This is a genomic window from Brevundimonas lenta, assembly GCF_014196335.1.
Classification (GTDB): Bacteria; Pseudomonadota; Alphaproteobacteria; order Caulobacterales; family Caulobacteraceae; genus Brevundimonas; species Brevundimonas lenta.
This window is the reverse complement of the sequence record NZ_JACIDM010000001.1, coordinates 552569-664565: the sequence shown is the minus strand read 5'-3', so window position 1 is coordinate 664565 and position 111997 is coordinate 552569. Positions and strand designations below refer to the sequence as shown.

The following is a 111997-nucleotide window of genomic DNA, read 5'->3' as shown; positions in this document are numbered from 1 at the left end:
CAGGGAGTCCGTCAGCGCAGCCTCGGCCTTCGCCTCGGTCCAGCCGGCGTTGCGGTTGGGGTTCAGCAGACACTGGCGCGTCGTCAGGATCGTGCCTTTGCCGTCATGGTCCAGGGCGCCGCCTTCGAGGATGAAGTCGTTGCGGGTCAACGGGACGCCCGAGGCCTCGCCGATCTGGGTCGCGACGGTGTCGTCGTACTCCAGCTCGTACTTGCCGCCCCAGCCGTTGAAGCGGAAGGCGGCCGCGCTGGCCGAGCCCGCGCCGAAGATCGGGCCGGTGTCGCGCAGCCAGATGTCGCCGAAGCGACCATCCACGACCTCGACCCCGTCCACGCCGGCGAAGCGCGCCCGCGCGTCGTCCAGCGCCTCAGGCTTGCCGACCAGCAGTTTCACCTGCTCGCGCCCCGGACCCGCCAGGGCGCGGACCAACGCCTCGACCTCGGCCTGGGCCGGTTCGAGGTTGTCCTCCCACAGCTCGCTATGGCTGGGCCAGCCGACCCACATCGCGCGGTGCGGCGACCATTCGGCGGGGACGGGCGTGGTCATCGTTCGGATCGATCCTTCGGACTGCGCGGAAGCAGCCGCGCCAGATAGACACCCGCGGCCCCGACTTCAACGCCCTGGGGCTTTCCGGGTCCCGCCGGGACGGACGGCAAAAAGAAAGGGCGGCCCGTTTCCGGACCGCCCCTTCCCGTATCGATTTGCGAAAAACCTTAGAAGGTCATCCGCAGGGTGGCCATCGCGGTCCGCGGAGCACCGAGGTTGGCGGTGCGGTTGCCCGAGACTTCCGTCGAGATGTTGCCGAGGTAGACCTCGTCGAACAGGTTCAGGACGTTGACCTGCAGCCACATGCCTTCGTTGATCTGCTCGAGGTCCCAACGGGCGTCGAGGTCGAACACGGCATATTCCGGGGTCTTTTCGTCGTTGACCAGGTTGGTCCAACGCTCGCCGACGAACTTGCCTTGCAGGCCGAAGGTGAAGTCGCCGATCGTGTACTCGGCGCGGGCGCCGTACTGCCATTCCGGAACCTCGAACAGTTCCTTGCCGGCGATCGACGGGTTCTGGCCCGGGATGTTGTTCTTGATTTCGCTGCCCAGGTACGAGACCGAGCCCGAGATCATCAGGTCATCCATGACGTAGAAGCCGATCTGGCCGTCCGCGCCCCAACGGTCCACAGCGCCGACGTTGACGTTGGTGGCGATGGTTTCACCGGTCGGGTCGCCGTTGACGTCGAGGACGTCGGTCAGGCCGCGAGCGATGTAGTTGTCGAACTTCGAGACGTAGCCCGAGACCGAGGCGAGCACGCGGCCCGACTGGTAGCGGTAGCCCAGGTCGTAGTTCTTGCTGGTTTCCGGTTCCGGGCTGGCCGGGATCCGGTCGTACAGGTCGTCGGTACGCGGAGCCGAGAGGTTCTCCGAGTACGAACCGAACAGCTGCATGTTCTCGGCGAAGCGCCAGGTGGCGCCCACGTTCGGCAGGACGGCGTCGTAGTCACGCTCAAAGCTGACCGGAGCGCCGGCCGTCGGCGCCGAGAACGGCGTCTGGGCCGAGCAGTACGCGTTGAAGGTGTCCTGCTGGTAGCAGTAGTTGGTCAGTTCGCGGTGGAAGAACGGTGCGCGAACGCCGATGTCCAGGGTCAGGGCGTCGTCGAGGAAGTTGCCGACGTACTGGAACGAAACCTGGTTCAGCACGGCCTTCGAGCGACGGTCACGCTTCTGGAAGATGTCGCCGTCCAGCGTCAGGATGGGCTCCTGGCCGCCGTTCTTGTGGCCGGCCCACGGATCCAGCGGGTTGCCCGAGCGGCTCAGGAAACCGTACTCGCCGGTCTGGCGGTGGTTGCCCGAGTCGAAGGTGTACGACAGGCGGACGCGGTGATCGTCGTTGATGTCATAGATCAGCGACGAGTTGACCGAGTAGCGGTTCGTGTTGGTGTTCGACGGCGAGTACAGCTTGATCGTGTCGAGGATGTCGCCGTCGCCGTTCAGGTCGACGCCGCGCGAGGCGCGCGTGGCGGCCGAAGTGGCGTCGAACTGCGAGCCCTGCAGACGCTGGTCCCACTCGTCGATGTTGGTGACGCCGCCGCCGTTGGCCATGACGTACTGGTAGGTCGGGTCGACCGTCAGGGTCAGTTGGTCGGTCAGCGAGATGCGGGCCTGACCGCGGACGTTGAAGGTGTCCGACGGGTTGATGAACCAGCCGTAGTAGGTGCCGCAGCCCGGGTTGACCGTGGCCGACGACGTGGCCTGGTTCTGGCGGCCCGGACCGGCCGGATCGAACAGGCACATGGCGCCGTTGCCGGCGTCGATGGTGCCGGCGTTGAAGCGGTCGACGTTCTTGCCGCCGTAGGTGTTGTTACGGTTGCGGTTGTAGTGCGCGGCCAGCGACAGGAAGTCGCCGTTGTCGCCCAGCGGCTGATAGATGCGGCCGTTGTAGGTCTGCTTCGACAGGTCGCCCGGGTTGCCGAACTGGTCGTAGGTCGTGGCCGAGGTCGAGAACCACGCGGTGGTGCCCCACGGGCCGATCTCGCCGGTGTCGACCAGGGCGAAGATGCGCTTGTAGTTGTCGTCGCCGAACGACGGCTGGATGATGCCGCCGAACTCACGGGCCGGGCGACGGGTGATCAGGTTGATCGTGCCGCCGGTGGCCGACGCGGTCGGGCTGTCGACGTCGGTCGTGCCCTGGTTGACCGAGGCGCGCTCCAGCAGTTCCGGATCCAGCTGCTGGTTCGAATAGATCTGGTAGTTGCCGGTGTCGTTCAGCTGAATGCCGTCGAGGTTCAGCGAGATGCGCTGGGCGTCGAAGCCGCGGATCGTGATGTCGCCGCCCGAGTTGCCGTAGGCGTCCTGATTGGTGAAGTTCACGCCCGGCATCAGGTTCAGCGACTGCAGCACGGTCTGGCCGGCGGCCTGCGTCGAGATGAAGTCCTGGGTGATGGTCGAGCGCGACTTGCCGACCTGCTCGGCGACTATGGCGCCGCCGATGTTGCGCGGGCCGCGCGTGCCGGTGACCACGACTTCGCCCAGTTCGGTTGCTTCAACCGTTTGCGAGCCAGTCGATTGGGCCGAGGCGGCGCCGGCGAGAAGCAGGCCGCTGAAAAGGGCGGTCGTCGCCCAGAACGCGCGTTTGCGGTTCGTCATTGTCATCTATCCCCGATGAGTTGGGCAGGAACGCCCGCCGGCCGGCAGCGGCCGGTCGAAAATCACGCCCCCTCTAGGCGCAGCGTCGGAAAGTGGGACGACATTCGTGTGACAGTGATATGACACCCGGCCAGGGTGGCGGCGGAGACACACCCGAATTAGCTAAGCTTCTGTGGACAGGTCAGGTTCCGGCGTCGCCCCACACGGCGTCAAGGCGGGCGGCGCGTCCGCAAAACCGGCTGTACCCGGCGTATCTTACGGGATTCCGGCGGGCGAAATCCTGATGATACGCCTCCGCCGGCCAGAACCGTGCGACGGCGAGGATAGGTGTGGCGAATTGGCCCCCTCGCAGTTGCAGCATAGCCGCACGCCGTGACGCTTCCGCCGCCGGCCGCTGGGCGGCTGTCACAAAAACAGCGGTTCCGTAGGAGGCGCCGCGGTCGCAGAATTGGCCGCCGGAATCGGTGGGATCGATGGTGCGCCAGAAGCGATCGACCAGGCTCCGGTACGACACCCGCGCGGGATCGAAAGTGACCTGGACCGATTCCAGATGGCCGGTCCCGCCTCGCACCACCTGATCGTAGGTCGGGGCCCGCGTCGTGCCGCCGGAGAAACCGGAGACGGCCGAGACGACACCGGGGATGCGCTCGAAATTCGCCTCGACCGACCAGAAGCAGCCGCCGGCGAAGACCGCCGTCTCGCGTCGGCCGCTGTCCGGCCCGGCGGCCGCGGGCGGCGCGCTCTCGGCGCAGGCGGAGAACGCCAGAATGGCGATGAGGGTGACGGTACGGCGCAACATGGCGGACCTCGCAGGCGCAACGCCTGCATCTGATACGGCCCACGCGCCCGATTGGTTTCCGCAAAGCAAAACCGCCGGCCCCTTTCGGGACCGGCGGCTCTGTAGTTCAGCCGTATCGGCGCTTCCGCTTAGCGGAAGTTGATGCCGATGTGGGCGCGACGGTTGAGCGGCTCACGAACGCCGTCGGCGGTCGTCTTGGCCAGCTCGGTTTCACCACGGCCGTCCAGCGAGATAACGCCGCCGTTGACGCCCTGGGCCACCATCGCATCACCCACAGTGCGGGCGCGGCGGTTGGAGAGGCCGAGGTTGTACTCAGCCGAACCCGAGGTGTCGGTGTGGCCGACGATCAGGATGCGCGTCGGGCGACCCGACTTGGCGTAGTTGACCGCCTGGGTGACCACGGCCGAGGCTTCGGCGGTGAGGTCGTAACGATCCCAGTCGAAGTACACCACGAACTCGCGCGCTGCCGGAGGCGGCGGCGGCGGAGGAGGCGGCGGCGGCGGCGGCGGGGGCGGGGGCGGCGGCGGGGGCGGCGGGGGCGGCGGCACATAGGCCACTTCCTCGGCGCCGAACGAGTAGCGCAGACCCAGCGAGAGGGTGTGGCTGTCGTCGTAGCGGCCGGCCATCGGGCCCACGGCGGGCTCGAGAGCGATGATCGACGTGGTGGTGTTGAAGTCCATGTCGGACATCAGATAGCGATAGGTCAGGTCCAGCAGGGCCCGGTCGCTGATCGCCCACGAAGCGCCGGCGAGGAACTGCGCTGCCATTTCGGTCGAGCTGTCGCTGGAGGAGACGCCGACGGTGCGGAAGCTTTGCAGCGAGCCCGTGAAGTCGGTGCTGACGTTGTTGATGCCCGCGCCGATGCCGACGAAGGGACGGAAGCCCCACGACGAGTCGCCGAAGTCATAAATGACGTTGGCCATCAGGGTGGTGGCCGAGATGTCGCCCACCGGAGCGCCGCAGGGAGCGGTGCTCGGCGAGGTGACGCACAGGCCGCCCGGCTGGGTGCCGGCCGGGTTGGTCACCGAAGCGATGTCGCCACCGTCGCGATAGCCGCCTTCCAGCTCGATGCGCCAGTTGTCGTTGAAGCGATAGCCGAGACGGGCGAAGCCGGCCCAGGAATCGTCAACCTCGAAGTCCCACTTGGGACCCGTCGTCTGCGAGACGACGCCGATTTCACCGATCGTGTGGTAGCCGGCGTCGACGGCGCCGTACCAGCCGTTCGGCTCTGCCGCAGCGACGCCAGCCGACAGGGCGAGCGCCCCGACGGCGGTAGACGCCAGAATGAAGCTCTTAACGCGCATTGGTGGATGCCCTCCGAAGCCCAGGAATGATTTTTCGACGGCGCACGTGCCGCCGCTAAGCTGTCATAACAGTCCCGCTACCAGAGGTCGAGCCGGACCGCGACCATAACGTCACGATCGTGTCCATCGGGCTACAGGTTGCGGAAGTTCAGGGCTTTTCCGACGCCTGGAAGGGGAAAAGCGCCTCGCAGACGGCGAACTCCGCAGGGGTGTCGACGTCCCAGCTACGCTCGAACGGCATGACGTACGCCAGGGCGCCTTCCGACTGGAAAGTGCGGTCGCGCAGCAGAATTTCCGGACGACCGACATACACGGCCCCGTTGATCACGACGGTCCGGTCCAGGTCCACGCCGCCCGGCTGATACCGGCCGTCGGGCTCGATCCGTCCGTAGAAATTGGCCGGCTTGGGCAGGGGCGAAACGCCGAACACGGCGGGTGCGTCCGCCTCGTCGCACAGGCGGATGGCGTTATCGATATCGGCCGCCGTGCGCAGGGGAGAGGTGGGCTGCAGCAGCACGACATAGTCCCAGTCGCCGCCGATCTGCTCCATGGCGTGTTCGATGGCGTCGATCACCGAGGCGGTCGCGCCCGAAAGGTGATCGGGACGAACGAACGGCGGCGGCCAGCCCATCTCCGTCGCCGTCGCGGCCACGGCCGGATCGTCCGTCGAGACGACCAGATGATCGATGAACGCCGAGCCGCGCGCGGCCTCCAGCGTCCAGGCCACCATCGGACGGCCGGCCAGCGACCGCGCGTTCTTGGCGATCAGACGCTGGGACCCGCCCCGGGCCGGTACGATGGCGAGAACCTTGCGGTCGCCGATCATGGTCGCCGCTTCCGCGCGGCCGCGACTGACGTCAGGCCCACAGGTCGTCGGCCCGAAGATGGTGGAACAGGTCGCTGTCCGGGGTCGGCCGGTGCAGGTGCGAACCGCCGATCGCCAGCCCCCCGTCGTCGAACGCGCCCAGAATGTCCGCGAACCCGCCCGCCTGCGGGGCGAGATCCGGAAGCGTCAGGTGGTCGACCGTCGGCAGAACCTGCGGTCCGGCGTCGAACCCGGCGGCGAGGACGAAGACGTCCGCCGCGATGGCTTTCTCCGACAGGATCGGCATCGCGCCGCCCAGCGCCTGGGTCGAGCCGTCGCCGAAGCGCAGGGTTTCGACCTCGGTCACCAGGATCGAGCCGTCGCGTCCGGCCGTGCCGTCGACGATCCGCCAGCCGCCGGCCTCCGCCATGATGGTGTAGTCCGCCGCCACGCCCGCCAGCAGCACCAGATCGTTTCCGGCCCCGCCGCGAATCGTGTCCGAACCGCCGCCGCCGCGCAGGGTGTCGTTGCCCACGCCGCCGACGATGAGGTTGTTCAGGGCGTTGCCCGTGCCGGCGAAATTCCCCGTGCCGCCGAAGATCAGGTTCTCGATATTGGCGGCGAGGGTGAGGCTGGCCACGCGCGCCTCGATGGTGTCGACGCCCGCGCCCGCCGTCTCGACCACCGTGTCTGCAGCCTGAACGATGTAATAGTCCGAGCCGTCGCCGCCGATCAGGGTGTTGGCCTGGCCGGTTCCGCCCTGAAGGATGTCGTCGCCCGCCGCGCCGATCAGGGTGTCGCGGCCGACGCCGCCGCGGATGATGTTGTCCAGGGCGTTGCCGCTACCCGTAAAGGCTCCGGTCCCGAGGTAGGTCAGGTTCTCGACGTTGGCCGACAGGTTCAGCTGGGTCGCCCAGGTCTGGACCGTGTCGATGCCCTCATTGGCCAGTTCGACGATCGAGTCGGTGCGCTCGTCGACGATGTAGGTGTCGTCGCCCTGCCCTCCCTGCAGCTGGTTGGCCGCGCCCGGGCCGCCGCGCAGCACGTCGTTGCCGGCGAAGCCCAGCAGGATGTCCCGGCCGAGCCCGCCCGAAATCTCGTTGTTTCCGCCGTTGCCGAACAGGGTGTCGTCGAAGGCCGAGCCCGTCAGGTTCTCGATCCCCGACAGGGTGTCGGTTCCGCCGTCGCCGTCATTGGAGACGATGCCGTTGTCCAGCCGGGCGAACACGCCCGCCGCCGCGAGATTGTAGTCGGCGGTGTCGACGCCCGCCCCGCCGATCAGGGTGTCATTGCCGCCCCGCCCGCGCAGGGTGTCGGCGCCGGTCCCGCCGGTCAGCACATTGGCCAGGGCGTTGCCGCCGGCGAGGAAGGCCTGCGAGCCGGTGTTGGTCAGGTTCTCGACATTGGCGCCGAGATTATAGGCCGCCAGCACCGCGGTGCGGACGGTGTCGATCCCCTCGCCCGCGTTCTCGATCACGCTGTCCGGGGCGGAGATGATGTAGGTGTCGTTGCCGATTCCGCCGATCAGGTTGTTGGCCTCGCCCGCTCCGCCGATCAGGGTGTCGTCACCCCCGGCCCCGACCAGGGTGTCGCGCATCGCGCCGCCGGTGATGACGTTGGCGATGGCGTTGCCGGCGCCGGTGAAGGTCCCGGTTCCGAAATAGGTCAGGTTCTCGACGTTGGCCGACAGGTTGATCTGGGCCGCGTTGGTCAGGACCGTATCGGTCCCCTCGCCCGCCAGTTCGACGATCGAGTCCGTGCGCTCGGTGACCACATAGTTGTCGTCGCCGAGGCCGCCCTGCATCTGGTTGGCCAGGCCCGAGCCGCCGATCAGCACGTCATTGCCGCCGAAGCCCAGCAGGGTGTCGCGTCCCAGGCCGCCGGTCAGAACGTTGCCGCCGGCGTTGCCGATCAACAGATCGTTGAAGTCCGAGCCGGTGATGTTCTCGACGCTGGTGAAGCTGTCGGTCCCGCCGTCGCCGTCGTTGGTCGCCGCATTGGTGTCCAGACGGGCCGTCACCGCGCCGACGGCGAAGGTGTAGTCGGCCGTGTCGAAGCCGGCGCCGCCGTTCAGCGTATCCACGCCCGCGCCGCCCGACAGGATGTCGTCGCCGCCCGCGCCGTTCAGGATGTCGGCGCCGCCCAGCCCGTACAGATTGTCGATGCCGGCCGTGCCGTTCAGCGTACCGCCCGTGTTCAGGCCGATCTGGGCCTGTCCGCCGAGCGCGCCGATCGCCAGCTCGATCGAGCCGAAACGCAGGCGCTCGACCCGGATCAGGCTGTCGTTGCCGTCGGTGCTCGACACCGTCGTGAACTCACCGGCCGGAGCGACGGTGTAGACGACCGCGCCCGCGGCGAAGACCGCCGTATCGGTTCCCGCCCCGCCGTCGATGGCGTCGGATCCCGCACCGCCGGTGATAGTGTCGTCGCCGTCGCCCGCATCGATGCTGTCGGCGCCGGCCTGGCCGTTGATGACGTCGGCGCCCCCGGCGCCTTCGATCTGGTCGGCGAAGTCCGTGCCGATGATGCTCTCGGGGTGGGGACCGCCTGCGAAATACTGGCCGCCGCCGGCGCCGACGATCAGCACGCGGTCGTCGAAGCGCAGCCGCTCGACCGTGGTCAGGGTGTCGGTTCCGTCCGGCCCGGTCACCGTCGTCGTGCCGGCGACGGTGGAGATCGCATAGGCGGACGCCAGACCGGCGAACACCGCGGTGTCCGTGCCCGCTCCGCCGTCGATGGTGTCGTTCCCGGCCAGGCCGTTGATCGTGTCGTCGCCGCCGGCGCCGTTGATCGTATCGACCGCGGCGGTGCCGGCGAGGCTGTCGGCGGCGGGGGTGCCGTTGATCGTATTGATGATCGGCGCGCCGGTGATGTCGTGCAGACCGTCCGAGAACTGAAGCCGCTCGACATTGGTCAGGGCGTCGGTCCCATCTGGACCGGTCACGGTCGTGACCCCGGCCGCGGTGCTGATGGTGTAGGCGGAACGGGCGCCGGAATAGACCGCCGTATCCGAGCCGGCCGCGCCGTCGATGGCGTCGTTGCCTGCCGCGCCGACGATGGTGTCGTCTCCGCCGCCGGCGTCGATCTGGTCGTTGAAGGCCGTGCCGCTGATGGTCTCGGCGGCGGCTCCGCCCGCGAAATATTGCCCGCCGCCGGCGCCGACGATCAGGGTGCCGTCCGAGAAGCGCAGGCGCTCGACATTGGTCAGGCTGTCCTCGCCCGCGGGGCCGGTCACGGTCGTCGTTCCGGCCGCAGTGACCACGGTCGAGCTGGCCATGGTTCCGGCGAACACTGCCGTATCCAGCCCGTCGCCGCCGTTGATGGTGTCGTTGCCGTTGCCGCCCGTGATCACGTCATCCCCGGCCAGGCCGTTGATCGTGTCGTCCGAGGCGGTGCCGTTGAGCGTATCGCCCGCGGCCGTGCCGTTGATGGCGTCACCGATCGCCGCACCGGCGATCGTGAACAGGCCGTCGGAGAACTGCAGGCGTTCGACGTTCGTCAGACTGTCGGTCCCGTCCGCGCCGGTCACCGTCGTAACGCCGCTGGCGGTGCTGATCGTGTAGGAGGCGCGCGTTCCGCTGAACACGGCCGTGTCCGTGCCGGCGCCGCCGTCGATGTCGTCGTTGCCGCCGCCGCCGTTCAGGCTGTCGTCCTCGGTTCCGCCGTTCAGCAGGTCACGGGCGACGCCGCCGGTCAGGACGTCAGCCCCGGCCTCGCCGTTCATGGTCGAGCCGATATAGGTCAGGGGCACCACCGGCGCGCTCGGCACCGAGACGTTGAGCGTATAGGTGCTGGCGGCCCCCGGCGTGGTGGTCTGCAACGTGGCTTCCGCCTCGGAGCCCGACAGCCAGCGCGACACCTGGATGTAGTAGGTGCCCGACGCCGCAAAGGTGTGGCTGATGCTGGAGTCGGTCCGCGAGCCGTCGCTGTCCGCGGCGGCGTCATCGTTCCGGGCCAGTTCGAGGCCCGTGCCGTCGAAGATGCGCAGGACGCTGTCGAAGCTGGCGTTGTCGATGTCGACGAAGACCGTGTCTCCCGCCACGACGGTGATGGCGTAATACTCAAGCCCGCCGTGCGCGGTCGCCTGAACCGTCGCGTGCGGAATCGTGCCGGCGTTGGCCACGCCGTCGTGCGCCCCGAGGTCGAAGCCGCCTGCCAGCGAGAAGGCCGTGGCGATCGACGCGTTCGCCGTGCCCTGCGGCTTGAGGAAGTCAGGCGCGCCACCCGCCTCGCCCGGAGCGCCGGAGAACAGCTGGTCGGCTCCGCCGCCGCCGTTCAGCGTGTCGATGCCGCCGTTGCCGCGCAGGATGTTGCCCAGGCCGTCGCCGGTCAGCACATCGCTGTGAACGCTGCCGTTCAGGTTCTCGACCTCGGTCAGCGTATCGACGCCCGCCCCGCCGGAGGCCGTCCCCGTGGCCAGGTTGACCACCACGCCGTCGACCGCGTCCGAATAATCGGCGGTGTCCAGGCCGCTTCCGCCGTTGATCGTATCGGCGCCGACGCCGCCGGACAGGAAGTCGTCGCCGTCGCCGCCCGACAGGGTGTCGGCGCCCGATCCCCCGCTCAGGGTGTCATTCCCCGCCAGGCCGTTGACGGTGTCGATGCCGCCCAGACCACCGAGGGTGTCGGCCAGAGCCGTACCGGTGATGGTTTCGTTGGTCATGTCCCCGCCGACCAGCAGACCGCCGGTCGGCGCCGCGGCGACGGTCTGGTCGGTGAACTGCAGGAACTCGACGTTGGTGACGGTGACCGTGCCGCCCGGTCCCGTGACCGTGCCGACCTGGCCGGCCCAGGTGATCGTGTAGGACGCGCGGGCGCCGCTGAAGACGACGGTGTCCGACCCCAGGCCGCCGTCGATGCTGTCGTTGCCGCCGTTGCCGGTGATCCGGTTGGCGCCGGAGTTGCCGCGGATCGTGTCCGCGCCGGTCCCGCCGATCACGTTTTCGATGACCGCGCCGATGGCGATCGACACGTTGCCGACCATGCCGCCGACGCTGGAGAAGGCGCCTTGGCGAAGGTCGATGGTCGAGATGGCGGAATAGCCGGAGAAGTCCAGGGTGTCCGTGCCGCCGGCGTCCCAGACGCAGAACACCAGCGGGCTGGTGGACGAGGTGGCCGAGAACCACGACTGGCCGGCGTTCGAGTTGAAGCCGTAGGTGGTATTGCCGGTGCGCGTCGTCATGTTCGCGCCGTACAGGCGCTGGGCGGCGGCGATGTCGTCCATCAGCGGGGCGGAGGCGTAGTATTGCGTGCCGACGCCGTTGATCTGGAAGTCAGCGCCCGTCTCCTGCTCGCTGAAGTAGCTCATCACCGTGTACTGGCGAGAGTCCTCGAAATAGGTCGCGTGGGCGCCGTAGGTGATGCTCTGGCCCGCGCCGGCGTTGTAGTCGGCGGGGTGGCTGAGGCCGATCGCGTGGCCGATCTCGTGCAGCAGCGTCTGGCGGCCGTATCCCAGGGCGGTGAGGTTGGTGTTCGAGCCCTGGCTGCTGTTGATCCAGACATCGCCCGGCTGGGCGTTGACGTCCGTCTGCCCCGGCATGCTGCCCGGCAGGTAGGCGAAGGCTGCGGCGCCGCTCTGGCCGGTGGCGTAGTTGCCGAACAGGATGGTCGCGTTGTCGGAATACTGGCTGCCCGGATCCGTCACCCGGTTGAAGGTGATCTGCGCCACATCGGACCAGGCGGCGAGCGCCTGCAGCGTCGCCGCGATCTGGGCCGTGGTGAACTGTGTGAAGCCGGTCGTATCGGACGGCATGACCGCGGCGGAAACGCGGAAGGCGAACGAGACCGTGGCGGCCTGCCCGAGGGCTCCGGACCAGCTCATGTCGTTGCGGGAGATGCGGGCGCCGGCGTCGCCGGGCAGCAGGGAATCCTTGCCGTTCGTCCCGGATACGCCCCGGTCGTCGCTGTTCAGGATGACGCCCAGACCGCCGCCGTCCACCGACGAGGCGACGCTGTGGAACCGGGCGCAGCACCCGCACACCTGATAGCTGGCGACGCCGCCGAACGACGACCCGCCCGTACCCGAAGCATCGTCAAAGGTTTCGGCGAAACGCCCTGAAGTGCTGGTCGCGCGCGTGCCAGAGTAGCTGTCGAACATAGTACCGCCCACCACCGACGAGGTATTTCAGCCGGTCAACGTAACGCCGCGCGGCGAAACAACAAGCGTAGGCGGGCGCGCGTTTTCTTGACTGTCGGCGACCGCCGTTCAGTCATCCCGCGATGGTTGTCGAGCCCTAACCACCGCCCGTTCGGCCCGTCGCCTTTCCCGTGCCTTCGCACACCGGACAGGTCTCGCCGGAGGCGGTCGTTCCGGTCCCCTGGCATTCCGGACACAGGGTGGCGTCCGGGTGCTGCAGCGAGGCGGGATCGACCGGACTGGACGGCGTCAGGTCCCGATCATCTATCTCGTGCTCGTTCATCCATGCGGAACGGCCGGCATGGCCCTCCGGTTTCATGATGACAGGCCGCGGGCTTGGCTTTAGGGACCCGCTCATAATGGACGAGATCGAACGCCAATCCGAAGAGCGCGGCTGGGACACGGCGAAGACCCTCGCCGAGGCCCTTCCGTACATCCAGATCTATGATCGCAAGACGGTCGTGATCAAATACGGCGGCCACGCCATGGGCGAGAGCGCGGTGGCGAAACAGTTCGCCGCCGACGTGGTGTTGCTCAAGCTGATGGGCGTGAACCCCGTGGTCGTCCACGGCGGCGGCCCGCAGATCAGCGCCATGCTGGGCAAGGCCGGGGTCAAATCCGCCTTCGTCGACGGCCTGCGCGTCACCGACCCTGACACCATGCAGATCGCCGAAATGGTCCTGTCCGGCGCGGTGAACAAGGAAATCGCCCACTGGATCACCATGGCGGGCAAGGAAGCCGACGTGCGCGGCATCGGCCTGTCCGGCAAGGACGCGGGCCTCCTCACCGTCGAAAAGACCCGCCGGACCAAACGCGACCCCGACAGCATGATCGAGCACGAGGTCGACCTCGGCTTCGTCGGCGAACCGACGAAGGTCGATCCCAAGCTGATCACCCGCCTGATCGAGTCCGACGCCGACTGGGTGCCGGTCATCGCCCCGATCGGCGTCGCCGCCGACGGCCAGACCTTCAACGTCAACGCCGACACCGTGGCCGGCGCCATCGCCGGCTCGCTGGACGCCAAGCGCATGCTGCTGCTGACCGACGTGCCCGGCGTGAAGGGCGCGGACGGCCAGATCATCCGCCAGATGACGCTGGAGCAGGCGCAGGACCTGATCGACACCGGCGTCGCCACCGGCGGCATGATCCCCAAACTGGAGACCGCCATGGCGGCCGTCCGCGAGGGCGTCGAGGCCGTCGTCATCCTCGACGGACGCCGCCCGCACGCCATGCTGGTCGAGCTGTTCACCGAGCACGGCGCCGGCACCCTGGTGAAGGCCGGATGACGGCCCAGCCTGTCGAGACCACCGAGCTCGGCGCGGACCTGCGTCACGTCCGCGCCTGGGTGTTCGATCTGGACGACACCCTCTATCCGCCCGAGCGCCAGGTGCTAAAGCTGGTCGCCGCCCGCATTGGCGAGTTCATGGCGCGCGCCACCGGCCTGCCGCCCGAGGAGGCCCGGGCGCTGCAACGCCGCTACCTGATGGATCACGGCGCCGCCCTGGGCGGGTTGATGCAGGACTACACCATCGACCCGGTCGCCTTCCTCGCCGAGGTGCACGACGTGCCCCTGGACGCGCTGGAGCCCAGCGAAGGCCTGCGCGCCGGGCTGAGCCGTCTGCAGGGGCCGCGCTACGTCTTCACCAACGGTTCGCGCCGCCACGGCGAGCGCGTGCTGGAGAAGCTGGGCATCGCCGACCTGTTCGACGGCCTGTTCGGCATCGAGGACGCCGAGTTGCGGCCCAAGCCGCACCCGCTGACCTTCGATCGGATGCTAGCCCGCTTCGGCCTGAACCCCCGCTGCACCGCCTTCTTCGAGGACACCGAACGGAACCTCGAACTGGCGAAGTCGCTGGGCATGACCACCATCCTGGTCGGCCCGACCGCCCTGAACTCAACCGCGCCGTTCGTCGACTTCCGCGCCGCCAGCCTGCCGCCCTTCCTCGCCACCGCCCACCTCGCCGGAGACCCCGCATGACCACGGACCGCGCTCATCTGGAATCCGTCATCGAGGCCGCCTGGGAAGATCGCACCGCCATCTCGGCCGCCACGCACGGCGAGGTCCGCCACGCCGTCGAACAGGCGCTCGCCCTGCTCGACTCCGGCCAGGCCCGCGTCGCCTCGCGCGGCGACGACGGCGTCTGGACCACGCACCAGTGGCTGAAGAAGGCCGTGCTGCTGTCGTTCCGCCTGAACGACAACCAGATCATGCGCGCCGGCGATCGCGGCCCCGCCAGCCACGCCCCGGGCGTCGGCCCGTGGTGGGACAAGGTCTCGAACAAGTTCGGCGACTGGACCGCCAACCACTACCAGGAAGCCGGCTTCCGCTCGGTGCCCGGCTCGATCGTCCGCCAGGGCGCCTACATCGCGAAGAACGTCATCCTGATGCCGTCGTTCGTGAACATCGGCGCCTATGTCGACGAGGGCTCGATGGTCGACGCCTGGGCCACGGTCGGCTCGTGCGCCCAGATCGGCAAGAACGTGCACCTGTCGGGCGGCGCGGGCATCGGCGGCGTGCTTGAGCCGCTGCAGGCCAACCCGACCATCATCGAGGACGGCTGCTTCATCGGCGCCCGCGCCGAGGTCGCCGAGGGCGTCATCGTCCGCGAGGGCGCCGTGCTGGCCATGGGCGTCTACCTGTCCGGCTCGACGAAGATCGTCGACCGCGCCACCGGCGAAGTCTTCCGCGGCGAGGTCCCGGCCTACAGCGTCGTCGTCCCCGGCTCCCTGCCCGATCCGAACGGCGGCCCGTCGCTCTACTGCGCCGTTATCGTCAAGCGCGTCGACGCCCAGACCCGCGCCAAGACCGGCGTCAACGAGCTGCTGCGCGACTGACGCAGTTCCCATTCCGCCCGACTGCTGGCTATAGTCCGGGAATGTCGGGGGATTCAGTGACCGGTGGCGTACAGAACGACCCGGCCGCCGACATCTCGGTGGTGGGGCGGATCGACGCTGTCCCGTCGATACTTGAGGTCTGCTGCCGCATCACCGGCATGGGCTTCGCCGCCGTAGCGCGCGTCACCGAGGATCGCTGGATCGCCTGCGCCGTGCGCGACGAGATCAGCTTCGGCCTCGGCGTGGGCGGCGAACTGCCGGTCCGCACCACCCTGTGCGACGAGGTCCGCGACACCCGCGAGGTCATCGTCTTCGACCACGCCGCCGAGCATCCGCGTTTCGCGACCCACCACACGCCGCTGACCTACGGGCTGCAGAGCTACATCTCGATGCCGATAGTCCGGGCGGACGGCAGCTTCTTCGGCACCCTGTGCGCCATCGACCCCGACCCGCACCACGTCTCGAAGCCCGAGACGGTCGAGACCTTCCGCCTCTTCGCCCAGCTGATCGCCGTGCAGATGGACAACGAGGAGCGTTTCGCCCGGTCGGAGGCCGCCCTGCTGGGCGAGCGCGAGACCGCCGAGCTGCGCGACCAGTTCATCGCCGTCCTCGGCCACGACCTGCGCAATCCTCTGGCCTCGATCCAGGCCGGCTCCGCCCTGCTGCTAAAGGCCGATCTGGGCGAGCGCGCCCACGCCATCGCCCGCCAGATGCAGATCAGCGGCGAGCGCATGACCCGCCTGATCAGCGACGTCCTCGACTTCGCGCGCGGCCGTCTCGGCGGCGGACTGACCCTGGAACGCCAGCCTGCGGTCCAGCTGGACGCCTCGCTCGCCCACGTCGTCGGTGAACTGCGCGCCGCCAACAGCGGCCGCGCCATCCATTTCGAGTCCCGCCTGTCCGGTCCCGTCGCCTGCGACCCCGACCGGATCGCCCAGCTGCTGTCCAACCTGCTGGCCAACGCCCTGACGCATGGCGATCCGACGCAGCCCGTGCGCATCCACGTCTCCGCCGCCGACGGCCATTTCGAGCTGTCCGTGGCCAACGGCGGCCAGCCGATCCCGGAAAGCGCCCGCGCCCGCCTGTTCCGCCCCTTCACCCGGGCCGACGCAAGCAATCCCCGCGAGGGTCTGGGCCTGGGTCTCTACATCTCGTCGCGCATCGCCGAGGCGCACGCCGGGACGCTGGAGGTCTCGTCCGACGCGGCCGAGACCCGCTTCACCTTCGGGATGCCGACGGCCTAGCGCTTCTTGCCCAGCTCGGCGGCGATGTCCTTGACCATCCGCCCGGCCTTGCGGTGGGCCGTGGTGATCTGGTCGCGTGTCACGCCCCAGCGCTTCATCCAGTATTCGACCGCCTGACGCTCCGACAGGTCCAGCCGATCCTTGTCGATGAAGCCGCGCTTGTCCTTGAGGCCGGCCATGGTCGTTTCCCGTGCTGCAGACCTCCGGCCTACGCCGACCCGCCCGCGATGACCAGCCGCCGCTCAGTTCACCGGCAGTCCGAGCAACTGCACCACGCCCCAGACGCAGCTGATCGCCGCCACCACCACCAGGGCGACGCGCACCCGTGGAATCCGGAACACCTGCCCGATGCCGCCGAAGAACAGGGCCCCGGCCAGGATCACCGTCACCCGGACGAAGCCGTCGCTGTTCCGGTTCGCCTCCTGGCCCTCGAGGAAAAATGCGTTGGCCCGTTCCTCCAGCACCCGCGCCTGCTCTTCGTGCGTGATCTGGTAGCTGGGCATGGAGAAGGGCGTCCGCGGCGCCGACGGGTTCTTCATCGGCTGCAGCGCCAGCCACTCGGCGTGGGTCGTCCGGAAGCCGGCGCGGAAATTCTGCTCGTAGAAATCCTGCAGCGCCTCGTCCTCGGCCGCGAAGGCGCTCAGCCAGTTGGTGAACATCAGCATGTCCCCGCCCTGGATCTGGCCCGCGCGCGTCGCCAGCCTCGACGCCTCGGTCCGCACCGACTCGGCCTGGCTGTAGGCCGCCGCCTGATCGCCGTCCCACAGCTCGGCCTGGAAACTGGCCCAGGAGGTCAGCAGGGCCGCGATCGACAGGATCACCGCGCCGGCCAGCTCGGTCCACGTCTCCAGCCGATGGGGACGCGCGTTCTCGGGTGACGGGGGCTCGCTCGACTCTGCCATCAAGGCGCGATCCAATCAGATGGACCGCGCTCCCGGTATCAGGGCGATCCCTGGGACTAGTTCGCCGCCAGACGCACCAGCTTGCCGTCCTGCTCGTCGGTGATGGCCCAGATCGCGCCGTCCGGACCGACGGCCACATCGCGCACGCGTTCGCCGATGTCGCTCATCAGCCGCTCCTCGCCGACCACCCTGTTCCCGTCCAGGATCAGGCGGGCGATGTGCTTCTCCTTCAGCGCCGCGACCAGCAGGTTGCCGCGCCACTCGGGGAACATCGCCCCGTCGTAGAAGGTCATGCCGCCCGGCGCGATCACCGGATCCCAGTAGTAGACCGGCTGCTCCAGTCCCTCGCGGGCCGTGATCCCCTCGTTGATCGGCCCGCCGGCGTATTCCACGCCATAGGCGATCACCGGCCAGCCGTAGTTCTTGCCGGCCTCCGGGCGGTTCAACTCGTCGCCGCCGCGGGTGCCGTGCTCCATCGTCCAGACCGACCCGTCCGCGGCGATGGCCACGCCCTGCACGTTGCGGTGACCCGACGACCAGATCTCCGGCAGGGCGCCGCCCTGACGGTTGGCGAAGGGATTGTCCTGCGGGATCGAGCCGTCGGCGTTGATGCGGATCAGCTTGCCCATGTGCGAGGCCGGATCCTGCGCCTGCGGCCGCATCGGCCGGTCCGAGCGCTCGCCCAGGGTGACGAACAGATGGCCCTGGCGGTCGAAGGCCAGCGACGATCCGAAATGCTTGTCGCCGTCATAGGTCGGCAGGGCGTGGAAGATGACCTGCACGTTCTCGACCCGCGTCCCGTCGTCCGACAGGCGGCCGCGCGCCACGGCCGTGGCGTTGCCGCCCTCGCGCGGCTCGGCATAGCTCCAGTAGATCAGCCGGTCCTGACCGAAGGTCGGGCCCACGACCACGTCCAGCAGACCGCCCTGCCCGCGCGCCGACACCGCCGGCAGCCCCTCAATCGGCTCGCCCACCTGGCCTTGCGCCGAAACGATGCGCATCCGGCCCGGCTTCTCGGTCACCAGCCAGCGGCCGTCCGGCAGCAGCGCCAGGCCCCACGGATGCTCCAGGCCCGAGGCGACCACCGCATGGCTCATCGCCCGGTCGGTGCGCACGCCCGGCGCGCGCGTCTGGCCGGCGAAGGCCGGGCGCTGGTCCGGGGCGTTGGCGGCGCGGGTCTCCAGCGGCGCGCCGGGTTCTCCGGCGGGGGCGCCGTCCTGTCCGTTGGCGCCGCATGCGGCGGCCATGACGAGGGCGGAAACGGTGGCGGCGAGGGCGATCAGACGCATGACTGAAGCTCACTGGCAGGAATGTCGGGGAAACTGTCCTGCAACCGTTACAGTTCCCCGTTTGGTCCGTCACGGGGGGTGCGACAGAACGCGATGCGTCGCGCGCGTCCGAGGCGACTTGAAACCGCCCTGCGTCGCCTATATAGGCACGCCTCTTCCGGCGGACAGACCAGTTCCCGCCGGGACTCGAGCGACAGGTTCGTCGATTGGGGCTGGGTAGCTCAGCTGGTTAGAGCGGTGGATTCATAACCCACAGGTCGGCGGTTCGAGCCCGCCTCCAGCCACCATCACCTTCGCCAAGAACTCCGCTAGAGCACGGTACGCGGCGACTGACCGCGTGGACGAGCCCCTTCTTGCGACGCCTACCAGAGCGAGCTATGCGCAACCTGGGGGGATCGCATGAAGAATCGTTGGAAGTTTGCGCTGACTTGCGCAGTTATGGTCACGGCGTTCAGCGCTGTGGCTTGGGTCGAGGCGACACCGCTTGATCCACAAGCATCAGAATTTTCGACTGAAACATTGGCTCGATCCGTAATGGATTCCTGTGACCCAGCGAGCAAGGGTCCGTTCATCGGCGCGCCGCTTGATCGAGCAATCACTTGCCGCGACCTTACTGCCCAAGAAAGCATGGCGCTCTCTACGCGACGCCTCGTGTGGCTCAGCTGGCTCCAGATATTTGTCGCAGTCGGCGGGGCGGCCACCGTTCTCTGGACGGTCCTTGTTGCGCTTCGGTCGATGCGCCTCACCCAAGAGACGTTGCAACATCAACAGACAACCATGCGCCTTCAGTTGCGCCCGTCCATCAAACCGAATGGGGCGGCGGTACTCGAGTTATCTACGACCCGAGTCCGGGTCGATATTGATTTCGAGAACGTAGGAGCATCCACCGCGCTAAATTATCGACACGCTTGGGCTTGGAGAATTGTTCCTCGCACGACGGAGAAGAGTGAACTCGATCCAAAAAAACTGCGCATCACTGCCCCCGCAAGGAGCCTCACACGAGGCACGGACTGCGGTTTTGGCGTCTCATTGAGTGAGCAAAGTACCCTTCAACTGAAATTGGGCACCCACGTACTGCAGGTTGGCTACTGCGCGATATTTGAGGACGCACTGGGGGGACGTTACCAGTACACGTTCTCGAGAACCTTCTGGGGTCCGGATCTCGCTTTCGCCAAGGCGCTTGTACTGGAGTTTGATGATCCACAGCTCAAGGGTCGCGAGCCCTAACTGGGCCGCGCTGGCAACCGTTGGCGTAGGACTGCAACAGTTCAAGCTGTACGCAACCTCGCAACTGCGGTGGCGTTTACCGCCAAGGTTCAACGCTGAAGGGGCACGCCCATGCGCATCCAGACCATCACCCTCGCCGCCGTCGCCGCCCTGTCGCTGGGCACGGCCGCCTGCACCCAGGCCGAACAGGACAACGCCCAGGCCGACGCCAATGCCGCCGCTGAAAAGACCGGCGAGGCCGCCGAAAACGCCGGCTCGGCGCTGAAGGAAGAGGCCGCCCAGGTCGGCTCGGCCGTCGCCGCCGGCGCGGGCGAAGTGGCCCAGGAGATCGACGAGGGCACCGACAAGCTCGCCGCCGAGGCCAGCGAGCAGAAGGCCGAAACGAAGACCGACACCAGAGGCAACTAGGCCTTGTCATCCCGGACACCGCGAAGCGGTGATCCGGGACGCACAGCATCTGACTTACCGGCACGTCCGATTCTGACGCAGGCGGACGCTATCGTGCCGTCCATGCTCGCTGCAGTTCAGACGCTTCAGACTGATCAGACTGTTTTTTCGGTGCGCCCGGACGCGTAACCACTGAAAACACAGACTTTTTCGGCCATCCGGATCAGACTCCGGTCCCCCGCCGCCCGTGAGACTCGTGAGACTCGTGAGACCGGTTTTCGGCCGTCAGAGTCTCACGCCGGCTCGGCCAGCAGCGCATCGATCAGGGCGCGGGCTTCGGGGCTGGCCCAGTCGGCCTCGCCCGAGAAGTGGGCGCGGATGCGGCCCTGGCGGTCCAGCAGCACGGTCTGGGGCATCTTGCCCTTGCCCGGCAGTTCGAACGGCAGCTGGAATTTGGGGTCGCTGTACATCGGCAGCGGGTCGTGGACGTCGATGAAGCTCTTCGCGTCGGCGATGGCGTCGGGCGTGGCGTCGACGTTGATCGGCAGGACGACCAGGTCCTTGCCCTCGTACGCCTCGGCCAGGTGTTGCAGCGTCGGCATCTCGGTGCGGCAGGGCGCGCACCACATGGCCCACAGATTGACCACCACCACCTTGCCGCGGAAGTCGGACAGGCGCGCGTCGGCTCCGTCGCGGGTCTTGAACACATAGGCGGGGGCGGGCGTCAGCGCGGCGGGCGTCTCCAGCCGGGCGATCGATCCCGTGGCGAAACGGGCCAGTTCGCTTTTCGCCTCAACGGCGGGCTCTGCGCCTTTGTCGTTCAGGCCGGTGTTGGCGTATAGCAGCGCCGCGCCGCCGATCGCTCCGATCAGCAGCACGCCCGCAACCGCGCCGATTACCGCCCTGGATACCTTCATGCCCGACCAGACGCCTTCCGATCCCGCGACCAAAGCCCCTGGTATGGTGAAAGGTCAAGACATGTGGGGCGGCCGCTTCTCGGCGAAGCCCGCCGAAATCATGCAGGCGATCAACGTCTCCATCGGCGTCGACCAGCGCCTGTGGGCCCAGGACCTGGCCGGCTCGCGCGCGCATTGCCGCATGCTGGCGGCGCAGAAGATCATCGAACAGGCGGACGCCGACGCCATCCTCGGCGGGCTGGACGCCATCGAGGCCGAGATCCGCGCCGGCGCCTTCCCGTTCCGCGACCAGTTCGAGGACATCCACATGAACGTGGAGGCCCGGCTGGCCGAACTGATCGGCGAACCGTCGGGCCGCCTGCACACCGCGCGCAGCCGCAACGACCAGGTGGCGACCGACTTCCGCCTGTGGGTCCGCGACGCCTGCGACCGCCAGGTGGTGCAGCTGAAGGGCCTGCAAAAGGCCCTTCTGGCCCGCGCAGAACAGCACGCCGCCGACCTGATGCCCGGCTTCACCCATCTGCAGACCGCCCAGCCGGTGACCCTGGGCCACCACCTGATGGCCTATGTCGAGATGTTCGGCCGCGACGCCGGCCGCTTCGCCGACGCCCGCGCCCGCATGAACGAGAACCCGCTCGGCGCCGCGGCCCTGGCCGGGTCGCCCTTCCCCATCGATCGCCACATGACGGCGGCGACGCTCGGCTTCGACCGGCCGATGGCCAATTCGCTGGACGCCGTCTCGGACCGCGACTTCGCCCTCGAAAGCCTGGCCGCCGCCTCGATCTGCGCCGGCCACCTGTCGCGCCTGGCCGAAGAGATCGTGATCTGGATGACGCCGATGTTCGGGTTTGTGGCCCTGCCCGACGACCTGACCACCGGTTCGTCGATCATGCCGCAGAAACGCAACCCTGACGCCGCCGAGCTGGTGCGCGCCAAGACGGGCCGCATCATGGGCTCGCTGGTGGCCCTGTCGACGGTCATGAAGGGCCTGCCGCTCGCCTATTCGAAGGACATGCAGGAGGACAAGCCACCGGTGTTCGAGGCCTTCGACGCCCTCGATCTGGCGCTGGGCGCCATGACGGCGATGGTCGCGGCCCTGCAGCCGAACACGGAGCGTATGCGCGCCGCCGCCGGCGCCGGCTTCTCGACCGCCACCGACCTGGCCGACTGGCTGGTGCGCGAGCTGAACCTGCCGTTCCGCAAGGCGCACCATGTGACCGGCGCGGCGGTGAAGAAGGCCGAGGCCCTGGGCGTTGATCTGGCGCAACTGCCGCTGGAAGAATTGCAGGCTCTTCACCCCGGCGTGACGGAAGGGGTGTACAAGGTCCTCACCCCTGAGGCTTCCTGCGCCAGCCGCCAGAGCTTCGGGGGCACCGCGCCGGAACAGGTCCGCGCGCGCATCGCTGATTGGAAGGCGCGTCTGTGATGAAAAAGCTGCTTATCGTGGGCGCCGCCCTGCTTGCCGTCTCCACCGCCGCCTGCGGCCGCATGGCCGACCTCGACGCGCCGCCCGCCCGCGCCACCGAGCGCGGCATGCGCGACGAAGGCGCCAAGAGCCTGCCGGAGCCCGGCGCGGTCAACGCCCCGAACCGCGAGCTGCCGATCGACGGCGGTCCCAGCTCGAACCCCTACGACGGTCCGGGCAACAGCCCCGGCAAGGCCTGACGGAAAACAGTTGCATCACTTCAGTCGTATCGACGGCGCGCTTCATGCCGAGGCCGCGCCGCTCGAAGCCGTCGCCGACGCTGTCGGCACGCCCGCCTACGTCTATTCGTCCGCCACGCTGAAGCGCCACTACGGCCTGCTGCGCGAGGCGCTGGATGACCATAAGGCGGCCCTGGGCGACGCTCTGATCGCCTTCGCGGTGAAGGCCAACTCCAACCTGTCGGTGCTGGCCACCCTGGCCCGCCTGGGCTGCGGCGCGGACACGGTCTCCGAAGGCGAAATCCGTCGCGCCCTGGCGGCCGGCATCCCCGCCGACCGCATCATCTTCTCGGGCGTGGGCAAGACCGACGCCGAACTGGCCTTCGCCATCGACGCCGGCGTCCGCCAGATCAACATCGAAAGCGGCGCCGAGCTGGACCGCCTGATCGCCGTCGCCGCCTCGAAGGGCGCGGCCCCGGCCATCGCCATCCGCGTCAATCCGAACATCGGCGCCGGCGGCCACGCCAAGATCACCACGGGCGGCGCCACGGACAAGTTCGGCGTGCCTATCGAGGAGGCGATCCCCCTCTACGCCCGCGCCAGCGCCTCGCCGCACCTGACGCCCGTCGGTCTCGCCTGTCACATCGGCAGCCAGATCACGACGCTGGCGCCGATGGAGGCCGCCTTCCACACCCTGCGCGGGGTCGCCGAAACCCTGCGGGCGCAGGGCCATTCCGTCGCCCGCCTCGATCTCGGCGGCGGCCTCGGCGTGCCCTACCACGGCCAGACCGACCTGCCCTCGATCGCCGACTATGTCGCCATGTGCGCCCGCGTGCTTGACGGCCTGGAGGTGGAAGCCGCCTTCGAGCCCGGCCGCCTGCTGGCCGCCAACGCCGGCGTCCTGATCAGCCGCGTCATCCAGGTCAACCAGCGCGCCGACGGCCGCCGCTTCCTGGTCCTCGACGCCGGCATGAACGACCTGATGCGCCCGGCGCTCTACGACGCCTTCCATGACCTGGTTCCGGTCCGTCCCCGCGAGGGCGAGCTTCAGGCCTACGACCTGGTCGGCCCCATCTGCGAGTCCACCGACATCTTCGCCCGCGACCGCATGCTGCCGCCGATGCAGGCCGGCGATCTCGTCGCCTTCATGAGCGCAGGCGCCTACGGGGCGGTGCTGTCCAGCGAGTACAATTCCCGCCCCCTGGTCCCCGAGGTGCTGGTCGACGGCGACCGCTGGGCCGTCGTCCGCCCACGCCCGACCTACGAGGACATGTGGGCCCGCGAACCGAAGGCGCACTGGCTCCAGACATTGCCGTAACGTCGGTTCGTGACGATATTCCGCCTACCGGATGGAGGGCGGAGCGATGACGGATACGGGTCTGGGCGAGGTCGAGGGCGGTTTCGGCGGCGGCGGCCTCGATTTTCCTCTCGACGAGGACGAGGGAACGGGCTCGGGCGCGCGCCTGATCGCCTTCCTCAGGGCGCTCGACGAGGATCTCCGGGCCATGCTCGCGGACGACGCCTTCCTGGAGGACGATCGTCGCGCAGGCGCCCTCGCCGCCTACGAGTCCGGGCCCGCCGGCGAGATCGAGGCCATGATCACCCTGCTGGAGTCCGACTGGGACACCGTGGCCCCGGAGGTCATCCGCCACGGCCTGACGGGCCTCCAGGCGGACTTCAAACTGGGCGCCCAGGAGGAGATGCGGCGCATCTACCGGCAGGGTGAAATCGAGCCTGCGGCGGCCGCCGCGGAACAGTATCTGGCCGCCTCGGACATCATCCTCGAAAGCCTCTCGTCGGCACTGGGTGGCGCAGGCGCCGCCCTGATCGAGTTCAAGAAGATGATCGAATGGCTGAAGGGCCTCGCCGCCAAAGGCTGGCGCGGCCTGCTCGGCCTGCGCTGACGGTCAGTCCAGCGCGCACACGTCCGGCAGACCCCTCAGGGCCCCGGCGTGATCCAGGCCGTAGCCGACCAGGAAGCGGTTCGGGGCGTCCCAGCCGACGAAGTCAGGTTCAGGTGCACGGGGCAGAGGCCAGGGCTTCTTCGCGAAGACCACGGTCAGGACCTCCGACGCGCCCTTCGCCTTCGCGATCCGCACCGCCTCGGCCAGCGACAGGCCGGTGTCGAAGACGTCGTCGACGATCAGGACCCGCCGGCCCTCGATGGAGCGCTGGAAGTCGGCGTAGACGTCGATCCGTCCCCGGCTGCTCTGCTCATCGCCATAGGAGGCCAGCCACAGGGCGTCGAAGCGCACGTTGCGGCCGATGCGCGACAGGGCCCGGGTCAGGTCGGCGGCGAACCACAGACCGCCCGTCAGCAGGACGGCGGCGACGGTCTCATCGTCGATGACGGGCGCGATCCTGGCGGCGAGGTCGGCGACGATGCGCTGGACCTCGGCTTCGGGCAGCAGGACGGTGGGCGTCGGTGTGTCAGCCATGCCCCGCCGATACCGCCGCGGAGGGGGCGGAGTCGAGAGCGGGGGCGTGCTGATCCATCACCGGCACGGCGTCGATGGGCTGCATGCGAAGCGTGGTCGTGTCCGGCGACAGGGCCGGACGCAGGCCGCCCTCTTCCGAAGCGGTGATAGCGCCCCCGGCCGGCGCATGCATGGCGGGAGCCTTGTGCGCGGGTGCGGCCGGAGCGCGGGCCGGCGCCGCGGGCACGACCTCATCCAGGGCGAAGTCGACGCCGATGCCCTCGCCGCGGGCGCCGGGGTCGGGAATGATGGCGGCGAAACCCTGCACCTTGCCGGGCAGGACCGGGGCGGCGTCGATACGGACGATGGCGTGACCGATCTCGGCGCCATGGGCGTCCAGCAGAGCGACGCGAACCGGCGGGGCGATGCGTTCGTCCTCGCGCACGTTCCTGAGCGCACCGGAGACCAGCACCTTGCCGGGATCGTTGGGCAGCGGACGGGCGGTGATCGCCTCGAAATCGAGACCGGTCGGGTTCACGGTCAGGCCGACGGCGGCGTAGGCGGCGGCGGTGCGCGGGGCCATTTCGACGATGTCGACGCGGAACAGCCATGCGGCGGCCAGCAGCACAGCGAAGCTGGAGGCGACGCCGGCCCAGACCGCGCCATGGGTCGCGGCGCGGCGCAGGCGACGCTGCTGCTCGGCGCGGGCGCGGAAGGCCCTCGGCAGTTCAGGCGCAGGCGTTTCGGCCAGCGATTCCGCCGCCGGTTCGTCACGACGGCCGAAGCTCGGAGCCTCGACGGCCGGCGGGGAGACGGTCAGTTCAAGGGGCTCTTCCAGCGTCGCACGCCAGGTGTGACGGCAGGTCTTGCAGCGAACCATGCGTCCGCCGGGCCCGATTGCGTCATCGGGGGCGAAATAGCTGGTGGCGCAGGACGGGCAGGTCAGTATCATGTGCGCTGACTGCGAGGCTCTTCGCCCCCTCCTGTCGCGGCCCTCGCCGCGTCCTGACCCGAAATCGATGTCCGTTCAGCCCCGCCGCGCCGCCGAAACCGCCCCTGCGCCCGACACCGTCCGCCTTGGGGGCGTGGGTTTCGGCTATGCAGAGACGCCCGACGTGCTGAGGGACGTTAACCTCATCCTGCCAGCGGGCTCTTTCCACTTCCTTACCGGCCCGTCCGGAGCCGGAAAGTCCACTCTACTCAAACTCCTGACCCTTGCCGAGCGACCGGTCGCCGGGTCGCTGGAACTATTCGGTGAAGACGCGGGCTCCGCGCCCCGTTCGGCCCTGCCCGCCTTCCGTCGCCGGATGGGGGTGGTGTTCCAGGATTTCCGCCTGCTGGATCACCTGACCGCCTTCGACAACGCCGCCCTGCCGCTGAGACTTTCTGGCGCGAAGCTGGACAGCTATTCGGCCGACGTCGAGGAGATGCTGGACTGGGTCGGGCTGGGTTCGAAGCTGGATGCGCGCCCCCCGGCGCTGTCAGGCGGCGAGAAGCAGCGGCTGGCCATCGCCCGCGCGGTGGTCACCGGTCCCGAACTGATCGTGGCCGACGAGCCTACCGGCAGCGTTGACGCCGTCATGGGCGAACGGCTGCTGAAGCTCTTCCAGACCCTCAACAAACTGGGCACCACCATCCTGATCGCCAGCCACGACGAAAGCCTCGCCGAACGATCCGGCGCCACCCTGCTGCGGCTCGAGAACGGGCGCGTCACCGGAGGCGCTGCGTGATCCCGGGGCTGACGGGGCGCCGCGCCCCCATCCTGCCGCGCGACGCCGGGGGCGAACCCTGGCTGGCGGCCGTCATCGCCGTGCTGTGCTTCCTCGCCTGCCTGTCGGCCGTTGGCGCGCTGGCGGCCGATCGCGCCGCGCATGGCTGGGCCCGCCAGCTGCGCGCCGAGGCGACCGTTCAGGTTCGTCCGCGTGTGGGAGAGACGGGGGCCGAGGCCGCCGCGCGCGCCGCTGAAACCCTCGCCGGTGTGGACGGCGTCGAGGAAGCTCAGGCGATGGATCGCAAGACCGCCGAGGCCCTGCTGCGTCCCTGGATCGGCGACGCCGTGCTGCCGGATCTGCCCCTGCCCTTCCTCGTCACCGTGCGGCTGGATCGCGACGCGCCCGCCAGCCCCGTGTCCCTGAGCCGGGCCCTGGCCAGCGCCGGGGTCGACGCCACCGTCGACGACCACAGCCTGTGGCGGCGCGAGGTCGAGCGGTCGGCCGGGCTTATCACCGTGCTGGCCGCGGCCGCCTTCCTGCTGACAGCCGGCGCGGCCGGGGCGGCGGTCGCCTATGCGACCCGGGCCGGGATGGCGGCGCAGGGCGCGCTGATCGAGACCCTGAGCCTGAACGGCGCCTCCGACGGCCGCATCGCAGGCCTGTTCCAGATGCGCTACGGCCTGCTGGCGGCGGGGGCCGGAGCCGCCGGGGCGCTCGCGGCCATGCTGGTCACGGCCTTCGTCCGCTTCCTCGGGGGAGCCGAAGGTGTAACCCCCGCGCTACCCGTGACGTGGAGCGACGCCTTGATCCTCTCGCCATGCCCGCTGCTGGCGGCTACTGTGGCGCTTGTTGCGGCGCGCTTCGCCGCGCTGGCGCGACTGAAGGGGCGTGGTTAGGTTCAAGGCCATGAAGTTTCTGACCTTCATCGCCATCCTGGCGCTGATCTGGCTGATCGGCCTGTTCGCCTTCGCGGACCGGGTCCGCGGCTACACGCCTGCAGCCGAGCCGGCCCGCGCCGACGCCATCGTCGCCCTGACCGGCCCGTCGGCCGAGCGGGTCAACGCCGCCATCCGCCTGCTGGAGCAGGACAAGGGCGAGCGGGTGCTGATCTCGGGCGTCAATCGCGAGGTCCGCCGTCAGGAGCTGCGCGCCCTGACCCCGGGCTCCAACCGCCTGTTCAACTGCTGCGTCGACCTGGGCTTCGAGGCCGAGGACACCATCGGCAACGCCACGGAAATCGCCGCCTGGGCCAACTCCAAGGGCTATGACAGCCTGATCGTGGTGACCTCGGACTACCATATGCCGCGCGCCCTGACCGAGATCCGCGCAGCTGCGCCGGGGATCGAGCTGACCGCCTACGCCGTCGAGACGCCGTCGCTGGACAATTCGCGCTGGTGGCGGGCCGCGGTGACCGCGCGTCGTATGACGTTGGAATATATGAAGTACCTCGCCGCCCTCGGCCGTGCCGGGATCGGCAAGCTGAGCGGCGAAGGACGCCCGGACTCCGCCGATGCGCCGGCCGGAGAGACGACGCCGGAAAAGAAGGCTGCCTGACGTGAACACCCTGCGTTCGCTGCTGTTTACAGCGTGGCTGTATCTGTCGATGCCGCTGTTCACCGTCGGCCTGTCGCCGACGCTGCTGATGCCCCACCACATCGCCATGGGCGTGATCAAGCTTTGGGCGCGGTTCGTGCTGTTCGGCCTGCGCTGGATCGCGGGCGTGAAGGTCGAGTTCCGGGGCCTGGAGCACCGCCCGTCCGGGCCCGCCCTGATCGCCTCGAAACACCAGGGCATGCTCGACATCGTCGTGCCGTTCATCCTGTTCGACGACCCCGCCATGGTGATGAAGAAGGAGCTGATGCCCCTGCCCTTCATCGGCTGGTTCGCCGGCAAGACGCGAATGATCCCGGTCGATCGCGAGGCCCATTCGAAGGCGCTGAAGGAGCTGGTCCGCAACGCCCGCGCCCGGCTGGCCGACGGCCGTCAGATCGTCATCTTCCCCGAGGGCACCCGCACCGTCCCCGGCGCGGCGCCCGATTACAAACCCGGCGTCGCCGCCCTGTATCGCGACCTCGACGTCCCCTGTGCGTTGATGGCCACCAATTCCGGCGAGCACTGGCCGGCGCACGGCTTCCATCGATACCCGGGCACGGTGGTGTTCGAGTTCCTGCCGCCCATCCCCGCCGGTTTGAAGCGGGCGGAATTCATGGCCCAGCTGGAAGAGCGGATCGAGACGGCGTCGACGAAGCTGCTGGGCCACTGATGCTTCACCGGACGCGTTCCGGAGCGTAGCGTGCGGCCCTTCATCGGAGACCGCGCCATGCCCGAGTCCGTAAAGTCCCTGCTTGAATCCGCCAACGCCGCCGTGCCGCGCATCTCGGCCGACGAGGCTCGAACTCTGGTCGCCGAGCGCGACGCCCTGCTGCTCGACGTCCGCGACCCGGCCGAGATCGCCGCGTCCGGCAAGCTGGCCGGGGCGGTGAACGTGCCGCGCGGTATGCTGGAGTTCCGCGCCGACGCGGCGACGCCCTACCATCTGCCCGAACTCCGTACCGACCGGCCGGTCGTCGTGTACTGCGCCTCGGGCGGCCGATCGGCCCTGGCCGGCCAGACGCTGCAGGCCATGGGCTATGGAGAGGTGCGCAATCTCGGCGGCTTCAAGGACGCCAGCGCCGCCGGTTTCGAGGTCGAGCCGGGCGCCTAGCGCAGCGTTTCCCACGCCAGGGCATGCACCTTGTCGCGCCCCAGCGCCGCGGCCAGCGGCGGGTCCTCGAACAGGCCGGCGATGGCCGGATCGCGCACGTCCAGTCCGCCGGTGAAGGCGCCGAAGGCGGGCAGGAGGGCGCGCCGCCCGTCGGTGACGAAACAGGGACGGCGCACGCCGCGGCCATAGGCGGCGACGCGCGCGGCCGGGTGCAGGTGGCCCGCGATCTCACCGGGCCGCACGCCCTGTTGCGGTTCGTGGATCAGGCGCAGGCTGCCCAGCTCAAGCGTCTCGACGATCTGGCCAGTGAGGTCGTCCAGCGCCCCGGCGAGCGCCTGGATGTCGTGGTTTCCCTCGAGCCAGATCCACTCGCGCCCCTCGGCCATCCGGTCCAGACGGATACGATCGGTCGCCGCCATCCGGCCGACGGATTTCGAATCGTGGAAGCTGTCGCCCAGCAGCACGACGGCATCCGGCCGCAGGGCGTCGATCTCAGCCTCCAGCTTCGTCAGGGTCGCGGCGCTGTCGTAGGGCGGCAGCATCTGGCCGCGGGCGGCGAAGGCCGACCCCTTCTCCAGGTGCAGGTCGGCGACGATCAGGGTGCGGTGATTGATGGCCCACAGGGCGCCGGAGCAGCGCAGCACGCAGGGCTCGCCTTCAATCAGGACCCTCAGGCCGCCGCACGGGTGGCGGGCGGGCGACAGGGCCGCGCGGAGCTGTGCGTTCATCGGGCGCCCTCCAGGTCCGCCGGGGCGTCCGCCATGATCTCGTCGATCAGGGCGGACTGGTCGAAGTCGCTGGCCGAGGCTTCAAGGATCATTTCGGCGGCGTCCCCGCCGACCCGCTCGCGACCGATCTGGACCAGAACCGGCACGCAGAACGGCGACGGCCGGTCCAGCGGCATATGCCGGATATGGCCCTGGATGCGCGTCAGCAGCTGACCCAGGCGGGCGACGTCCAGCATCCCCGCCGCGGCGTCGGCGCGGGCGGTGCGGAGCAACAGGTGGTCGGGCTGGTGACGGCGGAGGACGTCGTAGATCAGGTCTGTCGAGAAGGTGACCTGCCGGCCGGTCTTCTCGGCCCCCGGCTGGCGTCGCTCGATCAGGCCGGAGATGAGGGCGCAGTTGCGGAAGGTCCGCTTCATGATGAAGCTCTCCTCCAGCCAGTTCTCAAGATCGTCGCCCAGCATGTCGGGTTCGAACAGGGCATCGAGGTCGAGCCCGTCCATCGGATGGATCGACCAGACGGCCAGAGAATAGTCCGTGCAGACGAAGCCGAGCGGCCCGACGCCGAGCCGATCCAGACGCCGCGTCAGCAGCATGGCCAGGGTGGTGTGGGCCAGCGATCCCTCGAATGGATAGGCGACGAGGAAGTGGCGCGAGCCGCGCGGGAAGGTCTCGACCAGCATGGTGTCCGCGCGCGGGATGGCCGAACGGACCTCCTGAAGCTCCAGCCACTCCTGCACGTCCGGCGGCAGCACCCGCCAGTGGTCACGGTCCTGGACCATGGCCCGGACGCGGCTGGCCAGCGAGGTCGACATGGGGAATTTGGAGCCGCCCCAGGAGGGAATCTTCGGATCCTTGTGGGTCGCATGGGTGACCAGGGCGTCCATGCCGGAGATGCCCTGGAAGGCCCAGACCTGGCCCGCGAAGATGAAGGTGTCGCCCGGGCTCATGGCCTCGAAATAGCTCTCCTCCGCCTCCCCGACCTTGCGGCCGCCGATGAGATGCTTGCCCGAGCCGCCGCGTCGCGAGGCGACCCGCACATTCAGCGTCGCGGCGGCGACGATGGCTCCGACATTCATGCGATGCCGCTGGGCCGTCTGCTGGTTGCGAACCTTCCAGCGGCCCTGCCGGTCGCGGACGATGCGGGCGAAACGTTCGTAGGTCCGGAGCGCATAGCCGCCGGTGGCGACCAGATCGACCACCTCCTCGAAGGTCTCGTACGCGAGGTCGCGATAGGGTCCGCAGGCGGTAACCTCCGTATACAGATCATCCATCGCGAACGGTTCGGAACAGGCGCAACCCATGACGTGCTGGGCGAGGGTGTCCAGGGTGCCGGTATGGTGCGGCTCCCAGTCGAAAGCGTTGGCGGCCACCGCCTCGCGCGCCGCCTGGCATTCCAGCATCTCGAAGCGGCTGGCCGGGACCATCAGGGCGCGGGATGGCTCGTCCAGCCGGTGATTGGCGCGGCCGATGCGCTGCACCAGACGGCTGGCGCCGCGCGGCGCGGCCAGCTGGATGACCAGGTCGACGTCGCCCCAGTCGATGCCGAGATCGAGCGTCGAGGTGCAGACCACGGCGCGCAGGTCGCCCCGCGCCATGGCCGCCTCGACCTTGCGCCTCTGCTCCGCCGCCAGCGAGCCGTGGTGCAGGCCGATGGGCAGACTTTCATCATTCATGGCCCAGAGCTGCTGGAAGACGAACTCGGCCTGCCAGCGGGTGTTGACGAAGATCAGCGTCATCCCCGCGCCCTTGAGGATGTCGTAGACCTCGGGGATGGCGTGCAGGCCGGTATGGCCGGCCCAGGGGACGTGGCCCTGGGACACCAGCACATCGACCACCGGCGGCGCGCCGGGGTCGCCGCGGACGATGCGCACGCCCGCCCCCGTCGGCGCAGGCAGGGGCCTCAGCCAGTCCGCGATCATCTCCGGGTCGTCGACCGTCGCGCTCAGCGCCACGCGGCGCATGTCCGGCGCGAACTGCTGCAGCCGGCCCAGGCCCAGGGACAGCAGATCGCCCCGCTTGCCGCTCCAGATGGCATGGACCTCGTCCAGCACCACGCATTTCAGGTCGGCGAAATACGATCGCGCGCCGTCCCAGGCGCAGAACAGGGCCAACTGCTCGGGCGTGGTCAGCAGGATGTCGGGCGGGAAGTCGCGCTGGCGCTGACGTTTGGACTGTTTGGTGTCGCCGGTTCGGCTCTCGACATGGACGTTCAGCCCGATCTCGCGGATCGGGGTCATCAGGTTGCGCTCGACGTCGGTGGTCAGCGCCTTGAGCGGCGACAGGTACAGGGTGTGAACGCCGGAGCCCGGCCCGAACGCCGGCTTCGGCCCGCGCCCGGCCAATTCGATCAGGGAGGGCAGGAAGCCCGCCAGCGTCTTGCCGCCGCCGGTCGGGGCGACCAGCAGGGCGTGCGATCCGGCCTCGGCCGCCGCGACCATCTCCAGCTGATGGCGCCGGGGCGCCCAGCCGCGCCGCTCGAACCAGTCCGCGAACAGCGGCGGCAGCCCGGTCGCCGGGGGCGGAAGCGTTGCAGGAGCGGCGGCGGGCGTCACCGGCGACCTATAGCATGTTCCCGTTCCGTTTCACTCTCTTCCGGCGACCGAACCGTGGTCGTATTCTGGCGCGGGGGAAGGAGCCGCCCGATGCCCACGCCGACCGTCCAGGCCTTCTTCGATCCCGCCACCAACACGGTGACCTACCTGGTCTCCGACCCGGCGACGGGGCACGCGGCGATCATCGACCCGGTGCTCGACCACGATGCGGAGAGCGGGCGAAGCACTACGGCCTCGGCCGACGCCGTGCTGGCCGAGGCCGAGGGTCGCGGGCTGAAGCCGGTGTGGCTGCTGGAGACCCATGCCCACGCCGACCACCTGTCGGCCGGCGACCACCTGCGCAAGCGGACCGGCGCGCCGATCGGGGTCGGCGCGCGGATCACCGAGGTGCAGGAAACCTTCGCCGATCGTTTCGGCGTCGAGCATCCGGGTTCGGAGGTGTTCGACCGCCTGTTCGCCGACGGCGACCGCTTCACCCTGGGCGAGCTGGAGGTCGAGGTCATCCACACGCCGGGGCATACCCCCGCCTGCATCAGCTACCGGATCGGCGACGCGGTGTTCGTCGGCGACACCCTGTTCATGCCCGACTTCGGCACCGCCCGGGCCGACTTCCCCGGCGGCGACGCAACGACGCTGTACGGCTCGATCCAGCGCATCCTGGCGCTGCCGGACGAGACGCGCGTCTTCGTCGGCCACGACTACCTGCCGAAAGACGGCCGCACCCACTTCGCCTGGGAGACCACGGTCGGCGCCGAGCGCGACGGCAACATCCACGTCGGCGGCGGCAAGGGCGAGGCGGACTTCGTCGCCATGCGCAGCGCGAGAGACGCGACGCTGCCGCCACCGAAGCTGCTGGAGCCGGCGTTGAGGGCGAACATAAGAGCGGGCGCGACGGGCTGAACGTTCCCGTTCCGTTTCGCATCAGGAGCGGCTATCTACGGACCGTGTCCGTCGACTCCCTGACATCCTCCGCAAGCCTGACCGGCGCCGAGCCGTGGCTGGATTTGCCCGCCGCCCTGGCCGTGCCGCCGGGCGCGGGGGCGATCTGCGACGACGAGGGGGCGCGGAAGATCGGGCGCGGCGCGGCCGAGGGCGCGTTCACGACCGGACCGGTGATGGTGGCGCACGCCAGCCTGACCGCGCGGCGGCTGGGCATCGCGCCGCCGCCGCGGTCGGCGGAGATGCTGGACGTGCTGGAGCTGTTCGCCTTCGTGCGGCCGGCGCGGTTCTGCGCGCCCTCGCCCAGCGGTCTGGCGCTGGCCATGGGTCAGGCCGAGCCAAAGGGGGCGGAGGCCCAGGCGACGGCGCTGCGGGTTGCGGCGACGGCCCTGCTGAAGGAACTGGCCGATCCGGCTTATCCGAACCGCGAGGACGCTTTCACGCTCAACGAGACCCTGGCCCGGGCGGGCTGGAGCTGGGCGTGGCGCGTCAGCGGGGCGCTGCAGCACCAGCCGCTGCGCGAACGCCAGCATCGCGGCTCTGGCCTCGACGTCTGGTCGCGCCTGGCCGAGTGGGAGGACGAAGCGCCGCGGGGCGAGGCGGGCTCCGCGCCGGTCGACAGCGAGAGCGCCCGCATCCGGCTGGAGAAGCTGCTGCAGGCGTCGGGGCTGGACGAGACCCGGCCCACGCAATCCGATTATGCGGCCGAGGCCGCCTACGCCTTCTCGCCGCGCAACGAGGAGGGCCGGCCGCGCGTGCTCCTGGCCGAGGCGGGGACGGGCACCGGCAAGACGCTCGGCTATCTGGCCCCCGCCAGCCTGTGGGCCGAGCGGAACCAGGGGGCCGCCTGGGTGTCGACCTACACCCGCGCCCTGCAACGCCAGATCGACCGCGAGAGCGCGGCGCTGTGGCCCGACCCGGCCGAGCGCAAGAAGAAGGCCGTCGTCCGCAAGGGGCGCGAGAACTACCTGTGCCTGCTGAACCTGCAGGACATGGTGCAGGCGGCGCAGCTGGGGAACGGCGATCTGATCGGCATGGCGCTGGCCAGCCGCTGGGCGCTGCATTCGCGCGACGGCGACATGACCGGCGGCGACTATCCGGGCTGGCTGCCGGGGCTGTTCGCGGTGGGCGCGGCGCATCAGGCGAGCGCGGCGAACCTGGTCGACCGGCGCGGCGAGTGCGTGCACGCGGCCTGTCCGCACTACCGCACCTGTTTCGTCGAGAAGACCATCCGCGCCAGCCGCCGCGCCGATCTGGTCGTCGCCAACCACGCGCTGGTCATGACCCAGGCCGCCTTCGACGGGGCGCGGTCGGCGCGGGGCCTGAAGCAGGACGGCGAGACGGCGGCGCTGAAGCGGGTCGTCTTCGACGAGGGCCACCACCTGTTCGACGCAGCCGACAGCGCCTTCTCCGCCTGTCTGTCGGGCCAGGAGGCGGCCGAGCTGCGACGCTGGCTGCGGGGGCCGGAGGGGCGCGGCCGTCGCGGGCGCGGTCTGGAACAGCGCCTGGGCGACCTGTGCGCCGACAACGAGGCCGCGACCAGCGCTCTGCAGGACGCCATCCGCGCCGCGGCCCAACTGCCTGGCGAAGGCGTGTCCGGCCGGGTCGCCCCGGCGTCGGGCGAGGTCAATCCGGTCGGGCCGATCGAGCGCTTCCTGGTCGCCGCGCTGGAACAACTCCGTGCACGGACGAGTGAGAACGCGACGGCCGGCGGCGGCGAGTTCGGCATGGAATGCAGCCTGCGCCCGGTCACCGAGCCTGTGCTGGAGGCGGCGCGGGAGGCGGCAAAGGCGCTGGCCGCTGTGGAGGCGCCCCTGCTGGCCCTGTCGCGGCATCTGGAAGACATTCTCGACGACGAGGCGGCCGAGCTGGATGGTTCGTCGCGCGCCCGGATCGAGGGGGCGCTGCGTGGCCTGGATCGCCGCGCCCGGATGACCCTGCCCGGCTGGCGCTCGATGCTGGCGGCGCTGGAGGTCGGGGGCGACGAGCCGGATCCGGACTTCGTCGACTGGCTGAGCGCCGAAGCCGCCTTCGGCCGCATCCATGACGTGGCCCTGCGCCGGCACTGGATCGACCCGACCGTGCCGCTGGAGGCCGCCGTGGTCATGCCGTCGCACGGGGTGCTGATCACCTCCGCCACCCTGTCCGATCCGATGTCGGACGATCCGTTCGATCTTGCCCGGCTGCGCAGCGGCGCGGCGCGGCTGATCGAACCGGCGCGGACGCTGAAAGTCGAAAGTCCGTTCGACTATGCGGCCAACAGCCGGGTCATCGTCGTCAACGACCTGATGAAAGACGACACGCGCCAGACGGCGGCGGCGATGCGCGAACTGTTCCTCGCCGCCGGCGGCGGGGGCCTGGGCCTGTTCACCGCCATCCGCCGGCTGAAGGCGGTCTATGAGCGGCTGGGCCCCGACCTGGCGAAACAGGGGTTCCCGCTCTACGCCCAGCACGTCGATCCGCTGGAGGTCGGCGCCCTGGTCGATGTGTTCCGGGCCGAGCAGGACAGCTGCCTGCTGGGCACGGACGCGGTGCGCGACGGGGTGGATGTGCCGGGCCGGTCCTTGCGCATCCTCGCCTTCGACCGCGTGCCGTGGCCGCGCCCCGACCTGCTGCACAAGGCGCGGCGCGAGCGTTTCGGCGGCGGCCCGCAGGCACGCGCCTACGACGACGCCCTGGCCCGCGCCCGCATGTCCCAGGCCTTCGGAAGGCTGATCCGGCGGGCCGACGACAAGGGCGTCTTCGTCATGCTGGACGCCGCCTGTCCGACCCGATTGTTCGCCAGCCTGCCGCCGGGGACCGAGGTGCAGCGCATGGGACTCGCCGAAGCGGTGGAACTGGTCGGAGATTTCCTGCGCTGACACTGCGCAGGTCGCCATGATCTGGTAAGGGATGACCATGTCCGAACCAGCGTATCGTCATCGTCGTCGCGGCCTGTTCACCCCCTTCGTGATCGTCGGTCTGGTGCTGGCCGTCTGGACCGGGTGGTGGTTCTTCCTCGCCGGTCAGATCGAGAAACAGCTGGACCTGCAGGTCGCCGCGATGCGCCGCGACGGCTGGCAGATCACCCACGCCGACGTCGTCACCACCGGCTGGCCCTTCCGGGCGCGGGTGTCGGTGCCGCACGCCGACGTCGTCGCCCCGTCCGGTCACGGCATCGCCGCGCCCGAGTTCGTGGCCGAGGCCAACGCCTGGAACCCAGGCCGCTGGGTCGTCCTCGCGCCCCAGGGCGTGACCTTCACCCGCCCGGACAAGGGCAAGGTCGGCATCCGCGGCGACGCCATGCGGCTGAGCATCAGCCATCTGCGCGATCGCTTCCCCGATTTCCGGGTGCAGATGGTGCGGCCCGTCTTCACCTCGCACCGCGACGCCGAGCCGTTCCCGATCTCGTCGGCCGAACGGATCGAGCTCTACACCCGCCCGCACCTGACCAACGGACAGCAGTCGACCGACCAGATGGACGTCCTGTTCCGCCTGGTGGACGCGCGCGGCCGTCCGGGCGGCCCCGTCGAGGGCGCGACCCGGCAGGGCCGGTTGAGCGTCGACGTAGAGGGCGTGGTCGACCGGGCCAGCCAGCTGTCCGAGGGCGGCGAGGACGGCATTCTGGCGAACTGGTCGCGTCAGGGCGGCCGGGTCACCAACATCCAGGGCACCCTGACCGCCGGCGAAAGCCGCGCCCGGATGACCAGCAGCGCCCTGTCCGCCGGTCCAGACGGCCGCCTGGTGGGCGCGGTCGCCCTGACCGCGGAACAGCCGCTGGCCGCCATTCAGGGGCTGGCCGGCTCGCGCACCGGGGCGGTCAATCGCGTCGGGGCCGCCAGCGCGGCGGCCGCAACGGCCGTCCGCGGCGACCGGGAAATGGATCTGGTCATCCGCTTCCGCGACGGCCGCACCTGGCTTGGTCCGTTCGCCCTGGCTCCCGCGCCGAAGCTGTTCTGATGCTGAAAGAGCCGCCTGAGGACGCAGCGCGTCTCGCGCTGGACCGCGCCATCGCCCATGCCGTCCGCGCCCGTCTGGCCGCCGGGCCGCGCGCCACGCCCGACGCCGACGCGGTCGCACTGCGCGAGGCCCTGGCGGGTCTGTCGCCGCCCGAGATCGCCGCCGCCCGATCGGTGCTGGGGCGTATCGACGCCGCCCAGGGCGGGCCGTTGATCGTTTGGGGCCCCGCCAGCCAGGTTCTGGCCGCCGACCGCTTCGGTCTCAGCGCGCGGATGGCGTCGAAGCCCGAGAACGCCCTGGCGTCGGTGCGGGAAGGCGCCCGAGCCCTGATGGACCTGACGACATCGTCGCCGTGGTGGGGTCGGCTGCTGGCCGAACCGGCGCTGCGCGTCGTCGGCGCCCTGCCCGATCACGGCGCCGGCCTGCCGCGCGCGCTGATGGTCCGCAAGGCGCCGCCCGGCCCGACCGGCGACGACCGCACCTTCTGGGCCACCGACAGCGCCCTGCCCGACGCGCGCATAGTCGAAGCCCTGGGCGCGGCCGGCCTGGCGGCGTCGCCGCTGATCGCCGCAGGCGGGTTGAAGCTGTTCGTTCTGGCGGGCTATGTGCAGGCCGAGGACGGGCGGCTCGCATCCGCGCCCGGCAGCCTTTCCGGCGTCATCGGCGCCGCCCCCGTATTCTGAGAGCCTCCATGACCGATCTGCCCACGCCCAAGCCCGGCATCCTCGACATCGCCCCCTATGTCGGCGGCAAGTCGAAGATCGACGGCGTGGCCGAGCCGATGAAGCTGTCGTCGAACGAGAACGCGCTGGGCGCCGGCCAGAAGGCGCGCGAGGCCTTCCAGGCGGCCGTGAGCAACATCCATATCTATCCGGACGGCCGGGCGACGAAGCTGCGTGACGCGGTCGCCGACCATCACGGGCTGGAGCCCGAGCGCCTGATCTTCGGCAACGGCTCGGACGAGGTCTTCGCCCTGCTGAACCAGACCTATCTGACCCCGGGCGACAACATCGTCACCGGCCAGTACGGCTTCCTCGCCTACCGCATCTCGGCCCTGGCCAACCAGGCCGAGGTCCGCCTCGCTCCCGAGCCCAACTTCCGCACCGAGGTCGACGCCCTGCTCGCGCTGGTCGATGAGCGGACGAAGCTGGTCTACATCTCCAGCCCGTCGAACCCGACCGGCAGCTACAACACCGCCGAAGAGACCCGCCGCCTGCACGAGGCCCTGCCCGCCCATGTGCTGCTGGTCATTGACGAGGCCTATGCCGAGTTCGTCGCCGAGCCGGACTGGGAGACCAGCCTGCCGCTGGCGCGCGACGCGGAGAACATCGTCGTCACCCGCACCTTCTCCAAGATCCACGGCCTCGGCGGTCTGCGCATCGGCTTCGGCTATGCGCCGCTGAAGGTGGCGGAAGCCGTCGACCGCATCCGCCTGCCGTTCAACGTCTCGGTGCCGGGCCTCGAGGCCGCCGTCGCCGCCCTGGGCGACGAGGCGCACCAGAAGGCGTCGCGCGACCTGGTCCAGACCTGGCGTCCGCGCCTGACCCAGGCCATCAAGGGCTTCGGTTTCGAGGTCTTCCCCTCGGCCGGGAACTTCGTCCTGGTCCGCTTCCCGGACGAGAAGCGCAACGCCGCCGCCGCCAACGAATACCTGCACACCAGGGGCATCATCGTGCGCCCGGTCGGCGGCTACGGCCTGCACGACTGCCTGCGCATCACGGTCGGCACCGAGGACCAGAACCGGGCGGTGCTGGATGCGCTGAGCGAGTTCGCGGCAAGCTAGATGGGGCGACAGGTCGAACTCGCGTTCCTGCATCCCCTTTGGCTGACGGCGGCATGGATCGTTTCAGCTGTGGCTCTCCTGTGCTCCGTCGAAGCGGGAGGCGCCTTCGATACGGCTGGGTCAATCTTCCCTGCTCCGTGGCCAATCGCGTTCGCTGTAGCCTTGTCCTTCGCGTCGGCCTTTCTGCTGCCCCTCGCGTGGGTTCACGGCGTTTTCCGCGCCGCTCACCTCGCGATGCGTGAGGAAGGGACATCCCGGCTGTCCGACTGGACATTCTGGCTCGCCGGCGCCGGATGCGCTTTGGCCGTCTTGGCGAGTCCCGCCATCATGATGTCGGACGAGGCGACGCTGGAGGCGATCGGATACTGGCCCAACCTGGTGGGGATGGGCGTAGCGGCTGCGTATGTGGCGTCTTTCTGGACTGCCGCCACCACACTTGTTCGCTTCGAGGGACGCACCGGTCAGTCTGACGGCAAGGTAGCGGGGACCTTTGTCCTGCTCCTCTACTGGATAATCGGAGCCTGGCTGCTGCGTCCGCGCCTGATGAAGCTGAAAGCGGCGCTAACCGCGGCTCCCGGTACTAGTGCCGCCTGAACACGCGGCTCGCCGCCCAGCCGGTGAACATGGCCAGCAGGACGCACAGCAGGCCGTAGGTCCACGGACGGCGGTGGGCGAATTCGAAGATGTCGCGCTCGATGCCGACCTTCTCGACCGTCAGGGTCAGGTTGCTGACCGACACCGGCTCGCCCTGCTGGAACAGCCAGACCTCGGCGAAATACTCGCCGGTCGGGGCGACGGCCGGTAGCTCGACCTCGGCGCGGAACAGGCCGCGGTCGACGAACTCGACGCCTTCCGGATCGCTGTTGTAGAGCGCCGCGCCCTCGCGCAGGCGGATCACCGCGCGGCGCCAGTCGAGGTAGTCGTCCTCCAGCCGACTTACGACCACGTCGCGCACGCCGTAGCGGGTGACGGTGCGGCTCTCTTGCGGGGCGTTGATGCGCAGGTGGTCGAGGCCGACGCCCAGCCGCCGCAACTGGCCGAAGTCGGCGATATCGCTGAGCGGCCGGGTCGAGGCGGTCATGTAGAAGCCCGGAGCGCCTTCGAAGAGGACGGGCCGGCTGTTGAGCCAGACGCCGGTGTTGCGGGTCTTCTTGACCAGACGCACCGGAGCGTCCGGCCCGCGCACCACGACCACGACATCGGCCGGATCGTCCGTCGGATTGAAGACGGCGCCGAACAGCACGATCGAGGCGCCGCGGAAGCTGGAATCGACCATAACCCGGGCGTCGGTCAGGGCGGCGGCGACGCGGACCTCCTCCGTCGTGGCGACGGAGCGCTCGGGCGCGAGGGCCTCAACAGCGGGCGGCGGGGGCGGAAGCGCCTGCATCATCACTGCACCCCCGGCGCGAAGGCGAACAGGTCGCTGGGCCGGACGAACAGCTCAAGCCCCATCTGGATGCCGACCAGAAGGACGATCAGCCCCAGCACGGCGCGGAGCTCCTCGGCGCGGAAGCGGCCGGACCAGCGGGCGCCGTACTGGGCCCCGACGACGCCGCCCAGCAGCAGGATGGTCGAAAGGACGATGTCGACCGTCTGGTTCCGACCGGCCTGCAGGATGGTGGTGACGGCGGTGGTGATGATGATCTGGAACAGGCTGGTGCCGACCACTACGCCGGCCCGCATGCGCAGGACGTAGAGCATGGCGGGCACGAGGATGAAGCCGCCGCCGACGCCCATGATCGCCGACAGCACCCCGGCGAAGACGCCGAGGCCGAAGGGCGGAATGGCGCTGATGTACAGGCCCGACCGCGGGAAGCGCATCTTCAGCGGCAGGCCGTACAGCCACAGCGGCCGGCGACGCTCCTTGTGCGGAACGACGTCCCCGCGCACCCGCCTCAGGATTTCGCCGAGACTCTCGTAAAGCATCAGGGTGCCGATAGCGCCGAGGAACAGCAGATAGGCCAGGGCCACCGCCAGGTCGGCCTGACCGAGCAGGCGCAGGTAGCGGAACAGCTCCACGCCCGCGAAGGCGCCGATGACGCCGCCGGCGGCCATGACCCCGCCCATGCGCCAGTCGACCGCCTTCTGGTTGGTGTAGGCGATGACGCCCGAGGTCGAGGAGGCGACGACGTGGCTGGCCTGGCTGGCGACGGCCACGGACGGCGGGATGCCGAGGAAGATCAGGATCGGCGCCATCAGGAAGCCGCCGCCGATCCCGAACAATCCGGACACGAATCCGACCGTCGCTCCCAGCAGAACCAGGAGCGGCCAGTTCACCGAAACCTCGGCGATCGGCAGATAGATATCCAAAGGACGCGCCTTCGGCTGGAACTGAGGTCAGGCGCCGGAAAGGCGACGGTGAATCGTATCCTGCACGCAACCGGCGGGGCCCGCCACCGGATGCGCCGGTCAGGCGCGCGGCGCGCCTATCAGGCGAGCGGCGCGACCGTGAAGCGTTCGGCCTGGGCGCGGCCCTTGACCCGGTCGGCGGCGGACATCCCGTCCCGCAGGCGAGCGACCGCGGCCTGGGCGTCGGCGTCTCCGCCGCGCGCGGCGATCAGATACCATTTGTAGGCCTGGACCAGGTCGGCGGTGACGCCATCCTCGCCCTTCTCATACAGGAAGGCCAGGTTGTACTGGCTGTCGCCGTAGCCGCGCTCGGCCGCGCGCGTCAGCCACATCAGGGCGTCAGCCGGGCTCTTCTCGCCGCCGATGCCGTCGAACAGGGTCATGCCGTAGGCGTGCATGCCTTTCGGATCGCCCAGCTCGGCGGCCCGGCGCGTCCAGGCGCGGGTCTCGGTGAGATCGACCGGAACGCCGTACAGGCCCTGCTGATAGGCGCCGGCCAGTTGCAGCTGGGCCGCGGGATAGCCGAGGTCAGCCGCCTGCTTCAGGGTGGAGACCCCCGCCGCATCGTTGGTGTCCAGCTGGATCACCGCCTGCTGGTACAGTTCGGCGGCGCGCGCGGTGTCGACGGGCGTCGCATCGATCGCCGTGGTGGCCAGGGCCGCGATCGGCTCGGCCTTCGCCTCGCCCGTGGCCAGGGCGGTGAAGTCCACGCCCGATCCGGTCAGTTCGCTGAAGGCCAAAGCGCCGCCGGCGGTCAGGACCACGGCGACAGCCGAAGCGCCGAGCGCCTTGCGCACCGTGCCGCCGTCGCGGGCCTTGTCGAGCCGCTCCTGCAGGCGGGACTTGCCGCCGCGCTTGAGGCCGAAGCCCGTGCGCGGAGCCTCCGCCTCGGGTTCGTTCATGGCGGCGCGGGCGGCGTCGATGGCGTGGCGGGTCGACTGCGAGGCCCGGCCCTGGGCGGCGGCGGCGCGGAGCGCGCGCGGATCGACGAAGTCGGTCTCGCCGGCGAAATCGTCCGGGCCGGCGTCGAAGGCCTCCGGCGCCGTGGCGGCCAGGGCGTCGGACACGTCGGCGCCGCCGAAGCCTTGTCCGAACGACGGCGGGGCCGGCGCGGGTTGCAACGGAGCCAGGTCCTCGGCCGGCGAGGGCATGACCGCCTCGCGGCTGCCGAACGGCACGGACGGAACCGGCTCGGCCAGGGTGCGCGGGCCGCGCATGACGGCGTCGAACACGGCGTCCGCGGTGAGAACTTCAGGCTGGGCGGCCTTCGGCGCGGGCGCCGGAGCGGGTTCCGGATCGGGCGGGGCCAGTTCGGCCGACCATGCCTGCTGCTCGGCGTACTCCGGATCCTCGAAAGTCGCGCCGCTGAAGGGAGCGTCGGGGAAGGCCGCGTCCGGGAAGGCGGCGGCGCGCCAGTCGGGCTGGATGTCCGCGACCGGCGACGGCGCCGGCTTCGCCGCTTCGGCGCGGCGCTCGATATTCTCGCGCGCCTCGGCGATCAGGGAGGCGGTGCGCTCTTCCGACAGGCGCATGCGCTCGGCCAGCTCGCCGGAGGCGCGGTCGTAGCGCTGCTCGATGCGGCTGGAGCTGTCGGTCAGGCGGCGGCCGATGTCTTCCAGCGCCTGGGCGGAGCGCCGCTCGGACTGGGCGATGCGCTCGCTGAGACGGTCGGAGATGCGGGTGATCTCGCCGCCCAGCTTCTCGAGCGCCAGTGCGTGGCGGTCGTCGGCGGCGGTGAGGCGCTGTTCCAGCCCCTGGGCGAAACGGCCCATGTCGGACTCGACCCGACGCGACAGCGCCTCGCCCAGCTTCTCCAGCTGCGCGGGGGTGTCCGTCTCGATCCGGCCGACGCGGCCGTTCAGGTTCTCGGCGATGCGCAGGACCTCGCGGCCCATGGCCTCGACGGCCTTGGCCGAGCGGGTCTCGGAGGTCTTGACCTGTTCGCCCAGGGCCAGCACCGCGCGCTCGATCCGGTCCATCCGGTTCTCGGACTCGGCGGTGTCGAGCCGGCGCATCATCTCGGTGCGGTTGGCGTCGACCTGACGGCTCAGGGTTTCGGCCAACTTTTCGAAGCGGGCGGCCTCGCGCGCGCCTTCAGGCTCGACACGGGTTTCCGCGGCGCGGAGGCGTTGATCCAGACCGGCGAACGAGCGCTCCAGACCGCGCAGGGCGTCGGTAGTGCGGGCCTGGGCCTGGTCCAGCCGCGAGCCGACCTGGGCCAGCAGATCGGCGCCTGCGCCGGGGCCGGCCAGCTTCTCGACCGTGTCCATGCGCTGGCGGAGTTCGTTGACGCCCGAGCGCTGGCGCTCCTCGATGTCGTAGAGACGGCCGGCGAGCGCGCCGAGGCCGGCCTCGACCTTGCCGAAGGTCTCGGTCGTCTTCGGCCCGACTTCCTGCTCGAATTTGCGCAGGCGGCGATGGCCCTCGCGCAGTTCCTCGGCCATGTCGTCAATGCGGCGGCCGGACGAGCGGCCGTCCTGATCCTGGGTCTCGAGCCGGCGAACCAGACCGGTGACGGCCTGATCGACGCCCTGGATGGCGATGGTCGAGCGGCGCTCCGCGGCTTCCAGCCGGGCGGCGATGGCGTCGACCGAGGCGCTCAGGCGTTGCCAGACATCCTCGCCGGCGGAGCCGTAGGCGTCATCAAGGCGGCGCGTGCGCCCGCGGCGTTCAAACGATTCGGCGGCGTGGGCGCGGCGGGGCATGGGCGTGTAGCCCTCGTCCTGCTCGGCGTCCTCGATGATCATGGAATTCAGCCACTCGCCGAGCGTCATGCCCGAACGGCGCGCAAGGTCCTTGGCGATCTCGCGAGCCTTGGGGTCTATCCCCTTCACGCTCCACGGCGCGGCTGCGCTCACTGATTCGCCTCCCGACCTACAAGCCAGACGCTAAGCGTCCAGATCAGGGGTGTAAACTCGCGGTTAACCCCAAGATGTAGGGGTCTCGCCATCTTCCTGTGGAAAGCCCGAACACTCCCCGTATATGTCGCCCCAACGTAGTTAACGGACGGTGAAGATTAACCTCCCGGCAAGGACTCGGACCTTGCGCGGAGCTGCTTCGCGGGCCACGTGGCGCCGATGACCCTGACCGTGACCCTCATTCTGATCGCCATCGCCCTGACGGTCGCCGTATTCGCGGGCTGGAGGGGCGCGCGGCCGTGGGATCCGTCGAAGGGCGTCCGCATGGCGCCGTGGCGGTTCATCATGGTGATGGCGGGCGCGGTTCTGTTCATCCTGCTGGTCCACCTGGGGACCCTGCTGGGCGTGCCGCAGCGGACCTACTAGGCCCTCCGGAGAACAAGACCCGGAACCCTCTCGCGTCGCAGACGATTTCCCGTGTTCACCGAAACAAGCCGGAGACACGAGATGGGCGACAAGATCCTGACCGCCGCGGAGGCCGAGGAAGAGTTCTGGGACCACCTCAAGAAGTCCAACACCGGCATGCTGGGCCTCGACCAGCCCGGCTATCACAGCCAGCCCATGACAGCCTTCCGCGAGGAGGAAACGGGCGTCATCTGGTTCTTCACCCGCGACGAAACCGACCTTGCCCGCGACGCCCGCATCCCGGGCCAGACGGCGATGTTCACCTATGGATCGAAGGACCAGGAGGTCTGGGCCTGCATCCACGGCAGCCTGTCGGCCGTCCATGATCAGGAGCGCATCGACCGCTACTGGAACCCGATCCTCGCCGCCTGGTACCCGAACGGCAAGGACGACCCGCATCTGACGTTGCTGCGCTTCGTGGCGGACGACGGTCGCATCTGGGTGTCGAAGCAGGGACCGATCCGCTTCTTCTACGAGGTGGCCAAGGCCAACCTCACGAAGACGCTTCCGGACGTCGGCGGCGTCGTGGACGTAAAGCTGAACTAGGCCCTAGCCCGCGAAGCACCAGGCCAGCACGGCCTTCTGGGCGTGGATGCGGTTCTCCGCCTCGTCCCAGACCAGCGAGCGTGGGCCGTCGATGACGGCGTCCGTGACCTCCTCGCCGCGGTGGGCGGGGAGGCAGTGCAGGAAGACCGCGTTCGGGTTGGCGGCGTCCATCAGGGCGTCGTCGACGCCATAGCCGTCGAAGGCTTCCAGACGGGCCTCGTAGTCCTGATCGCCCATCGAGACCCAGGTGTCGGTGACGACGACGTCAGCGCCGCGGACAGCTTCCTGCGGGTCGCTGGTCAGGCTGACGAAGTCGCCGCCGCGGGCGAGGTCGTGCAGGTCCGGATGGTACTCGGCCGGGCAGGCGACCTGCAGGCGGAAGCCGAACTTGGGCGCCGCGTGCATGAAGCTGTGGCAGACGTTGTTGCCGTCGCCGACCCAGGCGACCGTCTTGCCGGCGATCGGCCCGAGATGCTCCTCGATGGTCAGCAGGTCGGCCAGGATCTGGCACGGGTGCGAGCGGTCGGTCAGGCCGTTGACGACCGGGACAGTCGAGACGCGGGCGAAGCGCTCGACGTCCTCATGGCTGTTGGCGCGGATCATCACGGCGTCGACCATGCGCGACAGGACGCGGGCGGTGTCCTCGACCGGCTCGCCGCGACCCAGTTGCATGTCGCCGGCGTTGGCGATGATCGACGCCCCGCCGAGCTGGCGGATGGCGGCGTCGAACGAGAAGCGGGTGCGGGTGGAGTTCTTCTCGAACACCATGGCCAGCACGCGGTCTTTCGCCGGTGCGTCGGCGTCCGCGCGGCCCTGCGGCCAGCCCTTGCGCGCCTGTTTGCGGGCGTGGGCGTCGTCCAGGATGGCGCGAAGTTCTTCGGCTTCGAGCCGGTAGATGTCGAGGAAGTGGCGGACCATTTTTGATCTCCGCTCATCCCCGCGAAAGCGGGGACCCAGGGCTTTGGGCGACGGCTGTCACCGGTTGGAATTCAACTGCTCATCCCAACCTCCGGCGCTAGAGCGACAGAACTGGGTCCCCGCTTTCGCGGGGATGAGCGGACAAGATGTTACGAGGCCGCCGCCATCTTCTCGCGCGCCACCTCGCAGGTGCGCTCGAAGCGTTCGACGGCCTCACGGGCCTCGTCCAGCGTCAGGATCAGCGGCGGCAGGATGCGCACGCAGTTGTCGCCGCCGCCGGCGACCAGCAGCTGCTGCGTATCGCGAGCCCAGCCCATGAATTCGCGGTTGTTGGGGACCAGTTTGACGCCGATCAGCAGGCCCTTGCCGCGGACATCGACGATGACGTCCGGGAAGCGCTGCTGCAGGCCGTGCAGCTGCTGCTTCAGATAGCCGGCGACCTCGTTCACGTGGGCCAGGGTGTCCGGGCTGGACAGTTCCGAGAAGGCGGCCTTGCCGACGGCCATGGCCAGCGGATTGCCGCCGAAGGTCGAGCCGTGCACGCCGACGGTCATGCCCTTGGCCGCATCGGTCGTGGCCAGGCAGGCGCCTATCGGGAAGCCGCCGCCGAGCGCCTTGGCGATGGCCATGATGTCCGGGGTCATGCCGGCCCATTCGTGGGCCCACAGCTTGCCGGTCCGGCCCATGCCGCACTGGACCTCGTCGAAGATGATCAGCACGCCGGTCTCGTCGGCCATCTGGCGCATCCAGCGCAGCTCTTCGTCCGGCGTGGCGCGGCAACCGCCCTCGCCCTGCACGGGCTCGAGGATGATGGCGGCCGTGGTCGGGTTGCGGAAGGCGGCTTCCAGCGCGGCCTTGTCGCCCCAGATGAGCTGGTGGAAGCCCTCCATCTTGGGCCCGAAGCCTTCGGTGTAGGACGGGTTGGCCGCGGCGTTGATGGCGCCATAGGTGCGGCCGTGGAACGAGCCGTCGAAGCCGTAGATGTCGATGCGCTCGGGCTGGCCGTTGGCGACGTGATGCTTGCGCGCCGTCTTCAGGGCGCACTCGACCGCCTCGGTGCCCGAGTTGGTGAAGAAGACCACGTCGGCGAACGACTTCTCGCACAGCAGGTCGGCGAGGGCTTCCTGGCCGGGGATGCGGAAGATGTTGGAGACGTGCCAGAGCTTCTCCGCCTGGTCCTTGACCGCCTGGACCAGCTTCGGATGGGCATGACCCAGGCCGTTGGTCGAGATGCCGGCGACGCAGTCGAGGTATTCCGTGCCGTCCGTCGCCCACAGACGCGCGCCCAGACCACGTTCAACCTCGAGCGGCGCGCGGTTGTAGACACCCATCAGATGTTCTTGGGACACGGGACTGGCCTCCAGAAGAGAGACGGCCCCGCCGCGGGCGCGACGGAGCCGGAAAAAGGGTCAGGCCTTGTCGGACGACGACTGGGGTTAGTCAACACCGCGGCCGAGACGGCCTTCCGCGGTCACCTTGGCGACCAGGGCCCGAATGTCGCCGATCTGGTTGCGGCCAGCATCCAGGAACTGAATCGGCAGGGCGTTGGCCGATACGGGAGTACCGTGAAACAGGAAGCGGTCCCGTTCCTCGCGAACTGCGATGATCGCCTCCCACTTCATGGTCAGCTTGAATGCGCCGTCGGTGATCGTGACTCCGCCGTCGTCCAGATGCCAATCATTGGCCAGCGGCCAGGTGGGCGACTTGCGCCACTGCCCAGCGGCCACACGCCGGACGATGGAATTCGCGACTATCCAGACCACGATGCCAATCAGCACGGTCATGAAGAGCAGGAAGCCGACGCCGTCAGCTACGCGGACAGCAACGGCGACCATCACCAGTGGAAGGCCGAGCACGACCAGGTCAGGGAGCTTGATCAGCCAGCGTAGCGGACCGAGCGCCCGAACCGGCCTGAACCCTGCCGGCACAGGCACGACGCCCTTGACCTCGATCATTGCGACAGCTGCCGATCCAACCGCTCCACTACTGCCGCATAGGTCTCGCCCGACAGCTTCAGGGTCGCCGGATCGACGTGTTCCATGGTGTCGCCATGGGAGTGGATCAGCTGGAACACCTGCGGCACGAAGCCTTCGGCCAGGCCGGTGTTCTGGCCGCCGTTGAAGGCCAGCCACATCTGGTGGGCGCCGACATGATCCTGGAAGCCCAGCGAGATGGTCGGGACCACGGGGCCCGGCGCCGACTGGCGGCCGAGGCCGGCGCCGGAGAAGACGCGATCGTCCGACGGCGGATAGACCGGGAAGCCGACACAGTTCATCGCGCGCTCGGCGCAGACTTCACGCACGGCGCGGACCACGCCCGTCGACTGCGCGCCGTTGTTGAGGCCGTACATCATGGTGTCGCCATAGGCTGCGACGTCCGAGTTCACCACGACGGCGACGTTGGTCAGGCCGTGCGCCTCGACCCATTTGCGCGCGCCGATCAGGCCCAGCTCCTCCTGGTCGAACAGGATGATCCGCACCCGGTGGTTCAGGTTCCTGGTGCGCAGGATCTTCGCCGCCTCGATGACGCCGACGACCGAGGCCGCGTTGTCGACCACGCCCTGCGACATCGATCCGTCGCGCAGGACGACGGCGTCATAGTGGGCGGTCAGCAGGATTTCGCGCGGGCCGTCGCCGATGGTGATGACGACGTTACGGCCCTCCATCGGGGCGTCCGTCTCGCCGCCGACGAAGGTCTCGACGACCGGATCGAACCCGGCGGCGCGCAGCTGCGACACGACGACGTCGGTGCGGGCGGCGTTGGTCGGCTGGATGAAGGCCGCGACCTGCGCGCGCAGGTCCACGTCCTGCGCGGCGACCGGCGACGATACGGCGAGCACGGCCGCGGCGGCGGCGAGCGAACGAAACAGCATGACATCCCCCTGAAATACAGACGCCATGGCTAGCGCGGCCGTAGCGGCCGCGCACCTTAAAACGCTGTCAGGACTTCAGGCGCCAGCCCGACTTGAACACCCGCCAGCAGGCCCAGGCCATGATCAGGGTGAGCAGGCCGCTCATCGCCACGCCGACGGCGATGTTGGACTCCGCATGGCCGATGAAGCCGTACCGGAAGCCGTCGATCATGTAGAAGATCGGGTTGAAGTGGCTGATGGTCGCGAACGGCTCGGGCAGGTTGTCGACCAGATAGAAGGTGCCGCTGAGGAAGGTCATCGGCATGATCAGGAAGTTCTGCACCGCCGCCAGCTGATCGAATTTCTCGGCCCACAGGCCGGCGAAGACGCCGATCATGCCCATCATCAGCGAGGCGGTCAGGCTGAACCACAGGATGGCCGCCACATTGGCGACGCCCAGCTTGGCGAACGGCAGGACACAGATCGCCGTCACCAGCCCGACCACGATGCCGCGCGTGGCGGCCCCCAGCGAGAAGCCGATGGTCAGCTCCAGCGGGCTCAGCGGCGGCGTCAGGAAGTCCGTCGAGGTGCCCATGATCTTGGCCTGGATCAGGCTGGACGAGGCGTTGGCGAAGGCGTTGTTGAGGATCGCCATCATGATCAGGCCCGGCGCCACGAACTCGGCGAAGGGCGTGTTGTGGATCGGCGGCCGGGCGCCCTTCAGGGCCACCACGAAGACCAGCATGTACAGCAGGGTGGTGACCACCGGCGCCGCCACCGTCTGCGCGCCGACCTTCCAGAAGCGCCGGACCTCCTTGAGGTACAGGGTCTTCACGCCTTCCCAGTTGACGCCGTGGTAGCGGCGCGGCTGCGGCAGGCCCGAGGGGCGGGTCGAGGCGAGATCGGTCATGCCGGCCAGATGCGGTCCAGGCCACGTTTGCGCAAGGGGCCTACGCAGGCCGGCCGCTCCGTCACCGCCTTAACCATACTAGATGTAGTTCCTGTGGACGGAGTGATTCGCACATATTGCGCGTTTTAAGGGCTGGTTTACGATTAGTGGTAGGTCAGAGGCCCCGGGAGGGAGCTGAGACCCTGGATGTTGAATCGCCACCCGGAGGGCCCACCATGACCGCAGGCTGGACAGAAGATCGCGTCGGCGCGCTGAAGAAGCTCTGGCTGGAAGGCCAGTCGGCGAGCCAGATCGCCAAACAGCTGGGCGGCGGCGTCACCCGCAACGCCGTGATCGGCAAGGTGCACCGCTTGGGCCTGTCGGGCCGCGCCGCGCCGTCGCAGCCGGCCCGGGCAACCTTCCGCCCGTCGCGCCCGCGCCCCGCCGCGCAACCGACCCAGGCGCCGTCGGCTCCGCGCCGCATCGAGGCCGCCCAACCGCGCCCCGTCACGCCCGTCGCCCCGACGCCGGCGCAGATCCCGGACCTGCCGGGCACCGCCACGGTCATGACCCTGGGCGCCCACATGTGCAAATGGCCGATCGGCGACCCGTCGTCGAACGAGTTCAGCTTCTGCGGCCGCCGCTCCTCGGAAGGCGTCTACTGCGTCGAGCACGCCCGCGTCGCCTACCAGCCGCAGGTCCGCAAGGGCGGCAAGGACGGCGCCTCTGAACTGGCCCGCTCGCTGCGCCGCTACATCTAACCGTTCGAAAATCAGACGGGCGCGCGATCACTTCGCGCGCCCGTCGCCTTTTGGTCGCATGACCGACACAGACGCCCCCTAGAGGGGCGGCCGTCCGCCTCCGGATCCGCCCGCCGCGGTTTCGGAGTCCGGGGCGGGGCTGCGGTTATCCGGGTTGACGCAGCCCCCTCACCGGCCCGCCGCAAGGCGGGCTTTTTTGTTGGCTGAAGCTCTAGTTCAGCACCCGTCGCCCGCCCGGCACGTCGAGGCTGAAGGCGGGAATGTTCGCCTCGAAGGTCCGGCCGAAGTCGTCGACCATCGAATAGACCCCGACCATCGAGCCCGAGCCCGTGCCCAGCGAGGTGCCCGAGGCGTAGGAATAGCTGTCGCCCGGCTGGATCGTCGGCTGCTCGCCGACCACGCCCGGGCCGCGCACTTCCTCGACGTGTCCGCGGGCGTCGGTGATCGTCCAGCGGCGCGCCACCAGTTGCACCGGCGACGGCGTCAGGTTCAGGATCTCGACCTGGTAGGCCCACACCCAGCGACCCGCGTCCGGATCTGACTGACCGGCCAGATAGCTGGGCCTGACGCGCACCACGATCCCGTCGGTTTCGGCTTCGTACGCGCGGCTTTCATACATGCGCGCATGGTCGCTGAACGCCCGCACACGTCAAGCGCACTCGCCTGATCGGGACAGGCGAGACAGGCCGAAAAATCGTGTAAGCGGGACCTATGACGTCTTTCGAACACACCACCCCCGGCATCCTGCCCTGCCAGTCCATCGAGGTCCTGATCGCCGCCGGCGCCATCACCTCCGACACCCCCTTCGATTTCGATCAGGTCCAGCCCGCCAGCCTTGACCTGCGCCTGTCCGACCAGGCCTGGCGCGTGCGCGCCTCCTTCCTGCCCGGCAAGCGCAAGGTCGAGGACCGCATCGCCGACGTGGCCATGCATACGGTCGACCTGTCGCCGGGCTTCGTGCTCGAGAAGGGCTGCGTCTACATCGCCCGCCTGCAGGAGCGCCTGTCCCTGCCCAAGGGGCTGATCGCCCGCGCCAATCCCAAGAGCTCGACCGGCCGCGTGGACGTCTTCGTGCGCCTGCTGACCGATCGCGGCGGCAGCTTCGACGATGTCGATGAAGGCTATGACGGCCCGCTGTATCTCGAGATCGCGCCGCAGACCTTCTCCATCCTCGTGCGTCCGGGCACGCGCCTGAACCAGCTGCGCCTCAAGGCCGGCGAGCCGCCGAAGCTGGAGACCCGCTCGGTCGGCGTCGATCTGACCGGCTCGGACGGCGGCATCGTCGGCTTCCGCGGGCGTCGCCACGCCGGGGTGGTCGACCTGGACAACATCGACGGCCACGATCCGCGTGATTTCTGGGAGCCGCAGATCCTGCGGCGCGGGGAGCTGCTGCTGGATCCGGGCGAGTTCTACATCCTGGCGTCGTCGGACGACGTCGAGATCCCGGTGGACCAGGCGGCGGAAATGACGCCGATCGATCCGTCGGTGGGTGAGTTCCGGGTGCACTACGCGGGCTTCTTCGATCCTGGCTTCGGCACGGACGAGGCGCACGGCGCGGGCTCGAAAGGCGTGCTGGAGGTGCGCACGCACGACACGCCGTTCCTGCTGGAGCACGGCCAGATCGTCGCGCGGCTGGTCTATGAGCCGCTGACCGAGCGGCCGTCGCGCCTCTACGGCGAGGGCGGCAGCCACTACCAGAAGCAGGGGCTGAAGCTGTCGAAACACTTCCGCCCCTGGGGCTGATCGTCAGCTGAGCTTGTCCGCCTTGCGGAGGCCGGGGAACATGGCCGCCCATATCCCGGTCGCCGCCAGCGCGCCCATGCCGCCGAAGACGGCGGCGCCGACCGCGCCCAGCAGGCGGACCATCAGACCGGAATAGGCCTCGCCGAGCTCGTTCGATGCGCCGATGAACAGCATCGACACCGAGCTGACCCGGCCGCGCATGTGGTCGGGGGTGGCCAGCTGGATGAGGGTCTGACGGATGTTGACGCTGATCATGTCGGCGGCCCCGCCGACGAAGAGCATCAGACCGGACAGCCAGACCGCCTTCGACAGACCGAAGACCAGGGTGCAGACGCCGAACACGGCCACCGCCGCGAACATCCAGCGGCCGCCGTGGCGGACGATGGGATAGCGGCTGAGATACAGGGCCATCAGGAAGGCCCCGACGCCGAACGAGGCGCGCAGCAGACCGAAGCCTTGCGGCCCGACATGCAGGATGTCGCGCGCGAAGATCGGGGTCAGCAGGGCCACGCCGGCCAGCAGGACGACCACCAGGTCCAGTGAGATGGCGCCGAGCACGATCTTCGTCTTCCAGACGTAGGCCAACCCCTCCTTCACGGACTCGAGCGGGGGCAGTTTGTTGTCGGGATTGCGGGGCTTGCCGCTGGTGCGGATCATCAGGAAGGCGGACACGCCCACGAGGAACAGTCCCATGGCCACGGCGTAGGCCAGCGGCACATTGACCCCGACGATCAGTCCGCCCAGTGCCGGACCCGCGATGGCGCCCGTCTGGAAGGCGATGGACTGAGCCGCGATGGCGGGCGGCAGCGCCTTGCGCCCGACCACCATGGGCAGGAAGGCCTGGCTGGCCGGGGCGAGGAAGGCCCGCGCGGCGCCGAACACCGCGGCGACAGCCAGCAGCCCCCACAGCGGCGGCGCGCCGTGCAGCGCCATCAGCAGGAAACCCCCGGCGCACATCGCCTCGACGACGATCGACAGGGCCACCGTGCGCTTGCGGTCGCGGCGGTCGGCCATCGCCCCCGCCGGCAGGGTGAAGGCCAGCAGCGGCAGGAATTGGCACAGGCCGACGAGGCCGAGATAAAGGCTGGCCTGCTCGACAGGATGGTCGCGGCGGGCGATCTCATAGACCTGCCATAGCAGGGCCGACGACTGGATCTGGATGCCGAGCACGGCCACGACCCGTCCGAACCACAGCAGGCGGAAGTCGCGCAGGCCCCACGGGCTGGCGGGCCCGCCGTCATCCGAAGGGGGCGGTGTCGGCGGGGTCGGCGACCCGGTGTCGAGGCTCTCAACGGTCACGTGCGGCGATCAATCTTCGGATACGGCGTTCCATCGCGGTGGAAATAGCGGTCCGCGCCAACAGGCAGGACCATGTCGATGTCGGGGTAGTCGCAGGCGTCCGTCGTCGGCGAGCGCGTGCCGACCTCGAGCAGAACGGCCTCGGCGTCGGACCGGTTCTCGATCTTGTGGCCGTTCGGCACGCCGGCCTTGAACCCGGCGCAGTCGCCCGCGCGCAGGATGGTCTCGCCGTCTTCCTCGACCAGTACGACCTCGCCGGACAGGACCTGGACGAACTCGTCCTCGGCCGCATGCCAGTGCCGCTGGCTGGACCAGGCGCCGGCGGGCAGGTGCAGAAGGTTGACCCCGAACTGGCTCAGGCCGACGGCGTCGCCGAGGCGCCAACGGCGGCGCGGCCTACAGGGGTCGGCGAACTCGTCCGGATAACCGGTGCCGTGAGCGGTGGGTGCGGCAGCGATGTCGATCTTCGGCATGGGGAGAAGCCTTCTCGCAATCGTCCGAACCCCGTAAAGCACAGGTCCATGAGCGCCGCATCACATCCCGTTATCGATCCTGTCGAACTGACCCGCGACCTGATCCGCATCCCGTCGGTCACGCCCGCGGACGAAGGGGCGATGGATGTGCTGGAGCGCGCCTTGACCGGGCTCGGCTTCCACTGCCGCCGAATGAAGTTCGAGAACATCGAGAACCTGTACGCCCGTCGCGGGACGGCCTCGCCCAACCTCTGCTTCGCCGGCCATACGGACGTGGTGCCGACCGGATCGACGGAGGCCTGGTCCTCGGCGCCGTTCGAGGCCGAGGTGAAAGACGGGGTCCTGTACGGGCGCGGCGCGGTGGACATGAAGGGCGGCATCGCGGCCTGGGTCGCGGCCGTGTCGCAGATCCTCGCCGAGGGCGACGTGCCCGGCTCCCTGTCCTTCCTGATCACCGGCGACGAGGAAGGCCCGGCCCTGCACGGCACCAAGCGCGTCGTCGAGACCCTGATGGCCGAGGGTGAAGCCATCGACGCCTGCGTGGTCGGCGAGCCGTCGTCGTCGCAGCACCTGGGCGACATGATCAAGGTCGGCCGCCGCGGCTCGCTGAACACCTGGATCACGGTCCATGGTAAGCAGGGCCACGTCGCCTACCCCGACCGCGCCGCCAATCCGGCGCCGGTGATGGCGAAGCTGCTGACCCGCCTGAACGATCAAGTGCTGGACGAAGGCTACCCCGAGTTCCCCCCGTCGAACCTCGAGATCACCACCATCGACATCGGCAACCCGGCCACCAACATCATTCCGGCCGAGGCGAAGGCGCGGCTGAACATCCGCTTCAATCCGACCCATACGGGCGACGAGCTGATGACCTGGCTGAACGCCATGGCCGGTGAGGCCCAAGCAGCGTCCGGACTGCGGATCGAGCTGGAGCACCTGTGCTCGGGCAACGCCTTCCTGACCGAGCCGGGACCATTCGTTACCGCCGTGCAGGATGCGGTCGAGGCCGCGACCGGCCGGCGTCCGGAGGCGTCGACGACGGGCGGCACGTCGGATGCGCGCTTCATCCGCGCCATGTGCCCGGTGCTGGAGCTGGGCCTCGTCGGCCAGACCATGCACCAGATCGACGAGCGCGTTCCGGTGTGGGAGCTGGAGGCCCTGGCCGGCGCCTACCGCAGGGTGATCGAGACCTTCTTCGACCGAACCTAGAGTAACACGTCGAGTCCAAGCATCGCACCGCTGAACATCGCGACGAAGGCTACAAGGAAGAAGAAGACTTCGCGTAGCGGGTTATGGCTACGCTTAAGCTTCACTGGAGGCAGTTGGACGGGCAGGCTTGGCATGATGCACTCCTGTTACTGTCAGGAGGCTGCGCCCGCTTCGTTGATCAGCCGTTGAAAAATATGGTTGCCGCGACCCGGTCAGGGTCGCTCGAGGAACCGGATGGCGCTCAACACATGCGCCCTGACACCCAGCGGCAACACCTTCTCGTTGACGTCGAAACCGGGCGAGTGGTTCGGCGCGGCCGTGGCCGGATCCTGCCCATCCGGCGTGCCGCCGAGGTGATAGAAGACGCCGGGCACGACCTGCGACAGGAAGCTGAAGTCCTCGGCCACGGTGGTCGGCGGGGTCGCCGGATTGACGTTCCCCTCGCCCGCCGCCTCGGTCAGCACGGGGGCCAGCCAGGCGGACAGCTCCTCATTGTTGAACACCAGGGCGGCGTTCTGACGGACGCTGAACTCGGCCGTGGCCCCGTAGGTCTCGGCCACGTTGTCGATGGCGATCTCCGCGCGGCGGATCAGGTCGTCGCGCTGGGGAATGTCGAAGGTGCGCAGCGTACCGGACAGCGTGGCCGTTTCCGGGATGATGTTGTAGCGCACGCCGGCGTCGAGGGTGGCGATGGTGAAGACCGTCGGCGTGGTCGTGGGGTCGATGGTGCGCGCGGTCAGCGAATTGATCGTCTGCACGATGTCGGCCGAGGCCGTGATCACGTCGACGCCCTTCCACGGCCAGGCGCCGTGCGTCTGGCGGCCGCTGAGGGTGATGTCGATGCGGTCCGAGGCGGCCATGAAGCCGCGCGGGCGGTAGAAGATTGTCCCCGCCCGGCCCGGCACCACGTGCAGGCCGAAGATGGCGTCGGGACGCGGATTGCTCAGCGCGCCGTCCTCGATCATCAGGGCGGCGCCGCCCTTGGGCTCTCCCGGAGGGGCGCCCTCCTCGGCCGGCTGGAAGATGAAGACTATAGTGCCGGGGATCTCGTCCTTCATGCCGGCCAGCACCTCGGCGGCGCCCATCAGCATGGCGACGTGGGCGTCGTGGCCGCAGGCGTGGGCCACCGGCACGGTATTGCCCATGTAGGTTCCGGTCGCGGTCGAGGCGAAGGGCAGGCCGGTCGCCTCCAGCACCGGCAGGGCGTCCATGTCGGCGCGCAAGGCGACCGTGCGGCCCGGCTTGCCGCCGCGCAGGATGCCGACGACGCCGGTCTTGCCGACCTCGGTACGGACCTCCATGCCGAGTGAACGAAGGTGCTCGGCCACCACCGCCGCGGTGCGCGTCTCGGAGAAGCCCAGTTCAGGATGCTGGTGCAGGTCGCGGCGCCATTCGACGACGCGGGGGGTCTCCGCCGTCACCGCCGCCTCGATCCGGTCCAGCGCGATCGGCGTCTGTGCATGGGCCAGGCCGGCGGACAGGGCGAGCGCGAGCGTGGACGCGGCGAACAGGCTGCGGATGGTCATGACGGTGTCCCCGATATCTTGAGGCGCCACCGTCGCGGACGAACCGCCGGGGCGCAAGCGGTCAGGGTGATCAAGCTGCGGGATGACGCCGGAGGTTGAGCGGTCTAGGCTTGGCCGCGTGAACCTGCGCTCGCCCGCCTTCGCCATCCTGTTCGCGGTCAGCCTGATCGCGGCGGCCGGCAATATGGCGCTGCAGTCGGTGCTGCCGGCGATCGGCCGCGAGTTCGGCCTGATCGACACCCTGGTGTCGGCGGCCTTCGCCATCTCGGCCCTTATGTGGACCATTGCATCCCCGTTCTGGGCGCGGCTGTCTGACACCATGGGCCGCAAGCGGGTGATCCAGATCGGTCTCGGCGGCTTCGTCCTTTCGATGGGGGGCTTCGGCCTGGCCGCGACGTCGGGTCTGGAGCACTGGCTGGGGCCGGCGTTCGCCTTCGTCCTGATGGCCGTGGCGCGGACCATCTACGGCGTTTTCGGCTCGGCCGCGCCGATCGCCTCCCAGGCCTATGTCGCCGACCGCACGTCACCGGAGCAGCGCACCCAGGCGATGTCCTTGCTGGCGTCGGCACAGGGTCTGGGTACGGTCGTCGGCCCGGCGCTGGCGCCCTTCTTCGTCCTGCCGTTCATCGGTCTGGCGGGACCGATGTACGCCTTCGCCCTGTTCGGTGCGGTCGTGCTGTTCGTCGTGTGGCGCAAGCTGCCCAGCGGCGAGGTCGTGCGCAAACCGTCGGAGAGCGGCCACCGCGGAGCCGCCGGCAAGGTTCATTGGCATGACCCCCGCGTCCGCGACTACCTGCTGTACGGTCTGCTGGTCACCGGGGCCCAGGCGGTGAACATCTCGGTGCTGGGCTTCCACATCATCGACGAAATGGCGGTGAACGGGATCGCGGCGCGCGACGCCCAGCCCTTCATCGGCATCGCCATGCTGGCCGGCGCCGCCGCCACCCTGATGGCCCAGTGGGGTCTGATCCCGCTGCTGAAACTGGAGTCGCGTGACCTGATGCGCTGGGGCGCGGGCCTGGCCCTGGTCGGCAATCTGATGAGCATCGCCTCGCCCGGCTACTACGGCGTGGTGATCGGCTACGCCGTGGTGTCGATGGGCGTCGGCTTCGCCCGGCCGGGATTCACCGCCGGGTCGTCCCTGTCCGTCGGGCCGACCGAGCAGGGCTCCGTCGCCGGTCTGATGATGTCGCTGGCGGGTCTGAGCTTCCTCGGCCCGCCGGTGATCGGCGTGGCGCTGTACGAACTCAGCGAGCCCGCGCCGTTCGTCGCCAACGCCCTGCTGCTGGCGGCGGCGACGGCGCTCTGCTTCTTCAGCAAGCGGCTGCTCGCCGGGCCGCCGGACCTGCCGGAACGCGAGGAAACCCCCTCCCCCGAAACGCCGCCCGCCTCGCAACCGGGGCCGGAAGGCAATCGCTGACGTCTGACGCCTTTTCTCGGACCAAAAGCCGTGCCAGATCGGCGGCATGGACATCGCTCGCATCGAGAAGCGCATCGGCATTCGCGCCCCCACCGACCGGATCTGGGAGGTCATCGCCGACCTGTCGTTCTGGGATAGCTGGAACCCGATCGAGAAGAGCGTCGAAGGCGCGATCGCCTTCGGCGGCGAGATCGCCCTGACAGAAACCATCGAGGGTCTGCCCGAGCGCCGGGTCGTGGCCCGCGTCGGCGAATGGCAGCCCTACGCCCAGCTGGTCTGGATGGAAAAGCGCGGCCTGTGGTTCCAGTCGATGCGCTATTTCGAGATCGAGGAGCTGGAGCCCGGCAGCTGCATCGCGTCGAACGGCTTCTACTTCACCGGCCTGCGCGGCGAGATGTATTTCGACAAGCAGCGCAAGCATCTGCGCCATTCGGTGGACGCAGTCGCCGAAGCCTGGAAGGCCGTCGTCGAAGGCTAGATCAGCCGACCTTGGCCGCCCGGCGGTTGACCCTGGTCAGCCGCCCTTGGCCATCGTGTCCTGGATGCTGATGATCGCCGGCGTCAGGATGACGATGAACAGCACCGGCAGGAAGAACAGGATCATCGGCACTGTCAGCTTGGCCGGCAGGGCAGCAGCCTTCTTCTCGGCCGCCGACAAACGCATCTCGCGGTTTTCCTTGGCCATGGTGCGCAGCGCCGTGCCCAGCGGGGTGCCGTAGGTCTCGGCCTGGGTCATGGCCGTAGCGACCGACTTCACGCCCGGATGGTTGGTGCGCTTGGCGAGGCCGTCATAGGCCATGCGGCGGTCTGGCAGATAGCTGAGCTCGGCCGACAGCAGGGTCAGCTCCTCGGCCAGGTCGATGGACGAGCCGCCGATCTCCTGGCTGACCTTCTGGATCGCCGCCTCGATGGACATGCCGGCCTCGACGCAGATCAGCAGCAGGTCGAGCGCGTCCGGGAAGGCCTGCATGATGGAGACGCGGCGCTTCGAGATGCGGTTCGCGAGGTAGAGGTTGGGCGCGTAGAAGCCGGCCACCGCGGCGGCCATGACCGCGGTCAGACGCGTCATGATCGGCAGGCCGAAATCGTTGAAGACGAACAGGTAGAAGGCCGCGATCGCCAGGAACACGAACGGCATCGAGAAGCGGAAGAAGTAGAAGGTGGTCAGCGGCTTCGGACCGCGGAAGCCGGCCTGGGCCATCTTCTCGGCGACCTTGGGATCCTCCAGCAGCTTGGTCAGGTTCAGCTGCTCGACGACGCGCTTCTTGAAGCCTTCATCGGTGTGGCGCAGGCCGGCCGGGCCGGAGCCCTGCGAGGCGATGGCCTGGCGCGAGCGGCGCTTCAGCTCCTCGCGGCGCACGGCGACGGCCTTCATCCGGCCTTCCAGCTTGACCCCGCCGCCCATGGAGCTGGCGAGGGTCACGATGGTCGCGAACACGAGGAAGCCGACCAGCATGCTGAGGAGGTTGGCGGGGTCGGTGAAGAAGGGAATGAGGCCCGGCATGTCTGGTCCTCAGAACTTGAACGAGATCATTTTCTTCATCACGAAGATGCCGAAGCTCATCATCGCGACGGCGACCAGCAGCATGAATTGTCCGCGCGGGTCGGTGAACAGCTTGGCCATGTAGGCCGGGGTGGTCATGCTGACCAGGATCATCACGGCGGGCGGCAGCGAGCCGATGATGCCCGCCGAGGCGGTGGCTTCGGACGACAGCGCCTTGATCTTCTCGCCCATCATCTTCCGGGCGCGGAGCACGGTCGACAGGTTGGACAGGGCCTCGGCCAGGTTGCCGCCGGTCTTCTGCTGGATGCCGATGACGATGGCGAAGAATTTCAGCTCCGGCGTCGGCATGCGCTCGTACATCTTGTCCAGCGCCTGCGGCAGGGTCAGACCGACGCCCATGCCCTCGACCAGGGTCTGGAACTCGGGGCCCAGCGGCGCGGGGCTCTCGCGGGCGATGATCTTGAAGCAGTCGTGGACCGGCAGGCCGGACTTGATGCCGCGCACGATGACGTCGACGGCGTCGGCGAAATGGCTGGAGAATTTCTTGCGCCGGCCCTTGCCGAGGAAGCCGACGACCCAGCGCGGCAGGCCAAGACCGAACACCACGGCGGCGCCCAAGCCGATCAGCGGGTTCAGGCCGAAGAGCAACGGCAGCGGCAGGACGATGACGCCCAGCACGGCGCTGATGATCCAGAAGGTCTTCACGCTGGTGGTCAGGCCGGCCTGCTTCAGCTTGGCCGCCATGCTGAGGCGAGCCTTGCGTTCGAGGCGCTCGGCCTCCTGAAGCTGGTCGACGATCTGCTTGCGACGCGCCTCGGGCGTGTTGGCCGCAGCCTTCTTGGCGGCCGAGGCCGACTGTTTGGGGACGCCGAAGCCTTGCGCGCGTTTGACCGCGGCCTCGCTTGAATCGCCGCCGCCGACGAAGGCCCAGCCCAGTCCGCCGATGGTGATGAAGGCCAGAACCGCCGCGAGGATGGGAAGCATGGCGACTACTCCGCCGCGTCGAGGGCTTCGGCGAGCTCGCGCTCGAGGCCGTAGTAGCGGGCGCGATCCCAGAAACGCGGGCGCGCGATGCCGGTGGAGCGGTGACGGCCGACGATCTTGCCGTTCTCGTCCTCGCCCGTGATCTCGTAGACGAACAGGTCCTGGGTGACGATGACGTCGCCTTCTAGCCCGACCACCTCGGTGATGTGGGTGATGCGGCGCGAACCGTCGCGCAGACGGGCGGCCTGGACGATGACGTCGACCGAGCCGACGATCATCTCGCGGATCGTCTTCGAGGGCAGGCCGTAGCCGCCCATGGTGATCATCGATTCCATACGGCTGATGGCTTCGCGCGGGCTGTTGGCGTGGAGCGTGCCCATGGAGCCGTCGTGGCCGGTGTTCATGGCCTGCAGCAGGTCGAACGCTTCCGGGCCGCGGACCTCGCCGACGATGATCCGCTCGGGACGCATCCGCAGACAGTTCTTCACCAGGTCGCGCATGGTGATCATGCCCTGGCCCTCGAGGTTCGGCGGCCGGGTCTCCAGACGCACGACGTGCGGCTGCTGCAGCTGCAGTTCGGCCGCGTCCTCGCAGGTGATGACGCGTTCGGTCGGGTCGATGAAGGCGGTCAGGGTGTTCAGCAGGGTGGTCTTGCCCGAACCCGTACCGCCCGAGATGACCAGGTTGCATCGCGAGGCGCCGATGACGCCGAGGACGCGCGCGCCCTCGGGACTGATGGAGGCGTACTCCACCAGGTTCTTCATCGTCAGCTTGTCTTTTTTGAACTTCCGGATCGTCAGCGTCGGCCCGTCGATCGCCAGCGGCGGGGCGATGACGTTGACGCGCGAGCCGTCCGGCAGACGGGCGTCGCAGATCGGGGAGCTTTCGTCGACGCGGCGGCCGACCTGCGACACGATCCGCTGACAGATGTTCATCAGCTGGGCGTTGTCGCGGAAGCGGACGTTGGTCAGCTGGACCTTGCCGCTGACTTCGATGAACACCCGGCCGGCGCCGTTGACCATGATGTCGGCGATGTCGTCGCGGGCCAGCAGAGGCTCGAGCGGGCCATAGCCGAGGACGTCGTTGACGATGTCCTGGACCAGGTGCTCCTGCTCCGCCACCGACATGGAGACGTTCTTGATCGCCACCAGTTCGGCGACGATGTCGCGGATCTCTTCCGCCGCCGCCTTGGGATCGAGCTGGGCCAGCTGGGCCAGGTCGATGGTGTTCATCAGCGCGTTGAAGATCGTGGTCTTCGTGGCGTGATAGTAGTCGGACTGCTCGCGGACGATCTCCGCGACAGCCTGGGCCTTCTTCAGCTGCTCGAAGCCCGGCGTGGCCTTCGGTCCGGGACCGGCGGGCTTGGGCTGGGCGGGCTGCGGCTTGGGCCGCGAGGCCAGGGCGTCGAGGCGATCGGCGGCTTCAGACGCGGGCTTGGCCGCATACGACTGCGGGGCGGCCTGGGGCTGGGGCTGGGCCGGCCGCTCCATCTCGGCGACCTCGGGCTCGACCCCGTAGGAGAAGGCCTGGGTCTGTGTGCCCTGTTGCGGTTGGGGCGCGGGTTGCGGCGCAGGCGCGGGCCGCGACGCCGGCGCGCCGCCTGTCAGTCCCGGTTGCCCTGTGCGCTTCCCGAACACGCCTTACGACTTCTTCTTGAACAGGCCGGAGAAGACCGACTTGCCGCCCGCCCTGGTCGCCTTGGGCGCGGCCAGCAGCGGAATCTCGCGGCGGGAGACGATCTGCGCCAGCGTCTGGAAGGCCTCGGCGGCCTTGGACTTGTTGGCGGCGTCGAGGATCATCTGGCCGTTGTTGGCGGCCGCCCCGAACACCTTGGCGTCGAACGGAATGATCAGGCTGGGGTGGACGCCCAGCGCATTGCCGAACTCCTTGGCCGGAATCTCCGGACGCCCCGGGACGCCGACCTGGTTCAGCACCAGTCGCGGCGGCGCGTCGTTGGGACGGCCCTGTTTGATCAGGTCGATCATGTTCTTGGCGTTGCGCAGCGAGGCCAGGTCCGGGGTCGCCACAATCACGACCTCGTCGGCGGCGATCAGGGTGCGGCGCATCCAGCCCGACCACAGGTGCGGCAGGTCCAGCACGACGAACGGCGCGGTCGAACGGATCTGGGTCGTCACTTCCTCGAAGGCGTCCGGGGTGATGTCCCAGTCGGTGTCGAGGGTGGCGGGGGCCGCGAACAGGCTGAGCTTGTCGGTGCATCGGACCATCATCCGGTCGAGCAAAACCGGGTCCAGACGATCGGGCTGGCTCAGCGCATCGGCCACGCCGTTCAGCGGGTCCTGGTTGAAGTCCAGGCCAGCGGTGCCGAAGGGCAGGTCGTAGTCGACGATGACCGTGTTGGCGCCGATCCGCTCGGACATGGCGTAGGCGGTGTTGTGCGCGACCGAGCTGGAGCCGGTGCCGCCGCGGGCGCCGACGAAGGCGATCGAACGACCGACGAACGGCTGGGCAGGATCGGCGAACAGGCCGCCGATGGCCGCGATCAGCTGCAGCGGCTGCAGCGGCGCGACGAGGTATTCGCTGACCCCGCGACGCATCAGCTCGCGGAACAGGAGGATGTCGTTGGTGGCCCCGATGACCACGACCTTGGTGCCGGCGTCGCAGACCTCGGCCAGCTGATCCACTTCCCACAGCAGGGTCTGCGGATCCTTCAGGCATTCGACGACGATCAGCGGCGGGGTCGGCTCGTGATGATAGGTCTCGACCGCAGCGGCGACGCCGCCGACGCGGATCTGGGTCGTGGCGCGCGACAGGCGGCGGTCCTGGCCGGCGCGTTCGGCGGCGGCGAGGGTGTCCTGGCGCTCGGCGAAGACGTGGATGGCGATGCGCGGCACCGACACCTCGGCGGCGTGTCCGCTCGAGACCGGAGCCGAGAAGGCCGCGGCGGCGCCCGCGACCAGTTCGCCGACCGGATTGAAGTCCGACGCAGGCGGAACCAGCGCCGCGTCGGCGACGGAATGCTGCGGCTGGACAGGCGGCGGCGCCTGGACGGCGGGCGCCGTGAACTGGAGCGGCCGGTGACCAGGCTCTTCTGCGGCGTCGAGCGGATCGACCGGGAAGGCTTCGGCCTCGCCGCCACCAGCCGGGGCGCCGTGGGCGGTGTAGCCCATGTCGAGGTCGAACTCGTCCTCGAACTCGTCCTCGTAGTTGTGGGGGGCGAAGGCGTTGCTCATGACTATTCCACGGCCTGGGCGACCTGGCCCTCGACCAGAGGTTCAGGGGCGGCGGAGGTCATCGAACCGGCGCGGTAGTTGGCGAAGACGACGGCCGAGCGTCCCGAATCCAGCGGGGCGAAGGCGCGGGCGCCCTGGATGTCGCGGGGATTGGCGATCTGGGCGGCCATGTTGGCGGTGATCGCGCAGCCCAGGCCCAGCGAGCTCTGGTTCGAGAAGTGCGCGCCCGGCGTACGACGCTCCAGCGAGCAGTTGGTGACCACCGCGCGCACGGTTTCGAAGCCGGCCAGGACCGGCGCCTTGGCGTCGGGGCCGTAGTAGCTGGCCATCTGGATGTTCTGTTCCGGCACGCCGGCGGCGGCCAGGGCAGTGCGAATGGCCCAGCCCTGCTGGCCCGAAACCGGATCATCGCCGGCCGGCACCTCGACCTTGAGCGGACCCGAGCCGTCGTTGGCGTAGCGCCGCGCCAGATCGCGCAGGGCGGCCTGCTGGTTGGCGGACAGACCTCCATCGTGAACCGCGAGGGCGATCCGGTCGAGGCCAGGCTCGACCTGGAGCGAGTACCGCGAGAGCGGCGTCATCGGCGCGTCGTCGTTCGAGAGCGACGAGGCGCAGGCGCCCAGGGTCACGGCGGCGGCGGAAAGGGTGAGCAGCAGAATGCGCATCACGGGGGTCCTCACTCGATCACATAGCCGACCGGCCCGCTCCAGCCGGCGGCCGGCGCGGCCTGGGCCGTTTCGCGGGGCGCGTAGTGCTGGTTCAGTTGGCCGAACAGGATGGTCTGGGCGTCATTGGCGATGATCAGGCCGTCAGCCGGCGTCTGCAGCGAGCCCGCCGAGGTCGGCGACACGATGTAGGCCTCGACGATGATCACGAGCTCGGTCTCGCCCGACAGATAGTCGCGCGACCGGAACAGGGCCCCGAGAACCGGCAGTTCGCCGATGCCCGGCAGGGTGTCGATGTTCTGACGGGTGTCTTCGCGCAGCATGCCGGCGATCATCAGCGAGCCGCCCGAGGGCAGTTCGACCGTGTTCGACGTGCGCCGCACGTTCAGGGCCGGGATGACCAGGGCGTTCTCGCCGGTGGCGCCGAGCGTGAAGGCGCCGTTGGTCGTCAGCTCCGACACCTCGGTCGAGAGCTGCAGCGAGATACGGCCTTCCGACAGCACGATCGGGCGGAAGGCCAGACGCACGCCGTAGGGCTTGAAGGCGATGGTGATGTTGCCGTCGTCGTCGCGACCGACCGGCACCGGGAACTCGCCGCCGGCCAGGAACTCGGCGTTCTCGCCGTTGACCGAGGTCAGATTGGGCTCCGCCAGGGTGCGGACCAGGCCGACGCGCTCGAACGCCGCGAGACAGGCCGAGGCGTTTGTGCCCGTGACCGTCTTGAAGACCGTGGATGCGAGGTTCGAGAGGACGTTGCTGGTGCTGTTGCTGGTGGTGCTGTTCGTGATGGTGCCGTCGATGAAATCAACGCCGCCGATGTTGAACACACGATCGATGTCGTTGACCGTGGTGATGGCTTCGGTGCCGGAACCCGTCTGGACGGTGCTTCCAACCGAGTTGCTGATGTTGGTCGTGCGCGCGTCCTGTTCGCCGAAGCAGACGCCGCCTCCGCCCAGCAGGGCGCCGTTGACGGCGAAGCTGTTGGCGCGGCCCATGCCCCACGACGTGGTGCCCTGGTTGACGACGACGTCGGTCGACAGGCCCAGCTGCTTCACAGCGCTGCGCTGCACCTCGACGATGCGGGCCTTGACCATCACCTGGTCCGAGCCGGCGATGGTCATCATGTTGATGACCTTCTCGGGCGCGGCGACGAAGGCGCGGGCGACCTGGCTGGCGCGGTCCGCCTCGCCGGGGCTGTAGACGGTGCCGGTCAGGACGACGCTGTCGTTCACCGCCTCGGCGTGAACGTTCGAGCCGGGCATGATCCGGTCGAGCGTGTCCTGCAGGGCCGACACGCCGGCGTCCACGCGGACGCGCAGCGACAGGATAGTGCGGCCGGCGTTGTCGAGAACGACGGCGTCCGTTTCACCTGGCGCGAGACCGATGATGGTGATGCGGCGCGGCGAATGCAGCATGGCCTCGGCCACGCCCGGGTTCGGGACGATCACGTCACGGGCGTCGGCCGGCAGATCCACGGCCATCGACGACCCACGCGGCAGGCTGATGAGCTGCGACTGCGACCCCATCGAAACGGCGGCGCGGCTTTGCGCCTGGACCGGGGTCACCGGCGAGGTCGCGACGACGGTCAGGGCCGCCATGGCGACGGCGATCATACGGTTCATTGGACCACCACAACTTCAGGAGCGCCGCCGCGGTAGACCCGGACAGCGGACGACTGCTGACGACGCGCGGGCGAGACGCTTCCGGACGGCCCGGCGGTGTCAGCGTAGGAGCGCAGGACCAGGCTCAGTTCGCCTTCGGACTTGGCGAGGGCGAGCGATTCCGCGTCACGCGGGCCGACCTCGAGGGTCGCCGTCGCGCCAATCACGGCCTGCTCGTCGTCGCCGGCCCGGGTCGACTGGTCGATGGCCAGCACCTTGATGTTCTGCATGACCGTCGCCGAGCTGAATTTCGACCGGTCGTTCTCTGACGCGCCCAGGTTCGACAGCGTCGTCTCGCGCGTCAGGACCACATCGACGCGGTCGCCGGGCAGGATGAAGCCGCCTGCGGCGGTCTCGACCGTGACGCGGATGGCCATGGCCCGCATGCCGGGCTCGAGATAGGCGGCCATATAGCCGCTGTCCCCGGCGCGCACGATCTTGCGCATGACGATGGGCTCGCCGGCCAGAATGGGTTCGCGCACCACCGAGCCGACGTAGTCCGCCTTGGCTCCGCCGGTGGCGAGATCGGTCGCGGCACGGGTCACCGAAGCGACGGCGCCCTCGGGCTTGTCTCCCTTTTCGGCAGCGGCCGGGGCGGCGGCGGTCGGGATCGGAACAGTGCCGTCGGTGATGAAGGCCGGATTGACCTCGTCGACCGGCCAGTCCTTCCAGTCCATGTCGCTCTCCGTCAGACGCTGACCGGGCTGCAGGTCCTTGGCGGCGATCAGCACCTTGGCCATGGGTTTGGCCGGCTCGGCGGCGGCGGCCGCGGCGGCGGGTTCCCCCGAAGGCGACCCCATGGCGCGCACGACCAGCGCCAGACCGATAGCGGCCACGGCGGCGACGCAGATTACGATGATACGGGCGGGCTTCATCGGCGATCTCCGGCAGGGCCGGACCGACCGCTTACCGGTCTACTGGCCCCCTACCGTTAAGAACCATGCCGGGGCCGGGTTAACGCGGGCCTAAGTCGGCGTTCCCCGAACGCCTAGCCGGCGATGAATCGTTCCATCAGCGGCGAGGCCTCGTAGGCCATCAATGCGCCGGCTGCGATCGCCACGCCGTAGGGAATGTCCCCCTTCGGCTCCATCAGCTGAACGACCCAGCCCGGGGCGCCCGCCAGGTAGGGCCGCGAGTGCATGCGGGCGAACAGCAGGATCAGGCAGAAGAGGCCGCCCATCACGCCGGTCCACAGCAGGAACATTCCCGACCCGGACAGGCCCAGCCACAGGCAGGCGGCGGCCATCAGCTTGGCGTCGCCGCCGCCGATCCAGCGCAGGGCGAACATGCCCATGCCGACCAGCAGCGCCGCGACGGCCACGCCCAGGTGAATGGCGATATCGAGAGGCGGCAGGCCGACGGCCAGGGCGGTCGGGAAGAAGAACAGGATCAGCAGGCCCGAGATCCAGTTCGGGATCTTCATGGACGTCAGGTCCTTCAGCCCCGCGACGATGACGAGGGCCGGCATGACGGCGAGGAGGACCAGGCTGACGATATCCATGACCCTTGATCTGACATGGACGCGTTAAGGCCGGGTTGAGCGCAAAGCGAAAGGGCCGGAGCGTTTCCGCTCCGGCCCCCGATACGCTTACTTCGACGAAGTGGCTTAGGTGCCGGCGGTGCCGCCCATGCCCGTCACGACTTCGTTGAACTTGCCCTTGATGGTCGTGCCGAGCGCGGTCACGGCCGAAATGATGACAACGGCGATGAGGGCGGCGATCAGGCCGTACTCGATGGCCGTGGCGCCCGACTCGTCGGACATGAACTTCGAAACGAACTTGGTCATTGGATTCCCTCTCCCGATCGGGGGTGCAGCTTGCGGGGTGGTCGGTGACCCGGCGCCCCCTGAACACCTGAACTCTGTACGGCTCAGGTTAAATCCAAGCATACGAACGTGTTTACTTCGCCGTTTACCCCGATCTTTCGATCGAGGCGCCTGGACCGCATGACAGAAGGGCCGGGGCGTTTCCGCCCCGGCCCTTCGCCGGTTTCATTCGCGACGGTCGGCTTAGGTGCCGGCGGTGCCGCCCATGCCGGTCACGACTTCGTTGAACTTGCTCTTGATGGTCGTGCCCAGAGCGGTCACGGCCGAAATGATCACGACGGCGATCAGGGCGGCGATCAGGCCGTACTCGATGGCGGTGGCGCCCGACTCGTCGGACATGAACTTCGAAACGAACTTGGTCATTGTGTCTGTTCCCTGGAAAGAAGTGAGAGGATCAAAGCGAGCTAATCTGGACTCGGGGGGAGCCGGCAGCCCGCTTGACCCCCAGAACGCAGGATGGTTATCGCGCATATGGGTTAAGGGCCGGTCGCTGGTCGTGGTTACTCACTTGTTTACTGTGAAAACTTCTTCTGACGCCTTCTAGACTTGGTGCAGCGAACCAACGACGAATCGGATTTCAGACTTTCTTGAGGATTGCGGCGCAAACGTCCGGATCACGCTCACGCGCGCGCCCGTTCAATGGAAGACGTCGCCATGATCCACCCGCTTCGCCTCGCCGCCGCCCTCGCCGCGACCGCCCTGCTGGCGGCGCCCGCCGCGGTGCTCGCCCAGTCCAGCCGTCTGAACGTCGAGATCGACCAGGCCACGCGCGTCCAGCTGCGCGGCCCGGCCGGCTCGGTCATCGTCGGCAATCCGGCGATCGCCGACGTCACCGTCGTGGATGCGAACACGCTCTACATCACCGGCAAGGGCTATGGCGTGACCGAGGTCGTCGCCGTGGACACCATCGGCCGCACGGTCTTCCAGAGCCAGGTCGTGGTCACCGCCGGCGACGGCGGCGGACGCGTCCGCGTGTGGCGCGGCCCGCAGGCGACCGAAATGGCCTGCGCCAGCTCGTGCTCCCCGTCGCTGCGCGGCACCTCGGGCCCCGCCGCAGCCGATCCTTCCGCGCAGTAGTCCGGCCATGGCGTTCCGGCGTCTTGCCCAGAAGTTAAGCCGTCGCCGTCGCGGACTGGTCCGCGCCGAGGACGGCTCGGTGGCCATCGAGTTCGGCATGGTCGCCCTGCCCTTCTGCCTGATGATGTTCGCCATCCTCGAGCTGAGCCTGGTGTTCGTCACCGACTCCGTGCTGGAGAACGCCACCATCGAGACGGGCCGCCTGATCCGCACCGGTCAGGCCCAGGCGCAGAACATGACCGCCACCCAGTTCAAGAACGGGGTGTGCAGCCGGATGAGCATCTTCTCGGCCGACTGCGCCACCCGCGCGACGGTCGACGTGCGGGTGATCGCCAACTTCAGCACCCCGCCGCCCGATCCCATGGCCGGCGGCACGTTCGACGAAGGCGGCCTGACCTACACCAACGGCGCGCCGCGTCAGCTGATGCTGGTGCGGGTCTGGTACAAGCAGCCGCTGCTGACGACCTTCATGGCCCAGGGCCTGTCGCGTCTGAAGGACGGGACGGTTCGCCTGACCTCGACCACGGCGTTCCGCAACGAGCCGTTCAACCCGACCCTTCCCGCAACCCCGCCGGCGACGCCATGAGACGTTCCCTGATCCGCCGTCTGGCGAGCGACGAGCGCGGCATGTCGGCCGTCGAGTTCGCCCTGCTGGCCCCGATCCTGATCGCCTTCTACCTGGGCATGTCCGAGTTCTGTCAGGGCTATATGGCCCAGAAGCGGATGGGCCATGTGGCGTCCATGGTGGCCGATCTGGTGTCACAGCAGCAGACCGTGACCAAGACGGATGTCGACGAGATCTTCAGCATCGGCGGCCTGATCATGAAGCCGTTCACGACGGCGTCGCTCAAGCAGCGGGTGAGCAGCGTGTCGATGGACAACAAGGGCGTGGTGACCGTCAACTGGAGCCGGGGCAGCGGGATGACCGCGCTCAAGCCCGGCGATCCGGTGACGATCCCGGCCGATGTGATCACGGCCGGCGAGAGCGTCATCATGTCCGAGGCGACCTACGACTACGACTCGCCGGCGGACTATCTGATGCCGAAGGTGACGCATTTCTCGCACCGCTATTTCCTGCGGCCGCGGACGGTGACGCAGATCCCCTGCACCAACTGCTAGGGGCCGATCAGGGCCTCGCGCAGGGCGCGTATCTTGGCGTCGGTTTCAGCCAGCTCGGCGGCGGGATCGCTGTCGGCGACGATGCCGGCGCCGGCCAGGGTGCGGTAGCGCCAGACGCCCTCTTCCAGCTCGAACGACGCGGTGCGGATCAGCACTGACGCGGTCAGGCCGCCTTCCTCGATGTGGAACAGGCTGCCGCACCAGGGACCGCGCGGCGGTTCGTGGCCGGCGATCACCTTCATGGCCTGATGCTTGGGCGCGCCGGTGATCGAGCCGGGCGGGAAGGTCGCTTCCAGCAGGTCGGCGGCGGCGACGTCGGCCCGCGCCTCGGCGGCGACGGTGGAGACGAGGTGGTGGACGGTGGCCAGCGGCTCGACCTCGAACAGGCGTTCGACGCGGACGGAGCCGGGCGCAGCGGCGCGGGCCAGGTCGTTGCGCATCAGGTCGACGATCATGAGGTTTTCGGCGCGGTCCTTGGCGCTGGCCTGGAGCTCGGCGGCGAGGGCGGCGTCGCGGGCGGGGTCGGGATCGCGCGGCCGGGTGCCCTTGATCGGACGGGTCTCGATGCGGCGGGTTTCCGGATCGAAGGTCAGGAAAAGTTCGGGCGAGTTGGACACCAGGGCCCGGTCGCCCAGCCGCCAGAAGGCGCCGTAGGCCGAGGCCCGGTCCGCCAGACGCAGCATGACGTCGAAGGGGTCGGCGTCGGGGCGGAGTTCTCCGGTCCAGGCCCGGGCGATGTTGGCCTGGAAGAGTTCGCCGGCGGCGATGCGGGCGACGACGTCGGCGACGGCGTCGGTGTAGGCGGACTCGGGCGCCTCGGGCTGGAAGCGGGTTGCGGGCGGCGGCGGGGCGGCGGGCTCGACGGCTTCGCCGAGCCAGGCCCCGGCCCGCTCCGCGGCGGCGCGGGCTGAGGCGTCGTCCACTCCCCGGCCGATGGCGAAGGCCGTCCGGGTCTCGTGGTCGAAGGCGAGCATGGCCGGGTAGCGGGCCAGCATGAGGTCGGGCCAGAGTGGCTCGCGCAGGCCGGTGGCGGGACGGGCGCCGGCGTCATAGGCGAGGAGGCCGACGACGCCGGAGGCGAAGGCCGGATCGCGCAGGATGTCGAGGCGCTCGCCGACCGGCTCGATGCGGACCAGGTCGGGATCGGCGGCGACGAAGGACCAACGGCCGAGAGGCCCGCCGTCGGAGAGCAGGGCCAGGGCGCCGTCGCGATGGCGGAGGCCGGCGGCGACGGCCAGCGGGTCGCGCCACGGATGGGCGCGGCGCTCGACCGACGCGAGGGTCACGCCGCCAGCCGCTCGCCGATACGGTCGCGCAGGGCGGCGTCGACGCCGAGGGCCTTTTCCAGATAGGCGTCGAGCGAGCCGTGACGGGCCTGGATTTCAGCGAAGGCGGTCTCGAGATAGACCGGCTCCACGCCGAGGAAGGCGACGACGGCGTCGTGGGAGGCGACCCGGCCGGTCATGGCCTCGAGCTGGCGGGCGATGGCCGGGGCGCGGCCCTCGAGATCGACGGCGGTGTTGGTCAGCAGATAGTCGGCGATCATGTCGTCGTGGTGCACGCCGAGCAGGTGATGGGTCAGGGCGGCGAGCATGCCGGTGCGGTCCTTGCCCGCCGCGCAGTGGATCAGCACCGCCCCCTCGCCGTCGCCCAGAGCGCGGAAATAGCGGGCGAAGAGATCGAGGTGGGCGGGGTCGAAGGGCAGCTGGCCGTAGGTGTCGGTCATGAAGCGGCGACCGGCGTCGACGGTCAGGTCCGAGGTCCTGAGGAAGGTGATGTGCGGCGCCTCGCCATCGGAGCCGAGGTCGCTTTCGAGGACCTGGCCGGTCCAGCCGACGGGGCGTTTCGACGGCTGGTCACGGCGTTCGCCGCGGCGACGCAGGTCGACGATCGTGCCGATGCCGAGGCCGCCGAGGCGGTCCAGATCGGCCTCGCTGACCCGCGCCTGGTGCGCCGAGCGGAACAGCCGGCCACGCGTCAGATGGCGGCCCGCGGCGGTGGCGTAGTCGCCGTAGTCGCGGAAATTGTCGAGCGCGTCGAAGCGGTGAATGCGGTCCATCATGAGGGCCGGTCTAGACCGTCCGCAAGGCCCCGTCACGTCCTGCCGACGAGGCCCTGCATGGCGTCGAGGTAGGCGACGAAGGCCTTGCGTCCGGCCGGGGTCATCGCCGCCTCGGTCAGGGGCTTTCGTCCCTCGAACCGCTTGTTGACGGCGACGAAACCGGCGTCCTCCAGCTTGCGCAGATGGACCGACAGATTGCCGTCGGTGGTCTGGAGGCGGGACTTCAGGGTGTTGAAGTCGGCGCTCTCGACTCCCGACAGGACGGCCATGATGCCGAGCCGCACGCGGCCGTGGATCACGTCGTCGATCCGGTTGATGTCGAAGTCGTCGGCCATGATCAGGCCCGTTTCGCGGCGCGCATCAGCAGGAAGCCCGGCAGGGCCATCAGCAGGAACAGGGCGACGGCGTAGGCCAGGTACTGGACGGATTCGCCGGCGAAGGCGGCGAGAAGCGGGGCCGCGATGTAGGAGCCGATCGCGAGCGCCCAGAGCGGACGCGACTTCTGCATGACGGCGCTGACCGTCCAACCGATGCCGTAGAAGGCCATGATGATCGACGGGACCAGGGCGAACATGGCCAGGGACGCCGCCTCGCCCATCCGGAAGCCGACGACGGCGAAGGAGGAGAACAGGGCGAAGATGCCCCAGCCGAGAGCGCTCCAGGTGATGTCCGAGGCGCGGTTGGCGGTGGTGACGACGCCGGGCTGGCGCTTCAGACGGTTGATGACCACCGCGAGGGTGACGAAGAACAGCAGGGTGGCCACGATCCAGCCGATCGACAGCGCGTTCCCGGTGAACGGCAGCAGGCCGGTCATGACGGCCCAGTGGAACAGGCTGGCCGAGCCATAGAGCAGGCCGGCCATGAACAGGATGGAGGCGCCCTGCATCGGGGTCTGACTGCCTTCCTCCGCGAGGCGGCGCATCCAGGCGATGTCGGCGGCGGTGTTTTCGGTTTTCTCGGTCATCAGTTCATCCTCCTCAGAGTCGGCGGCCAAAGGCCAGCCACAGGCCCGGCAACAGGGCCACAAGGCCGAGCGTGGCGGCCTGGATCAGATACTGGTCGGGCGTGCCGAGGCGCAGGGCCATGGCCGCCAGACCGGCGAGGGCGAGCATCGCGAGGATGCCCATGTTGGGGCGCGCGGTCTGGATGCCGGCGACGCTCCAGGCCACGGCGTAGAGGGCCAGGCTGGAGCCGGCGGCCCAGCGCATCAGGCTCCAGTCGCCGGTCGCGGCCGAGAGGCCGGCGAACGCCAGGGCGATGGTCACCGCCGACAGGATGGCGAGGCGCGACCAGCCGGCGACCCGCCGGGCCGCCTCCCCGCCCGAGCGGCGCAGGCGGAACAGGACGGTGAAGAACAGGGCCACGGCGACCGGCCAGGTGACGGCGAGCGCGGCCGGATGCCAGCCGAGCGCGCCGCTGACGACGCCCCACTGCACCAGGTTGGCGGAACCGAAGACGGCGCCGGCGAGCGTCAGGACGCGGCCGGCGCAGACGGGCACAGTGGCCGCGCGGCGGACGGGGGCGTCGAAGGTCAGGGTCGCGGTGGTCATGGTGATCTCCCTTGCCGCTCTTATGCGCCATGTACTTTGCATTGTAAAGTACTTCGTGGAGACAGGCCAGAAGACTCCGTCGAGAGAGGACTCCGGCGAAGGGAGGGGAAGGCGCGGGGCGTCCGGGCCTCGCCCGGAGCTTTGATAGTTTTACCGTTTCGACGAGACAGGCCGCCCCGCGTGGTCGTTGGTTTCGCGCGCCCTCCGGCTGGCGGCCCTGTTAGAGCCTTGACGGATCTCCGCCGCCGCCATTGCTGGAAGCGACGTGGGTGGGACATCGGCTGAGCCAGCGGTCCGCACCTTCGATGCGCGGCGAGCAAGCGGACAGCATCCATCGCTGTCCGACGAGGCCCCCCGGACTACCCTTCGCCCGGGCTTCATCGCTCGACCACAGCCCGTCGTCGTCGAGGCGTTGGATCCGACGCCTTCCCCATCGACGGGATGCGGAGATTATGCGGGAGGCGGATACCTCGCTGCGTAGAGGGAATTTTGGTGGGGGAAGTCAGGGGGTTGGCGAAAAGAATCCGGGAATAGCCGACGCTTTTCCAATCGCTATCGTCATCCTCCGGCGCCCGAAGGGCGACCGGGGGACCCAGCGGCGCCGGAGCGCAGCGAAGGCGAAACCTCAGCCGCCGGTGCGTGTGACAGGGTCGCGCTCCCGCGCGCCGCTGGGTCCCCCGGTCTCGCCCCCGCCTTCGCGGAGGCTCGCCGGAGGATGACGATAGCAATGGAGAGCGGTCAGCTGGGCCGGTTGAGCTCAAATCACATCCTCCGGCGACGCCCCCTCCACCATCCTTCGCCCTGCGGGCTTCGGATGGTCCCCCTCCCCATCGCAGATGGGGAGGTGAGCGAGAGCGAAGCGCCCGATCAGGCGGTGCGGATGATCCCGCCCACAGCCGCCACCGGCCAGGGCGTCAGGCGGGCGCCGGCGCAGGGGCCGCCGGTGCAGTCGCCGGTGAGGGGTTCGAAGACGGCGCCGTGCCAGCCGCACAGGATCAGGGAGCCGTCCGGGGTCAGGTAGCGGTCCAGCTCGATGGCCAGGGGGTAGCCCTGGTGCGGGCAGCGGTCGACGTAGCCGGCGAACTGGCCGTCCTTGTGGACCACGAAGCCGTGGAAGAAGGCCTCGCCGATCTGGAGCACGAAGGAGCGCGAGCCGGGGTCGGCGATGTCGGTCTCGGCGCAGAGCGGGACGTTCGGCGGGGTGGTCCACACCCGCTTGCGCTCGGCGGGTTCGGGCTGTTCGGCCATGAAACCCGACCTAGTCCCGCTCGACCTTGAGCGGGCGGGACAGGAGGTTGTCGATCACCGCGTCCACCGTGGTCTCGCCGCACAGCAGGGCGGCGACGGCGAGCGAGATGGGCATGTCGACGCCGGTCTTCAGCGCCAGTTCGCGAACGGCGGGGGCGCTTTCGTAGCCTTCCGCCACGGAGCGTTTGCCGGCCAGGGCCTCGGCCACCGTCTGGCCCTGGCCGAGGGCGAGACCGAGGCTCATGTTGCGCGACTGGGGGCTTGAGCAGGTGAGGACCAGGTCGCCGAGGCCGCAGAGGCCGGCGACGGTCTCGGCCTGGCCGCCGAGGGCGACGCCCAGACGGGTCATTTCAGCGAAGCCGCGGGTGATCAGGGCGGCGTGGGCGCTGCGGCCCAGACCCTTGCCCTCGCTCATGCCGCAGGCGATGGCGAGAACGTTCTTGATCGCCCCGCCGACCTCGGCGCCGATCAGGTCGGTGGCCAGGTAGGGACGGAAGCCGGGGGCCGACAAGGTCCACATCAGCTCTTCGCCGAGCGCCTCGTCGGCGCAGGCCAGGGTGACGGCGGACGGCAGGCCGCGGGCGACCTCGCCGGCGAAGCTGGGGCCGGAGAGGACGGCGGCGGGGGCGGCCGGAAGGGTTTCGGCCAGCACCTCGGTCATCAGCTTGAGCGAGCCGCGCTCGATGCCCTTGGAGCACAGCACCACCGGCACGCCGGCGCGGTGGAAGGGGGCGAAGGCGGTCAGGGTCGAGCGCATATGCTGCGCCGGCGGCACGGCGAGGATGACGTCGCAGTCGGCCAGATCGGACAGTTCGGTGGTGACCGAGACGTGGTCGTCCAGGGTCACGCCGGGCAGGAAGGCCTCATTGACCCGGCGCTCGCGGATGCTTTCGACCACATCCGGCTCGCGCGCCTGCAGCAGCACGTCCAGCCCGGCCCAGCCCGCGACCTGCGCCAGGGCCGTGCCCCATGCGCCGCCGCCGATCACCCCTGCCCGCTTGAATTCCATACGCGTTTCCTAAGCCTTCGCGCCCTTGCGACCCGGCTTGTGAGCCGGGTCGGCGAGCGCCTTTTCTTCATCCAGCGGCCAGCGCGGCCGGGCGGCCGCGTCGATGTCGGATGTCATTCCCTTTTGCAGCCGCTCAGCCCCCGCGAGCGCGATCATCGCTGCATTGTCGGTGCAGTAGGCCATGGGCGGGGCGAGGAAGGCAAAGCCGTTCTTCGCCGCGACCGCTTCCAGCGTGGATCGAATGGTCTTGTTGGCCGCCACGCCGCCGGCCACCACAAACAGTCTTTCTTGCCCTATCGCCTCGCCCGCGGGGCGAGGCTGCTTGAGGGCGGCGTCGTGGCGTTCGGCATAATCCTTGAGCGCGCGGTCCGAGCGTTCGCTGAGCTGGCGGGCGATGGCGGACTGAACCGCGTCGGCGAGGTCGGCGCGCTGCTGGTCGGTTTCGCAGGCGACGGCGAGGCGCGAGGCGGCGGTCTTGAGGCCGGAGAAGGAGAAGTCGCAGTCCTTGCGGCCCAGCAGGGCGCGCGGCAGGTCGAAGCGCGAGCCGTCGCCGCTTTCGGCCAGCTTCTCCAGCGCCGGACCGCCCGGGTAGCCGAGGCCGAGCGCCTTGGCGATCTTGTCGAAGGCCTCGCCCGCCGCATCGTCGATGGTGGTGCCGAGCCGGGTCATGTCGCCGACGCCGCGCACCTCCAGCAGCTGGCAATGGCCGCCGGAGACCAGCAGCAGCAGGAAGGGATACTGCACCGGCGCGCCGAGGCGGGCGGAGACGGCGTGGCCTTCCAGATGGTTCACCGCGATCAGCGGCAGGTCGCGGGCCAGGGCCACGGCCTTGCCGAAGCTAAGGCCGACCATGACGCCGCCGACGAGGCCGGGACCGGCGGTGGCGGCGACGCCGTCGAGGGCGTCATAGCCGATGCCGGCCTGCTCCATGGCGCGACGGGTGACGCCGTCGATCATCTCGACATGGCTGCGCGCCGCGATCTCGGGGACGACGCCGCCGTAGGCCGCGTGGTCGTCGATCTGGCTGTGCACCACCGACGAAAGCACCGTGGCGACGCCGTCCGGCGTCAGGCGCACGACCGAGGCCGCGGTCTCGTCGCAACTGGTTTCGAGACCGAGCACGGTCAGAGGTTCGGTTGCCCGGCCCTTTTCGCTGCTATAGTCCGCGCCCATCGTCATCGGGTCGAGGTAGCGACCCCGCCGGACCCGTGCAACGCCTCATGACTCAATCCATCCTCATCGGCACGCGACGTTCGAAGCTGGCGCTGACCCAGTCGGGCATGATGCAGCGGGCCATCGGGCGGGCCATGGGCGTCGACGAAAAGGACATCCAGGACGTCGTCCGGCTGGTCGAAATCGTCACCACCGGCGACCAGGTGCAGGACCGCCGCCTGCTTGAGATCGGCGGCAAGGCGCTGTTCACGAAAGAGATCGAGGAAGCGCTGCTGGCCGGCCGCGTCGACGTGGCGGTGCACTCCATGAAGGACGTGCCGGCGGAGCAGCCGTACGGCCTGGCCATCGCCGCGGTGCCCGAACGCGAGGATCCGCGCGACGCCTTCGTCAGCGAATTCTTCAAATCGTTCGACGAGCTGCCGATGGGCGCGCGGCTGGGCACGGCGTCGCTGCGGCGGCAGGCGCAGGCGCTGGCGCTGCGGCCGGACCTGAAGATCGAGATGCTGCGGGGCAATGTCGACACGCGGCTGCGCAAGCTGGCCGACGGCGAGTTCGACGCCATCCTGCTGGCCGTGTCGGGGCTGAACCGGCTGGGCTTCGAGAGCGTGATCCGCGAGCGGCTGTCGCTGGACAAATTCCTGCCGGCGCCGGGCCAGGGCGCGCTGGCGCTGCAGACGCGGGTCGAAGACGTGAACGCGCCGTGGGTGGCGGCGCTGAACCATCCGCTGACGGCGCTGGCCGTGGCGGCGGAGCGCGGGGCGATGACGGCGCTGGAGGGCTCGTGCCGCACGGCGATCGGAGCCCATGCCGAGATCGGCCAGGGCCACCTGCGGCTGACCACCGAGATGCTGGCCCCGAACGGCAGCGCCCGCTGGCGGCGTTCGGGCGAGATCGGCGACGTCCATGCCGCCGACGCGATGGAGCAGGCGCGGGCGCTGGGCCTGAGGATCGGCGCCGAGGTGCACGCCGAGGCCGGCGACCAGGAAGTGATCCCGTGACCGGCGCGGGCCGCGTCTGGGTGACCCGCACCGAGCCGGGCGCCTCCCGGACCGCGGCCCGCCTGACCGCGCTCGGCTTCACCCCGCTGATCGCGCCGGTGCTGGAGGTGCGGCCCATCGCCCAGGACGCGCCCGACCTTTCGCCCTATGCGGCCCTGGCCTTCACCAGCCCGAACGGGGTGGCGGCCTTCACCGCCCTGACGCCCGACCGATCGCAGCCGGTGTTCGCCGTCGGCGACGCCACCGCCGAGCGGGCGCGGCAGGCTGGCTATGATTCCGTGATTTCGGCGTCGGGCGACCTGTCGGACCTGGCGTGGCGGCTGGCGGCCTCGGCCTCGGGCCGGGTGCTGGTGCCGGGCGCGAAACAGCCGGCGGGCGATCTGGACGAACTGCTGGACGGGGCGGTCGAGACGGTGCGGCTGCCGGTCTATGAGGCGGTGGCGACCAAGGCGCGGCCGCCGGAAGGCTTCGACGCCGTGCTGCTGCACTCGCCCCGGGCGGCGCATGCGGTGGCCCGGACGCTGGGGCGCGAGGGCGGCCGCGACCGGCTGGCCGTGGCCATTTCGCCGGCCGCCGCGACGCCGCTGGCGACCGCCGGATTCGTGCAAATCCGCATCGCCGGCGAACCGACCGACGCCGCCGTGCTGGAGGCGCTTGGCAATCCGGCGGCCCGCGTATAAAGAGCCCCCTCGCGCGGCGGGCCTGCCCTCCGCGAACCGGGCCGCTTTAGCTCAGCCGGTAGAGCACCGCATTCGTAATGCGGGGGTCGCGTGTTCGAGTCACGCAAGCGGCACCACCTTTCCAGAGCACCACTAGCTAGGAAGAGTTCGCCCTCTGGGCGGAGAGGTGCTTCCGCGTGGGAGTTGCGTGGGTATCCAGTGGGGGCGCGTTAGGCTTGACGGCCCGCTTTGTAGGCTGGGCCGCCTCGCCACTGGATCAGTCGATCATCCTTAACCGGGATACGGTTTCGCCGCTGACCCCAGATAGGCGACCTTTGCACTTTCTGCCGTTCTGATCGCCTCGCGCGCAGCGGGATCCTTGAGGTCCAGCATTTTCAGCACGCCGTCGATCTCATCCACCGCTTCGATCCGCCGAAATACCTCTCCATGCGTTTCGGCAAAGTCCGCCAGCCCCTTCAGCTTTGGCAGGGCGTCACCAAGCCAAGTGCCATGAGGATCTACGATGTCCACGACGATTGATCCGTCCGCAGTCTGCGCAAAGAACAGGAAGTCAGGACGCACGACACTCCACGCTCCATCCATTCGATAGGCCACGCCCAGCGAATCTTGGCTCGCCCGAGCAGGGTTCCGGTACCAGCCAATGAACCCTTGCTTCTCAATTTCCGCCGCCAGAACCTTCTTCTCGGGTTCCTTCAGCTCTGCTGGATAGCGCCCCTTATTGTCGCACAGCAGATGATGCTCGAACGTCGGAATTGTACGCTCCGCCCCGCTCTCCTCGCGAACCTTCGTCGCCTCCATCCGTGACATCGGCCGAGCCACTCCGACGTCTTGGGGCGCATCGCTCATGCCCTGGATGACGCGATAGTCCTCACGACGCTCGTCTGACAGGCCCCGAATTTGCTCCCGGTACGCCTCAAACCACTCGTCCGTCAGCGCCGTCGCCGCCCTTTCCAGCGCGGTCTTCACCTCGGGGATCAGGCCTAGCGCCGCTACTTCGGTATGGGCGTCGATCAGGCCCTCCTCGAAGTCCTCGATGCCTCGCTCTTCCATAAGCCGGCCGCAAACGACATCGGCATAGGTCTTGGTCACATCGGGACTGAACTGCCGGGCCGCACGGCGGTAGGCGTCTTCGATCACCCTGAAGTCGGCTCGTTCGACGAAGGCATCGAAACTCATCTCGCCGCCCTTGACGTCGACCTTCAGGGCCGCACCCTCCACTTCCATAACGTCACGGCGTCTTGCCCTGATTGCTTCTGCGAATCGCGCCGCTTCCGCGTCCAGCACTTCGTGCATGGCGGCGTGGGCTTTTTTCCCCGCTCCCCCCAAGATCTTGTCGCGTGACAACTCATGCGCCAGCGCGGTCAGGCGCTGCAGGGGCTTGCTGCTCCGTTGCGGGAGGCTCTGTGAAGGCAGGGCCTCGAACCGCTCCCACACCGTTTCCGGGATCGCCGGATTAGGCGTCATCTCAACGGCGTTGATGACCACCCGGCGCAACGGCATTGCGCCTTCCCCCGCAGCGCCACCCTGCGTCAGAGCATTGGCGATCTCAACCACCGCGCCCTTGTTGAACTTCGGCAAGAGGCAGTCGACCGAATTCAGCCTTTCATGGCCGGGGATTCGCCGCGCCAGCGGAGAGCGCACCATCCGCCCCAGCAACTGGGTGATGTGCGTGCGATCTGTCGCCGCCCGAAACGACACCATCACCTCCGCGCGCGGACAGTCCCATCCAGTCGAGATGGCGTTCTTGGCGACTAGAACCCGGATATGCTTGCGCTCCTGGACATCCTGCGGCTCGATATATGGGACGTGGTAGCCCTTGAAGGTCTCGGTCCGGTGCTCGCCGAATACGTTGGCGAAAGCATCGATAGTCAGATCCGGCCATGTCTCCAGGATCGTCGTAATCCATTCAGCGACCATCGTTTCGTCTGGCTTGTCGGGCGCTTGAAGCACCATCAGGGGCGTCACGATCTCGCCACCTTCGGCTTTGGAATAGGCATCCCAAGCCGCACTGATCTCCTTCAGCTTAGTCGTCGCCCGCTTCAGCAATACCGTGTCGAACGCACCTACCTCGTCTGGTGTGTCTAGCACGATCACGTCTTTCAGCAGACCAGACTCCTGCACCAACTCGGGGTTTACCGTGACGTTGGCCAAGCGATTACGCCCATCTGCCGCCGCCGCATCCATGGCCGCGTTGAACCGCTCGACCGTCGCCGAGATGCCCCACACTACCGGCATCGGGGGCACCGGACCGTGACCGTTGATAAGCCGCTTAACGATGGTGGACCGCTCGTTCTGCGCCGCCGCCACAGGCGTCCCCATGCCCCGGTGCGCTTCGTCCAGAACCAGATATAGCGTCAGGTCCGGGTCCTCGATGGTGTTCTTGATGGTGTCCCAGATCGTATAGCTGCGCAGGTCGGGCCGCATCTCAGGGAACGTCCCGTCGGCGTCGTGACCGCGCGTCAGCAGGCTGTTCTTCCCGAGCTTCTGAGTGTTGAGGAAGTAGATTTTGCCCGGCTGCAACTTCTCGCGCTGGAAGCTGTTGTCCACCACCACCATGTCGGCCATGTGGATGCGGTCGGCCGCCTGCGTCAGGCGGTATCGGGTCTGCTCATTCAGGGACGGATCGTCGCTGAACCAGATCACTACCGCCCCCTTGTCGGGGTCGAAATCGAACTTGTCGTCGCCCTGGAACAGGGCCTCCAGTGCGGCGGCCGCCATCACTGTCTTGCCCGCACCGGTCGCGGCGGTCAGGGAGAAGGCCGATCGGTCGCCGTCCTCGCACCAGTCCTTCCTCGCCTTCTTTAGCCGTTTCAGGACATCGGCGACCGCCTCTTCCTGATAGTTGATCAGGGTGAACTTCATTCTTCGCCTCCGCCGCTCTCGAAGGCGAAATTGGTCAGGTAGCTCTCGTATAGGCGCACCGGCTCGACTCCCTCGGGCATCAGTCGGCACACAGCCTCGAACCGTCGGTCGTCATTGGTGACGATAAAGGCCATCCGCAGGCCCTCGGCCGCTGCGCAAGCCTCGCCGAACACCTCCGCGTGGTCCATGTCGGTCAGCAAACCATAGGCCTCGGCGAGCTCCCACCCTCTCTCGGGCAGGGCTTCGATGCGGCGTCCCGTGCTCCCCGCGCGCATCCACAACAGAGGCGCAATCCGCGCGAACGCTTTGTTGTGATCCACCGCACGCGGCGTCTCATAGGTCAGAGTGAAAAACTCAGCGTTAGCGGCAAATCCATCGGCGATCGGGAACTCGTCAACGAACTTGTATTCGCCCTCTACGGGCCGCCCGTCTGGGGTCAATCCGGTAAGCGCGGAGGCCACCCTCGGCTTCGTTATGTAATCGCAGATTCCCCAGCACTCCCAATCTGCATCGCCAGGACGAAGCCCCTTCTTCCGAAGTTTGATTTGCTCGTCCGCCCCGACTTCATTGTTCGTAGTTAGAATCGCTTGTCGTCTGCCACCGTCGAGATGATTCATGCGCATAACCGCATGAGCCGTTGTTCCCGACCCTGCGAAAAAGTCTAGGACCACCGCATCCGGCTTGTTGGCCAAGAACAAGCGAAGACTGTCTTCGACGGCATAGAGACTTTTAGGGAACGGAAATCCTCGCTCCCCCACCAGCGACTTCACCAGATCTGTGCCATGTATCTCAGCGTTGTGGGATGGTTTGTGCCAACTGGTAATTGGCATTTTAATTTTGCTCTCATCATAAATCGCAATGACACTGTTGTCCGGATTTCGCCCTACAACAGTCGCCTTCTTGGTTTCGATATCCGCGATCCGCCCAGACGTGAGGTAGGAGATCTCGAAAGCTTGAGGCTTATCCGGCGTATGCCGACCCACTCTGACGTAGCCTTTGCGCCGAAGGTCTTCCAGACTCCCCCCCGTCAGTCCCCAGTTCATTTCAGTTCCGTCGTCCCGAATGGGGAATACGGCAGTAGCGCCCTCGATTTGCGGTGCTGAGTTGCGGTCGACTGAATGAGGCAGCGGCGGACCGATTTGCAGGATCGTGCCTGCCTCGGAGACATAGATCGGGTAAAACTGGGATGTCCCCCCTTTCTTGGTTCCCCTTGCAGAAGAAAGATCACTTCTCCTCAGCGTGCGCCAAGGAACCGACGCGCCTTCGCCATAGTCTTGATCTGCCTCCCCAAGGACTACCGCTTCTCCAAACATAAGAAAGAAGAGATAGTCCTCACATCGACCGAAATTTCCCTTTCGGTACTTTCCGCGAGGGTTAATTACAGTCGTAACCATCTCCATTCGAGCGTCAGGAAAAACCTGCTCCAAAAGAAGCGCAAGCCTGCTATATTCCTTGTCATCGATCGCGACGATAAGGACGCTATTCTTGAGGTTAAGAAGCTCCCGAGCCACCAACAGCCTGCGCTCTATGAAAGCTAGCCATTTCGAATGACGGTATTGATCGTCTTCGCCGACGTAATCGTTGTTATACTTCCAGTCTGAAGCGCCGGAGTTATAAGGCGGATCGATGTAAATCGCGTCGATCCGGCCACGATGGGTGTAGGTCAGCGCCTTGAGGGCGTGGTAGTTCTCGGCGTTAATAACCGTGTGGAATGGCGCGCGGTCACCGCGCTCGATCTTGCCGGTCGACACAAGCCCTGGATAGATTCGGTCGCCAAACGCGGCAATCACCACGAGGTCATCGACTGCCGCCTCGGCCGTCTCCAGGGCATGGCCCGCCTCGACCTCCTCATGGCCTTCTAACCGCGCAATTGTACCGCCGTCGCGGCGAGTCAAACCGGTCACGATCCAAAGGCGCTGATCACCCCGCTTCGTCTCTCCACGCGGAGCCAGAATGCGGACTTTGTCACCCTTCCGGACAGGTCGCCCCGGCAGCTCAACCGCTTCGGGCCTGTGGCGCTCGAAATTCAGCCCAAATGCCCGGCGAGAAGAGAGCGCCCGGAACTCTTTCTCTAGGTCACTCCCCAACTGGGCGTCCTTAGCCTTCGCTCGCGCGATCAGGTCCGTCAGCCGCGACATGCGTTCTCCCCTCAACTCAGGGTCCATTCATCGCATCGCGACGTATTTGCCAACCCATTCGATCGCGAGATTTTCCTCAGCCGTACTGAAGTCTGACAAAGTCCTGGAGCAGCTTCGCCGGATCGTGGCCGAGTGCCTCGGCGACCTGGCAAAACTCGATCACGTCAAGCCGGCGCTCGCCGCGCTCCACCTTTGACACGAAGCTTTGAGGCCTTCCCAGTCGCGCCGCCAGCTCGACCTGAGTGACGCCGGCGGCCTTCCGCGCTGAGGCGATGAAGCCGATAAGCTCCTGATGCCGCTGCGTGAAGATCGATGACGGCAACGCGCGCCCCCTGACAGGTGAGGCGCTTTCGCTAAATCCCAATCCGGGATATCCCAGAATCGGTTATCGAGTGCTTGGGGGAAGGCGGGCCGCGAAGTAGAGCCTAGCGGGGCGGCTCGCAGCGCGCAGAAACCAGTACCTTATATGATGTGCAAATCATGGCGCATCAAACTAGTCATGTGAGAGATCAAGATGAATAAAAATGCAGCCCGACTTGGATTAGCGGCGATCGCGGCCTTTTACGTGGTCACGGGGGGCCTATGGGCAGCGGACTATTTCCCGTTGCAGAAGTTCTATGCCCAAGCAGAAGTCAAAGATGCCATTGCCGAGAAGGTGGGGTATCCGGCAGCCTTCGACACCAAGGAGTACGACGACGCGTACGCTTACCAGCAGACCTACGCGTTAACGCATCCCAGCATCGTGGACACCGAAAACAAGCTCGCCCTCCTCGGGTCGCTTCTGCTCTGGGGCACGGTCGGCCTCGGCGTAGGAGGCGGCGTCCTTTTCCTGACCCGGCGAAACGGGAAAGGTCTGCCAGCCGCTCCTAAAGCGGAATAACGGGCGCACCTTCACGACGAGCTCCAGCGGCCATCGCGGCCGTGAAAAACCCCAAGGTGGCCATCCGCTTAGGCGCGATCACTGGCCGCCCTCAATCCAAGCCCTCGTGACCACCGTCGCGGGGGCTTTTTCATGCCCTGAGAGGATCCTCCATGCTTTCACTGACCGACCGCGATGCGGTCACCGCCGCCCTAGCTGACCCGGCCTTGGACGCCGAATTACGCGCCCTCATTGGCCTCCGGGTCTGGCAGGTGGACACCGACCGCCGACGCCCCCTCGGTGACATCCTGCAGCTGGTCGTCGTTCAACCCGGCGACCCTCCGAAGGTCGTTCACGACGCCGTCGGCTTCCCGATCTGTTGGGATCAGGCGGAGCAGCCGGGATGGGAGTGGTTCCACGACCACGGCTCATGGTTCGAGCTGGCATACGTTCTGACCGACGACTTCGGGATGCTGGTCTTCGTGCCGGACCATCCCGACACCAACCACACCCTGCGCTTCAACTGCCTCGGCTTCGCGGATCGCCCGACGACTGACTGAACCACCACGACCGACAACCCATCCGACCCGAGCTCTCCCGGCACCGCCACGAGGGCTTTTTTCATGCCCGAAAGGATCCCTGCCTATGCTTACGCTGACCGACCACGCTTCGGTGTCGCGCGTACTTTCCGACACCAATCTGGACCCCGACCTCCGCGCCTTGATCGGCCTTCGCGCTTGGCAGCTTCATGTCGAGCAAGGCCGGCTCCTTGGGGCAGGGTTCAGGCTCATCGTCGTGCAGGGTGGAGACAGCCCCGACGTCATCAACACCGCCCTCGGTTTCGCCATTACCGGGGATAGAGCCGAAGGGCACAGCTACGACTGGATCGAGGACGGCGGACTCTGGTTCGAGATTAGCTATGGGGCCGATGGCGAGGCGCTAACCCGGGTCTTCGTCGAGAATGGCCCCTGCACCGAACTGGGCGTCCACTCCCTGTGTCTGGCCCACTTCTGGCCCGAGGGAGAGGAGCACCAAGGATGAAGTGGACGTTCGGTTTCCTCACCCTGTGCATCGTCCTAGCCGTCATCCGGGCTGTGCTGATAACGATCGCCATTGCCACCGTTCTGGCGCTGCTATTCTACTTTGCCGCCAGACCGCGCGAGACGCTCCTGTTTATGGGCGTCCTCGTTGTCACGGGTCTGGCGGCAGCTCGGCCTTCCCTCTTCATCGTGACGCTGGGCGTCCTCGGGCTCGCGGTGCTTGTGGCCGGTATCAAGCGAAAGCGCCGTGCTCAGCTGCTGCTGACCGGTCCCCGTGAGAGCAACTAAAATCCGAATAGTTCGGGGCGACCGGCTGGGCGATCCTTCAGCAGGTCGCCTTTCACTTGCCTATCGGAAGCTGGGTTTAATAGGACAAACCTCTTGCTGCTATGAAGCGGCCCTTACGGTTCAAGTAGACACACCTCCTAGCCATCGTCCGATAAGTCCAAAAGACTTATCATCGGCGGACATTTATTCCGCCGAAGACAGCTTTCCATTTGACAGGCGGCCTCAAACTCGGTTGACGGGGATTCCAGCGCCGCCACTGTGCGAACGTCACGCTGAGAAGGGCTCACTGGACTAGGCCCGCCCCCCGCTCCTTCGCGGAGGGTTCCGTTCTTCCCGCAAGTGCGGACGCCTACCCCGGTCCTCCCCTCTCATCGTGAATACCAATCATGACAAACGACTCCGATCGTTTGGACGATGACGCCTGCGCGTCCTCAAAGCCGAACATCCTTCAACATAAACCCCGCATCCAGGACGCGCCCGGAGAAACCCCGCTGGCCGTAAGGGCGACGGAGGAATTGCTTGCCGCAACGGGCGAGTTTTACGGCAGCGGTGACGCCCTCGTCCGTGTCAAAGACCGTGACGGACAGGGCGTTTCAATCGAGCAAGTTCACGAGCAGACGCTCAAGCTCGAACTGGCCCGGCGAGCCATCTGGGAGGTGAAGGGCCGGGATGGGATACCCATCCGGATCAACCCCCCTCATGGCGTCGTGCAGGCTCTCTTGCACGGACAGGATCGTAGTTTGCCGATCCTCAACGGACTGGCCCGGCAGCCCTTCTTCGGGGCCGAAGGGAAGCTGGTCTCCACGCCCGGATATGACGCAGCCTCGGGGATATTTGCTGCGTTCGATGCGGCTGATTACCCGATGGCCGAACCGACAAGGGAGCTGGCCGAGCGGTCCTTGGAGTACCTAGAAAGCCTCATCGCCGAGTTCGAGTTTGAGACTGAGGCTGACCGGTCCGCCGCCCTCGCCGCCATCCTCACGGCGGCGGTTCGTCCGTGCCTTCCGACGGCCCCGGCGATCAACATCACTGGCACCGGGCCCGGCAGCGGCAAGAGCTATCTCGCCGAGGTCATCACGCCCTTCGCCGGGCCTGAGGACCCCCACCGGGTGAGCTTCCCCGAGCGACACGATGAGGCCGGCAAGCTGGTCCTCACCGTTCTTCGCGAGAAACCGACAGCTGTCCTGTTCGATGACATGCAGGGCAACTGGAAGTCGCTCGGACCACTGAACCGCGCGCTATCCAGCTCGACCACTACCGAGCGGATGTTGGGCAAGAACACTTCAGCGACCGTGTCCACGCGGGTTCTATTCCTGGGCACTGGCAATCAGGTGGAAGCGGAGCGTGATATGCGGCGACGCCTCATCACCATCAGCCTCGCGCCGAGAAGTGAGAATCCCGCTCTGCGCAGCTTCAAGTCAAATCCCGTCGATGACTTGAGGCAGCATCGCTCCTTCGCAGTCTCATGCGCCCTGAACATCATCAGGGCGTTCCAGGCGGCGGGAGAGCCCATGGCCGATGTTCGAGCGGTCAACAACTACGATGCATGGTCTCGCATGTGTCGCCATCCGTTGGTCTGGCTCGGTCTGTCCGACCCGGCCCAAAGCCTGATCGATCAGGTCTCCAAGGATCCAGAGAAGGACCTCTTGGCGGAATTTCTGGCCGTCTGGTTCAGAATCTTCGGGTCGAGGCCGATCACCGTCCGAAGGCTGCTGGCGAAGGCCAATCAGCACGACGACCTGATGGAAATCCTGGAAGAACTTCCAGTGATGGACGGCCGTCACGTCAGCCCGGGCAAGCTCGGCTGGTACATCAGCAAGCGCAAGGGTCGCTGGGCCGGCGGCCTTAAGTTTGAGCGGGGCGACTCCTCAGAACGCAACTCCTGGATGGTTGTGACCGACTGAGTGAGGTCCGATCGGAGCCCGAACGGAAACGGGTAAAGGGGTGCCTGTTTACCCCTATCCAATCGGCCGAATCCTTCCCGCTCGGCGATCTCTAAGGGGGCCAAAAAGCGGCCCTTGGGCGGCCGTTTCGGCCCGCCGATCAGCCGACCATTCCCGCCCCCGACGCGAGGCCCCTGCGGCCCACTCTGGGGCAACGCGGGGCCGACCCGCTCCAGACCACCCACCCCAACCGACCGCCTTCGGGCGGACTGACGGCGCTCGCCCGTCGATCATCAAACACGCAAGGAAACCACTTATGCCTAAGGCTCACCTGACCCCCGCCTTCGTCGCGAATGCCGGCTGCGAAGTCGGCAAGAAACGCAGCGATTGGTATGATGATACCGTGACAGGTTTTGTCCTGGAATGCCGCTGCACTGGCGGCAAGACTTATTACCTGCGCTACCCCGATCCGGCCGGCCGGCAGAGACAGTTCAAGATCGGCCGATATGAAGACATCACCTTCGCCGCTGCCAAGAAGCGAGCGGTGCAACTGCGATCGGAGGCCATCGTCGGTGGCGATCCCGCCGCGAAGAGGGCGGAGGCAAAGGCCATTCCTCTGTACGGGGAGCTGTCGGCCATGCACCTCGCAGACGCCAAGATCCATCAGCGATCCTACTCCACGACTGAGATGTACGTCCGACGGCACATCATCCCGAAGTGGGGGAAGGTGCGGCTGACCGACATCCACAGCCGGAATGTTTCTCAGTGGCTCGGCGACAAGAGGGCCGAGGGGCTGGCCCCCGCTACGGTTGAGAAGATCAGGGTAATCTTCGGAAGATCCTTCCAGCTCGGCCTCGAGTGGGGCATCCCGGGTTGTGACAAGAACCCGACCCATGGCGTGCGGAGGACACCGTTCAACAACGCCTGCGAGCGGTTCCTGACGGCGGAGGAGGCAGCCCGGCTTCGTGAGGCGGCGGCGGCGTCCCAGAACACGCAGCTGCAGCATATCGTGGGATTGTTGCTCCTGACCGGTGCTCGGGTGCGCGAGCTCCTGGACGCCCGGTGGGAGCATGTCGATGTTGGAAAGCGGACGTGGTTGATCCCGACCAGCAAGACAGGGAAGCCGCGTCGGGTTCCCCTGTCGACTGCGGCTCTGGCGATCATTGAGGCCCTACCTCGCTTCAAGGACTGCCCGTGGCTGGTGCCGAACCCGGACACCCTCAAGCCGTTCGTGTCGATCAAGCACGGCTGGCAGCAGGCAATTAAAGTGGCGAAGCTGCCGGGATTGAGGATCCACGATCTGAGGCACTCAGCGGCATCGTTCATGGTCAACAGCGGCGTAGACCTATTCGCTGTCGGTAAGGTGCTGGGGCACGCCAGCTACCAGAGCACGCAACGATACAGCCACCTCGCCAACGACACCCTGCTCGCGGCCGTCGAAGCGGGTGCGGCCAAGCAGGTTGCGGCCTAACCCTCCCCCGCCTCGCGCGCTGGCTTCGGCTGGTGCGCGGGGCGGGACCCTCTTTATTTTTTGCTTTGGTCCGTCGTGCGCATCAGCGCGCCTAATGGACATTCCACGAAACGGACTCTGCGAAGGTCCGTCATGGGTGGTCTACAGACACCCGCCGGGGCTCAGAGCGCTGCGAAGCCGGAAAGGCCCTTTCCGACCATAACGGCGCCGACCAGAAGCAACACGACGGCCATCACGACCGCATTGTTCTGAGTCAGCCAGTCGCGCACCTCTGCAAGCCACGGCCGGATACGATCCTGCATTGCGAAGTATGCCGCGACCGGAACAAGCACCGTGCTGGCGGCGATCAGCACGTACGTCCCAATGACCGGCACGGCCGACGCCACGGACAAGTCCATCGTTCCCAGCAGCACGCCGGAAGCGATGCCGACGGTAAGGTTCTTCGGATTGACCAGAAAGATCCCAAATCCAGCGGCGCACGCGGCGAGCGGGCCCATCTGTTCGATCTTCTGGAGCCACCGGGGGGCCAACGCCGGCTCCCCTCGGCGCGGTCGCGCGCGCCATTCTTTCCAGGCGAGAAAAACCAAGCCGCCGCCGAGCAGGAGCTTCACCACGGCGGCGACATGTCCGGCCCCCTCATTTCCAGAGTTCATTCTGGAAACAGCGGCGACCCCAATCAATGCCGTGGCGATTGCCGCCATCCATCCCAGGAGAAAGGGCGGTGTCGTGCTGCGCGCGCGTGGAGACATCAGCAGCACGGCCACGGCCATGATCGGCAGCGGGCTGACCGCTACGGCAACAGCAAACGGCAGCAATTCTCCCAAGGCGTCCAACATGTGGCGCACACTGAACGGGGGAGGCCGGACCGCCTATCGGCAGAAACCCGGACGGCTCGCGGGGGAGAGCCCGTATCGACCCGAATGCACCGGTCCTAGGCGGCTCCGCAGGCCCCGGAACGGACCCCGTCAGAGGTCGCTAAGGGTCGGGAGCCGACATTGCTGCCCGCGCCGAAAGCGGACGTCTCACCCCCACCAACGTCCACGTCCAGACCCGCCGCTCGGACGGGCTTTTGCAGGTATGGCGCAGGTCAAGTTTTCGGCGGTTCCCACGTTAAGTCGCGCAACTTAGGAAGCGACCGTACCGGCCCCTCAAGCCAATCTGGGAAGAGGCTGGGTTGGGGTGTCGGACCTCGATAAAATTTGGCTCAGATCCATAGCCTGCAAGTCTTTCCGGCCGCGGGTGGAGTAGCCTTCGTAATGCGGGGGTCGCGTGTTCGAGTCACGCAAGCGGCACCACCCCTCCGATCAGTTGAAGACCGCATGGTAGAACCGCCTCGGGCCCGGGGCGGTCTGGGTGGGGATGAGGTGGATCACGGCCACCTGCTTGCCGACCTGGATCGGGTAGTGGGCCTCGGTCAGCAGGGTCGTCCACGGCGTCGAGAAGGTCAGGGTGAAGGGCGTGCGCTGGCCCAGGCCGGTGTCGATGACGGGCACGGCGCTGTCGAGACGGATGGCCAGCGGCTGCGGCGTGGCGTCGACCAGCACCTCGCGGCCCACGAAGGGCATGAAATCCTCGAGCGTCAGGAAGACGAGGGAATCGGACATCGGCGCTCCGCGAACAATGGCGCCGGCATGGTGCACGGGACGGCAAGCTCTGCAATGGTGACGCCATGACCGAGCGTCCCGCCTCTCATATCCGACTGACCCTGCGGCCGCCGCGGCCGGACGACGCGCCGGCCATAGCCGAGCTGGAGACGGCGGGCTTGCCGGAGGCCCTGCGGGTCGATCCGGCGCTGGCGCCGCTGCTGGCGATCCAGGCGCGGGCGCGGGCGGCGAGCCTGACCAGCGCCTTTCCGGAGGCGCTGAACCGGGTGGCGGAGCTGGAGGGACAGACGGTGGCCCGGCTGATCACCGCGCGCGAGGCGGACCGGCTGCACATCGTCGATGTGGCGGTGACGCCGTCGGCCCGGCGGCGGGGGATCGGGGCGGCGCTGCTGGACGCGCTGAAGGCGGAGGCCGGGCCGGCGCCGCTGACCGCCAACATCTTTCCGGAGAACCACGCGTCGCTCGCCCTGTTCGCGGCCGCGGGGTTCGAGCTGCGTCATGAGGACGGGTCGGCCCAGGTTCAGGCGCACTGGGAAAACGACGTTATTGACAGCTAGAGGACCGCATATAGGTTGCGTCCGCCGGAGCGATACACGCAGACCGGAATATCGGGGGTTGCAGTCATGGATAGCTATATGGGGACCATCCAGGCGTTCGGATTTCCGTACGCGCCCCGGGGATGGAGCACCTGCCAGGGCCAGATCATGTCGATCGCCCAGAACTCCGCCATCTTCTCGCTGCTCGGCACCACCTACGGCGGCAACGGCCAGACGACGTTCGGCCTGCCGGACCTGCAAGGACGCGCCCCGATCGGCCAGGGCCAGGGCCCGGGTCTGTCCCAGTATTCGATGGGCGGCGTGCTGGGGACCGAGAACACGGTCCTGACCACCAACAACCTGCCCGCCCACACCCACTCGCTGATGGGCACGACGGGTGGGGCGACGGTCTCGGCGCCGGCCGCCGCCGACGTTCTGGCCAGCGCCAACGGCAGCGATCCCGCGAACGGCGACGCGGTCACCGTCAACATCTACGGCCCGCCCGCCACCATGGCGGCGCTGAACCCGGCGTCCATCGGCATGACCGGCGGCACCCAGCCGTTCCCGATCCTCGGGCCCCGCCTGGTGATCAACTACAGCATCTGCCTGCAAGGCGCCTTCCCGAGCCGGAACTGATCCGGCGGCCGCCGGCCGGGTTCGCCCGGCCGGTCCGGCCCCTGGCCGCAACGCCCTGCGTTCGCCGAAACCCGTCATGCGATCTGGACCGACTCGCCGGTTCGTCCTAGTCAGGTCGGGTTACCGGAGCGTTTGATGCCGCAAGCTCTCAGCGCGCGTCAGGAACAATGCCTGAGGCTGACAGCCTTCCTGACCGACAAGGAAATCGCCGCCCGACTGGGGCTCTCCGAGGCGACCGTAAAGAAGCACGTGCATGAGGCCTGCCGCCGCCTGGGCGTGAACCGGCGCAAGGCGGCCCTGGCCGCTCTGGAACGAAACGTACCAGAGGATACGAAACACCCCATTGGCGGATCAGCCGGGGCCCCCTTTCCTTCCGACATAGGCAAGGAGGCTACCCCCCATGAGCACCCCCCGCGGCAATCTTCTCCCCCAGTGGACCTGGGAGGATCTGGAAGCGGCGCTGGACGGCTTCAGCCCGTCGGGCGCGAACGATCCGGTGCGGCAGCATCTGCTGCGGGGTCTGGCGGACGACGCGGAGCAGTCGAGCCCGCGGGAGTTCCTGCAGCAGGTGCTGAGCGCGGGCTGGGTGATGGCCCAGGTGGGCGCGCAGAACCCCGACTCGGCTACCGACCCCCGCCGCGTAGCTGGGGCGTCCGCGTCCTGATCATCCTGGTGATGGTGGTGCTGGCGGCAGTCATGATGCGGACCATCGCCGACACCATCGTCGCCTACCAGCAGCAGGTGCGGGTCATCGACGTCAACACGATGAAGGCCGCATCCGCCCGGGCCGCGATGAGCGCCCGCCCGTAACTGCCCGGCCGCGCGCCGGGACCGGAGCAGAATGACGCCGTTCCAGACCTTCTACCTGCTGCTCAGCCTGGCTGTGTTCGCCTTCGCATGGATGCGCGGCGGCCATACCGAGCGCACCGGCGTGGCGCTGTTCATCCTCGCCTTCATTTTCAGCTTCGCGGTGCAGCCGATCACCCTGAACCATTTCCGCCTCGGCGAAGCCTTCGTCGACGGCGCCTTCTTCCTCGCCCTGGTCTGGCTGGCGCTGCGGCGCGACCGCTGGTGGACCCTGGCCTGCGCGGCCTTCGGCGCCCTGACCCTGATGGCCCATGCGGTGATCTTCCTGACGCCCGACCTGACGCCGATGCATATCCGCGTGGACGTCGCTGCGCGCTGGGGCATCGGCGTGCTGATGATCCTGTGCCTGGCCGCGGGGGTGCTGGAGCGCTGGATGGCGGGCGAGGCGCCGGCCACGGAGTCGGCGCGTTGGGGTCGCACGATGCGCCCCGCGTCTTGAACATATAAACATATCTTTATATGTCTGGCGGCCGATCCCTGAGGAGCCCGCCTTGTCCCGATCTTCCTTCCTGTTCACCTCCGAAAGCGTTTCCGAAGGCCATCCGGACAAGGTCGCCGACCGCATCTCCGACACCGTCGTCGACCTGTTCCTGAAGAAGGACCCGGAGGCGCGGGTCGCCTGTGAAACCCTGACCACGACCAACCTGGTCGTCCTGGCCGGCGAGATCCGCGGCAAGGGCATCATGGACACCAATGGCGAATGGGCGCCGGGCGTGAAGGAAGAGATCGAGGCCGCCGTGCGCAACGCGGTGCGTGAGATCGGCTACGAACAGGCCGGCTTCCACTGGAACACCTTCGAGTTCGAGAACCACCTGCATCCGCAGTCGGCCGACATCGCCGTCGGCGTCGACGCCTCCGGCAACAAGGACGAGGGCGCGGGCGACCAGGGCATCATGTTCGGCTACGCCTCGAACGAGACGCCGGAGCTGATGCCGGCCACCCTGCAATACAGCCACAACATCCTGCGCGCCCTGTCGGAAGCCCGTCACTCGGGTCGCGAGCCGGGCCTGGAGCCGGACGCCAAGAGCCAGGTCACCCTGCGCTACGAGAACGGCAAGCCGGCCGCCGCCACCGCCATCGTGGTTTCGACCCAGCACAAGGAAGGCCTGGATCAGGCCGCCGTCGCCGCCATCGTGAAGCCGATCGTCAAGTCGGTGATCCCCGCCGGGCTGATCACCGACGAGACCGTCTGGCACATCAATCCGACGGGCGTCTTCATCATCGGCGGGCCGGACGGCGACGCCGGCCTGACCGGTCGCAAGATCATCGTCGACACCTACGGCGGCGCGGCCCCGCACGGCGGCGGCGCCTTCTCGGGCAAGGACCCGACCAAGGTCGATCGGTCGGCCGCCTACGCCGCCCGCTACCTGGCCAAGAACGTGGTCGCCGCCGGCCTGGCCGACCGCTGCACCATCCAGCTGAGCTACGCCATCGGCGTGGCCGAGCCGCTGAGCGTGCACGTCGACCTGCACCGCACGGGCAAGATCGACGAAGACCTGCTGGAAGCCGAACTGCCCAAGCTGATCGGCGGGGCCAGCCCGCGCGCGATCCGCAAGCACCTGGGCCTGAACGCGCCGATCTATGCGCGGACCTCGTCCTACGGCCACTTCGGCCGCGAGCCCGACGCCGACGGCGGCTTCGGCTGGGAGAAGACGGATCTGGTCGAGAAGCTGAAGGCGCTGGCCGCCGGCTGAGTGGTTAGTGATTAGTGGTTAGTGGTTAGTGGTTGATGCGGTTGCGATAGCGCCGGCTGATCGCCGCCGGTGATCCAGCAGTCACTGATCACTCGCCACTAATCACTTGCGCCCCCGACCACCGCCCTCCCCCACGGCGGCGGAGCGCGCTATACGCCCGCCCATGTCCTCTTCCGACGCCCCCGCCCATGGTCCGCTGCGCTCCTTCGGCCGCATCAAGTCGCGCGCGCTGAAGCCGCGTCAGGCGGCGCTGTTCGACACCCTGCTGCCGACCATCGCCGTGCCCGATCCGGCGGCGGGACCGATCGACCCGCAGGCGTTGATGCCCGGCGCGGCCCAGGTCTGGCTGGAAATCGGCTTCGGCGGCGGCGAGCATCTGGCGGAACAGGCGTCGCGCCATCCCGACGCCCTGATGATCGGCTGCGAGCCCTTCCTGAACGGCGTCGGCTCGGCCCTGCGTCATATCGAGGAGCGCGGCCTGAAGAACGTGCGCCTGCACGCCGACGACGGCCGCGACGTCATGGCCGCCCTGCCCGACGCCTCGCTGGATCGGGTGATGATCCTGTTCCCCGATCCCTGGCAGAAGGCCCGCCACAACAAGCGCCGCCTGTTGCAGGACGAGACCGCGGCCGAGATCGTGCGCCTGCTGAAGCCGGGCGGCCGGCTGCGTTTCGTGACCGACTGGAAGGACTACGCCGACTGGGCGCTGGAGCGGCTGGAGCGTACGCCCGGCCTGGCATGGATCGCCGAGCGCGCCGACGACTGGCGCGAGGCGCCGGCCGACCACGTGGTGACCCGCTACGAAGAGAAGAAGCTGGGCGACACGCCGCCGATCTTCCTGGAGTTCGTGCGGACCTGAACCCCGGGGGTGGTCTTCCGATCCGAACCCCGGCACAGACTTCGCTCAAGCTTTGGGGGAATGGATGTCGGGTATTTGCAGATTGGGGATTGTCGCCGCTCTCGGCGTGGCGCTCGCCCCAGGCGCTGCGAGTGCTCTGGACGCCGAGTTGGGCGAGGTGCGAGTCGCCTGCGAGGTGACTGACGAGGGGAGGTTGTCGAACTGCGCCCCCCTGTCCCGCGTCGGCGACGCGCCCTGGCTTGATCAGGTCGCTCTTCAGGCGGCCGGGTATTCCCGGATGTCGCCGTCGCAGGGTACGCCGACCGGCCGCATTCATTTTCCGGTGCGTTTCACGTCGGAAGCCGAATACGAGCAGATGATGGCTACGCCTCCGCCCCCGTTGGTGGTGCGGATGCCTGGCCCGCGTGACGATGACAGCCCGGCGACGGTCCCTGCAGTTCCCGCAGGATTCGAGGGACAGGCCTGGGGTGGGCTGACATGCGTCATCACGCCGTCCGCGCAAATCCGGCTTTGCTGGCAGGACGGCCGCAGGGTTCGCAGGGGTTTGCTCGGCGGGAAGCTGGTTTATTTCGCGCCCATGCTGACGAGTTCAGGAACACAGGTGGACGAGCCCCGAGATCTGCCGGCACGGCCCAGCGAGGTCTTCGAACAATGGACCCGAGCGGAGCTGGGAGAGTACGGCGACACCTACGTGAAGACGATCTCCCGATCAGGCGACATGACGCTGGTCTGGTCAGTGCATGTCATCGAAGGCAGCCGGGAGACAAGCCACGACTATCGGCTGATGGAATACGATTGCACCGGGAACCGGCGACGGGCCTTCATGGTCGCCCGGGGCGGCGAGGAGGGTCTCACCGGGGTCCAACAGGCCGATTCCGCTCTATGGTGGCCGGTGGGAGATGAAGGCTTGCCCCCGGAGGAAGATCCTGCGGTCATCGTCTATCGGACGATCTGCTCGCGCTGATCGCCAAACATGGAGGCGCCCATGACCCTGATAGATCTCAGCCATGTGATTGAGGACGGGATGGTCACCTACAAGGGCCTGCCCGCGCCGCATGTCTGCGACTTTCTGAGCCGCGAGGACTCGCGGGCGCATTACGAGCCGGGGACCGAGTTCCAGATCGGCCGGATCGAGATGGTGGGGAACACCGGGACCTATCTGGACACGCCCTTCCACCGCTACGCCGACGGCGAGGACCTGGCGGATGTCGGGCTGGAACGGCTGGTCGATCTGCCCGGGATCGTGGTGCGGGCCGAGGGTCGAAACGCGGTCGATGCGGACGCCTTCGAGGGGCTGGACGTGGCCGGGAAGGCGGTGCTGGTGCACACGGGCTGGAGCCGGCACTGGCGCACGGCTGACTATTACGAGGGGCACCCGTTCCTGACGGCGGCGGCGGCCGACCGGCTGGTCGAGGGCGGGGCGAAACTGGTCGGGATCGACTCCCACAATATCGACGACACGGCGGGTCGGACGCGGCCGGTGCATTCACGGCTGCTGGGCGCCGGGGTGCTGATCGTCGAGCATATGTGCGCGCTGGAGCGGCTGCCGGACGGGCCGTTCCGCTTCTTCGCCGCGCCGCCGAAGGTGAAGGGGTTCGGGACCTTCCCGGTCAGGGCGTTCGCGCAGGTCGCGGCTAGAATTTCCTCCGCTCATCCCCGCGAAAGCGGGGACCCAGTTCTGTCGAATGAACGCCGGCGTTTCAGGACAACTGGCTGAGCGAGGCCGGCCCGCGCCGATCACCCAAAGGACTGGGTCCCCGCTTTCGCGGGGATGAGCGGTTGGTGGGGTCGGATCAGAGCTTAAGCGGAGCCCGACGTATCCCCTCGGCGCACGCAACCACCAGCACCGATTTCACCACGGCCCCGATCAGGAAGGGCGTGAAGCCCGCGTCGAGGGCGGGCCGGAGGCCGATGCCGACCGCCAGCCAGGCCGCGCCGGCGGTGAGGATCAGCAGATGCGCGCCGATCAGCAGGGCCAGCTTTGCGACGAGGCCGCCGACCCGCTCGAACAGGGCGCCCACAAGACCGGCCGCGACGGGGAAGGCGAACAGATAGCCCGCCGTCGGTCCGGCGAAGCGCGCGAGGCCTGAGGCGCCGTCCGACAGAACCGGCAGGCCGACGGCGGCCAGGGCGAGATAGAGCAGGACCGCGAGGATGCCGCGGCGCGCGCCGAGGACCGCGCCGGCGAGCAGGACGGCGAAGGTCTGCATCGTCATGGGCACCGGCACCATGGGCACGGTGAGCCGGGCGGCGAGCACCATGAGGGCGGCGAAGGCGAGGATGAGAAGGGCGGAGCGGAGCAGGCGCATGACGCTGGCAACCACGGCGGATGAGCGTATGCAAGTCGCCGCTGGATTCCGCGATCGAAGCGCGGCTATAAGACCGTTCTCAAAAAGGACCGACTATGACCTTCTCGCTCAAGACCGTGTCCGCCCCCGTCTTCCTGCGCGGCCTGAACGCCCTGAACGGGCTGGTCGACAAGGCCATCGCCTCGGGTCAGGACGAGGCGGAACTGATGGACGCGCGCCTGGCGCCGGACATGAAGCCCTTCCCCGACCAGATCCGCATGGCGGCCTTCTCGGCCCGCAGCTGCATCGCCCGCCTGACCGATCAGCCGTGGCCGAAGACCGACGACAGCGAGGCGTCGCTGGCCGAGCTGAAGGCGACCATCGCCCTGTCTATCGCCTTCATCGAGGGTGTCGACGCCACCGCCTTCGAGGGCGCCGAAACCCGCCGCGTCGAGCTGCGCTTCCCCGGCGTGGCGCTGGACTTCGAGGGCGCGGGCTATCTGACCAGCTTCGCCATCCCGAACTTCTATTTCCACCTGACCACGGCCTACGCGATCCTGCGCAACCGCGGCGTGGAGCTGGGCAAGCGCGACTTCCTGGGCCAGTTGGAGCTGATCTGAGGTCAGACCTCGCCGGCGGCGAAGGCCTTCAGGAATTCGTACTGCGCGTCGGTCTCGGGCACCGGGCGGCCGCGGGCGCGGCCGACGCGCAGGATGGCCTCGTCGACGTTCATCCCGCCCGCGACGAGGGCGCAGATGGCCAGCGACGGGGCGCGGCCCAGGCCGGCGTTGCAGTGGATGACGATGGCCTGACCGGCCTGCAGACGACCATGGATGGCGCCGGCGGCGCGGCGGTAGTGGGCGACGTCGACCGGCAGGCCGTGATCCACGACCGGGAAGTTGTAGAAGCCGATGCCGAGCTTTTCGGCGGTCGTGCCCTCCTCCGCCAGGCCGAAGGCGGCGGCTTCCTCGGGCTGCAGCAGGCTGACGACCTGGTCGACCATGCCGCGGTGCAGGTGCTCGAGCTTGGCCTCAAGCGCCTCGCCGCCTTCGGGCCGGCGCGAGACGCCGAGCCGGCCGGGGGTGTCGAGAGCGATCCAGTGCACCTTCATGCGGCCGTCTTAGGCGGCGGATCGTATGGAAGGCAACGGTCTGCGCCGACAGGCCTTTCCTCGACCATGACATTGGACTATATGCCGCTCCACATCGTTAGACCGGCGTCCGACGGCGCCGTTTGAAGCGGCGGCCCGGACGGCCAGCCGCTTTTGTTTTGCCCGGGACCCAGCCTTGAAGGCCAAGACCGCAGAAGACCGCCAGCTCCTGGAGCTGATCGAGCCGATCGCCGAGAGCCTCGGCCTCGACATCGTGCGCGTGCGTCTGATGGGCGGGACCCAGCGCCGCCGCCTGCAGATCATGGCCGAGCGCGGGTCCGACCACGACATCTCGGTCGAGGAATGCGCCCGCCTGAGCCGCGCGGTGTCGGAAGTGTTCGACGCCGCCGACCCGATCGCCGGCGAATATCTGCTGGAGGTTTCGTCCCCCGGCATCGACCGTCCCCTGACCCGCCAGTCGGACTTCGACCTGTTCGAGGGCTATGAGGCGCGTCTGGAGACGGACCGCATGATCGAGGGCCGCAAGCGCTTCAAGGGCGTGATCGCGGGCGTCGACGGCGACAATATCGCCATCGATCTGGAAGGCGAGGAAGACACCGCGCTGATCCCGTTCGAATGGCTGGTCGACGCCAAACTGGTGCTGACCGACGACCTGATGAAGGCGGGCGCCGAAAAGCGCGCCGCCCGTAATGACAACTCTACCGAGACCGAGGACTGACCATGGCCGTTGGCGTTTCCGCGAACCGTCTTGAACTGCTGCAGATCGCCGATGCGGTCGCGCGTGAAAAGAACATCGACAAGGAGATCGTCATCGAGGCGATCGAGGAAGCGATCCAGAAGGGCGCCAAGGCCCGCTATGGCGCGCACCACGACATCCGCGCCAAGATCGATCACAAGACCGGCGAACTGGCCCTGACCCGTCACGTCACCATCGTCGAGGACGACTGGCAGCCGGAAGACGAGCTGGAAGAGTTCAACGACAGCGCCATGGTGCGCCTGAAGGACGCCTCGAAGCGCGATCCGGAAGCCGTCGTCGGCAAGGAATACATCGAGGAGCTGCCGCCGTTCGAGTTCGGCCGCGTGCAGACCCAGATGGCCCGCCAGGTGGTGACCGGCAAGGTCCGCGAGGCCGAGCGCGCCAACCAGTACGAAGAGTTCAAGGACCGCGTCGGCGAGATCGTCAACGGCACCGTCAAGCGCGTCGAATACGGCAACACCATCGTCGACCTGGGCCGCGGCGAAGGCATCATGCGCCGCAACGACTCGATCCCGCGCGAGGTGTTCAACATCGGCGACCGGATCCGCACCTACATCTACGACGTGCGCCCGGAAGCGAAGGGCCCGCAGGTCATGCTGTCGCGCTCGCACCCCGGCTTCATGGCCAAGCTGTTCGCCCAGGAAGTGCCGGAAGTCTACGACGGCGTGATCGAGATCCGCGCCGCCGCCCGCGACGCCGGCTCGCGCGCCAAGATGGCCGTGCTGTCCAACGACTCCTCGATCGACCCGGTCGGCGCCTGCGTCGGCATGCGCGGCTCGCGCGTTCAGGCGGTCGTCGCCGAACTGCAGGGCGAGAAGATCGACATCATCCAGTGGAACAACGACGAGCCGACCTTCATCGTGAACGCCCTGGCCCCGGCCGAGGTGTCCAAGGTCGTGCTGGACGAAGAAGCCGACCGCGTTGAAGTCGTGGTGCCGGACGAGCAGCTGTCGCTTGCCATCGGCCGTCGCGGCCAGAACGTCCGCCTCGCGTCGCAGCTGACCGGCTGGCAGATCGACATCATCACCGAGTCCCAGGACTCCGAGCGTCGCCAGCGCGAGTTCTCCGAGCGCACCAGCCTGTTCCAGGAAGCCCTGGACGTGGACGAGGTCATCGCCCAGCTGCTGGTCACCGAAGGCTTCGCCACGGTGGAAGACCTGGCCTTCGTCGAGCCCTACGAAATCTCGGACATCGAAGGCTTCGACGAGGACACCGCCGAAGAGCTGCAGGCCCGCGCCCGCGACTTCCTCGACCGCAAGTCGGCCGAGCAGGACGCCAAGCGCAAGGAACTGGGCGTCGAGGACGGCGTGCTGGACGTGCCGGGCGTCACCCTGCCGATCGCCGTGGCCCTGGGCGTCGGCGGCGTGAAGACCGTCGAGGACCTGGCCGACCTGGCCACCGACGAAATCCGCGGCGGCTATGAAGTCCGCGGCGGCGAGCGCGTGAAGGTTCCGGGCGTTCTGGAAAGCTTCAACCTGGCCCAGGAAGACGCCGAAATGCTGATCTTGCAGGCCCGTGTCGCGGCCGGCTGGATCGACGCCTCGGAACTGCCGCAGCCGGAACCCGAGCCGGAATACGAGGAAGAGTTCGTCGAAGGCGAATACGACGCCGACGCCGTCTTCTCGGGCGCCGCGCCGGAAGGCGAGGAAGCCGCGTCCGAAACCGACGATGCGGAGGTCCTCGTCGAGGACCCCGATCAGTCCCAAGACGCGTGATGGGAAGCCCGGCCGTCCATGAGTCTGCGCGAAGCGACGATCGATAGGGAACGCCGCGACCTGGTCACTCACCAGCTCATGGATGAATCTCGACTGATCCGCTTCGTCGCCGCTCCGGACGGCACGGTCGCCCCCGACCTGGCGCGCAAGCTGCCGGGTCGCGGCCTGTGGGTCGCGGCGGACCGCGCCTCGATCGAGACCGCGGTGAAAAAGAATCTGTTCAGCCGCGCGGCGAAGGCCCCGCTGAAACCGGCCGCCGATCTGGCGGAGCTGGTCGAGACCCTGCTTGTCCGGCGCTGTCTGGACCAGTTGGGCCTTGCCCGGCGCGAAGGCGTTCTTATCTCAGGCTTCGAAAAGTCGGCCGCCGCGATCCGTTCGGGCAGAGCCGCGTGGCTTATCGAGGCGGCGGACGGGTCCGCCGACGGGCGGGGCAAGCTGCTGGCGCTGGCCAGACATCAGGTTCCGCAACCGAAAGTCTGTGGCGCTTTCAGCGCGGACGATTTGAGTTTGGCCCTCGGGCTGGAAAATGCGATACACGCCGTCCTGCTAGAGGGCGGGCGGGCCGATCGCTGGACCTTCGAGGTCGAACGACTGGCGGGATTTCGACTGCTGTCGCCCATGACGTGGGGCGGGAACGCGGCTGAGGACCCGGATGGAAATTCAGACGGGCGGGGCTCCGCTCCCTGACGGGGGGCGAGGCGCCGCACGGCTATTTGTGTTTGGACGACGATGGTGGGCTGTCCGCCGTCAAAGTAAAGCGACCGGATGACTGACGAGAACGACAAGACCAACGACGGCAAAACGACCCCTCCTTCGACGGGGCCGCGCGCGCCGCTGAGCCTGAAGCCGCGGACGGCGGGATCGGTTTCGACCGGCACCGTCAAGCAGAGCTTCAGCCACGGCCGCTCCAAGACCGTGGTGGTCGAAACCAAGCGCCGCGTCGGCGCCGTGCCGGGCGCTTCGCACCAGCGTCCGCAGGGCTTCGACGTCGCTCGTCCGCGGACCGACGCCCCCGCCGCGCCGCAGGCCCCGCGCCCCGCCGGCGGCCCGGTCGACTCCGGCAACCTGTCGCAGTCCGAGCAGGAAGCGCGCCGCCGCGCCATTGAACTGGCCACCCGCCAGAACGCTGAGCGCGAAGCCGCCGCCGCCGCTGAGCGCGCCGCGAAGGACGCCGCCGCCCGCGAGCAGGCCGCCGCCGCCGAGCGCGCCGCCAGCGCCGCCCAGGCCGAGGCTGCAGCCGCCCGCGCCGCCGCCGAGGCCGCTCGCACCGAGGCCGCCAAACTGGCCGCCGCCGCGCCCGCACCGGCCAAGCCGGCCGCCAAGCCCGCTGCTCCGGTCGCTCCGGCAGCCCCGGCTCCGGTCGAGGCCGCCCAGCCCGCGCCGACCCCGGCTCCGACCCCGGCTCCCGCCGCTCCGACGCCGGCCGCTCCGCCGCGTCCGGCCGCTCCGGCTCGCCCGACCGTCAACTTCGGTCAGCGCGCGCCCAAGCCGGGCAATCCGGCCCGCGCACCCGCGCCCAGCTTCGGCGGCCGTTCGGCCCGCGAACAGGCGATGGGCGGCGGCGAACGCAGCTTCACCGACCGCGCCGCCAGCGCATCGACCGCAGGCCGTCCGCAGGGCGACCGGCCCCAGGGCGATCGTCCGCAGGGCGCCCGTCCGGCCGCCGGCCAGACCGTCCGCTATTCCGCGCTGAACCCGCGTCCGGCGCCGGGCGCCGCCCGTCCGGGCGGACCGCGCACGGGTCCCGGCGGCCGTCCGGCCCCGAACGCCCCGCCCGCGACGCCTGAAGTCGCCCGCCCGGCGCGCGCCGGTTTCGGCCGTCCCGCCGGCACGGGTCGCGAGGAAGATCGCGACAAGCGTTTCAGCGAAGCCGGACCCGGCAAGGCCGTGTCGCGCACCCGCGGCGAGCCCAAGCGCCGCGAAGGCCGTCTGACGATCCAGGCTGTGGCCGGTGGGGACGAGGACGCCGCCGAGCGCATGCGCTCGCTGGCCTCGGTTCGCCGCGCCCGCGAACGCGAGAAGGAAAAGCGTAAAGGCGGCTCGACCGACGCGCCGAACCGTCCGCGCGAGGTGGTCATTCCCGACGTCATCACCGTTCAGGAGCTGTCCAACCGGATGGCCGTGCGCGGCGTCGACATCATCAAGTTCCTGATGAAGCAGGGCCTGATGATGAAGATCAACGACGTGATCGACACCGACACGGCCGAGCTGGTCGCCGACGAATTCGGCATGGCCGTGCGCCGCGTGTCGGAATCCGACGTCGAAACCGGCTTCCTGTCCGACGCCGTCGACGACGAGGCGACCACGCCCCGCGCCCCGGTCGTGGCCATCATGGGCCACGTCGACCACGGCAAGACCTCGCTGCTGGACGCGCTGCGCACCACCGATGTGGCGGGCGGCGAAGCCGGCGGCATCACCCAGCACATCGGCGCCTATCAGGTGCGCCTGGAAGACGGCCAGCGGGTCACCTTCCTGGACACCCCGGGCCACGCCGCCTTCTCGGCGATGCGTGCGCGCGGCGCCAATGTGACGGACATCGTGGTTCTGGTCGTGGCCGCCGACGACGGCGTCATGCCCCAGACGATCGAGGCCATCCAGCACGCCAAGGCAGCCGGGGCTCCCCTGATCGTGGCGGTCAACAAGATCGACAAGCCGGACGCCAACTCGCAGAAGGTCGTCAACGAACTGCTGCAGTACGAGGTCATCTCGGAAGCGCTGGGCGGCGACACCCAGATCATCGAGGTCTCCGCCAAGGAGAAGATCAACCTCAAGGGTCTGATCGACGCCATCCTGGTGCAGGCCGAGGTCATGGACCTGAAGGCCGACCCGGAACGCTCGGCCGAAGGCGTGGTCATCGAAGCCAAGCTGGACAAGGGCCGCGGCCCTGTCGCGACCGTCCTGGTCAAGCGCGGCACGCTGAAGCGCGGCGACATCATCGTGGCCGGCTCCGCCTGGGGCAAGGTTCGCGCCCTGCTGAACGAGCGCAACGAGCAGCTGACCGAAGCCGGTCCGTCCGTCCCCGTCGAGATCCTCGGCCTGGACGAGGCGCCGAGCCCGGGCGAGCCGCTGGCCGTGGTGGAATCCGAAGCCCGCGCCCGCGAGCTGACCGAATACCGCGCCCGCGTGAAACGCGAGAAGGCGACCGGCGGCATCAACCAGGTCTCGCTGGCCGACATGATGGCCAAGCTGGGAACCAAGAAGATCTCGGAAATGCCGGTGATCATCAAATCGGACGTGCAGGGGTCGGGCGAAGCCATCGCCGGATCGCTGGACAAGATGGGCACCGACGAAGTGCGCGCGCGCATCGTCATGCAGGGCGCCGGCGGCATCACCGAGAGCGACGTGCAACTGGCCAAGTCGGCCGGCGCGCCGATCCTCGGCTTCAACGTCCGCGCCTCGAAGCAGGCCCGCGACCTCGCCGACCGCGAGGGCGTGGAGATCCGCTACTACTCGATCATCTACGACCTTCTGGACGACATGAAGGGCGTGATGTCGGGCATGCTGGCCCCGCTGCAACGCGAAACCTTCCTGGGCAACGCCCAGGTGCTGCAGGTCTTCGACATCTCCAAGACCGGCAAGATCGCCGGTTGCCGGGTCACCGAAGGCGTGGTCCGCAAGGGCGCCAAGGTCCGCATCATCCGCGACGACGTGGTGGTGCTGGAGCTGGGCACGCTGCAGACGCTCAAGCGCTTCAAGGACGAGGTCAACGAGGTCCAGTCGGGTCAGGAGTGCGGCATGCACTTCCAGGGCTTCCAGGACATCAAGGCCGGCGACTACATCGAGTGCTTCACGGTCGAAGAGATCAAGCGCACCCTGGACTAGGGTTCGTCGGATCACACGAAACAGAAGGGCGGCGTCTTCGGGCGCCGCCTTTTTGCCTTACGGGTTGAGGATCACAGTTCCATGCGTCGCCTTCTGATCGCCTCCCTCATCCTCTCCGCCGTCGCCGGTCCCGCGGCGGCCGAGACACGCTATCTCGCCTATGACGCGTCCGACCGCGTCACCCAGGCCCTGACGCGCGGCGTCACCCTGGAGGCCGACCGCAGTCTGCTGGGCGCCATCAGCGTCCGCCGCATCATCTCGACCTCGAACCGCGGCGCCGCCGACATTCGCCGCGGCGGCCCCGACGCGGTGCGCCGGGCCCTGCCCGCGGGCGCGACCCAGACCAGCGTCTACGCCATCGCCTCCGAGGGCGACGGCCGCGGCCTGACCCGCGCCCTTTGTCCGGGTTCGGAGGAAGCCTGGCTGGTGCTGGGCCGGGTCCAGCTGGGGCGTCCGCTGGTCGCCCAGGCCGTCGGCCGCTGGCCGGACGGCGCCTTCCGGCACTGTGTGACCCTGTCGTACAATTGGCGCGGCGAATGGGCGACGCCGCCCGCCTCGTCGAGCGGCGACGACTCCAGCGCCCCTGTCGGGCGATAAGGCTTTTTCCTGACGGCGGGCCCGCTAAGGTTGCAGGCGATGCCCTCCGCCACCGCCAGCCGACAGACCGGACTCAAACGCCTCGCCGGAGCGCTGGCCTTCGTCTGCCTGGTGCTGGCCCTGATGGCGCTGGAGCAACGGCACACGGTCGCCGCCTGGCACATGCTGCGTGACGAAGCCGGGCCCGCGATCAGCCGGGTGGTCGGCTGGGTCGCCGGCGGCGCGAAGGACGGGGCGTCCGGGTTGAAGGCCGCGGCCGCGGACGTCGGGCCGGTCGCGACCGCTGCGGACGACCAGATCCTGTCCGGAGAATTCGCGGCCGGGGACGAGGTGACCCGCAGCGAGGTCGGCGGCGTGACCTTCGTCGCAGCCACGATCGGCTTCGACGCCGGCGAGGCCCTGCACACCAGCCCGCTGCGCATCGCCGCCGGTCGCGAGACCTTCATGCAGGGCCTGACGTGGAGCGACCGTTTCGACGCCCCCGCCGACGCCCAGATCGAACTGCGCCGGGTCGATGCGGCGGCGCCCTCGCCCCTGTGCGACGGACGCCGGCCCGCCGTGGTCGCCCTGTTGCATCGCGGACGAAAGGTCGATCTGATCCTGTTCCGCTCCGCCCCAGGACCGGAGGCGCGCCCGTCCGCCGTCTGCGGGATCTGGAGTTTCCGGAAGCGATGAAGCGACCGCATACCGGGCTTCCCTCCCTCATCCTGTGCGCCCTGCTCGGCGCCTTCTGCGCCCTGTGGACCTGGACCGCGCCGGGCGACCCGAACCTGTGGCCGGCGCCCGCGGACGGCTCCGGGGTGGAGGTGCATCTGCTGGACAACGGCTTCCACACCGACCTGGCCGTGCCCCGCGCCGCGCTTGAGGCCCGGCCGGGTCCGCTGGCCGACGCGGTGCGCAGCCTGCCGCCCGGCGACTGGATCCTGATCGGCTGGGGCGATGCGAAATTCTATGTCGATCAAAGCCCGATCTCCGACCGTCTGCCCGACGGCGCCCGGGCCTTCTTCCGGCCCGGCAATCCTTCGGTGATCATGCTCGACCCGGCGCAGAAGGATCCGCGCCGGCTGTTCGCCGAGGACGGCCGCCGGAGCGTCCGCCTGTCCGACGCCGGCTTCGACCGCATGGCGGCGCATATCGAGGCGTCTCTGGACCTGTCGACCGGCGCGGCGCGGGTGGCCGCCGCCCGCGAGGGAGACGACGCCCGCTTCTTCGCCAGTCATGAGCATTTCTCGATCGCACGGCTGTGCAATCACTGGACGGCGGGGGTCCTGAACGCCGCCGGCCTGGCGGTGCGCCCGTTCCGTTCGATCGTCTCATCCGAACTGATCGCCACGATCGACCGGGCGCAGGGCGCATCCGCCTCCGCTGGACACTGAGCTGCAAGACGCCTAGACCCCGCGCTCATTTATCGGCCGCGTTCGAAAGGCTCAGCCTTTCCGATCCGACGCGGCTTCGCTTTTCGAGCCGGGTCCGAGCCCCGGCGGGCGACACGGAAGGAGCGCGCCATGGGCCGCAAGCAGCACACCCGAAACGCCTCCGGTCCGCAGGGTCCGTCGCAACGCCAGCTTCGCGCCGGAGAACTGATCCGCCACGCCCTCGTCGAGGTGCTGCGCGAGGAAGAGATTCACGACGAGGCGCTGAAGAACGTGTCGGTGACCGTGACCGAGGTGCGGCTGTCGCCGGACCTCAAGCACGCCATCTGCTTCGTCGAACCGCTGGGCGCCGGCGTCGCCGACGCGCCGACCGCGGGTCACGTCAACGAGATCATCAAGGCGCTGAACGCCCACGCCAAATTCCTGCGCGGCGTGCTGGGCAAGCACATCGACATGAAGTTCACGCCGGACCTGAAATTCCGCCACGACGAGAGCTTCGAGGCCGCCGAGCGGCTGAACCGTCTGCTGGACGACCCCCGGGTCCGCGCCGACATCGAACAGGCGGACGAGGACGAAGACTGATGGGTCGGCGCAAACGCGGCCAGGTCATCGACGGCTGGGTCTGCCTGGACAAGCCGTACGAGATGGGCTCGACCGAGGCTGTGACCCGCATCCGGCGCCTGTTCGACGCCCAGAAGGCCGGTCACGCCGGGACGCTGGATCCGCTGGCCAGCGGCATCCTGCCGATCGCCCTGGGCGAGGCGACCAAGACCGTGCCGTTCATGATGGAGGCGCAGAAGGTCTATCGCTTCACCATCCATTGGGGCGCCTCGACCGATACGCTGGATCGCGAGGGCGAGATCGTCGCGCGCTCGGACGTGCGTCCCACCGTGGACCAGGTGAAGGCCGCCCTGCCCGCCTTCGTCGGCGAGATCGACCAGGTGCCGCCCGCCTTCTCGGCCATCAAGGTCGACGGCCAGCGCGCCTATGACCTGGCCCGCGAGGGCGTCGAGGTCGAGCTGAAGTCGCGCCGCGTCACGATTTACGAGGCCGCCGTCACCGACGCGCCGGACACCGACCACGTCGAGATCACCATGCGCACGGGCAAGGGCGTCTACGTCCGCTCCCTGGCCCGGGACCTCGCGATCGCGCTGGGCGCGGAGTGCCACGTGTCGGCCCTGCGGCGCGAGCGGGTGGGGCCGTTCTCGACGGAAAACGCCGTCACTCTGGATTCCCTGGAGGAAATGGTGCATAGGGGCGCCGCCTCGGAAGGCTTGCTTCCCGTTGCGACCGCCCTGGACGACATCCCGGAGCTGGCCGTGACGGATCAGGACGCCTTCTCGCTTCGGCAGGGACGGCCGATCGTTCTGCTCCCCAGACAGGTCGAAACGCTCAAGGGTCAGCTTCGCGCGGACTCAAGAACTGTTTCGGCGTTTCTGGGACAGACCCTCGTCGCTCTCGGTCAGTTGCGGGCCGGTCGCTTTGAACCCGACCGCGTATTCAACCTCCAATAAGGAGAACACGATGTCGATCACTGCTCAACGCAAGCAGGAAGTCATCAACGACAACGCCCGCGCTTCGGGCGACACCGGCTCGGCCGAGGTCCAGGTCGCGATCCTCTCGGAACGCATCGCCAACCTGACCGAGCACTTCAAGACCCACAAGAAAGACAACCACTCGCGTCGCGGCCTGCTCAAGATGGTCTCGCAGCGTCGTCGTCTTCTTGACCACCTCAGCAAGGTCGATCGCGAGCGCTACACCGCCCTGATCACCAAGCTGAACCTGCGCCGCTAAGCGCAGACACGCGGAACAGATTCGAGGCGCGGGCCATGTCCGCGCCTCTTTCCGCATTCAGAGACCAGCCGCGCGCCGCGGTATGTACCGGCGCATGACGCGAGGGCTGAATACCGGTCCTCAGATACTCCCGGGTTCTCCGCGATGGCGCGGCGGCCCATGGACCGAAGGACTGAACGCCCGACGCTCCACCCATTGATGGGACCCCGCGCGGAATCCGCCCGCGGGATACGAAAGACGAGACATGTTCGATATCAAACGCAAGACGATCGACTGGGCCGGCCGCCCCCTGACGCTGGAAACCGGCCGTATCGCCCGTCAAGCCGACGGCGCCGTGCTGGCGACCTACGGCGAGACCGTGGTTCTGGCCACCGTCGTCTACGGCCGCGCGCCCAAGCCGGGCCTGGATTTCTTCCCGCTGACCGTGAACTACCAGGAAAAGACCTTCGCCGCCGGCAAGATCCCGGGCGGCTACTTCAAGCGTGAAGGCCGTCCGACCGAGAAGGAGACCCTGGTCTCCCGCCTGATCGACCGTCCGATCCGCCCGCTGTTCGTCAAGGGCTTCAAGAACGAGACCCAGGTCGTCATCACCGTGCTGCAGCACGACCTCGAGAACGATCCGGACGTGGTCGGCATGGTCGCCGCCTCGGCCGCCCTGACCATCTCGGGCGTTCCGTTCATGGGCCCGATCGGCGCCGCCCGCGTCGGCTACATCGACGGCGAGTTCGTTCTGAACCCGACCCTCGACCAGCTCCCGGACAGCCAGCTCGACCTCGTCGTCGCCGGCACCCAGGACGCCCTGATGATGGTCGAATCCGAAGCCAAGGAGCTGTCGGAAGAGATCATGCTCAACGCCCTGATGTTCGCGCATCGCGGCATGCAGCCGGTGATCGACGCGATCATCGACCTGGCCGAGCACGCCGCCAAGGAGCCCTTCGACTTCCAGGCCGACGACGTCTCGGACATCGTCGCCTCGATCCAGTCGCTGGTCGGTGAAGACATCAAGGCCGCTTACACCCACGCCGGCAAGTACGAGCGCCGCACGGGCGTCGACGTGGCCAAGAAGAAGGCCGCCGAAGCCCTGGTGAAGACGGAAGAGAAGCCGGACGGCGTCGACTCCGCCAAATTCGCCACCGCCTTCAAGGAATGCGAAGCCCACGTCCTGCGTCGCGACATCATCGACAACGGTCACCGCGTCGACGGCCGCGCCCTCGACAAGGTCCGCTCGATCGTCTCGGAAGTCGGCGTCTTCCCGCGCACCCACGGTTCGGCCCTGTTCACCCGCGGTGAGACCCAGGCCATCGTCGTCGCCACGCTCGGCACCGGCGAGGACGAACAGTACGTGGACGCGCTGAGCGGCACCTACAAAGAGAAGTTCCTGCTGCACTACAACTTCCCTCCCTACTCGGTCGGCGAGACCGGTCGTATGGGCGGCGCGGGCCGTCGGGAAATCGGTCACGGCAAGCTGGCCTGGCGGGCGATCCGTCCGATGCTGCCGACCTCGGAAGAGTTCCCCTACACCATCCGTCTGGTGTCGGAGATCACCGAGTCCAACGGCTCCTCGTCGATGGCCACGGTCTGCGGTTCGTCGCTGGCCCTGATGGACGCCGGCGTGCCGCTGAAGCGTCCGGTCTCGGGCATCGCCATGGGCCTGATCCTGGAGCCCTCGGGCGAGTTCGCCATCCTGTCCGACATCCTGGGTGACGAAGATCACCTCGGCGACATGGACTTCAAGGTGGCCGGCACGCGCGAAGGCATCACCTCGCTGCAGATGGACATCAAGGTCGCCGGCATCACCGAAGAGATCATGCGCAAGGCGATCGCCCAGGCTTCGGCCGGCCGCCTGCACATCCTCGACGAGATGGACAAGGCCATCGACGGCGCCCGCACCGAGCTGGGCGAGTACGCTCCGAAGATCGAGCAGATCAAGGTTCCGACCGACAAGATCCGCGACATCATCGGCACCGGCGGCAAGATCATCCGCGAGATCGTCGAAAAGACCGGCGCCAAGATCAACATCGAGGACGACGGCACCGTGAAGATCGCTGCTTCCGAGCAGGAGAAGATCGACGCGGCCAAGGACTGGATCAAGTCGATCGTGTCCGAGCCGGAAGTCGGCACCATCTACACCGGCAAGGTCGTGAAGGTCGTCGACTTCGGCGCCTTCGTGAACTTCTTCGGCGCCAAGGACGGTCTGGTCCACGTGTCGCAACTGGCTCTGGAACGCGTCGCCAACCCGGCTGACGTCGTTTCGGAAGGCCAGGAGGTCAAGGTCAAATTCCTGGGCCTGGACGACCGCGGCAAGACCAAGCTGTCGATGAAGATCGTCGATCAGGCCACCGGTGAGGAC

The 111997-nt window shown here is 68.3% G+C and carries 110 protein-coding genes, 2 tRNA genes and 2 pseudogenes (2 of these 114 cut by a window edge); 63 read left to right on the top strand and 51 right to left on the bottom strand.

Annotated elements, in window-relative coordinates:
- The 6 genes from GGR12_RS03395 to GGR12_RS16695 form a co-directional block, all read right to left on the bottom strand.
- On the bottom strand, positions 1–546 hold the 5' portion of the coding sequence (locus GGR12_RS03395) for an agmatine deiminase family protein (RefSeq protein WP_183202893.1). The gene continues 456 nt to the left of window position 1, outside the view; 546 of the gene's 1002 nt are visible here — the first part of the coding sequence; the start codon lies at positions 544–546; the stop codon falls past the left edge of the window.
- Positions 547–713: 167 nt separating this feature from the next.
- Positions 714–3137, bottom strand: a complete 2424-nt coding sequence (locus tag GGR12_RS03390) for a TonB-dependent receptor domain-containing protein (protein WP_183202891.1) — start codon at positions 3135–3137, stop codon at positions 714–716.
- 181 nt (positions 3138–3318) lie between these two features.
- Positions 3319–3933: a peptide-methionine (S)-S-oxide reductase MsrA gene (msrA, locus tag GGR12_RS03385; protein ID WP_425486213.1), complete on the bottom strand. Its 615-nt coding sequence runs from the start codon at positions 3931–3933 to the stop codon at positions 3319–3321.
- A gap of 131 nt (positions 3934–4064) precedes the next feature.
- The gene (locus tag GGR12_RS03380; protein WP_183202886.1) at positions 4065–5240 is read right to left on the bottom strand and encodes an OmpA family protein; all 1176 of its coding nucleotides are present in this window, start codon (positions 5238–5240) and stop codon (positions 4065–4067) included.
- Between the two features lie 148 nt (positions 5241–5388).
- Positions 5389–6066, bottom strand: a complete 678-nt coding sequence (locus GGR12_RS03375) for an acylneuraminate cytidylyltransferase family protein (protein ID WP_183202884.1) — start codon at positions 6064–6066, stop codon at positions 5389–5391.
- 31 nt (positions 6067–6097) lie between these two features.
- Positions 6098–12142, bottom strand: coding sequence for a M10 family metallopeptidase C-terminal domain-containing protein (locus GGR12_RS16695; protein ID WP_281378518.1), 6045 nt, complete (start codon positions 12140–12142; stop codon positions 6098–6100).
- Between the two features lie 398 nt (positions 12143–12540).
- Between GGR12_RS16695 and argB the strand changes: the two genes are divergently transcribed.
- Genes argB through GGR12_RS03315 form a run of 4 tightly spaced genes read left to right on the top strand, consistent with a single transcriptional unit; the run spans position 12541 to position 16260 of the window.
- Positions 12541–13467: an acetylglutamate kinase gene (argB, locus tag GGR12_RS03330; RefSeq protein WP_221212189.1), complete on the top strand. Its 927-nt coding sequence runs from the start codon at positions 12541–12543 to the stop codon at positions 13465–13467.
- Positions 13464–14159 (top strand): pyrimidine 5'-nucleotidase, encoded by a 696-nt coding sequence (locus GGR12_RS03325; protein WP_183202882.1) that lies wholly within the window; start codon positions 13464–13466, stop codon positions 14157–14159. The genes argB and GGR12_RS03325 overlap by 4 nt, the downstream gene beginning before the upstream one ends.
- Positions 14156–15016 (top strand): 2,3,4,5-tetrahydropyridine-2,6-dicarboxylate N-succinyltransferase, encoded by an 861-nt coding sequence (gene dapD, locus GGR12_RS03320; RefSeq protein WP_183202880.1) that lies wholly within the window; start codon positions 14156–14158, stop codon positions 15014–15016. The genes GGR12_RS03325 and dapD overlap by 4 nt, the downstream gene beginning before the upstream one ends.
- Positions 15017–15072: 56 nt before the next feature.
- Positions 15073–16260, top strand: a complete 1188-nt coding sequence (locus tag GGR12_RS03315; RefSeq protein ID WP_221212188.1) for an ATP-binding protein — start codon at positions 15073–15075, stop codon at positions 16258–16260.
- On the opposite strand, the gene GGR12_RS03310 is transcribed toward GGR12_RS03315, so the two are convergent.
- From GGR12_RS03310 to GGR12_RS03300, 3 genes are all read right to left on the bottom strand, one after another.
- The gene (locus GGR12_RS03310; protein WP_183202877.1) at positions 16257–16439 is read right to left on the bottom strand and encodes a DUF3606 domain-containing protein; all 183 of its coding nucleotides are present in this window, start codon (positions 16437–16439) and stop codon (positions 16257–16259) included. The genes GGR12_RS03315 and GGR12_RS03310 overlap by 4 nt on opposite strands.
- A 63-nt stretch (positions 16440–16502) precedes the next feature.
- Positions 16503–17162, bottom strand: coding sequence for a hypothetical protein (locus GGR12_RS03305; RefSeq protein WP_221212187.1), 660 nt, complete (start codon positions 17160–17162; stop codon positions 16503–16505).
- 56 nt (positions 17163–17218) lie between these two features.
- A complete protein-coding gene (locus GGR12_RS03300) occupies positions 17219–18451 on the bottom strand; it encodes a PQQ-dependent sugar dehydrogenase (protein WP_183202874.1) in 1233 nt (410 codons plus the stop codon).
- 210 nt (positions 18452–18661) lie between these two features.
- Here GGR12_RS03300 and GGR12_RS03295 point away from each other — a divergent pair.
- The 3 genes from GGR12_RS03295 (at position 18662) to GGR12_RS03285 (ending at position 20086) form a co-directional block, all read left to right on the top strand.
- A tRNA-Met gene (locus tag GGR12_RS03295) sits at positions 18662–18738 on the top strand.
- A gap of 112 nt (positions 18739–18850) precedes the next feature.
- A complete protein-coding gene (locus tag GGR12_RS03290) occupies positions 18851–19678 on the top strand; it encodes a hypothetical protein (protein ID WP_183202873.1) in 828 nt (275 codons plus the stop codon).
- A gap of 111 nt (positions 19679–19789) precedes the next feature.
- The gene (locus GGR12_RS03285; protein WP_183202871.1) at positions 19790–20086 is read left to right on the top strand and encodes a hypothetical protein; all 297 of its coding nucleotides are present in this window, start codon (positions 19790–19792) and stop codon (positions 20084–20086) included.
- Between the two features lie 272 nt (positions 20087–20358).
- Here the strand turns inward: GGR12_RS03285 and GGR12_RS03280 are convergent, their stop codons facing one another.
- Positions 20359–20982 carry a TlpA family protein disulfide reductase gene (locus GGR12_RS03280; RefSeq protein ID WP_183202869.1) on the bottom strand — a complete coding sequence of 208 codons (624 nt, stop codon included), beginning with the start codon at positions 20980–20982 and terminating at the stop codon, positions 20359–20361.
- Positions 20983–21025: 43 nt separating this feature from the next.
- Between GGR12_RS03280 and argH the strand changes: the two genes are divergently transcribed.
- From argH to GGR12_RS03260, 4 genes are read left to right on the top strand one after another with little or no spacing between them, the layout of a single operon-like run.
- Positions 21026–22408, top strand: coding sequence for an argininosuccinate lyase (argH, locus tag GGR12_RS03275; RefSeq protein WP_425486204.1), 1383 nt, complete (start codon positions 21026–21028; stop codon positions 22406–22408).
- Positions 22408–22647 carry a hypothetical protein gene (locus tag GGR12_RS03270; protein ID WP_183202865.1) on the top strand — a complete coding sequence of 80 codons (240 nt, stop codon included), beginning with the start codon at positions 22408–22410 and terminating at the stop codon, positions 22645–22647. Before argH ends, GGR12_RS03270 begins: the two co-directional genes overlap by 1 nt.
- Positions 22648–22657: 10 nt before the next feature.
- Positions 22658–23944: a diaminopimelate decarboxylase gene (gene lysA, locus GGR12_RS03265; protein WP_183202863.1), complete on the top strand. Its 1287-nt coding sequence runs from the start codon at positions 22658–22660 to the stop codon at positions 23942–23944.
- Positions 23945–23990: 46 nt separating this feature from the next.
- Positions 23991–24530: a hypothetical protein gene (locus GGR12_RS03260; protein ID WP_183202861.1), complete on the top strand. Its 540-nt coding sequence runs from the start codon at positions 23991–23993 to the stop codon at positions 24528–24530.
- Positions 24531–24533: 3 nt separating this feature from the next.
- On the opposite strand, the gene GGR12_RS03255 is transcribed toward GGR12_RS03260, so the two are convergent.
- Together GGR12_RS03255 and GGR12_RS03250 are read right to left on the bottom strand one after the other, a co-directional pair.
- Complete coding sequence (locus tag GGR12_RS03255; protein WP_183202859.1) at positions 24534–25064, bottom strand: phosphoribosyltransferase; 531 nt, start codon at positions 25062–25064, stop codon at positions 24534–24536.
- Positions 25057–25995 carry an MJ0042-type zinc finger domain-containing protein gene (locus tag GGR12_RS03250; protein WP_183202857.1) on the bottom strand — a complete coding sequence of 313 codons (939 nt, stop codon included), beginning with the start codon at positions 25993–25995 and terminating at the stop codon, positions 25057–25059. Before GGR12_RS03250 ends, GGR12_RS03255 begins: the two co-directional genes overlap by 8 nt.
- 67 nt (positions 25996–26062) lie before the next feature.
- Here GGR12_RS03250 and GGR12_RS03245 point away from each other — a divergent pair, with 67 nt between their 5' ends.
- From GGR12_RS03245 to GGR12_RS03225, 5 genes are read left to right on the top strand one after another with little or no spacing between them, the layout of a single operon-like run.
- Complete coding sequence (locus GGR12_RS03245; RefSeq protein ID WP_183202855.1) at positions 26063–26773, top strand: cell division ATP-binding protein FtsE; 711 nt, start codon at positions 26063–26065, stop codon at positions 26771–26773.
- Positions 26770–27651, top strand: coding sequence for a cell division protein FtsX (locus tag GGR12_RS03240; protein WP_343053075.1), 882 nt, complete (start codon positions 26770–26772; stop codon positions 27649–27651). The genes GGR12_RS03245 and GGR12_RS03240 overlap by 4 nt, the downstream gene beginning before the upstream one ends.
- 10 nt (positions 27652–27661) lie before the next feature.
- A complete protein-coding gene (locus GGR12_RS03235; RefSeq protein WP_183202853.1) occupies positions 27662–28309 on the top strand; it encodes a YdcF family protein in 648 nt (215 codons plus the stop codon).
- A 1-nt stretch (position 28310) separates the two neighbouring features.
- Positions 28311–29018: a 1-acyl-sn-glycerol-3-phosphate acyltransferase gene (locus GGR12_RS03230; protein ID WP_183202851.1), complete on the top strand. Its 708-nt coding sequence runs from the start codon at positions 28311–28313 to the stop codon at positions 29016–29018.
- A 57-nt stretch (positions 29019–29075) separates the two neighbouring features.
- On the top strand, positions 29076–29459 hold the full coding sequence (locus GGR12_RS03225) for a rhodanese-like domain-containing protein (protein WP_183202848.1): 384 nt from the start codon (positions 29076–29078) through the stop codon (positions 29457–29459).
- On the opposite strand, the gene pdeM is transcribed toward GGR12_RS03225, so the two are convergent.
- Both pdeM and GGR12_RS03215 read right to left on the bottom strand, forming a co-directional pair.
- Positions 29456–30187: a ligase-associated DNA damage response endonuclease PdeM gene (pdeM, locus tag GGR12_RS03220; protein WP_183202846.1), complete on the bottom strand. Its 732-nt coding sequence runs from the start codon at positions 30185–30187 to the stop codon at positions 29456–29458. The two genes, GGR12_RS03225 and pdeM, sit on opposite strands and share 4 nt — an antisense overlap.
- The gene (locus GGR12_RS03215) at positions 30184–32739 is read right to left on the bottom strand and encodes a ligase-associated DNA damage response DEXH box helicase (protein ID WP_343053073.1); all 2556 of its coding nucleotides are present in this window, start codon (positions 32737–32739) and stop codon (positions 30184–30186) included. Before GGR12_RS03215 ends, pdeM begins: the two co-directional genes overlap by 4 nt.
- Positions 32740–32829: 90 nt before the next feature.
- Between GGR12_RS03215 and GGR12_RS03210 the strand changes: the two genes are divergently transcribed.
- From GGR12_RS03210 to GGR12_RS03185, 6 genes are all read left to right on the top strand, one after another.
- Entirely contained in the window at positions 32830–33639 is an 810-nt protein-coding gene (locus GGR12_RS03210; protein WP_183202844.1) for an MBL fold metallo-hydrolase, read from the top strand.
- Between the two features lie 77 nt (positions 33640–33716).
- On the top strand, positions 33717–36539 hold the full coding sequence (locus GGR12_RS03205; protein ID WP_221212248.1) for an ATP-dependent DNA helicase: 2823 nt from the start codon (positions 33717–33719) through the stop codon (positions 36537–36539).
- Positions 36540–36576: 37 nt separating this feature from the next.
- Complete coding sequence (locus GGR12_RS03200) at positions 36577–37617, top strand: DUF2125 domain-containing protein (RefSeq protein ID WP_183202840.1); 1041 nt, start codon at positions 36577–36579, stop codon at positions 37615–37617.
- Complete coding sequence (locus tag GGR12_RS03195) at positions 37617–38300, top strand: hypothetical protein (protein WP_183202838.1); 684 nt, start codon at positions 37617–37619, stop codon at positions 38298–38300. The genes GGR12_RS03200 and GGR12_RS03195 overlap by 1 nt, the downstream gene beginning before the upstream one ends.
- 8 nt (positions 38301–38308) lie before the next feature.
- Positions 38309–39400 (top strand): histidinol-phosphate transaminase, encoded by a 1092-nt coding sequence (gene hisC / locus GGR12_RS03190; RefSeq protein WP_183202836.1) that lies wholly within the window; start codon positions 38309–38311, stop codon positions 39398–39400.
- The gene (locus tag GGR12_RS03185) at positions 39401–39994 is read left to right on the top strand and encodes a hypothetical protein (RefSeq protein ID WP_183202834.1); all 594 of its coding nucleotides are present in this window, start codon (positions 39401–39403) and stop codon (positions 39992–39994) included.
- Here the strand turns inward: GGR12_RS03185 and GGR12_RS03180 are convergent.
- From GGR12_RS03180 to GGR12_RS03170, 3 genes are all read right to left on the bottom strand, one after another.
- A complete protein-coding gene (locus GGR12_RS03180; protein ID WP_221212185.1) occupies positions 39981–40790 on the bottom strand; it encodes a TIGR02186 family protein in 810 nt (269 codons plus the stop codon). The genes GGR12_RS03185 and GGR12_RS03180 overlap by 14 nt on opposite strands.
- Positions 40790–41710 carry a sulfite exporter TauE/SafE family protein gene (locus tag GGR12_RS03175; RefSeq protein WP_183202832.1) on the bottom strand — a complete coding sequence of 307 codons (921 nt, stop codon included), beginning with the start codon at positions 41708–41710 and terminating at the stop codon, positions 40790–40792. The genes GGR12_RS03180 and GGR12_RS03175 overlap by 1 nt, the downstream gene beginning before the upstream one ends.
- 119 nt (positions 41711–41829) lie before the next feature.
- Positions 41830–44607 (bottom strand): hypothetical protein, encoded by a 2778-nt coding sequence (locus GGR12_RS03170; RefSeq protein ID WP_343053072.1) that lies wholly within the window; start codon positions 44605–44607, stop codon positions 41830–41832.
- 219 nt (positions 44608–44826) lie between these two features.
- On the opposite strand from GGR12_RS03170, the gene GGR12_RS03165 reads away from it, so the two are divergent.
- Together GGR12_RS03165 and GGR12_RS03160 are read left to right on the top strand one after the other, a co-directional pair.
- On the top strand, positions 44827–45033 hold the full coding sequence (locus GGR12_RS03165) for a hypothetical protein (RefSeq protein WP_183202830.1): 207 nt from the start codon (positions 44827–44829) through the stop codon (positions 45031–45033).
- An 81-nt stretch (positions 45034–45114) separates the two neighbouring features.
- The gene (locus GGR12_RS03160; protein WP_183202828.1) at positions 45115–45618 is read left to right on the top strand and encodes a pyridoxamine 5'-phosphate oxidase family protein; all 504 of its coding nucleotides are present in this window, start codon (positions 45115–45117) and stop codon (positions 45616–45618) included.
- 3 nt (positions 45619–45621) lie between these two features.
- On the opposite strand, the gene argF is transcribed toward GGR12_RS03160, so the two are convergent.
- The 5 genes from argF to GGR12_RS03135 all read right to left on the bottom strand — a co-directional run bounded on the left by argF (position 45622) and on the right by GGR12_RS03135 (position 50297).
- On the bottom strand, positions 45622–46536 hold the full coding sequence (gene argF / locus GGR12_RS03155) for an ornithine carbamoyltransferase (protein ID WP_183202826.1): 915 nt from the start codon (positions 46534–46536) through the stop codon (positions 45622–45624).
- Positions 46537–46685: 149 nt separating this feature from the next.
- Entirely contained in the window at positions 46686–47867 is a 1182-nt protein-coding gene (locus GGR12_RS03150) for an aspartate aminotransferase family protein (RefSeq protein WP_183203737.1), read from the bottom strand.
- A gap of 105 nt (positions 47868–47972) precedes the next feature.
- Positions 47973–48491 (bottom strand): YcxB family protein, encoded by a 519-nt coding sequence (locus GGR12_RS03145; RefSeq protein WP_183202824.1) that lies wholly within the window; start codon positions 48489–48491, stop codon positions 47973–47975.
- Complete coding sequence (locus GGR12_RS03140) at positions 48488–49408, bottom strand: M28 family metallopeptidase (RefSeq protein WP_183202822.1); 921 nt, start codon at positions 49406–49408, stop codon at positions 48488–48490. Before GGR12_RS03140 ends, GGR12_RS03145 begins: the two co-directional genes overlap by 4 nt.
- A gap of 67 nt (positions 49409–49475) precedes the next feature.
- A complete protein-coding gene (locus GGR12_RS03135; protein ID WP_183202819.1) occupies positions 49476–50297 on the bottom strand; it encodes an ABC transporter permease in 822 nt (273 codons plus the stop codon).
- 215 nt (positions 50298–50512) lie between these two features.
- On the opposite strand from GGR12_RS03135, the gene gcrA reads away from it, so the two are divergent.
- Positions 50513–51037: a cell cycle sigma 70 cofactor GcrA gene (gene gcrA / locus GGR12_RS03130; protein WP_183202817.1), complete on the top strand. Its 525-nt coding sequence runs from the start codon at positions 50513–50515 to the stop codon at positions 51035–51037.
- A 211-nt stretch (positions 51038–51248) separates the two neighbouring features.
- Here the strand turns inward: gcrA and apaG are convergent, their stop codons facing one another.
- Positions 51249–51656, bottom strand: a complete 408-nt coding sequence (gene apaG / locus GGR12_RS03125) for a Co2+/Mg2+ efflux protein ApaG (protein ID WP_183202816.1) — start codon at positions 51654–51656, stop codon at positions 51249–51251.
- 92 nt (positions 51657–51748) lie between these two features.
- Here apaG and GGR12_RS03120 point away from each other — a divergent pair, with 92 nt between their 5' ends.
- The gene (locus tag GGR12_RS03120) at positions 51749–52780 is read left to right on the top strand and encodes a 2'-deoxycytidine 5'-triphosphate deaminase (RefSeq protein WP_183202814.1); all 1032 of its coding nucleotides are present in this window, start codon (positions 51749–51751) and stop codon (positions 52778–52780) included.
- Between the two features lie 3 nt (positions 52781–52783).
- On the opposite strand, the gene GGR12_RS03115 is transcribed toward GGR12_RS03120, so the two are convergent.
- Both GGR12_RS03115 and GGR12_RS03110 read right to left on the bottom strand, forming a co-directional pair.
- The gene (locus tag GGR12_RS03115; RefSeq protein WP_343053070.1) at positions 52784–54079 is read right to left on the bottom strand and encodes an MFS transporter; all 1296 of its coding nucleotides are present in this window, start codon (positions 54077–54079) and stop codon (positions 52784–52786) included.
- Positions 54076–54552, bottom strand: coding sequence for a cupin domain-containing protein (locus GGR12_RS03110; protein WP_183202812.1), 477 nt, complete (start codon positions 54550–54552; stop codon positions 54076–54078). The genes GGR12_RS03115 and GGR12_RS03110 overlap by 4 nt, the downstream gene beginning before the upstream one ends.
- Before the next feature lie 48 nt (positions 54553–54600).
- Here GGR12_RS03110 and dapE point away from each other — a divergent pair, with 48 nt between their 5' ends.
- Positions 54601–55761 (top strand): succinyl-diaminopimelate desuccinylase, encoded by a 1161-nt coding sequence (dapE, locus tag GGR12_RS03105; RefSeq protein ID WP_183202810.1) that lies wholly within the window; start codon positions 54601–54603, stop codon positions 55759–55761.
- A gap of 212 nt (positions 55762–55973) precedes the next feature.
- Here the strand turns inward: dapE and GGR12_RS03100 are convergent, their stop codons facing one another.
- Positions 55974–57287 carry an amidohydrolase gene (locus GGR12_RS03100; protein ID WP_183202808.1) on the bottom strand — a complete coding sequence of 438 codons (1314 nt, stop codon included), beginning with the start codon at positions 57285–57287 and terminating at the stop codon, positions 55974–55976.
- A 118-nt stretch (positions 57288–57405) separates the two neighbouring features.
- Here GGR12_RS03100 and GGR12_RS03095 point away from each other — a divergent pair, with 118 nt between their 5' ends.
- Together GGR12_RS03095 and GGR12_RS03090 are read left to right on the top strand one after the other, a co-directional pair.
- Positions 57406–58707, top strand: a complete 1302-nt coding sequence (locus GGR12_RS03095) for an MFS transporter (protein WP_183202806.1) — start codon at positions 57406–57408, stop codon at positions 58705–58707.
- Between the two features lie 46 nt (positions 58708–58753).
- Complete coding sequence (locus tag GGR12_RS03090) at positions 58754–59185, top strand: SRPBCC domain-containing protein (RefSeq protein WP_183202804.1); 432 nt, start codon at positions 58754–58756, stop codon at positions 59183–59185.
- 36 nt (positions 59186–59221) lie between these two features.
- Here the strand turns inward: GGR12_RS03090 and GGR12_RS03085 are convergent, their stop codons facing one another.
- From GGR12_RS03085 to GGR12_RS03040, 10 genes and pseudogenes are all read right to left on the bottom strand, one after another.
- Entirely contained in the window at positions 59222–60211 is a 990-nt protein-coding gene (locus GGR12_RS03085; RefSeq protein WP_183202802.1) for a type II secretion system F family protein, read from the bottom strand.
- Between the two features lie 9 nt (positions 60212–60220).
- Positions 60221–61195 carry a type II secretion system F family protein gene (locus tag GGR12_RS03080; protein WP_183202801.1) on the bottom strand — a complete coding sequence of 325 codons (975 nt, stop codon included), beginning with the start codon at positions 61193–61195 and terminating at the stop codon, positions 60221–60223.
- A 5-nt stretch (positions 61196–61200) separates the two neighbouring features.
- Positions 61201–62695: pseudogene (locus GGR12_RS03075) on the bottom strand (TadA family conjugal transfer-associated ATPase); the annotation flags it as partial.
- A gap of 140 nt (positions 62696–62835) precedes the next feature.
- Positions 62836–64386: a CpaE/TadZ family protein gene (locus tag GGR12_RS03070; RefSeq protein ID WP_183202797.1), complete on the bottom strand. Its 1551-nt coding sequence runs from the start codon at positions 64384–64386 to the stop codon at positions 62836–62838.
- A gap of 2 nt (positions 64387–64388) precedes the next feature.
- On the bottom strand, positions 64389–65051 hold the full coding sequence (locus GGR12_RS03065; protein ID WP_183202794.1) for a CpaD family pilus assembly protein: 663 nt from the start codon (positions 65049–65051) through the stop codon (positions 64389–64391).
- 11 nt (positions 65052–65062) lie between these two features.
- Positions 65063–66673, bottom strand: a complete 1611-nt coding sequence (locus tag GGR12_RS03060; protein WP_183202792.1) for a type II and III secretion system protein family protein — start codon at positions 66671–66673, stop codon at positions 65063–65065.
- Positions 66670–67587, bottom strand: a complete 918-nt coding sequence (gene cpaB / locus GGR12_RS03055) for a Flp pilus assembly protein CpaB (protein WP_183202790.1) — start codon at positions 67585–67587, stop codon at positions 66670–66672. The genes GGR12_RS03060 and cpaB overlap by 4 nt, the downstream gene beginning before the upstream one ends.
- 113 nt (positions 67588–67700) lie before the next feature.
- Positions 67701–68213: an A24 family peptidase gene (locus tag GGR12_RS03050; protein ID WP_183202788.1), complete on the bottom strand. Its 513-nt coding sequence runs from the start codon at positions 68211–68213 to the stop codon at positions 67701–67703.
- A gap of 105 nt (positions 68214–68318) precedes the next feature.
- Positions 68319–68498 carry a Flp family type IVb pilin gene (locus tag GGR12_RS03045; protein ID WP_183202786.1) on the bottom strand — a complete coding sequence of 60 codons (180 nt, stop codon included), beginning with the start codon at positions 68496–68498 and terminating at the stop codon, positions 68319–68321.
- Positions 68499–68720: 222 nt separating this feature from the next.
- On the bottom strand, positions 68721–68900 hold the full coding sequence (locus tag GGR12_RS03040) for a Flp family type IVb pilin (RefSeq protein ID WP_183202785.1): 180 nt from the start codon (positions 68898–68900) through the stop codon (positions 68721–68723).
- A 291-nt stretch (positions 68901–69191) separates the two neighbouring features.
- On the opposite strand from GGR12_RS03040, the gene GGR12_RS03035 reads away from it, so the two are divergent.
- The 3 genes from GGR12_RS03035 to GGR12_RS03025 are packed head-to-tail and all read left to right on the top strand — an operon-like array spanning position 69192 to position 70733.
- Positions 69192–69614: a pilus assembly protein N-terminal domain-containing protein gene (locus GGR12_RS03035; RefSeq protein ID WP_183202782.1), complete on the top strand. Its 423-nt coding sequence runs from the start codon at positions 69192–69194 to the stop codon at positions 69612–69614.
- Between the two features lie 7 nt (positions 69615–69621).
- Positions 69622–70200, top strand: a complete 579-nt coding sequence (locus GGR12_RS03030; RefSeq protein ID WP_183202780.1) for a TadE/TadG family type IV pilus assembly protein — start codon at positions 69622–69624, stop codon at positions 70198–70200.
- On the top strand, positions 70197–70733 hold the full coding sequence (locus GGR12_RS03025; protein ID WP_183202778.1) for a TadE/TadG family type IV pilus assembly protein: 537 nt from the start codon (positions 70197–70199) through the stop codon (positions 70731–70733). The genes GGR12_RS03030 and GGR12_RS03025 overlap by 4 nt, the downstream gene beginning before the upstream one ends.
- Here the strand turns inward: GGR12_RS03025 and GGR12_RS03020 are convergent.
- The 8 genes from GGR12_RS03020 to tsaD form a co-directional block, all read right to left on the bottom strand.
- Complete coding sequence (locus tag GGR12_RS03020) at positions 70730–72019, bottom strand: chorismate-binding protein (RefSeq protein WP_183202776.1); 1290 nt, start codon at positions 72017–72019, stop codon at positions 70730–70732. The two genes, GGR12_RS03025 and GGR12_RS03020, sit on opposite strands and share 4 nt — an antisense overlap.
- Positions 72016–72795: a tyrosine-protein phosphatase gene (locus GGR12_RS03015; RefSeq protein WP_183202774.1), complete on the bottom strand. Its 780-nt coding sequence runs from the start codon at positions 72793–72795 to the stop codon at positions 72016–72018. Before GGR12_RS03015 ends, GGR12_RS03020 begins: the two co-directional genes overlap by 4 nt.
- A gap of 32 nt (positions 72796–72827) precedes the next feature.
- Positions 72828–73130, bottom strand: coding sequence for a winged helix-turn-helix domain-containing protein (locus tag GGR12_RS03010; RefSeq protein ID WP_183202772.1), 303 nt, complete (start codon positions 73128–73130; stop codon positions 72828–72830).
- A 2-nt stretch (positions 73131–73132) separates the two neighbouring features.
- Positions 73133–73759, bottom strand: coding sequence for a hypothetical protein (locus tag GGR12_RS03005; protein WP_183202770.1), 627 nt, complete (start codon positions 73757–73759; stop codon positions 73133–73135).
- A gap of 13 nt (positions 73760–73772) precedes the next feature.
- A complete protein-coding gene (locus tag GGR12_RS03000; protein WP_183202768.1) occupies positions 73773–74345 on the bottom strand; it encodes a hypothetical protein in 573 nt (190 codons plus the stop codon).
- An 867-nt stretch (positions 74346–75212) separates the two neighbouring features.
- Positions 75213–75593, bottom strand: coding sequence for a Rieske (2Fe-2S) protein (locus tag GGR12_RS02995; RefSeq protein ID WP_183202766.1), 381 nt, complete (start codon positions 75591–75593; stop codon positions 75213–75215).
- Between the two features lie 10 nt (positions 75594–75603).
- Positions 75604–76602 (bottom strand): NAD(P)H-dependent glycerol-3-phosphate dehydrogenase, encoded by a 999-nt coding sequence (locus GGR12_RS02990; RefSeq protein WP_183202764.1) that lies wholly within the window; start codon positions 76600–76602, stop codon positions 75604–75606.
- Positions 76603–76611: 9 nt separating this feature from the next.
- The gene (gene tsaD / locus GGR12_RS02985; protein WP_183202762.1) at positions 76612–77781 is read right to left on the bottom strand and encodes a tRNA (adenosine(37)-N6)-threonylcarbamoyltransferase complex transferase subunit TsaD; all 1170 of its coding nucleotides are present in this window, start codon (positions 77779–77781) and stop codon (positions 76612–76614) included.
- Positions 77782–77822: 41 nt separating this feature from the next.
- On the opposite strand from tsaD, the gene hemC reads away from it, so the two are divergent.
- The 3 genes from hemC to GGR12_RS02970 all read left to right on the top strand — a co-directional run bounded on the left by hemC (position 77823) and on the right by GGR12_RS02970 (position 79569).
- Entirely contained in the window at positions 77823–78773 is a 951-nt protein-coding gene (hemC, locus tag GGR12_RS02980) for a hydroxymethylbilane synthase (RefSeq protein WP_183202760.1), read from the top strand.
- Positions 78770–79453, top strand: coding sequence for a uroporphyrinogen-III synthase (locus GGR12_RS02975; RefSeq protein ID WP_183202758.1), 684 nt, complete (start codon positions 78770–78772; stop codon positions 79451–79453). The genes hemC and GGR12_RS02975 overlap by 4 nt, the downstream gene beginning before the upstream one ends.
- A gap of 40 nt (positions 79454–79493) precedes the next feature.
- Positions 79494–79569: transfer RNA gene (locus GGR12_RS02970), tRNA-Thr, on the top strand.
- 154 nt (positions 79570–79723) lie between these two features.
- On the opposite strand, the gene GGR12_RS02965 is transcribed toward GGR12_RS02970, so the two are convergent.
- From GGR12_RS02965 to GGR12_RS02955, 3 genes are all read right to left on the bottom strand, one after another.
- On the bottom strand, positions 79724–82315 hold the full coding sequence (locus GGR12_RS02965) for a DEAD/DEAH box helicase (RefSeq protein WP_183202756.1): 2592 nt from the start codon (positions 82313–82315) through the stop codon (positions 79724–79726).
- Complete coding sequence (locus tag GGR12_RS02960) at positions 82312–84453, bottom strand: site-specific DNA-methyltransferase (protein ID WP_183202754.1); 2142 nt, start codon at positions 84451–84453, stop codon at positions 82312–82314. The genes GGR12_RS02965 and GGR12_RS02960 overlap by 4 nt, the downstream gene beginning before the upstream one ends.
- Positions 84454–84529: 76 nt before the next feature.
- Complete coding sequence (locus GGR12_RS02955; protein ID WP_183202752.1) at positions 84530–84775, bottom strand: helix-turn-helix domain-containing protein; 246 nt, start codon at positions 84773–84775, stop codon at positions 84530–84532.
- 192 nt (positions 84776–84967) lie between these two features.
- Between GGR12_RS02955 and GGR12_RS02950 the strand changes: the two genes are divergently transcribed.
- The 6 genes from GGR12_RS02950 to GGR12_RS02925 all read left to right on the top strand — a co-directional run bounded on the left by GGR12_RS02950 (position 84968) and on the right by GGR12_RS02925 (position 89994).
- A complete protein-coding gene (locus tag GGR12_RS02950; RefSeq protein WP_183202750.1) occupies positions 84968–85333 on the top strand; it encodes a hypothetical protein in 366 nt (121 codons plus the stop codon).
- A gap of 152 nt (positions 85334–85485) precedes the next feature.
- Entirely contained in the window at positions 85486–85872 is a 387-nt protein-coding gene (locus tag GGR12_RS02945) for a hypothetical protein (RefSeq protein ID WP_183202748.1), read from the top strand.
- 85 nt (positions 85873–85957) lie between these two features.
- Entirely contained in the window at positions 85958–86353 is a 396-nt protein-coding gene (locus GGR12_RS02940) for a hypothetical protein (protein WP_183202746.1), read from the top strand.
- Positions 86350–86640: a hypothetical protein gene (locus tag GGR12_RS02935; protein ID WP_183202744.1), complete on the top strand. Its 291-nt coding sequence runs from the start codon at positions 86350–86352 to the stop codon at positions 86638–86640. The genes GGR12_RS02940 and GGR12_RS02935 overlap by 4 nt, the downstream gene beginning before the upstream one ends.
- Positions 86641–87026: 386 nt before the next feature.
- Entirely contained in the window at positions 87027–88544 is a 1518-nt protein-coding gene (locus GGR12_RS02930) for a hypothetical protein (RefSeq protein ID WP_183202742.1), read from the top strand.
- A gap of 295 nt (positions 88545–88839) precedes the next feature.
- Positions 88840–89994: a site-specific integrase gene (locus tag GGR12_RS02925; RefSeq protein ID WP_183202740.1), complete on the top strand. Its 1155-nt coding sequence runs from the start codon at positions 88840–88842 to the stop codon at positions 89992–89994.
- A 161-nt stretch (positions 89995–90155) separates the two neighbouring features.
- Here the strand turns inward: GGR12_RS02925 and GGR12_RS02920 are convergent, their stop codons facing one another.
- Both GGR12_RS02920 and GGR12_RS02915 read right to left on the bottom strand, forming a co-directional pair.
- Positions 90156–90830 carry a GAP family protein gene (locus tag GGR12_RS02920; protein ID WP_183202738.1) on the bottom strand — a complete coding sequence of 225 codons (675 nt, stop codon included), beginning with the start codon at positions 90828–90830 and terminating at the stop codon, positions 90156–90158.
- Between the two features lie 468 nt (positions 90831–91298).
- Positions 91299–91598, bottom strand: a complete 300-nt coding sequence (locus GGR12_RS02915; RefSeq protein WP_183202736.1) for a DUF6916 family protein — start codon at positions 91596–91598, stop codon at positions 91299–91301.
- Positions 91599–91663: 65 nt separating this feature from the next.
- Between GGR12_RS02915 and GGR12_RS02910 the strand changes: the two genes are divergently transcribed.
- The 10 genes and pseudogenes from GGR12_RS02910 (at position 91664) to GGR12_RS02875 (ending at position 97907) form a co-directional block, all read left to right on the top strand.
- A complete protein-coding gene (locus GGR12_RS02910; RefSeq protein ID WP_183202734.1) occupies positions 91664–92155 on the top strand; it encodes a GNAT family N-acetyltransferase in 492 nt (163 codons plus the stop codon).
- A 78-nt stretch (positions 92156–92233) separates the two neighbouring features.
- Positions 92234–92770, top strand: coding sequence for a phage tail protein (locus tag GGR12_RS02905; protein WP_246328718.1), 537 nt, complete (start codon positions 92234–92236; stop codon positions 92768–92770).
- Positions 92771–92905: 135 nt separating this feature from the next.
- A pseudogene (locus GGR12_RS16900) lies at positions 92906–93055 on the top strand (helix-turn-helix domain-containing protein); the annotation flags it as partial.
- A gap of 115 nt (positions 93056–93170) precedes the next feature.
- Positions 93171–93434 carry a hypothetical protein gene (locus GGR12_RS16505; protein WP_246328717.1) on the top strand — a complete coding sequence of 88 codons (264 nt, stop codon included), beginning with the start codon at positions 93171–93173 and terminating at the stop codon, positions 93432–93434.
- A gap of 8 nt (positions 93435–93442) precedes the next feature.
- On the top strand, positions 93443–93580 hold the full coding sequence (locus GGR12_RS16500) for a hypothetical protein (RefSeq protein ID WP_246328716.1): 138 nt from the start codon (positions 93443–93445) through the stop codon (positions 93578–93580).
- Positions 93581–93611: 31 nt separating this feature from the next.
- The gene (locus tag GGR12_RS02895; RefSeq protein WP_183202727.1) at positions 93612–94076 is read left to right on the top strand and encodes a hypothetical protein; all 465 of its coding nucleotides are present in this window, start codon (positions 93612–93614) and stop codon (positions 94074–94076) included.
- A 52-nt stretch (positions 94077–94128) separates the two neighbouring features.
- Positions 94129–95331 (top strand): methionine adenosyltransferase, encoded by a 1203-nt coding sequence (gene metK / locus GGR12_RS02890; RefSeq protein WP_183202725.1) that lies wholly within the window; start codon positions 94129–94131, stop codon positions 95329–95331.
- Positions 95332–95494: 163 nt separating this feature from the next.
- The gene (gene trmB / locus GGR12_RS02885; protein ID WP_183202723.1) at positions 95495–96190 is read left to right on the top strand and encodes a tRNA (guanosine(46)-N7)-methyltransferase TrmB; all 696 of its coding nucleotides are present in this window, start codon (positions 95495–95497) and stop codon (positions 96188–96190) included.
- Positions 96191–96272: 82 nt separating this feature from the next.
- Positions 96273–97154 carry an energy transducer TonB family protein gene (locus GGR12_RS02880; protein ID WP_183202721.1) on the top strand — a complete coding sequence of 294 codons (882 nt, stop codon included), beginning with the start codon at positions 96273–96275 and terminating at the stop codon, positions 97152–97154.
- A gap of 21 nt (positions 97155–97175) precedes the next feature.
- On the top strand, positions 97176–97907 hold the full coding sequence (locus GGR12_RS02875; RefSeq protein WP_183202719.1) for a cyclase family protein: 732 nt from the start codon (positions 97176–97178) through the stop codon (positions 97905–97907).
- A 76-nt stretch (positions 97908–97983) separates the two neighbouring features.
- Here GGR12_RS02875 and GGR12_RS02870 read toward each other — a convergent pair whose 3' ends face one another.
- Positions 97984–98499 (bottom strand): biotin transporter BioY, encoded by a 516-nt coding sequence (locus GGR12_RS02870; protein ID WP_183202717.1) that lies wholly within the window; start codon positions 98497–98499, stop codon positions 97984–97986.
- 95 nt (positions 98500–98594) lie between these two features.
- Between GGR12_RS02870 and GGR12_RS02865 the strand changes: the two genes are divergently transcribed.
- Positions 98595–99098, top strand: a complete 504-nt coding sequence (locus GGR12_RS02865; RefSeq protein WP_183202713.1) for a DUF1993 domain-containing protein — start codon at positions 98595–98597, stop codon at positions 99096–99098.
- Between the two features lie 2 nt (positions 99099–99100).
- On the opposite strand, the gene GGR12_RS02860 is transcribed toward GGR12_RS02865, so the two are convergent.
- Positions 99101–99589, bottom strand: coding sequence for a protein-tyrosine phosphatase family protein (locus tag GGR12_RS02860; protein WP_183202695.1), 489 nt, complete (start codon positions 99587–99589; stop codon positions 99101–99103).
- A 175-nt stretch (positions 99590–99764) separates the two neighbouring features.
- On the opposite strand from GGR12_RS02860, the gene rimP reads away from it, so the two are divergent.
- The 11 genes from rimP to pnp all read left to right on the top strand — a co-directional run.
- Entirely contained in the window at positions 99765–100307 is a 543-nt protein-coding gene (gene rimP, locus GGR12_RS02855; RefSeq protein WP_183202693.1) for a ribosome maturation factor RimP, read from the top strand.
- Positions 100308–100309: 2 nt separating this feature from the next.
- Positions 100310–102061: a transcription termination factor NusA gene (gene nusA, locus GGR12_RS02850; protein ID WP_183202691.1), complete on the top strand. Its 1752-nt coding sequence runs from the start codon at positions 100310–100312 to the stop codon at positions 102059–102061.
- Positions 102062–102079: 18 nt separating this feature from the next.
- On the top strand, positions 102080–102748 hold the full coding sequence (locus tag GGR12_RS02845; protein WP_183202689.1) for an RNA-binding protein: 669 nt from the start codon (positions 102080–102082) through the stop codon (positions 102746–102748).
- Between the two features lie 78 nt (positions 102749–102826).
- Positions 102827–105883 (top strand): translation initiation factor IF-2, encoded by a 3057-nt coding sequence (infB, locus tag GGR12_RS02840; protein ID WP_183202687.1) that lies wholly within the window; start codon positions 102827–102829, stop codon positions 105881–105883.
- An 81-nt stretch (positions 105884–105964) separates the two neighbouring features.
- On the top strand, positions 105965–106480 hold the full coding sequence (locus GGR12_RS02835) for a hypothetical protein (protein WP_183202685.1): 516 nt from the start codon (positions 105965–105967) through the stop codon (positions 106478–106480).
- Positions 106481–106519: 39 nt separating this feature from the next.
- Positions 106520–107155 carry a hypothetical protein gene (locus GGR12_RS02830; protein WP_183202683.1) on the top strand — a complete coding sequence of 212 codons (636 nt, stop codon included), beginning with the start codon at positions 106520–106522 and terminating at the stop codon, positions 107153–107155.
- Positions 107152–107856 carry a DUF2459 domain-containing protein gene (locus GGR12_RS02825; RefSeq protein ID WP_183202681.1) on the top strand — a complete coding sequence of 235 codons (705 nt, stop codon included), beginning with the start codon at positions 107152–107154 and terminating at the stop codon, positions 107854–107856. The genes GGR12_RS02830 and GGR12_RS02825 overlap by 4 nt, the downstream gene beginning before the upstream one ends.
- Positions 107857–107985: 129 nt before the next feature.
- Complete coding sequence (rbfA, locus tag GGR12_RS02820) at positions 107986–108435, top strand: 30S ribosome-binding factor RbfA (protein ID WP_183202680.1); 450 nt, start codon at positions 107986–107988, stop codon at positions 108433–108435.
- The gene (gene truB, locus GGR12_RS02815; protein ID WP_183202677.1) at positions 108435–109367 is read left to right on the top strand and encodes a tRNA pseudouridine(55) synthase TruB; all 933 of its coding nucleotides are present in this window, start codon (positions 108435–108437) and stop codon (positions 109365–109367) included. Before rbfA ends, truB begins: the two co-directional genes overlap by 1 nt.
- 10 nt (positions 109368–109377) lie before the next feature.
- Complete coding sequence (rpsO, locus tag GGR12_RS02810) at positions 109378–109647, top strand: 30S ribosomal protein S15 (RefSeq protein WP_183202675.1); 270 nt, start codon at positions 109378–109380, stop codon at positions 109645–109647.
- Positions 109648–109891: 244 nt separating this feature from the next.
- Positions 109892–111997, top strand: the 5' portion of a protein-coding gene (gene pnp / locus GGR12_RS02805; RefSeq protein WP_183202667.1) for a polyribonucleotide nucleotidyltransferase. The gene runs 123 nt beyond the window's last position; only the first 2106 of its 2229 coding nucleotides appear in the window; it begins with the start codon at positions 109892–109894; the stop codon falls past the right edge of the window.

Bases quoted from the DNA above. Each gene is read 5' to 3' on its own strand.
- GGR12_RS03390 (WP_183202891.1), bottom strand. From the start codon at position 3,137: ATGACGAACCGCAAACGCGCGTTCTGGGCGACGACCGCCCTTTTCAGC.
- GGR12_RS03380 (WP_183202886.1), bottom strand. From the start codon at position 5,240: ATGCGCGTTAAGAGCTTCATTCTGGCGTCTACCGCCGTCGGGGCGCTC.
- GGR12_RS03375 (WP_183202884.1), bottom strand. From the start codon at position 6,066: ATGATCGGCGACCGCAAGGTTCTCGCCATCGTACCGGCCCGGGGCGGG.
- GGR12_RS16695 (WP_281378518.1), bottom strand. From the start codon at position 12,142: ATGTTCGACAGCTACTCTGGCACGCGCGCGACCAGCACTTCAGGGCGT.
- argB (WP_221212189.1), top strand. From the start codon at position 12,541: ATGGACGAGATCGAACGCCAATCCGAAGAGCGCGGCTGGGACACGGCG.
- GGR12_RS03325 (WP_183202882.1), top strand. From the start codon at position 13,464: ATGACGGCCCAGCCTGTCGAGACCACCGAGCTCGGCGCGGACCTGCGT.
- dapD (WP_183202880.1), top strand. From the start codon at position 14,156: ATGACCACGGACCGCGCTCATCTGGAATCCGTCATCGAGGCCGCCTGG.
- GGR12_RS03310 (WP_183202877.1), bottom strand. From the start codon at position 16,439: ATGGCCGGCCTCAAGGACAAGCGCGGCTTCATCGACAAGGATCGGCTG.
- GGR12_RS03305 (WP_221212187.1), bottom strand. From the start codon at position 17,162: ATGGCAGAGTCGAGCGAGCCCCCGTCACCCGAGAACGCGCGTCCCCAT.
- GGR12_RS03300 (WP_183202874.1), bottom strand. From the start codon at position 18,451: ATGCGTCTGATCGCCCTCGCCGCCACCGTTTCCGCCCTCGTCATGGCC.
- GGR12_RS03290 (WP_183202873.1), top strand. From the start codon at position 18,851: ATGAAGAATCGTTGGAAGTTTGCGCTGACTTGCGCAGTTATGGTCACG.
- GGR12_RS03285 (WP_183202871.1), top strand. From the start codon at position 19,790: ATGCGCATCCAGACCATCACCCTCGCCGCCGTCGCCGCCCTGTCGCTG.
- GGR12_RS03280 (WP_183202869.1), bottom strand. From the start codon at position 20,982: ATGAAGGTATCCAGGGCGGTAATCGGCGCGGTTGCGGGCGTGCTGCTG.
- argH (WP_425486204.1), top strand. From the start codon at position 21,026: ATGGTGAAAGGTCAAGACATGTGGGGCGGCCGCTTCTCGGCGAAGCCC.
- GGR12_RS03270 (WP_183202865.1), top strand. From the start codon at position 22,408: ATGAAAAAGCTGCTTATCGTGGGCGCCGCCCTGCTTGCCGTCTCCACC.
- GGR12_RS03260 (WP_183202861.1), top strand. From the start codon at position 23,991: ATGACGGATACGGGTCTGGGCGAGGTCGAGGGCGGTTTCGGCGGCGGC.
- GGR12_RS03255 (WP_183202859.1), bottom strand. From the start codon at position 25,064: ATGGCTGACACACCGACGCCCACCGTCCTGCTGCCCGAAGCCGAGGTC.
- GGR12_RS03250 (WP_183202857.1), bottom strand. From the start codon at position 25,995: ATGATACTGACCTGCCCGTCCTGCGCCACCAGCTATTTCGCCCCCGAT.
- GGR12_RS03245 (WP_183202855.1), top strand. From the start codon at position 26,063: ATGTCCGTTCAGCCCCGCCGCGCCGCCGAAACCGCCCCTGCGCCCGAC.
- GGR12_RS03235 (WP_183202853.1), top strand. From the start codon at position 27,662: ATGAAGTTTCTGACCTTCATCGCCATCCTGGCGCTGATCTGGCTGATC.
- GGR12_RS03225 (WP_183202848.1), top strand. From the start codon at position 29,076: ATGCCCGAGTCCGTAAAGTCCCTGCTTGAATCCGCCAACGCCGCCGTG.
- pdeM (WP_183202846.1), bottom strand. From the start codon at position 30,187: ATGAACGCACAGCTCCGCGCGGCCCTGTCGCCCGCCCGCCACCCGTGC.
- GGR12_RS03210 (WP_183202844.1), top strand. From the start codon at position 32,830: ATGCCCACGCCGACCGTCCAGGCCTTCTTCGATCCCGCCACCAACACG.
- GGR12_RS03200 (WP_183202840.1), top strand. From the start codon at position 36,577: ATGTCCGAACCAGCGTATCGTCATCGTCGTCGCGGCCTGTTCACCCCC.
- GGR12_RS03195 (WP_183202838.1), top strand. From the start codon at position 37,617: ATGCTGAAAGAGCCGCCTGAGGACGCAGCGCGTCTCGCGCTGGACCGC.
- hisC (WP_183202836.1), top strand. From the start codon at position 38,309: ATGACCGATCTGCCCACGCCCAAGCCCGGCATCCTCGACATCGCCCCC.
- GGR12_RS03185 (WP_183202834.1), top strand. From the start codon at position 39,401: ATGGGGCGACAGGTCGAACTCGCGTTCCTGCATCCCCTTTGGCTGACG.
- GGR12_RS03180 (WP_221212185.1), bottom strand. From the start codon at position 40,790: ATGATGCAGGCGCTTCCGCCCCCGCCGCCCGCTGTTGAGGCCCTCGCG.
- GGR12_RS03165 (WP_183202830.1), top strand. From the start codon at position 44,827: ATGACCCTGACCGTGACCCTCATTCTGATCGCCATCGCCCTGACGGTC.
- GGR12_RS03160 (WP_183202828.1), top strand. From the start codon at position 45,115: ATGGGCGACAAGATCCTGACCGCCGCGGAGGCCGAGGAAGAGTTCTGG.
- argF (WP_183202826.1), bottom strand. From the start codon at position 46,536: ATGGTCCGCCACTTCCTCGACATCTACCGGCTCGAAGCCGAAGAACTT.
- GGR12_RS03150 (WP_183203737.1), bottom strand. From the start codon at position 47,867: ATGGGTGTCTACAACCGCGCGCCGCTCGAGGTTGAACGTGGTCTGGGC.
- GGR12_RS03145 (WP_183202824.1), bottom strand. From the start codon at position 48,491: ATGATCGAGGTCAAGGGCGTCGTGCCTGTGCCGGCAGGGTTCAGGCCG.
- GGR12_RS03140 (WP_183202822.1), bottom strand. From the start codon at position 49,408: ATGCTGTTTCGTTCGCTCGCCGCCGCCGCGGCCGTGCTCGCCGTATCG.
- GGR12_RS03135 (WP_183202819.1), bottom strand. From the start codon at position 50,297: ATGACCGATCTCGCCTCGACCCGCCCCTCGGGCCTGCCGCAGCCGCGC.
- gcrA (WP_183202817.1), top strand. From the start codon at position 50,513: ATGACCGCAGGCTGGACAGAAGATCGCGTCGGCGCGCTGAAGAAGCTC.
- apaG (WP_183202816.1), bottom strand. From the start codon at position 51,656: ATGTATGAAAGCCGCGCGTACGAAGCCGAAACCGACGGGATCGTGGTG.
- GGR12_RS03120 (WP_183202814.1), top strand. From the start codon at position 51,749: ATGACGTCTTTCGAACACACCACCCCCGGCATCCTGCCCTGCCAGTCC.
- GGR12_RS03110 (WP_183202812.1), bottom strand. From the start codon at position 54,552: ATGCCGAAGATCGACATCGCTGCCGCACCCACCGCTCACGGCACCGGT.
- dapE (WP_183202810.1), top strand. From the start codon at position 54,601: ATGAGCGCCGCATCACATCCCGTTATCGATCCTGTCGAACTGACCCGC.
- GGR12_RS03100 (WP_183202808.1), bottom strand. From the start codon at position 57,287: ATGACCATCCGCAGCCTGTTCGCCGCGTCCACGCTCGCGCTCGCCCTG.
- GGR12_RS03090 (WP_183202804.1), top strand. From the start codon at position 58,754: ATGGACATCGCTCGCATCGAGAAGCGCATCGGCATTCGCGCCCCCACC.
- GGR12_RS03085 (WP_183202802.1), bottom strand. From the start codon at position 60,211: ATGCCGGGCCTCATTCCCTTCTTCACCGACCCCGCCAACCTCCTCAGC.
- GGR12_RS03080 (WP_183202801.1), bottom strand. From the start codon at position 61,195: ATGCTTCCCATCCTCGCGGCGGTTCTGGCCTTCATCACCATCGGCGGA.
- GGR12_RS03070 (WP_183202797.1), bottom strand. From the start codon at position 64,386: ATGAGCAACGCCTTCGCCCCCCACAACTACGAGGACGAGTTCGAGGAC.
- GGR12_RS03065 (WP_183202794.1), bottom strand. From the start codon at position 65,051: ATGCGCATTCTGCTGCTCACCCTTTCCGCCGCCGCCGTGACCCTGGGC.
- GGR12_RS03060 (WP_183202792.1), bottom strand. From the start codon at position 66,673: ATGAACCGTATGATCGCCGTCGCCATGGCGGCCCTGACCGTCGTCGCG.
- cpaB (WP_183202790.1), bottom strand. From the start codon at position 67,587: ATGAAGCCCGCCCGTATCATCGTAATCTGCGTCGCCGCCGTGGCCGCT.
- GGR12_RS03050 (WP_183202788.1), bottom strand. From the start codon at position 68,213: ATGGATATCGTCAGCCTGGTCCTCCTCGCCGTCATGCCGGCCCTCGTC.
- GGR12_RS03045 (WP_183202786.1), bottom strand. From the start codon at position 68,498: ATGACCAAGTTCGTTTCGAAGTTCATGTCCGACGAGTCGGGCGCCACG.
- GGR12_RS03040 (WP_183202785.1), bottom strand. From the start codon at position 68,900: ATGACCAAGTTCGTTTCGAAGTTCATGTCCGACGAGTCGGGCGCCACC.
- GGR12_RS03035 (WP_183202782.1), top strand. From the start codon at position 69,192: ATGATCCACCCGCTTCGCCTCGCCGCCGCCCTCGCCGCGACCGCCCTG.
- GGR12_RS03030 (WP_183202780.1), top strand. From the start codon at position 69,622: ATGGCGTTCCGGCGTCTTGCCCAGAAGTTAAGCCGTCGCCGTCGCGGA.
- GGR12_RS03025 (WP_183202778.1), top strand. From the start codon at position 70,197: ATGAGACGTTCCCTGATCCGCCGTCTGGCGAGCGACGAGCGCGGCATG.
- GGR12_RS03015 (WP_183202774.1), bottom strand. From the start codon at position 72,795: ATGATGGACCGCATTCACCGCTTCGACGCGCTCGACAATTTCCGCGAC.
- GGR12_RS03010 (WP_183202772.1), bottom strand. From the start codon at position 73,130: ATGGCCGACGACTTCGACATCAACCGGATCGACGACGTGATCCACGGC.
- GGR12_RS03005 (WP_183202770.1), bottom strand. From the start codon at position 73,759: ATGACCGAGAAAACCGAAAACACCGCCGCCGACATCGCCTGGATGCGC.
- GGR12_RS03000 (WP_183202768.1), bottom strand. From the start codon at position 74,345: ATGACCACCGCGACCCTGACCTTCGACGCCCCCGTCCGCCGCGCGGCC.
- GGR12_RS02995 (WP_183202766.1), bottom strand. From the start codon at position 75,593: ATGGCCGAACAGCCCGAACCCGCCGAGCGCAAGCGGGTGTGGACCACC.
- GGR12_RS02990 (WP_183202764.1), bottom strand. From the start codon at position 76,602: ATGGAATTCAAGCGGGCAGGGGTGATCGGCGGCGGCGCATGGGGCACG.
- tsaD (WP_183202762.1), bottom strand. From the start codon at position 77,781: ATGACGATGGGCGCGGACTATAGCAGCGAAAAGGGCCGGGCAACCGAA.
- hemC (WP_183202760.1), top strand. From the start codon at position 77,823: ATGACTCAATCCATCCTCATCGGCACGCGACGTTCGAAGCTGGCGCTG.
- GGR12_RS02965 (WP_183202756.1), bottom strand. From the start codon at position 82,315: ATGAAGTTCACCCTGATCAACTATCAGGAAGAGGCGGTCGCCGATGTC.
- GGR12_RS02960 (WP_183202754.1), bottom strand. From the start codon at position 84,453: ATGTCGCGGCTGACGGACCTGATCGCGCGAGCGAAGGCTAAGGACGCC.
- GGR12_RS02950 (WP_183202750.1), top strand. From the start codon at position 84,968: ATGAATAAAAATGCAGCCCGACTTGGATTAGCGGCGATCGCGGCCTTT.
- GGR12_RS02945 (WP_183202748.1), top strand. From the start codon at position 85,486: ATGCTTTCACTGACCGACCGCGATGCGGTCACCGCCGCCCTAGCTGAC.
- GGR12_RS02940 (WP_183202746.1), top strand. From the start codon at position 85,958: ATGCTTACGCTGACCGACCACGCTTCGGTGTCGCGCGTACTTTCCGAC.
- GGR12_RS02935 (WP_183202744.1), top strand. From the start codon at position 86,350: ATGAAGTGGACGTTCGGTTTCCTCACCCTGTGCATCGTCCTAGCCGTC.
- GGR12_RS02930 (WP_183202742.1), top strand. From the start codon at position 87,027: ATGACAAACGACTCCGATCGTTTGGACGATGACGCCTGCGCGTCCTCA.
- GGR12_RS02925 (WP_183202740.1), top strand. From the start codon at position 88,840: ATGCCTAAGGCTCACCTGACCCCCGCCTTCGTCGCGAATGCCGGCTGC.
- GGR12_RS02920 (WP_183202738.1), bottom strand. From the start codon at position 90,830: ATGTTGGACGCCTTGGGAGAATTGCTGCCGTTTGCTGTTGCCGTAGCG.
- GGR12_RS02915 (WP_183202736.1), bottom strand. From the start codon at position 91,598: ATGTCCGATTCCCTCGTCTTCCTGACGCTCGAGGATTTCATGCCCTTC.
- GGR12_RS02910 (WP_183202734.1), top strand. From the start codon at position 91,664: ATGACCGAGCGTCCCGCCTCTCATATCCGACTGACCCTGCGGCCGCCG.
- GGR12_RS02905 (WP_246328718.1), top strand. From the start codon at position 92,234: ATGGGGACCATCCAGGCGTTCGGATTTCCGTACGCGCCCCGGGGATGG.
- GGR12_RS16505 (WP_246328717.1), top strand. From the start codon at position 93,171: ATGAGCACCCCCCGCGGCAATCTTCTCCCCCAGTGGACCTGGGAGGAT.
- GGR12_RS02895 (WP_183202727.1), top strand. From the start codon at position 93,612: ATGACGCCGTTCCAGACCTTCTACCTGCTGCTCAGCCTGGCTGTGTTC.
- trmB (WP_183202723.1), top strand. From the start codon at position 95,495: ATGTCCTCTTCCGACGCCCCCGCCCATGGTCCGCTGCGCTCCTTCGGC.
- GGR12_RS02875 (WP_183202719.1), top strand. From the start codon at position 97,176: ATGACCCTGATAGATCTCAGCCATGTGATTGAGGACGGGATGGTCACC.
- GGR12_RS02870 (WP_183202717.1), bottom strand. From the start codon at position 98,499: ATGCGCCTGCTCCGCTCCGCCCTTCTCATCCTCGCCTTCGCCGCCCTC.
- GGR12_RS02865 (WP_183202713.1), top strand. From the start codon at position 98,595: ATGACCTTCTCGCTCAAGACCGTGTCCGCCCCCGTCTTCCTGCGCGGC.
- GGR12_RS02860 (WP_183202695.1), bottom strand. From the start codon at position 99,589: ATGAAGGTGCACTGGATCGCTCTCGACACCCCCGGCCGGCTCGGCGTC.
- nusA (WP_183202691.1), top strand. From the start codon at position 100,310: ATGGCCGTTGGCGTTTCCGCGAACCGTCTTGAACTGCTGCAGATCGCC.
- GGR12_RS02845 (WP_183202689.1), top strand. From the start codon at position 102,080: ATGAGTCTGCGCGAAGCGACGATCGATAGGGAACGCCGCGACCTGGTC.
- infB (WP_183202687.1), top strand. From the start codon at position 102,827: ATGACTGACGAGAACGACAAGACCAACGACGGCAAAACGACCCCTCCT.
- GGR12_RS02835 (WP_183202685.1), top strand. From the start codon at position 105,965: ATGCGTCGCCTTCTGATCGCCTCCCTCATCCTCTCCGCCGTCGCCGGT.
- GGR12_RS02830 (WP_183202683.1), top strand. From the start codon at position 106,520: ATGCCCTCCGCCACCGCCAGCCGACAGACCGGACTCAAACGCCTCGCC.
- GGR12_RS02825 (WP_183202681.1), top strand. From the start codon at position 107,152: ATGAAGCGACCGCATACCGGGCTTCCCTCCCTCATCCTGTGCGCCCTG.
- rbfA (WP_183202680.1), top strand. From the start codon at position 107,986: ATGGGCCGCAAGCAGCACACCCGAAACGCCTCCGGTCCGCAGGGTCCG.
- truB (WP_183202677.1), top strand. From the start codon at position 108,435: ATGGGTCGGCGCAAACGCGGCCAGGTCATCGACGGCTGGGTCTGCCTG.
- rpsO (WP_183202675.1), top strand. From the start codon at position 109,378: ATGTCGATCACTGCTCAACGCAAGCAGGAAGTCATCAACGACAACGCC.